Source organism: Mesorhizobium sp. M3A.F.Ca.ET.175.01.1.1 (genome assembly GCF_004791945.1).
Classification (GTDB): domain Bacteria; phylum Pseudomonadota; class Alphaproteobacteria; order Rhizobiales; family Rhizobiaceae; genus Mesorhizobium.
In genome coordinates this window covers 228,527-343,004 of record NZ_SRTP01000006.1, presented here as the reverse complement: position 1 = coordinate 343,004, position 114,478 = coordinate 228,527, and the positions used below count along the sequence as shown (strand labels likewise).

The window sequence follows — 114,478 nt, the reverse complement described above, 5'->3', positions numbered from 1 at the left end:
GCGGCAGGCGGCCACCACGGTGCGCATCTACAGGCGCGCCGAGATTCAGACCATGTCGTGCACCCCCTATTGCGAGAGCTCCTACAAGAGCGAGGCCGAAAAGGCTTCCGAAGCCGAGATGAGCGCGGGCCACTGACCGCGGACACTGAGCACCGGGCGCCGGTGACGTTAATGCGGGCTTACAAGAATTCCCAGGAGTTTAACGGTCCTCCAAACCCGACTTCAATTGGTTTTGGCTAAGTTGCGGCCGATATCGAAGGATCGGCGGGAACGGGACATGGGCGAGGATCCGACACCGGGGCACGGCAGGAACGGCACGACGCAGGCTAAGCGCCGCCCCGGTTTCTTCAGCGACAGACGCGGCAGCACGGCGATGGAATTCGCAATGCTGGCCATTCCCTTCGCGCTGCTCGTCTTTGCGATTCTCGAAAGCTGCATCTCATTTGCCGGGCAGGAGGTCATGGCCAACGCTACCGACGACGTGGCGCGCCAGCTGCGGACCGGCCAGATCAAGAAGGCGGACGTGACCGAAACATCGATCAAGCAGCTGATCTGCAGCAAGCTTGAGATCATGGTCGCCAAAAACTGCCCGGGATTGCTGGTCGATCTGCGCGAATATGCCAGCTTCGCCGACGCCGCCACGGCGGGATTCAAGATCGAAAACGGCGACATCGTCCTGACGCAGGGGGCGAGCTCGACAAGCTTCTCGGTTTCGCCAGGCCTGGCCGAATCGAAAAACATGCTGCGGGTTTTCTACAAATGGCCCGTGATGACCGACTTCATGGCCAGGTCGATGGCCAATCTGAAGGATGGCAACACCCTGCTTTTCGCGTCCGTGACGTGGCAGAACGAACCATTCGACGACTGATACTGCCGCGGAGTGGAGGCTAGAGCATGTACCGTGCGGGGGCATATCGGGGAATTTCGGCCATCACCGCGAAAGCGATGCGGTTCTGCCGCGATCGCCGGGGCGTCGCGGCCATCGAGTTCGCATTCATCGTGCCTGTCCTGCTGATCATGTATTTCGTCACGATGGAAGCCTCGCAGGCCATCGAGACCAGCAAGAAGGTGAGCCGCATCGGCAGCATGGTGGCGGATCTTGTCACCCAGCAGCAGAGCGTGGTGAAGGCCGACCTCGACGCGATCATGAAGATCGGCAGCTCGACCCTGCAGCCCTACAACCGCTCGTCGCCGTCGATCATCATCACCGGAATACAGATCACCGACGAAGCATCGCCGAAAGTGCAGGTGGCATGGTCGCGCAAGCTGGTGGGCAACACTTACAGCGCCGATGCTGCGAAGGACAGCATCACTACGGTTCCCACGACATTGAAGATCCGCAACACCTTCCTTGTCAGGGTGGAAAGCAATCTCGGCTACAAGCCGATCATCACCTGGTCCGCGGACGACGCGCAGGCGCTCGGATTGACCTCGGCCTTCAGCAACATATCGATGGGCGAGACCTATTATCTGAGGCCGCGCCGCAGCCCGACCGTCCCCTGCAGCGATTGCTGAGTTATTTCGGGCCGCCTGCAGCCGCAAACCCGACAAGCGTGCCGCCGGAATTGGCCGGCGGGCCATCGACCCCGGTCGGCTCCCAGCCGAAAGGGTCATCCGCCTCGCATCTTCCTTGCCGCGGATTTGCCGGCCATGACCACCGCTGGCCCTCGACATCACCCCGTGCTCAACCGCGTGCGCCGGTTCGTTCCAGTCTGGTTTCCGATTTGCCAACGCCGCCGCGGAACCCTATGTCTGGCTCCTCGGACTGGCAATGAAGACATCATGGCGCGCGCTTTCCTGTTCGTTCTCGATTCCTTCGGTATCGGCGGCGCGGCCGACGCCGAACGCTATGGCGATGCCGGGTCCAACACGCTCGGCCACATCGCCCAGGCCTGCGCGGAAGGCAGCGCCGATCGGGAAGCTTTGCGAAGGGGCCCGCTCGCGGTGCCCAACATGGTCTCGCTCGGGCTCGCGCAAGCGGCCCGTATCGCGACAGGACAATCGTTCGGTCTCGACAAGGCGCTGCTGGCCTCCTCATTCCACGGAGCCGCCCAGGAGGTGTCCAGCGGCAAGGACACGCCCTCGGGCCACTGGGAGATCGCAGGCCTGCCGGTGCGCTTCGACTGGGGCTATTTTCCGGACACCGTGCCCGCGTTTCCCGCCGACCTGACCGGCGCCATCGTCCGCGAGGGCAAGGTGCCCGGCATCCTCGGCAATTGCCATGCGCCTGGAACCGAGATCATCGAGCGCTTTGGCGAAGAGCATATCCGCACTGGCAAGCCCATCTGCTACACGTCCGTCGATTCCGTGCTGCAGATTGCCGCGCATGAAGAGCATTTCGGCCTCGAAAGGCTTTATCAGTTTTGTCTGACGGTGCGCCGGCTGGTCGATCGGCTGAAGATCGGACGCGTGATAGCGCGGCCCTTCGTCGGCGAAACGCCGGCCACCTTTCAGCGCACCCACAACCGGCGCGACTTTGCCGTGCCGCCGCCGGAGCCGACACTGCTCGACCGGCTGACGGAGCGCGGCAGCAAGGTTATCGCCATCGGCAAGATCGGGGACATCTTCGCCCATCGTGGCATATCGGAGGTTCGAAAGGCGGGCGGCAACATGGCGATGTTCGACAAGGCGCTCGGCGCCATGGACGATGCCGGCGAAGGTGACCTGGTCTTTGCAAACTTCGTTGATTTCGACACCGAGTTCGGCCATCGGCGCGACGTCGCCGGCTATGCCGGAGCGCTCGAAGCCTTCGACCGCCGGCTGCCGGAGGCACTCTCCCGTGTCCGGCCGGGCGACCTGCTCATGCTCACCGCCGACCATGGCAACGATCCGACGTGGCGCGGCACCGACCACACGCGCGAGCGCGTTCCCGTAATCGGCATCGCACCAGGGCTGAAGGGCGGCGACATCGGCTTGCGATCGACCTTCGCCGATATGGGCGAGACCGTCGCGGAGCACCTTGGCCTCGCGCCCGGTCGCAACGGCACTTCCTTCCTGGCAGCGATGGGCGGCCATGCCAGAACTGCCTGAAGTCGAAACGGTTCGGCGCGGTCTGCAACCGGTCCTGGAAGGCGCGCGCCTCGTCAAGGTCGAGGCGCGCCGCCCCGACCTTCGCTTCCCCCTCCCCGAGCGCTTCTCGGAGCGGCTGGCGGGCAAGACGATCACTGCGCTCGGCCGGCGGGCGAAGTATCTGACCATGCATGTGGACGATGGTCCGGTGCTGATCTGTCATCTCGGGATGTCCGGATCATTCCGCGTCGAGAATCCCGAGACCAGCGACATTCCCGGCGTGTTTCATCACGAGCGCTCGAAAAGCTCCGCCCACGACCATGTCGTGTTCGATGTGGTCTCGCCGAGCAGCGTCCGTTCGCGCATCACCTTCAATGACCCGCGCCGTTTCGGCTTCATGCTGTTCGCCGAGGGCGCGCCGGACGCGCATCCGATGCTGGCCGGGCTGGGCGTCGAGCCGACCGGCAACGCGCTCGACGGCAGCCTGCTTGCCTCACTGCTGAAAGGCCGCAGGGCGCCACTCAAAGCTGCGTTGCTGGACCAGAGGCTGATCGCCGGGCTCGGCAACATCTATGTGTCGGAAGCGCTGTGGCGCGCCGGCCTGTCGCCGCTGCGCGAGGCGGGCACCCTCGCCGGCTCCGGCAAGAAGGCCCGGGAACAAAGCGAGCGCCTGGCGCAGGCGATCAGGTCGGTCATCGCCGACGCGATCGCTGCCGGCGGATCGTCGCTGCGCGACTATGTTCAGGCCGACGGGTCGCTCGGCTATTTCCAGCACTCGTTCGCGGTTTACGACCGCGAAGGCGAGCCGTGCCCAAAGCCCGGCTGCGGCGGCCACATCGATCGCATCGTGCAAAGCGGTCGCTCGACATTCTATTGCCGGACCTGTCAGCGGTAGGCTAGACCGATCTGCCGAGGGACGAGGAGACGACGCCATGGCTTACGAAACCATCATCGCGGAAACGCGCGGCAAGGTCGGGCTGATCACGCTGAACAGGCCCAAGGCATTGAACGCCTTGAACTCGCAGGTGATGGCGGAAGTGATGGCGGCGGCGAGCGCTTTCGCAGCCGACGCCGGCGTCGGCGCCATGGTCATCACCGGTTCCGAAAAGGCCTTTGCGGCCGGGGCCGACATCAAGGAGATGCAGGCGGTCTCCTTCGTCGACGCCTATGCTCACGATCTGTTCGCCGGCTGGGAAGAGCTCACGCGCAACCGCAAGCCGATCATCGCGGCGGTAGCCGGCTACGCGCTCGGCGGCGGCTGCGAGTTGGCAATGATGTGCGACTTCATCATTGCCGCCGACAATGCCAGGTTCGGGCAGCCCGAAATCACGCTTGGGGTGATACCCGGAATGGGCGGCTCGCAGCGCCTGACCCGTTTCGTCGGCAAATCCAAGGCGATGGATATGTGCCTGACCGGCCGTATGATGGATGCGGCGGAAGCCGAGCGCTGCGGGCTGGTGTCGCGGATCGTGCCGGCCGGGAATCTCGTCGAGGAGGCCGTCAAGGCGGCCGCGACGATCGCCGATTTCTCACTGCCTTCGGTGATGATGGCGAAGGAGGCGGTCAACCGCGCCTACGAGACGACGCTCGCCGAGGGGCTGCGGTTCGAGCGCCGGCTGTTTCATTCGCTGTTCGCGCTCGACGACCAGAAGGAGGGCATGGCGGCCTTTGTCGAGAAGCGGAAGCCGGATTTCACCAACCGCTGATCCATGTCGCTTCCGAAGACATTCTGGGATAGGGCATTGATGAAGAAGGGGATCGCGGCGCGTCACTTGGCTCCGGTTCAGCGAGCCGTGCTTCAGGCCGCCAAAAAGACAGCGAAGCGGCGTTGACGCGCCGGAAAAGCTGAACTATAAGCCGCACCAACCGAGGCGGCCCTGTGGCTGCCCGTTTGTTTTTTGCGCCCTGCGGCGAACCGCTGGCGCTCACCAGATCAGAAGAGAGGCATCATGGCCAATACGTCCTCGGCCAAAAAGGCAACGCGCAAGATCGCCCGCCGCGCGGCGATCAACAAGAATCGCCGCTCGCGTGTCCGTACCTATGTGCGCCAGGTCGAAGAGGCTCTCGCCGCCGGCGACAAGGCCGCGGCGGTGGAAGCCCTCAAGGCCGCCGAGCCGGAATTGATGCGCGCCGCCACCAAGGGCGTGATCCACAAGAACACGGCGTCCCGCAAGGTGTCGCGGCTGGCTCACCGGGTCAAAGTGCTGTCGGCCTGACCCGTTTCCGCAGGATTGGCGTATCTTCGAACCCGGCCGAACAGGCCGGGTTTTTCGTTTGCCGGCAAGTACTTAAAAAGAACGTCCGAAAATGATGCCCGGCCAAGATTGTGACGTTGCGATTGCTTTGCCGGCATATACATGTTCGCTTATGCTGTCGCCCAGGCTTTGCAGCCAATAGCCACAGACGATCTGTCACAAAATTCTTTTATTTTTCAGGTAGTTGCCGAGAGTCATCCACAGCTTGTTCAACTCGCGAGTTGCCGCCGGGGGACAAGTTGGTGTCAAGCGAATTATTTCAGAAAATTTCCGAAGGTGTGGCCTTTTTCACATTCGCCGGAAAAGGGTTTGAATCACAATGGCTTTGTCAAAATGTGCCGCTGCGGCATGGTCTTCCAGCCCGCTTTCGCTAACCAGATTCGTTAAAAATCCGTTAGACGTGGCCTTGCCCTGTCCACAGCGATTTCGGTAATGTCCAGTCATCGAGGGGACGGGCTTTGGCCCCTGACCTAAGCCTGAAATCGGCCAGCGAAAAATGGCAGAGTTTCATGACGTGGAGCTATTCCGCGTACGGCTTGGTTTGTCTCTTCGGTGCGGGTAGGGGACTGGCGTAATAGTACATGGCAGGTTGACGTCGCGCCGGCGTTTTCGCCGGACGGTGTTGTATTGCCCTGGCGTGATCAGGCAGCCGGCTTGGAAGAGCCGGCACGGTCCCTTGCGCGGTGTTGCATGGCCATCGGCGGCGATGGCGGCGCAACAATCATAAGGTCGTCGGACCAAAGGGTGCAGGAGGCGCACCCCCGGCGTAACAAGGGTACGAGAAGACAAGGAACTTGATCATGCAGAGCGGCATCGAAAGGGAGATAGCGGGCGAACTCCCATTTCCAGCAACCCTTGTCGGAGGGGACGACATGGCGGCATCCAGCGACGCTGAGCAAAAGTTCGAGCGGGTCAAGGCTCAACTGAAGGCGCGTCTGGGGGCTGAAGTCTATTCGAGCTGGTTCGCACGTATGAAGGTTGCCGAGGCATCCCGCGGCATTGTGCGCATCTCCGTGCCCACAGCCTTCCTGCGGTCGTGGATCAACGGCCATTATCTCGACCTCATTGCCGAACTGTGGAAGCACGAGGATGCGGATATCCTCAAAATCGAGATCGTCGTGCGGACGGCGACGCGGCAGAGCCGCAACACCGTCGAGCCCGAGGTCGCGCCCGCGCGCAAGATGACCAAGCAGACGCAGACAGCGCTCGCGGCAGGCACAGCAAACCCCGGTCGGATGGAACGGGCGCCGGCTCCGCGCCAGGGCGTGCCCGCGGAAACCGAGTTTCGCCACAATGTTCTGGGGTCCCCGCTCGACCCGCGCTACACGTTCGGCTCCTTCATCGAAGGCCCTTCGAACCGCGTGGCCTTCGCCGCGGCCAAGGCGGTGGCGGAATCGCAATCAAGCGCGGTGCGTTTCAACCCGCTTTTCCTGCATGCGACCGTCGGACTCGGCAAGACGCACCTCTTGCAGGCGATCGCGGCGGAATCGCTGCGCCACAACCCGAAGTCTCGCGTCGTCTACCTGACGGCGGAATATTTCATGTGGCGCTTCGCCACCGCGATCCGCGACAACAATGCGCTGACGCTGAAAGAGCAGCTGCGCGACATCGATCTTCTGATCATCGACGACATGCAATTCCTGCAGGGCAAGTCGATCCAGCACGAGTTCTGCCATTTGATCAACATGCTGCTCGACAGCGCCAAGCAGGTCGTGGTCGCGGCAGACCGGCCGCCATCGGAACTGGAATCGCTGGAGCCACGGGTCCGCTCGCGCCTCAATGGCGGCGTGGCGCTCGAAATGTCGGCGCCGGATTTCGCCATGCGCCTGGGCATGCTCAAGCTGCGGCTTGCAACGGCAAAGAACGACGACGCCTCGCTCGAGATTTCGGACGAGATCCTCAATCATGTCGCTCGCACGGTGACGGGCAGCGGACGGGAACTCGAAGGCGCCTTCAACCAGCTCTTGTTCCGCCAGTCCTTCGAGCCGCAGATCAGCATCGACCGTATCGACGAGATCCTCGGCCATATCTACAGGTCGGGCGAGCCGAAGCGGGTGCGCATCGAGGACATCCAGCGCATCGTGGCGCGCCACTACAACGTCTCGAAGACGGAACTTCTGTCCAACCGGCGCACGCGCACCATCGTCAAACCGAGGCAGGTCGCGATGTATCTGTCGAAGGTGATGACGCCGCGTTCACTGCCCGAGATCGGACGGCGTTTCGGCGGCCGCGATCACACGACGGTCCTGCACGCGGTGCGCAAGATCGAGGATCTGTCCGGCGCCGACAATACGCTGGCGCAGGAGCTGGAACTGCTGCGCCGGCTGATCAACGACCAAGCCTGACTGCTCGCAAAAGGAGCAAAGCGCGCCGCTCCGAAACGGATCTGGGCGGCGCGCTTCAGTCTTTGTTGTTGTGCAGATCGCCGTGCCGGACTCGCTGCGCAGTTTCGGGCGAGATGTATTTGGTTTTGCGCAATTCTGGACGGAAAACCGCCACGCAGTTTTCCCAGGATTGCGCCGGCCGACGGGCGTCGCCGGCTTTATCCCCAGAAAGCCCGCGCAACCGGTCGGAACCGGTGTCGCGGGCTTGCGTTTGCGGGCTTTTTACTGTCAGCTTACAGAGATTCTGAGCTTTTCGGAGCTTTCGCGGGGACGCCGCTTCCTGGTGACCCGCTCATTCATTGAAGCGAGCCTGTTTCGTCATGCGTGTTATCCTGGAACGGTCAAATCTCCTGAAGTCCCTCAACCACGTTCATCGCGTGGTCGAGCGGCGCAACACCATTCCGATCCTGTCGAATGTGCTGCTCAGCGCCGACGGCGCCAGCCTCGAGATGAAAGCCACGGACCTCGACCTGGAGGTGACGGAAGCCACCCCGGCCAAGGTCGAGCGCGGCGGCGCGACCACGGTTCCGGCGCATCTGCTCTACGACATCGTGCGCAAGCTCTCGGACGGCGCCGAGGTGATGCTGAAGACCGACGAGGACGGCAATGCGATGACCGTGACCTCGGGCCGGTCCAGCTTCCGCCTGCAGTGCCTGCCGCAGTCCGATTTCCCGGAGCTCTCGGCCGGCTCCTTCTCGCACATCTTCCGCCTCGATTCGGTGGCGCTGAAGGGACTGATCGAAAAGACCCAGTTCGCCATCTCGACCGAGGAGACGCGTTATTACCTCAACGGCATCTTCCTGCACACGCATGAAGCCGGCGGCAAGCTGAAGCTGCGCTCGGTGGCCACCGACGGGCATCGCCTGGCGCGCGCGGAGATCGACGCGCCGGCGGGATCCGAGGGGATGCCCGGCATCATCATTCCGCGCAAGACGGTGAGCGAGCTGCAGAAGCTGGTCGACGATCCGGATGTCGCAGTCACGACGGAACTGTCGGACACCAAGATTCGCTTCACCATCGGCAGCGTCGTCCTGACCTCGAAACTGATCGACGGCACTTTCCCGGACTATCAGCGTGTCATCCCGACCGGCAACGACAAGAAGCTGATCATCGACCGGCAGAGCTTTGCCGCCGCCGTCGACCGCGTCTCGACCATCTCTTCCGAGCGCGGCCGGGCCGTGAAACTGTCGATCAATGACGGCCAGCTCACGCTCGCGGTGAACAATCCGGATTCGGGCAGCGCCACCGAGGAACTGGCGGCCGACTATTCATCGGATCCGATCGAGATCGGCTTCAACGCCAAATACCTGCTCGATGTCGCCGCCCAGCTCACCGGGTCGGAAGCGAAATTCATGCTGGCAGATGCCGGCTCGCCGACGCTCATCCATGACATGGCCGACGAGACCGCGCTGTACGTGCTGATGCCGATGCGGGTGTAGGCCGGAGAGCGGTTCATCGTTTCCCGGGAACGGAGACCGCCCCGCCCCTTTGTTTCGACGCAAATCCGGACGGAAAACCGTGTCACACTTTTCCTGGAATTGCGTCGGTCTCTTTGTTGATGCAATTCCGGGCGGAAAACCGTGTCACACTTTTCCTGGAATTGCTCTAGTGGGCCTGACATGTCGCCGTGATCGAGGAAGCCAAACAGCTTCGGCAGCAGAGCTACATAAGTAAGCTAACACTTACCAATTTCCGCAACTACGCGGCGCTTTCGCTCGACCTCGCGGCCGGCCCGGTGGTGCTGTCGGGCGACAATGGCGCCGGCAAGACCAATCTGCTGGAAGCCATCTCGCTGCTGACGCCCGGACGCGGGCTGCGCCGCGCGCCCTATGCGGACGTCGCGCGCGAGGGCGGTGACGGCAGCTTTGCCTTGCACGCCCGGATCGAGGGGCCGCAGGGCCAGGTCGAAATCGGCACCGGCATTGCCGGCAGCGATGCCGCCGGTGAAAGCGGCAGGCGGGTTCGCATCAACAGCGCCGCGGCGAAGTCGGCAGAGGACATGCTGGAGTGGCTGCGCGTCGTCTGGCTGACACCGGCGATGGATGGGCTGTTCCCAGGGCCTGCCGCCGACCGCCGACGCTTTCTCGATCGGCTGGTGCTGGCCATCGATCCCGGCCACGGCCAGCGGGCGCTGGACTATGAGAAGGCGATGCGAAGCCGTAATCGGCTGCTTACAGACGGTTCCCGCGACAGCGCCTGGTTCGACGCCATCGAGACGCAGATGGCGGAGACCGGCGTGGCGATCGCGGCGGCGCGCGCCGAACTGGTCCGGCTGCTTGCCGCCATGATCGACAGGCTGCCCGGCAGCGGCCCGTTTCCGCAGGCAGACATAAGCCTCGCCGGCGAGTTGGAGAGCGAAATCGCCATCGCGCCGGCTGTGGATGTCGAGGAGCGGTTCCGAATTGCACTTGCCAGCGGACGCGAGCGGGATCGCGCCGCCGGCCGTACGCTCGACGGCCCGCATCGTTCGGACCTCGTGGTCCGCCACCGACCGAAATCGATGCTGGCGGAGCTCTGCTCGACGGGCGAGCAGAAGGCGCTGCTGGTCGGCATCGTGCTGTCGCATGCAAGGCTGACCGGCGAGATGTCGGGCCTGACGCCGATCCTGCTGCTCGACGAGATCGCCGCCCATCTCGACAGTGGGCGGCGCGCCGCCTTGTTCTCCATCCTCGAGGACCTGAACTGCCAGGCCTTCATGACCGGTACCGATGCGGCGCTGTTTTCCAGCCTCGCCGGACGCGCGCAGTTCCTGACCGTCGATCACGGCAGCGTCGGGCCGACCGGCTGATTTTTTGAACAACCCAGCGGGGCGTCAGCGCCTACGCCGCGGGACAAAGCTGCGCATGCCCATACCCTGCGGGACAAGGCTGCGCCTTGCCCGTGTATTTTCCCGTCCCTATAAGGTCACGCCATGACAGCTGCGGCCCTCACCGACGAAGAACTGGAACGCTACGCTCGCCACATCGTGCTGCCCGAGATTGGTGGCGCGGGCCAGCAGAAGCTGAAACGTGCGCGCGTGCTGGTCATCGGCGCCGGCGGGCTGGGCGCGCCGGTGCTTGAATATCTTGCCGCTGCCGGCGTCGGCACTCTCGGCATCGTCGATGACGACACGGTCTCGCTGTCCAACCTGCAGCGGCAGGTGATCCATGGCAGCGACACGATCGGCATGGCCAAGACCGACAGCGCCGCGGCGATGATCATGCGCGTCAACCCCAATGTCGCGGTGGAATTGCATCGGCTCAGACTGACCGAGCAAAACGCCCCTGCCCTCGTCGCCCGCTATGATCTTGTCGTCGATGGTTCGGACAATTTCGAAACGCGCTATGCGCTGGCCGACGCATGCGCCCTGGAAGGCAAGCCCCTGGTCACCGCCGCAGTCGGCCGTTTCGACGGATCGGTGACTGTGCTGAAGCCTTACGAGACGGGTGCCGACGGCAAGCGCAATCCAAGCTATCGCGACCTGTTCCCTGAAGCGCCGCCCGAAGGTGTGGTGCCGTCCTGCGCCGTCGCCGGCATTATCGGAGCGCTGACAGGGGTTATCGGCACGCTGCAGGCGATGGAAGCGATCAAGCTGATTGCCGGCATCGGGGAACCGCTCGTCGGCCGGCTTCTGCTCTATGACGGGCTCACTGCCCGCTTCGAAACCATCCGCTACAAGTCGAGCTGAGCAGATGGACCAGCCGGCCGCAGCCGTCGTCACCGAGCTTCCGCCCGACTTCGACCGATGGGACGAGCTTCTGGCGCTGATCCTACGCGCCTTCGCCTATATGGAGGGCATCATCGACCCACCTTCCTCGGCGCATCTGCTGACGCCCGAAAACCTCAAGCACAAGGCACAACAGGAAACGGGATTCCTGGCGATCGAAAACGGCCGGATCGTCGGCTGCGTCTTCGCGCTGGAGCGGGCGGAGGACTTTTACGTCGGCAAACTTGCGGTCGAGCCGGAGCATCAGGGGCAAGGTCTGGGAGCCCGCCTGATGCAGGCCGTGGAGGATCTTGCCCATCGGCGCGGCAAGCACGGCATCGAGTTGCAGACCCGCATCGAACTGACTGCAAACCAGGCGAGCTTCGCACGGATGGGCTTTCGCGAGACCGGCCGGACAGCACATGCGGGCTATCACCGGCCAACCTCGATCACCATGCGCAAGGTGGTGTCTTGAGCCTGATGCTTAACCCCGAAGAACAGGCCATCGCCGCCGGCCATGACGGCGGGGCGATGGCGATGCGCATCGTTGCCGAGACCGCCCGCCTGCTCGGTGCGCCGAAGCTGATTCCGATCGCTTCGGCGCATATCGACGGCGCGCTCTATCATGGCGATTCCGGCACGCTGTTCGCGGAACGACTGGTCGAGGGCGGCGCCAAGGTGGCGGTGCGTTCGACGCTCAACGTCGGGGCACTCGATCTGATGGGCTGCTCGCGCATCCGCCTGGAAGAACCGCAGCGCGACATGGCGCGGCGCATGATGGAGGCTTACCGCAAGCTCGGCTGCGAGCAGAGCTGGACCTGCGCCCCCTACCAGGCGGGGCACCGGCCGGCGCTGGGCAGCGACGTCGCCTGGGGCGAGTCCAACGCCGTGGTGTTCTGCAATTCGGTGCTTGGCGCGCGCACCAACCGCTATGGCGATTTCCTGGATATCGCCTGCGCCATCGTCGGCCGCGCGCCAGATTATGGGTTACACCGCACCGAGAACCGGTGGGCGCAGCTGGTGTTCGACGTGTCGGCCATCTCGCCTTCCTTCCTCGCATCCGAGATCGCCTGGCCGGTGCTGGGCAGCCTTTACGGCCGCGAGGTCGGCGACGCGATCGGCGTCGTCACCGGTGTGGCCACCCATCCCGGTGAGGATGCGCTGAAGGCGTTCGGTGCGGCCGCGGCGTCATCCGGCGCAGTCGGCCTTTTCCACATCGCCGGCGTAACGCCGGAGGCACCCGACGCTGAAACGATTCTTGGCGGCAGTCAGCCGGAGACGGTGATCCACGTCACGTCCCGGATGACAGCGAGCGCCCAGGCAGGCTTGTCGACGGCCGCGAAGGCGCGAGCCATCGACGCTGTAGCGATCGGCAGTCCGCATCTGTCGCAGGCGGAGTTCGACATGCTCGAGCGGCTCATCGCCGGAAGGCGGCTCGCCGTGCCGATCTACGCCTGCACCGGCCGACATGTCCTTGCCTTGCTGGAACGGAACGGCCAGCGCAGGTCGCTCGAAGCAAGCGGCGTGATCATCGTCGCCGACACCTGCGTGGTGGTGACGCCGATCATGCCCGACCTTGCCGGCGGCGTGTTGATGACCAATTCGGGCAAGTTCGCGCACTATGCGCCCGGCAACACCGGCTATGCGGTCCTCTACGCTTCTCTCGCCGACTGTGTCGAAAGCGCGATCACCGGCAAGCCGGTATTCACGGAAATCGCCGCATGACGACGGCAGCCGAAATCCTGGTTGCGGGCAAGTCCGGCGAAGGCGAAGCGCTGGTGCTGACGGCGCCGATCAGTTTCTGGGGCGGCGTCGACCCGAAGACCGGCCGCATAGCCGATGTCCGCCATCCGCAACATGGCGAGACCATCTCCGGGCGTGTGCTCTTCCTGCCCGGGACTATCGGCTCGTCGTCGGCTTCGGCAGTCCTGCTGGAACTCGTCCATGGCGGTCATGCACCGGCGGCGCTGGTGCTCCACGAACCGGATGCCATCCTGCTTCTCGGCCTGATCGTCGCCCGCGAAATGGGTTTGGAAACACCAATGGCGGTACGGCTCCAGCGCAGCGCGTTCGAAGCCTATCGCGGAAGCACCGTCAAAGTCTCCGACGACGGCGCCGTTACCCTCGCCGCCTGACAACGTCCCTCAGGTCCTGAGCGGCAACACGCGGTCCGGCGGGCGGTGGCCATCGAAGAAAGCGCGGATGTTGATGATCACCTTCTCGCCCATATCGATGCGGCCTTCGAGCGTTGCCGAGCCCATATGCGGCAGCAGCACGACCTTGCCCTTCGCGGCGAGCTTCAGAAGCTTGCTGTTCAGCGCCGGCTCGTGCTCGTAGACGTCGAGCCCGGCGCCAGCGATCTTGCCGTCATGGATCAGCTTTATCAGCGATTCTTCGTCGATGATGTCGCCGCGCGCGGTGTTGACGATGTAGGCCGAGGGCTGCATCAGCGCCAGGCGCCGCGCCGACAGCAGGTGGAAGGTCGCCGGCGTCGACGGGCAGTTGACCGAGATGATGTCCATGCGGGCCAGCATCTGGTCGAGGCTCTCCCAATAGGTCGCCTCCAACTCGTCCTCGACGGCAGGCAGCACGCGGTGGCGATTGTGATAATGGATGGAAAGGCCAAACGCCTTGGCGCGCCTGGCAACCGCCGTGCCGATGCGGCCCATGCCGACGATGCCGAGCCGCTTGCCCCAGATACGCCGGCCGAGCATCCAGGTCGGCGACCAGCCGGCCCAATTCTTGTCGCCGGTAAGCACATTGGCGCCCTCGGTGAGCCGCCGCGGCACAGCCAGCATCAGCGCCATGGTCATGTCGGCGGTGTCCTCGGTCAGCACGTTCGGCGTGTTGGTGACGGTGATCCCTTTCTTGGCCGCCGCGTCCACGTCGATCTTGTCGACGCCGTTGCCGAAATTGGCGATCAGCTTCAGGTTCTCGCCGGCCTGGGCAATCAGCGCGGCGTCGATATGGTCGGTGATGGTCGGGACGAGCACATCGGCTTCCTTGACGGCCGCCACCAGCTCCGGCTGGGTCATCGGCCGGTCCTCGACATTGAGGCGCGCATCGAACAGCTCGCGCATGCGGGTTTCGACCGGGTCGGGCAGCTTGCGCGTGATGACGACGAGGGGCCGTTTTTTGCCTGCCATTGTATTCCCGAAGCTTCCTCGAACCGATCTCGTTGAGACCTCTTTAACCAAGACAGGCGAAACTTGAAGCCAATCACGGTCTCCGCCCACTCCTGTAACAAGCGGTGCCGCCGAAGACAAAGAAAAATGGGCGCTTACCCCGCCGGGCGGGCGCCGAAAGGAACGAAAGTGTCTGGTTTCGCGTCGCTTCGCCTGGCTTTCAGCGCAGCCGCCCTCGGCGGCTTGCTTTGCGTTTTGCAGGCATCGGCGCAAAGCGCGGCCGCGCCCGCACAGACCGTGACGCTGGGCCCCAGTGGCCTGCCGCTGCCGCGCTTCGTCAGCCTCAAATCCGGCCGCGTCAACTCGCGCGTCGGCCCCGGCGCCAATTACTCGGTGGACTGGATGTACATGAAGGCCGGGCTGCCGATGGAAGTCATCCAGGAATTCGATACCTGGCGGCGCGTGCGCGATGCCGACGGCTCGGAAGGCTGGATCAACCAGTCGCTGCTCTCCGGCCGCCGCACAGCGATCGTCGCGCCCTGGCAGCGAAGCAAGGGCGGCCGAATCAATCTGCTCGAGAGTGCCGACAAGGACGCCGGCGTGACCGCCATTCTCGAGCCGGGGGTGATGGGCTCGATCAAGAAATGCGACGGCCAGTGGTGCGAAATGACCTTCGATGGCCATACCGGCTGGATCGCCCAGTCGCAGGTCTGGGGCGCCTATCCGGGCGAAAAGGTCAAGAACTGAACCTTCTCATCTGGACCATGATCTTGTCCGAAAACCGGTTCCCACTTTAGCGGCCAATGCGGCCGAGATGCGTATCCTGAAAACCGGTGGGAAGCTTCAGGCCGTAGCCGAGGGCGCGGTCGATGGCGATGTGGGCGATCCAGATTAGCGCCACGGCGGTGGTGATCGGACCGGCGAGCAGGACGCCGGCGAGCCCCAGGACAAGCGGGGCAATCAGGATGTGCAGGGCGTTGTAGGTGACGGCGCCGACACGCGGCCCGGCGAGATAGCCCAGCATCGACAGATCCGGTGCCAGGATGAGCAGGGCGAACAGCCACCATGACACAGCGGTCATTTTGTAGAAGATGATGGCCACCACGGCCGCGACGACCCATTCAAACCGGACCGTCAGATCGAGGGGCCTCATGCCAGGCGGATCAGTCGCGGCGCTTGGGGCGCAGCCTCACCACGATATCGACATTGGCGATTTCCATGCCTTCCGGAGGCTCCGGCAGGTTGGAGACGCAGACCGGGCCACTGGCGATATCGAAGATCCTGTTCTCGCCCTCGACATAGAAATGGTGATGGTCGGAGGTGTTGGTGTCGAAATAGGTCTTCGACCCTTCGACAGCAAGGATGCGCAGCAGGCCGGCCTGGGTGAACTGATGCAGCGCATTGTAGACGGTTGCCAGCGAGACGGGCACGCCGGCGGCGATCGCCTCCTCGTGCAGTTCTTCGGCCGACAGATGGCGGTCGCCCTTGGCGAAAAGCAGGTCGGCCAACGCGATGCGCTGGCGTGTCGGCCTCAGGCCGGCTTCGCGAACCCGCTTGTCCACAGCGACATTTTCCTTCCGGCAGCCCAAATCCATCTATGCGTCGAAGCTTGTGGCCCAGCCCTCTAACAGGTCCAGAATGGCAAAAAGACGTCAAAGCCAAAACTGGACAGCACTCGACATATATTCTGTCGCCCAAATGCGATCAATAGCGCGCATTGACCCGGGCAGGCGCACGGGGTAAGCGCAAACGCCGGTTTCCGGCCGCAAACAGAGTGTGTTAGGAAACCAACGACAAGGGCGCCCTGCCGCCCGAACGAACACGGGGACGGAGATTTATGGCGGCTCAAAAGTCCAGCTATGACTATGAGGAACTGCTTGCCTGCGCCCGCGGCGAACTGTTCGGGCCGGGCAATGCGCAACTGCCCTACCCGCCGATGCTGATGTTCGACCGCATCACCGAGATTCGCGAGACCGGCGGCGCTTTCGACAAGGGCTTCATCCGCGCCGAATTCGACATCAAGCCGGACCTGTGGTTCTTCGCCTGCCATTTCATCGGCAATCCGATCATGCCGGGCTGCCTCGGCCTCGACGCCATGTGGCAGTTGACCGGCTTCTATCTCGGCTGGCTTGGTGAGCCGGGCAAGGGGATGGCACTTTCGACCGGCGAGGTGAAATTCAAGGGCATGGTGACGCCCTCGGTCAAGAAGGTCGAATACGGCATCGATTTCAAGCGCGTGATGCGCGGTCGCCTGGTGCTCGGAATCGCCGATGGCTGGCTCAAGGCGGATGGCGAACCCATATACGCGGCAACGGATCTGAAGGTCGGCCTGTCCAAGCAGTCGGCCGCCTGATCGCCTCGCCGCGGCGGCCGGCGCGTCCTGCGACGCGCAAAGGTCGCTGCGACAATGTATTTTGCGTGTGATCGAAGGCGGATACCGACCAGGTTTTTCGCCAAATACGCCGGAAGGAGTTGCGAATGAGACGGGTCGTAGTGACAGGCCTCGGCATTGTGTCGTCGATCGGCAACAACGCCAATGAGGTGCAGGCCTCGCTTTACGATGCCAAGTCGGGCATCAGCTTCTCCAACTCCTTCGCCGAGCATGGTTTTCGCTGCCAGGTCTGGGGCGCGCCGACGCTCGACCCATCGGCCATGATCGACCGCCGCGCCATGCGCTTCCTCAGCCAGGGTGCTGCCTGGAACCACGTCGCCATGGACCAGGCGATCGCCGACGCCGGGCTCGGCGAAAGCGACATCACCAACGAGCGCACCGGCATCGTCATGGGTTCGGGCGGGCCATCGACCAGGACCATCGTCGAAGCGGCCGAGACCACGCTCAAGAACGGCAGCCCGAAGCGCATCGGCCCGTTCGCGGTGCCGAAGGCGATGTCTTCGACCGCTTCGGCCACTTTGGCCACCTGGTTCAAGATCCACGGAGTCAACTACTCGATCTCGTCCGCCTGCTCGACTTCGGCGCATTGCATCGGCAACGCCTATGAGCTGATCCAGTGGGGCAAGCAGGACATGATGTTCGCCGGCGGCCACGAAGACCTCGACTGGACGATGTCGGATCTGTTCGACGCCATGGGCGCGATGTCGTCGAAATTCAACGACAGGGCATCGACCGCTTCGCGCGCCTATGACGTCAACCGCGACGGCTTCGTCATCGCCGGCGGCGCGGGCGTGCTGGTGCTGGAGGAACTGGAGCACGCCAGGGCGCGCGGCGCCAAGATCTATGCCGAGGTCGTCGGCTACGGGGCGACCTCCGACGGCTACGACATGGTGGCGCCGTCCGGTGAAGGCGCCGTCCGCTGCATGCGCCAAGCACTCTCCACGATCTCGACGCCGGTCGACTACATCAACACCCATGGCACCTCGACGCCGGTCGGCGATTCCAAGGAAATGGGCGCCATCCGCGAGGTGTTCGGCGACAAGATGCCCTTCATCACCTCGACCAAGTCGCTCACCGGCCATTCGCTGGGCGCGGCGGGCGTCCAGGAATCGATCTATTCGATCCTGATGATGCAGGGCGGCTTCATCGGCGAGAGCGCCCATATCGAGGAACTCGATCCGGAATTCGAGGGCATGCCGATCGTGCGCAAACGCATCGACAACGCCAAGATCGACACCGTTTTGTCCAATTCCTTCGGCTTCGGTGGCACCAACGCAACGCTGATTTTCCAGCGCTATTCCGCATAAGGCCAGCGTTTTTAAAAGGATTGCCGGGCATGGACGGGCTGATGAAGGGCAAGCGCGGGCTTGTCATGGGTGTTGCCAACGATCATTCGATCGCATGGGGGATCGCCAAGAAACTGTCCGAGCACGGGGCGGAGCTTGCCTTCACCTATCAGGGCGACGCGTTCGGGCGACGGGTGAAGCCGCTTGCCGAGAAGGTCGGCGCCTCGCTGGTCGTACCCTGCGACGTCGAGGACAGCGCCTCGGTCGCCGCGACCTTCGAAACGCTGGGCGATGCCTGGGGCGGGCTGGATTTCGTCGTCCACGCCATCGGCTTCTCCGACAAGAACGAGCTCAAGGGCCTCTACGCCGACACCAGCCGCGACAATTTCGTGCGCACCATGGTGATCTCCTGCTATTCCTTCACCGAGGTCGCGCGCAACGCCGCCGCGCTGATGACCAACGGCGGCTCCATGATCACGCTGACCTATGCAGGATCGGTACGCGTCATGCCAAACTACAACGTCATGGGCGTCGCCAAGGCCGGCTTGGAGGCAAGCGTGCGCTACCTCGCCAACGACTACGGTCCGCGCGGCATCCGGGTGAACGGCATCTCCGCGGGGCCGGTCAGGACGCTCGCCGGCTCCGGCGTCTCCGACGCGCGGCACATGTTCTCCTATCAACAGCGCAATTCGCCGCTGCGGCGCACCGTGACCATCGACGAAGTCGGTGGCTCCGCGCTCTACCTGCTTTCCGATCTGTCTTCGGGGGTCACCGGCGAGATCCACTATGTCGATTCCGGCTACCATATTGTTTCCATGCCGACGCTCGACGAACTGAAGCAGAACGACTGAACCAAGGAATCGTCCGCCGCGGCGAACAAGAGCTTCCGGTAAAATTGGAGGCATCGGCGGAAACTCATTTTAAGGGATATCCGCTAGAAGATCCCGCAACCAGGGATCCTGCATGTCTGCAGTCAGCAATCCGAAACGGACACCGCTGTTCCGGCTGATCACCATCGCCAGTTCCGCCATGGGCAGTTTTATGCTTGGGCTTTGGGGGCTGCGGTTCGGTTTTGGCGATGGCATGGCCGGCATGCAGGCGGGAACGATGGCGGGCATCATCGCCGCGCTCTGTGCGCTGGCCGCGGGCGGCGCCGCGCTCTCCTTCTTCGCCGGCGTCGATGAATCGGCCGAATACGTCTTCAAGGAAACGCATTTCGACAAGCTGACCGGTCTTTTGTCGCGCCCCGCCCTGGTCGGCAAGGTCGCCGCCGCCGCGGTCGAGACCATCGAGACCGCCGAACCGGTCTACCTGATCGATATCGACATCGACCGCTTCAAGCAGATCAATGATGCCATCGGCTACAGCCATGGCGACGGGCTGATCCGCGCCTTCACCAAGAGGCTGAAGGAGGCTATGCCGGAAAGCGCCGTGATCGGACGGCTCGGCGCCGGCGAATTCGCCGTGCTGCTGCCGGACCGCGAGATCAAGGGATCGCTGGAACGGTTCGTCGAAAAGCTCATCAACGAAATGATGGAGCCTTACCACCTCGACACCCATCTGCAGTCCGTCAGCATCTCGGTCGGCATCGTGGCGATGCCGAAGGACGGCGTCGACCCGGTGCTCATCCTGCGCCGCTCGAACCTGGCGCTGCAGAATGCACGCGCAAGCGGCGTCGGCAACTGGTCGGTCTTCGAGGCCGACATGGGGCGGGTTGCCGATCACCGGCAATGGATCGAATCCGAACTGAAACTCGCCTTCGACCGCGGCGACTTCGATCTCCATTACCAGCCGCAGCTCGACCTGCCGAGCGGCCGTATCGTCGGCTACGAAGCCCTGATCCGCTGGAAGCATCCGCAACGCGGCATGATCCCGCCGATGGAATTCATTCCGATCGCTGAAGAAACCGGCATGATCAATCCGATCGGCAAATGGGTGCTGCGCAAAGCCTGCAGCGATGCCCAGTATCTGCCCGAGGAGTGCTTCGTGGCCGTCAACATCTCACCTGTCCAGTTCATGACCAAGGACTTCGTCGGCATCGTGCGCGATACGATGGCGTCGACCGGCATGAAGCCGTCGCGGCTGGAGCTCGAAGTCACCGAAACGGCGATGATGCAGGATCGCGACCGTGCCGCAGTCATCCTGCAGCAGCTCGCCGACATGGGCATCTCGGTGGCCGTCGACGATTTCGGCACCGGCTATTCCAACCTGAGCTACCTGATCGATTTTTCGTTCGGCAAGCTCAAGATCGACCGCTCCTTCGTCAGCCGCATCGACACCGACTCCAACTCGGGAGCCGTAGTCTCGACCATCGTCGGGCTTTCGCGGGCGCTTGGCGTCGGCATCATCGCCGAAGGCGTCGAGACCGAAAACCAGGCGACGCTGCTGAGAGCCGCCGGCTGCGAGGTGGTGCAGGGCTACCTGTTCGGCCGGCCGGCGCCGCTCAAGGTCGAGTTCGGCAAGGCGCGCGTCGCCCATGGCACGACGCCGCCGCGCATCGTCAGCCTGCACTGAGCCGGTCACTTTCTTCCTGGAATTTGCTTTTGTGATCCAAGCATTTCCGGACGGAAAACCGCTGCGTACTTTTCCTGAAATTGCTTTTTAGCGCCGCGCCGAAAACACCTTGAACATGCCGTCGCGGGCAAGCTCGGCATGGCTGGAAAAGGCGGCAGCCAGCACCGGCTCGTAAGGCAGCTGGCGATTGGCGACCATGCATAGCCGGCCGCCCGGCTTCAGCGCCTTGGCCGCAGCCCGGATCATGCCGGCGCCGATGTCGGGCTCGGCCGCCCGACCGCTGTGGAAGGGCGGATTCATGACGATGGCGTCATAGCGACGCTCGACCACTTCCTTGAGCAGATCGGTCCAGATGAAGCGCGGTTCGACGGCATCTCGAATATCGAGCTTGGGCACGTTGAGCCTGGCCGCCTCCAAGGCTTCGAAGTCCGCTTCGTAGAGGTCGAGACCGGAGAGGCCGGACGAGCGGATCAGAATCTCCGACGCCAGATAGCCCCAGCCGGCACAGAAATCGGCGACATTGCCACCAAGATCCTTCGGCAGGTTCGCGGCCAGCAGTCTCGAGCCGGCATCGACGCGATCGAAAGAGAACATGCCCGGTGCGGTGTGGTAGCGCCCCTCGACAAGCAGGCCGGTGTTGGCGGCGCGCAGCGCTGCGGCGGCCTGCGCGCCGGCCTGGTGGAACCAGAAGGCGACGCCATGGTGCTTGGGCAGATGGCCTTCGAGCGGCACCAGCTTGGTGATCCGCTTGCGCAGGCTGTCGATACCGTCCTCCTTGCTGCCGGCGACCAGGATCAGGCCACCCGGCGCGACCCGATCGATGGCTTCGGCGATGCGCAGTTCGTTCTGGCCGCGATGGCGGCCCGCCAGAACAAGCGCCATGTCATAGCCGGAGCCCTGCGCCCGCGGCGTGATGGTGTAGCCGGAGGCCTGCAGCGCGCGGAAATGCGTCCGGAAGCCTTGCACCAGACTGAGCTTCACATCGAAGCCTTCGGGCAGGGGAAAACTGGGCTCGGCGCCCAGAAACAGAATCTCGGCGCCTGTGTTCGGCAGCGGGAGCGCCTCGGCCTCGAAGGGATGGAACAGCGTCTTCAGCGGCTCCGCGGCCATGGTTCTCCCCTGCGTGTCAAACGACAACGGGCGCGACCTTGCGGCGCGCCCGTCTCGATCTATCTGAAGCGTTTCGTCTGATGCATGTCGTCATCCCAAAACCGCTACGCACTTTTGGGCGACATGCCTAAGGCCGATCAGGCGGCGTCTTCCTCGCCTTCCGGCTTCTTCTCGCGCACGATTTCCTTGCCGGTCGCCTGGTCGACGACCTTCATCGACAGGCGGACCTTGCCGCGCTCGTCAAAGCCCATCAGCTTGACCCACACCTTGTCGCCTTCCTTGACGACGTCGGAGGTCTTGGCGACGCGCTCATTGGCGAGCTGCGAGATGTGGACGAGACCGTCACGCGGGCCGAAGAAGTTGACGAAGGCGCCGAAGTCGGCGGTCTTGACCACCGTGCCTTCGTAGATCTCGCCGACTTCCGGCTCGGCGACGATGGTGTGGATCCACTTCTTCGCCGCCTCGATCTCCTTGGCGTTGGCCGAGGCGATCTTGACCGTGCCGTCATCCTCGATGTTGATCTTGGCGCCGGTCTTCTCGACGATCTCGCGGATCACCTTGCCGCCGGAGCCGATGACGTCGCGGATCTTGTCGGTCGGGATGTGCATGACCTCGATGCGCGGCGCGAACTCGCCGAGCTCGGCGCGCGCGCCGGAGATCGCATGCGCCATCTCGCCCAGGATGTGCAGACGGCCGTCCTTGGCCTGGCCGAGCGCGATCTTCATGATCTCCTCGGTGATGCCGTCGATCTTGATGTCCATCTGCAGCGAGGTGACGCCATTGGCGGTGCCGGCGACCTTGAAATCCATGTCGCCGAGGTGGTCCTCGTCGCCGAGGATGTCGGAGAGCACCGCGAAGCGCTCGCCTTCCTTGATCAGGCCCATGGCGATGCCGGCCACCGGCTTCGCGATCGGTACGCCGGCATCCATCAGCGCCAGCGAGGTGCCGCAGACGGTGGCCATCGAGGACGAACCGTTGGACTCGGTGATCTCCGAGACGACACGCAGCGTGTAGGGGAACTGGTCGGCGGAAGGCAGCATCGGCCGGATCGCGCGCCAGGCGAGCTTGCCGTGGCCGATCTCGCGGCGGCCCGGCGAGCCCATGCGGCCGGTCTCACCGACCGAGTAGGGCGGGAAGTTGTAGTGAAGGAGGAACTTCTCCTTGTACATGCCGGTCAGCGAATCGACGAACTGCTCGTCCTCGCCGGTGCCGAGCGTGGCAACGACCAGGGCCTGCGTCTCGCCGCGGGTGAACAGTGCCGAACCGTGGGTGCGCGGCAGGACGCCGACTTCGGACACGATCTTGCGAACGGTCTTCAGGTCGCGGCCGTCGATGCGCGAGCCGGTATCGAGGATGTTCCAGCGCACGACCTTGGCCTGGAGCTCCTTGAACACCGTGCCGATCTGCTCGGAGGTGTACTTCGCCTCCTCGCCTTCGGCCGGAGCGAACGCAGCCTTGACCTTCGCCTTGACGGCGTCGACCGCGGCATAGCGCGACTGCTTGTCGGTGATCTTATAGGCTTCGCGAAGCTCGTCGCCGACGATCTTGAGCATCTCGCCCTCGAGCGCGGAATAGTCCGGCGCGGTGAAGTCGCGCGGATCCTTGGCTGCGACCTCGGCCAGCTTGATGATCGCATCGATCACCGGCTGGAAGCTCTTGTGGCCGAACATGACGGCGCCGAGCATCAGGTCTTCGGAGAGCTCCTTGGCTTCGGATTCGACCATCAGGACGGCATCGCTGGTGCCGGCAACGACGAGGTCGAGCTTCGATTCCTCCATCTCGTCGATATGCGGGTTGAGCACATATTCGCCGTTGATGTAGCCGACGCGGGCGCCGCCGATCGGGCCCATGAAGGGCACGCCGGACAGCGTCAGAGCAGCCGAGGTGGCAACGATCGAAAGGATGTCCGGGTCGTTCTCCAGGTCATGCTGAATGACGGTGACGACGATCTGGGTGTCGTTCTTGTAGCCTTCGGCGAAGAGCGGACGGATCGGGCGGTCGATCAGGCGGGAAACCAGCGTTTCCTTCTCGCTCGGACGGCCCTCGCGCTTGAAATAGCCGCCCGGGATCTTGCCGGCGGCATAGGTCTTTTCCTGGTAGTTGACAGTAAGCGGGAAGAAATCGAGGCCGGGCTTCGGCTCCTTCATGGAAACGACGGTGGCAAGCACGACGGTCTCGCCGTAGGTGGCGAGCACCGCGCCGTCAGCCTGGCGCGCGATCTTGCCGGTTTCCAGGATGAGCGGACGGCCGCCCCACTCGATTTCGACTTTGTGGTGATTGAACATATCTTGTCCTTCATATGCGGAAGGGCCGCGCCGTCTCACGGCTCGCGGTTCTCCCTTCCTGGCTTCCTTCGGGCAGCCACGGGCAAGACAACGGGAAGCTCGAAAAGATACGGCTGACAAAGCCGAGCGAGCATCCTGCAATCCTGCCCCATGACCGTCCACGGGCGGTTCCGAATGACCCTCTGCGCTTTCGGAACCGGGTCTGGCCGACCGGTCGGCCGGCCCTGCGCGTGACGCCGAAAATCCTGTCTTCGGAACGCGTCGCGCGCGATTTGCGAACTCCGGAGCGCATCGCGCTCCATTGCCAGCATGGAACACCGGACCAGCCGATGCGCCAATGCGCGACCGGCGGGCCCTCCGAGGAGAGCCCGCCGGTCAATTCGTCAGCGACGCAGACCGAGCTTCTCGATCAGCGACTGATAGCGCGCGTCGTCCTTGCGCTTGAGGTAATCAAGCAGGCTGCGGCGCTGGGAAACGAGAGCGAGAAGGCCACGGCGGGAATGGTTGTCCTTCTTGTGGTCCTTGAAGTGCTCGGTCAGGTTCTTGATGCGCTCGGAAAGAATGGCCACCTGGACTTCCGGAGAGCCGGTGTCGCCCTTGGCGGTTGCGAATTCAGTCATCAATTCTTTCTTGCGCTCGGCAGTAACCGACATCGTGTTTTTCCTTATCTGTTCGAGGAAACGGGACGCCCTCAGCCGGGATGTCGTCCAGCAGGGGCCGGTGCAAGCAACGCGTCAGGGCGCGAAGCTGCGGCGCATATAGTGCAATTCCCCGGAAAACACCAGCCCTATTCACAAGCCGGCTTTGTCGCAGATCCCTGCCGTCGAATAAGCGGTTTTGCCTTGCACTACAGCCACTTCTTCCATTTGAAGAAGGCAACCAGCGCGACGGCGACCAGTCCCATGAACAGCAGCGCCGCCGGATAGCCGTAATAGGCCTTCAGCTCCGGCATGTTCCATGGCGAGGTGTCGGGATCGAAGTTCATGCCCCAGACGCCGACCAGGAACGTCAGCGGCATGAAGATCACCGAGACGATCGTCAGATAGGAAATGACGTCGTTGGTGCGCGCCTGGGTCAGCGACAGGTGCATCTCGATCAGGCCGGTCAGCATGTCGCGCTGGTTCTCGACCAATTCGATGAGCCGCAGCGAATGGTCGAGCGTATCGTTGAGGAAGACCTTGGTCTCGGCCTTCACATAAGGCACGTCGTTGCGGATCAACGTGGCCAGCGCATCGCGCATCGGCCACAGCACGCCTTTGAGCACGTTGGCATCACGCCGCAACTCATGCAACTGCCGCATCTGATGCTTGTGCGTCGTGTTGAGCATCTGATCCTCGATGCCGTCGACCTGTTCGCTTGCCGCCTCGATGGGCGGAAAATAGCTGTCGACGATGGCGTCGATCAGCGCGTAGGCGAGATAGTCGGCGCCGCGCGCGCGCAGCCGGTTCGGCTCGGAGCTCGCGACGCGCTTGCGGACCGGATCGAACGGATCGCCTTCGCGTTCCTGGAAGGTGACGACGAAATTGGCGCCGAAGAACACCGCGATCTGCTCGTAGCGGTGGGCGGTGACGTCGTCGATCATGCGCATGGCGACGAAGGCGTGGTCCTCGAAGAAGTCGACCTTCGGACGCTGGCCGGTGCTGACGACATCCTCCAGCGCCAGCGGATGCAGGTTGAAGATCCGGCCGATCTCCTCGATCAGCGCAATGTTTGCCAGCCCCGTGCAGTCCAGCCAGACGATCGGCCACCGGTCGCAATGAGTGCTGAGATCGTCGAGGCTGGCGTTTTCGATGGTCTTGAATTTTTCGGGCGAGATCAGCGTCAGCCTGAGCTCGCTGCGCCGCGCGGCCGGATCGGCGATCAGAGTGCCAGGCGAGGCGCCGACCGGCGGCCGTCGCATCCTCAGCGACGCTCTTTTCCTTGCCGTGTCAGTCTTTGCCATATGCCCTCGACACCGTTCGCCCCAAGATCAGCCGCGCGGTCACACTAACCGATCGCCTTGCCGGCCGGAATCGGGATTGCGAGAGGATCATGCACGGATTCAAGGCCTTAGCCGAGACTTACCCGACAAAGACACGCTTCGGCTTGAACATGCCCTGCTCGATGGCGCCGATGGCGACGAGCTTGCCGCGCGCGGTGGCGCAGGCCTCGTCGGCCTCGACGGGCGCATCGCGGCCGCGGATGATGACGGGATTGCCGAGGCGGATCTTGGTCGCCGCATCGTCGCTGACGGCGACCTGCGGCAGGCAGTCGAGGGCCGCGGCCGTCTCGACCAGCAGCGCATCTATGGCGCCGAAGTCGGCAGGGGCCTCGTCCGCGCTTTCATCTCTCGCGCTTTCATCGGTTTGGCCGCCGAAGCGCGCCGCTTCCAGTTCGGCGACGGTGACGAAATCATCCGCCGTAAACGGCTCGACCTCGACGCGCCTTAGCTCGGCGATGTGGCCGAAACAGCCGAGGTCGCGGCCCATGTCGCGCGCCAGCGACCGCACATAGGTGCCCTTGCCGCATTCGACCTCGAAGACGCTGCGATCGCCGGTGTGCTCGATAAGCTCGAGACGTCCGATCTCGATCTCGCGGGCAGGAATGTCGACCGTCTCGCCTTCGCGGGCGAGATCATAGGCGCGTTCGCCGGCGATCTTGATGGCCGAGAATTGCGGCGGCGTCTGCATGATCACGCCGGTGTATTTGGGCAGCAGCACCCTCACCTCCGCCTCAGCCGGCCGATTGTCCGAGCTGTTCGTCACTGGTCCTTCGAGATCGTCGGTCGAGCGCTCTTCGCCCCAGGCGACGGTGAAGCGGTAGACCTTGGCCCCGTCCTGCACGTAAGGCACGGTCTTGGTGGCCTCGCCAAGCGCGATCGGCAGCATGCCGGAGGCGAGCGGGTCGAGCGTGCCGGCATGGCCGGCCTTCTCCGCCTGGAACAGCCATTTGATCTTCGAGACCGCCTCGGTCGAGCCCATGCCGACCGGCTTGTCCAGCACCACCCAGCCCGATACCGGCCGACCTTTCTTCTTGCCGCGACGCGCCACCTATTCCTCGTCCTTGTTGTTGTTCTTATTCCGGTCGTCGAGATCGCGCGCGACTTCGGGCGATTTCAACAATTCGTTGATCTTGGCGAAATTGTCGAACGAGGTGTCGAGCCGGAAGCGGAACTCCGGCATGTACTTCATCTGCCTGAGCGCGCCGGAGACGCGGCCGCGGATGAATTTCGCATGCCTGTTGAGCGCTCCAACCACCGCATCGGTGTCCACGACTCCAAGCGGCGAGACGAAAGCGGTGGCAATCTTCAGATCCGGCGACATGCGAACCTCGGAGACCGAGACGACGGCGTTCTCGATCACCGGATCGACGATCTCGCCCCGCTGCAGGGTTTCGGACAGCGCATGGCGCACCTGCTCGCCGACGCGCAGCATGCGCTGGGAGGGGCCAGCCGTGGATTGTCTTGACATGGAACTCTTCCTTCGCGGGTTCGAACCGCCTGAGCCGCTCACTTAGCGCTGTTGCTCTAGCTTGGCTACCCCCGCCAAAATACCTGCGCCTGATCAGTGCAATATGCGTGGAACGGACTGATCCATCTCGTCAACGAACTGGCTCGACTTCATGACGGATACGATCTTTTCGTACTCGGTCTCCATGGTGGTTGCTGACCCCAAGGCGCTGATCGGGATAAACCATCCACCTTCTTTGGTGGCAAATCCGATCCCGAATTCAGTCAGCGTAATTTTTTCGACCGACTTCCAACCGAGATTCACCGCCGAGTCTGCTACACATTTCGAGACGCCGGACGAACGTACCCGGATCAAGGTGGATTCGGGCTCAAAATTGGGGACCTTTTCCTTTTTTGCGAAGACAAGGCTGAGATTTCAAAGGACGCCGGTGGTGATGATCATCCCCACCACACCGAGCACACCCGCCAAAGCGCCTGAGCTGTCGACGAAATTCGTGGCAAGAACGAGAGATATGCCGACGAGAAGGTAGCAACCCAGTCTACCCAAGGCGCCAGAGCGATGCTCTTCATTTGCCTTGAATAGGCGGCCGAAAAATCGGCAGGAGAAAGAACAAAGCGATACTCGAGACTTTGTTCTTCCTCCATATGCCGATGCTACAGCGTTCTGGTTACCATCTCGATGCGGAAGCACTCGATGGTGTCACCGACGCGCATGTCCTCGTAGTTCTGGAAGGCCATGCCGCACTCCTGGCCGCCCGGCACTTCCGAAACCTCGTCCTTGAAGCGCTTGAGCGTCTTCAGCGTGCCTTCGTGAATGACGACGTTGTCGCGGATCAGGCGCACGCCTGCGCCACGCTCGACCTTGCCTTCGGTGACGCGGCAGCCGGCAATCTTGCCGACCTTCGAGATATCGAAGATCTCGAGGATCTCGGCATTGCCGATGAAGGTCTCGCGCCGCTCGGGCGAGAGCATGCCGGAAAGGGCCGCCTTCACGTCGTCGACGAGGTTGTAGATGATCGAGTAGTAGCGGATCTCGATGCCTGCGGCGGCGGCGGCGTTGCGCGCCTGCGCATTGGCGCGGACGTTGAAGCCGATGATCGCCGCGCCCGATGTCTCGGCCAGCGAGACGTCGCTTTCGGTGATGCCGCCGGCGCCCGAATGGACGATGCGCGCACGCACCTCGTCATTGCCGAGCTTTTCGAGCGCGGCGTTGATCGCCTCGATCGAGCCCTGCACGTCGCCCTTGATGACCAGCGGGAATTCCTTGAGCCCGCTCGTCTGCAACTGCGACATCATCTGCTCGAGCGAGCCGCGCTGGCCGGCATGCTTGGCCACCGCCTTCTCGCGCGCCAGCCGCTGACGGTACTCGGTGATCTCGCGCGCCCGCGCCTCGTTGTTGACGACGGCGAAGCGATCGCCGGCCTGCGGCGTGCCCTGGAGGCCCAGCACCTCGACCGGCATTGCCGGCGGTGCCTCCGGCACATGCTCGCCGCGATCGTTGACGAGAGCGCGCACGCGGCCCCACTCGTTGCCGGCGACGAGGATGTCGCCCGGCATCAGGGTGCCGGTCTGCACCAGCACCGTGGCAACCGGGCCGCGGCCCTTGTCGAGCTTGGCCTCGATGACCGCGCCTTCGGCGGTGCGGTCGGGGTTGGCCTTGAGGTCGAGGATTTCGGCCTGCAGCAGGATCGCCTCGAGCAGCTTGTCGATGTTGGTGCCCTTGGTCGCGGAGACCTCGACGTCCAGAACCTCGCCGCCCATCGATTCGACGAAGACTTCGTGGCGCAGAAGCTCGGCCCGCACCTTTTGCGGATCGGCGTCGCGCTTGTCGATCTTGTTGATCGCCACGATGATCGGCACGCCGGCCGCCTTGGCGTGACTGATCGATTCGATCGTCTGCGGCATGACGCTGTCGTCGGCCGCCACCACCAGCACGGCAATGTCGGTGACCTGGGCGCCACGGGCGCGCATCGCCGTGAAGGCGGCGTGGCCGGGCGTGTCGATGAAGGTGATCTTCTGGCCGTTCTTCTCGACCTGGTAGGCGCCGATGTGCTGGGTGATGCCGCCGGCCTCGCCGGAGACGACGTTGGCGTTGCGGATAGCGTCGAGCAGCGAGGTCTTGCCATGATCGACATGGCCCATGATCGTCACGACGGGCGGACGCGACACCAGATCTTCCGCACGGTCGGCGATGTTGAACAGGCCTTCCTCGATGTCGGACTCGGCGACGCGGCGGACGGTATGACCAAATTCGGAGGCGACCAGTTCGGCCGTGTCGGCGTCGATGACGTCGCCCGGCTTCAAAATCTGGCCCTGCTTCATGAAGAACTTGACCACGTCGACGGCGCGCTCGGACATGCGCTGCGCCAGTTCCTGAATGGTGATAGTTTCGGGCAGGATCACTTCACGCATGACTTTCTCGCGCGGCTCGTTGTGCATCGCGCGTTTGAACTTCTCCTGGCGGCGGCGCATCGACGACAGCGAACGGCCACGCGCGTCGTCGTCGGAAAGCGCCGAATTCAGCGTCAGCTTGCCGCGGCGGCGGTCTTCCTCACCCTTGGTGGGCTTGGCCGGCCGCGCCACTTCGGGCGTGGCAAGGCGGCGGGCAGGCGCACCAGCGCCACCCCCACCTGCACCGACACGCCTCGGCTTGACCTCCTCGTCGTCGTCGGCCGTGGCGGCGTCGGCTGCCAACGGCGCACGGCGGCGCGCCTCCTCCTCGGCACGGCGGCGGGATTCGGCTTCAGCCTGCAGGCGTGCCTCCTCCTCAGCCTGACGGCGCGCGGAGTCCTCGCGCTCGCGTTTGCGGCGTTCTTCTTCCTCGGCGCGGCGCTTGGCCTCTTCCTGAGCACGCTGCCGGTCCTCGATCTCGCGGGCCTTGGAGCCTTCGAGCGCCCTGCGGCGGGCTTCCATCTCGCCGCGCGACAATTCGTTCAGCACCATGCCGGAGCGTTCCGGGGCGGGCGGCGCTTTCGGCGCTTCCTGCACCACGGGCGCAGCCTGCGCTGAGGGCTTCGGCGTGAAGACGGACGGCGCCACCGGCTCCGGCTTATCGCCGGGCAGCGAGAACTTGCGCTTCTTGGTCTCGACCACGACCGACTTGGTGCGGCCGTGCGAGAAATTCTGGCGCACGGTGCCCTGCTCGATGCCAGGACGCTTCAGCGTCAAGGTCTTCTTCGGCGTAACGCTCAACGTCTTGTCGTCGCCCGATTTCGTATCGCTCATTCCATATCCTCTGCGGCATCATCTTCGTCAGCAACGGCCGCAAGCATTGCCAGATCGTCCGGGGTACCGCCCCGATACCGGTCGAGCGCGACCATGCGCTTCTCAACCGCCTTTCCCGCATCCTGCGCGAGGACGGCAGCATGTATCACATTTGTACCCCCCAATGCCAAGCTCAACTCGGCCTCGGAGAAAAGTTTGTAGGCAAGGATGGCGGGACCGCCGAGATGGACGGTTGCCCGCCGTGCCTGACTGATCTTGCGGACGCCGTCGTCCGAGGCCTCGATCGCATGCAGCACGAAGAGCGCCTCTCCGTCGCGCACCGCGGCTTCGACCTTGGCCGCGCCAAGAACGACCGAACCGGCCTTGCGAGCAAGGCCCAGCATGCCCAGAGCGGATCTGGAGAGCAGTCCGTCGACCATGCCGCCGAGATCGGCGGGAACGGTGACCTGCGCCCTGAAGGCGCGGGCAAACAGGTTCTTGGCCGCTGCCTTGTCAATATGTAGGCGATCAGCGGTGACCCAGCAACCACGGCCGGGCAGATTTCTCTTGATGTCCGGAACGACGGCCGAATCCGGGCCGACGACGAAGCGGATCAGTTCATCCGCTTCGGCCTGCCTGCGCGTAACGATGCAGGTGCGATCGTTCATCTCGTTCCCGGGCGTTGTGATGCGGGTTCACCTCACGCACCGACGGTTTCGCCAGCCGCTTCCTGAGCGGCCAGTTCTTCCTCGGAGATCCAGCCGGCCTTCCTACGGGCAGCCAGCACCATCTGCTCGGCATCGGCACGCGAAACGCCGTGATCGGCAAGCACCCCGGGATATACCTTGGTCTCGCCGTCCTTGCGCTCCTTCCAGCCGATCAGGTCGTCGGCCGCGTAGCCGGCGAAGTCCTCGATCGTCTTCACGCCATCCTCGCCAAGCGTCACCATCATGGCGGTGGTGATACCGGGAATCTCGCGCAGCTCGTCCTCGACGCCGAGAGCCTTGCGCTTCTGATCGTGCTCGGCCTCGATCTTCTCGAGATATTCGCGGGCGCGCGACTGGATTTCGGAAGCGGTGTCCTCGTCGAAGCCGTCGATAGAGGAGATTTCGCCCGAGTCGACATAGGCGACCTCCTCGACGCTGGTGAAGCCTTCGGAGGCAAGCACCTGGCCGACCATCTCGTCGACGTCGAGGGCTTCCATGAAGAGCGCCGAACGCTCGACGAATTCCTTCTGGCGACGCTCGCTCTCTTCCTGCTCGGTCAGAATGTCGATGTCCCACCCGGTGAGCTGCGAGGCAAGGCGCACGTTCTGGCCGCGACGTCCGATCGCCAGCGACAGCTGGTCGTCCGGAACCACCACCTCGATGCGCTCCGCGTCCTCGTCCAGCACCACCTTGGCGACTTCCGCCGGCTGCAGCGCATTGACGATGAAGGAAGCCGCCGAAGGCGACCACGGGATGATGTCAATCTTCTCGCCCTGGAGCTCGCCGACCACCGCCTGGACGCGGCTGCCGCGCATGCCGACGCAGGCGCCGACCGGGTCGATGGAAGAATCGCGCGAGATGACGGCGATCTTGGCACGGGAGCCCGGATCGCGGGCGACAGACTTGATCTCGATGATGCCGTCGTAGATTTCCGGCACTTCCATGGTGAAGAGCTTGGCCATGAACTGCGGATGGGTGCGCGACAGGAAGATCTGCGGGCCGCGCTGCTCGCGGCGCACGTCGTAGACATAGGCGCGGACGCGGTCGCCATATTTGTAGTTTTCGCGCGGGATCAGCTCGTCGCGACGGATGATCGCCTCGCCACGGCCGAGGTCGACGATGACGTTGCCGTATTCGACGCGCTTGACAGTGCCGTTGACGATCTCGCCGATGCGGTCCTTGTACTCATCATACTGGCGGTCGCGCTCGGCCTCGCGCACCTTCTGGACGATGACCTGCTTGGCCGACTGGGCGGCGATGCGGCCGAAATCCATCGGCGGCAGCTGTTCGGCGATGAAATCGCCGATCTGGGCATCGGGGTTGCGCTCGCGTGCCGTCGAAAGGGCGATCTGGGTCGCATAGTCCTCGACCTTCTCGACCACTTCCATCAGCCGCTGCAGCTTCATCTCGCCGGTGTTGGGATTGATATCGGCGCGGATGTTGGTCTCCTGGCCGTAACGCGAGCGCGCCGCCTTCTGGATCGCATCGGCCATAGCGGCGATGACGATCTGCTTGTCGATCGACTTTTCACGCGCGACCGCATCGGCGATCTGCAGCAGTTCGAGCCTGTTGGCGCTTACAACCATTGTCTTTCTCCCGACTTCGCTTCGGGCCAGCGGCCCGGAAACTCAATCAACTTTCCTGTTCGATTTCGTTTTCTTCACCGGCTGCGGCATCTTCGGCCTCGCCCCGGCGCTTTTTTGCTTCCTTGCGTGCCCTGTTGTCCTTCGACAGGGCGTCGCGGATCAGGTCGTCGGTCAGCACCAGGCGCGCCTCGGCAATCGCATCGTAGGGCACGCGCACCCTCGGCTCCTCGCCATAGGCTGCCTTGTCGCGCTCCAGCAGGATGCCTTCGGCGTCGGCCTCGGCGATCTTGCCCTTGAAGCGTTTGCGATCGCCGACAAGGACCGACGTCTCCAACTTGACCAGATGGCCGGTCCACGTGGCGAAATCCGACTTGCGCACCAGCGGCCGGTCGATGCCCGGCGACGACACTTCGAGATGATACGCCTTTTCGATCGGATCCTCGACATCCAGCGCCGGCGACACCGCGCGGCTGACCTCTTCGCAATCCTCGACGGTCATCGTGCCGTCCTCGCGCTCGGCCATGATCTGCAGCGTCAGCCCGTTCTGGCCGGTCAGTTGCACCCTGACGAGCCGGAAGCCGACGGCGCGCAGAACCGGCTGCACGATCAGCGCAATGCGCGCATCGATGCCGCTTTCGCGGATGATACGGTCGTCGGCCTCGCCTGCCGCTGCAGTCATCGGATCCCTGTCGCTTTGTCGCTCCGGCCGGCAGGTAATAAAAAAGAGCGGGACCGGGTGGACCCACTCTTCGTCATACCGACCAAGAATTTGCGGCTGATATAGACGATCCGCGCCTGGGTTTCAAGTCTGCTGGTAACCTCAGTCACACCGCAGCCGGACGAGCCTTGCTTGCTGAGCATAGGGGCTATGCGACATCGGACCTGGATTGCCGCCTGCCAGCACCCATCTACGTTGCGACGTTAAGAAGAAAGGGCGCGCGATGGCGCGCGAAAGGTATCAGTCATGGAACGCGGATTGTTTTTCGTCGTCGGGGACTTGCTCGCCAAGTTCGGCAGCGCCGCATCGGCATCGCAGGCCGTCGAGGCAGGACGCCAGCCACGCCGCCGCGACCTGAAGAAGCTCGGCATCGACCCGACCGCTTTCGAACGAATCCGCCGCTTCTGAGCCGGCGATAGCCAGCCCTACTTCCGGATGAAAGTAAGATAGGCGGGACGTCGGCCCTCGCGTAGGGCCTTTGCCTCATAGCGCGTGCCCGACCAGCCCTGGTAGGGTCGGTGCCAGTCGGAAGCCTCATTGGCCTGCCAAAGAAATGCGCCACTGGCGCGGCAGGCGAGCAGCGTCCAGTTCACATAGCTGTCGATATCCGACGCAAAGCGGAACCGGCCGCCCGCTTTGAGCACCCGGGCGAACCGGTCGAGATTGGCGGGGCTGACGAAGCGGCGCTTCCAGTGCTTCTTCTTCGGCCAGGGATCGGGATAAAGCAGGTCGATGCCGTCGAGCGAAGCTTGCGGCAGCCAGTCGAGCAGACGCGTGGCGTCGTCGTCATAGACCCTGAGATTGCCAAGCGGCCGCGCGGTGAGCGCCGTCATCATCTTGGCCATGCCGTTGACGAAAGGCTCGACGCCGATGAAGCCGGTTGCCGGCGCTTCCAGGGCGCGGTGCAGCAGGTGCTCGCCGCCGCCGAAACCGATTTCCAGCTGGAGCGCCGAAACGTCTACCTTGAACAGTGTTTTGAGATCGGCCGGCGCCGCGGCGGCCAGGTCAAGCCGGTAGGCGCGCAGGCCGCTTTCAAGCGCGATCGCCTGCTGCGGCCGAATGGTCTTGCCGTGCCGTCGACCGAAGAAAGCTTCGGTCGAGCGGCGCGGCCGGTCCTTGTCTTCCACGGATATCAGGCGGCGACGGCGTCCTTGAGCGCCTTGGCGAGATCGGTCTTCTCCCAGGAGAAAGATCCGTCGCGGCCGGCCTTGCGGCCGAAATGACCGTAGGACGAGGTCTTGGCGTAGATCGGCTTGTTGAGGTCGAGGTGACGGCGAATGCCGGATGGAGACAGGTCCATGACCTCGCGCAGGGCCTGCTCGAGCTTGGCCTCCTCGACCTTGCCGGTGCCATGCAGATCGACATACACCGACAGCGGCTGGGCAACGCCGATCGCGTAGGACAGCTGGATCGTGCAGCGGTCGGCTAGCTTGGCGGCGACCACGTTCTTGGCGAGGTAGCGCGCCGCATAGGCGGCCGAGCGGTCGACCTTGGTGGTGTCCTTGCCGGAGAAGGCTCCGCCGCCGTGGGGCGCGGCGCCGCCATAGGTGTCGACGATGATCTTGCGCCCGGTGAGCCCAGCGTCGCCATCGGGTCCGCCGATGACGAACTTGCCGGTCGGATTGATGTACCAGTTGCAGTCATCGGCGATCCTGAGGTCGCCCAGCGCCTCGCGGATATAGGGCTCGACGACCTTGCGAACCTTCTTGGAATCCCAGTTCGAGTCGAGATGCTGGGTGGAAAGCACGATCTGCGTCACTTCCGAAGCCTTGCCGTCGACATAGCGCACGGTGACCTGGCTCTTGGCGTCAGGACCGAGCTTGCCGGCTTCGCCGTTGTTTTCATGGCGCGCGGTGGCCAGCAATTCGAGGATCTTGTGGCTGTAGTAGATCGGCGCCGGCATCAGATCGGGCGTTTCGCGGCAGGCATAGCCGAACATGATGCCCTGATCGCCGGCGCCTTCCTCGCCCTGCCGGTCGGCGGCATTGTCGACACCCTGGCCGATGTCGGGCGATTGACCGTGCAGCAGCACCTCGATCTTGGCGGTCTTCCAGTGGAAGCCGGCCTGCTCGTAGCCGATCTCGCGGATCGCCTTGCGGGCGACCGACTTGAACTTGGCGGGGTTGACGACAGGGTGACCCGCAGCGTCCTTGAGGATGTTGCCGGCCTTGTCCTTCTTCAGCAGCGTCTCGGGAACTCTGACCTCGCCGGCAATGACGACGCGGTTGGTGGTGGCCAGCGTCTCGCAGGCGACGCGCACCTTCCACGGGTCCATGCCCGTCTTCTTGGCTTCGCGGTAGACCAGATCGACGATCTCGTCGGAGATGCGGTCACAGACTTTGTCGGGATGGCCCTCGGCAACGGATTCCGAGGTGAAGAGATAGTTCTGCCGCGTCACGGGTGTCCCCTCTTGAAAAGATCGGCAAGCCTGCCGATTTTGGCGCGCCACGTGTTAGCGGTGCCGGGCGGCGCTCGTCAAGCGGCGCGACGGATCTGGCATGAATGTCAGCACAGTTGCCTTGTGCCACCGGCGGTAGAATGCCGCCGGAGCCACAAAAGCCGATCAGTCGGAATCGTCGGCGGAAAGCGATTTCACCAGATCGATTATTCGACGGCGCACCTTGACGTCGGGTATCTTGACGAAGGCGCGGTTGAGCTGAAGCCCCTCCGGACTGCCGCAGAATTCGATGGCGAACGCCATCGATGCATCCTCGGCAAATCCTCGATTGCCCGCGGTCTCCTGGCCCGGGGCATCCTCGAAGAAGAAGGCGACGGGAACACTCAAAATCGAGGCGATCGCCTGCAAACGGCTGGCGCCGACCCGGTTCGTCCCCTTTTCGTACTTCTGGATCTGCTGAAACGTGATGCCGAGATTTTCACCCAGCTTTTCCTGGCTCATTCCAAGCATATTGCGGCGAAGCCGGATACGACTCCCGACATGGATGTCGATCGGATTCGGCTTCTTCTTGTTCTCTTCTGTCATTTTTTTCCTCGCCGAATTTTTCCGGCTTTTTCTATTTTGTTTGCCTAAACGAAGCCGGAGCCAACTGCCCCAACAGCCCCCTCCATCCGACTTCGAGAAAATTTTAGGCGTTACAGTATGAGTTTCTAATGTGCCGACTGTCAATTGACCCGTAGCCGCTGCCTTACGCTGAATGCGACGGCCGTCAGGGCAAAAAGCAACATGATCAGCAATCCGTTAATGCGCCTCTGGCGGGCGGACAAAAACGCCTGATTGGAAACCGGCACGTGCGCATCGATGGCGCCGCGCGCGTCGACCGCGAGCGCGTCGACAATGCGCCCGCGCGGATCGACAACGGCCGAGATGCCATTGTTGCCTGCACGCAATAAGGGCAACCCATTTTCCACCGCACGAACCTGCGCCTGCCTGAAGTGCTGATACGGTCCTGGAGTGTCGCCAAACCAGGCGTCGTTGGTGACGTTGACGATGAGGTCGGCCGACGCAGCATCATCCGACACGAGGTCGGGAAAAATGACCTCGTAGCAGATGAAGGGGACGGCACGCAGGCCATTCGGCAGCATGATGGCATGACGTTCGTTGCCGGCCGCGAAATTCATCGGCCCGGCAACCAGCTGGCCAACGCCGAAACGGCTGAAGAGGTCGGCGAAAGGCAGGTATTCGCCGAACGGCACCAGATGCACCTTGTCGACCGCGTCGGCGATCTCGCCCTTGTCGTTGATCGCCACCACCGAGTTGTAATAGCGGCTGCCGGCATTCCCCGAACCGCCCTCCTCGCGCACCACGCCGGCGATCAGCATCTGGCCATCGCCCAGCATGTCGCCGATGGCCTTCAGCGCATCCGGGCGCTCGGTGAACAGAAACGGCACCGAGGTCTCCGGCCACAGGATCAACTGCGGCCTGGCATGACCCTGCTCCGGCGCCTTTGCCGATATGCCCAGCAGGGTGGCGAAGATGCGGTCGCGCACCGAGGCGTCCCATTTCTCGCCGAGATCGACGGCGGGCTGAACGATGCGAACAACGACCGCACGGGTTTGCGGCTTGGGCGGAGCGGCAAGCCTGACATAGCCGAAGCCGACATGGCCGGCGACGAGGATCGCAAGAAGAGCCGCGCCAAGCTTGAGGTGGCGGCGCGCGGCGACAAGCGCCGGGAGGGAAAAGACGAAGACCGCGAGGGTGTTCATGCCGATCATGCCGGTCACCGACACGCTCTGCATCAGCAGCGGCACGGGCATCGCGGCGTAGCCGACGGCGTTCCACGGAAAGCCGGTGAAGAGGACGTCGCGCAGCCATTCGGCAAGGCCGAAGCCGAAGGCCAGCGCGGCGATGCGGCCGATGTCGCTAGTCCAGAAAAGCCGGGCGACGACCGTCGCGAAGCCATAAAAGAAGGCGAGCGCGAACGGGATGCCGACCACGGCAAAGGGCAGCGCCCAGGCAAAACTGTCGGCCTCGACCAGCAGCGCCTGGCCTATCCACCACAGGCCGGCGAGGAAATAGCCGAAGCCGAACCACCAGCCGGTGGCGAAGGCCGGCCGAAGCCGGCGCAGCCAGCCGTCGGAGGCTTCGCCGGTCGCGCCGTCCAGCAGCCAGACCAGGACCGGAAACGAGACGAAGCAGACGGCGAAGAAGTCGTAGGGGGCCTGGGCGAGGACCGCGAGCGCACCGGCAAGAAACGCCAGCAGGGCCCGCCGCCACCCCCACAGCAGAATTATCCGGCCGGCAAAGCGCTGCATATAGCTTCCCAAGTCGCGCGAATCAGGGAGCCAAAGATGTAACAGGCCGCGCCGCATGCTCCAAATGACGGTGCTTTGAAATCAGCAGATCCTAGAGACCGGACACGCCTCAGGCCTGCTCGGCGCGGGCGGCGCGGCGGCGGCGCTCGCCTTTCTGGCTCTGCACGATCCGCACGCGCTTGACGCGGCGCGGATCGGCGTCGAGGACATGGAACTCGAAGCCAGGTATGGCCTGCACGACTTCGCCCCTGGCGGGGACGCGGCCGAGCGTGTTGAAGATCATGCCGCCGATGGTGTCGACATATTCGCCATGCTCGCCGGCGGTAAAATCTTCGCCGATCATCTTGGCGACCTCGTCGATCTCGGCCTTGCCGTCGACGACGAAGACGCCCTCGCCGGCCTGGGTGACCATCGGCTCGTCGTCATCGTGCTCGTCCTCGATGTCGCCGACCACCATCTCGACGATGTCTTCCAGCGAGGCCAATCCGTCGGTGCCGCCATATTCGTCGATGACCAGCGCCATCTGGGTGCGCGTCGTCTGCATGCGGCCCATCAGGTCGGAGGCAAGCATCGAGGGCGGGACGAACAGCACCGGGCGGATCAGGTCGAGATCGCCGATGGTGCGCGCGAGGTCGACCTGGGCGAGATCGAGCGCGGCCGGCGCCGGAGCCTTCCTGCTGGCGCGGCCTTTCTTGACCCGGGCGACCTTGGTGATGTGGGCCAGCACGTCGCGGATGTGCACCATGCCGCGCGGATCGTCCAGCGTCTCGGAATAGACCGGCATGCGGGAGTGGCCGGATTGTTCGAACAGGCCAAGCAGATCGCCAAGCTTGGTGGTGATCTCGACCGCCTCGATATCGGCGCGCGGCACCATCACATCTTCGACGCGCACCTCGCGCAGGCGCAGGATGTTGTTGAGCATGGCGCGTTCGCCGGGCGAGAAGGACTCGGCATCGCTCGCCGTCTCGGCGAGCGCGCCGGCGATCTCCTCGCGCAGGTTGGTGCCGTTGCGGTGCCGGAACAGGCCGAGCACTCGATCGAAGAGTGACGGACCGGCATGCGAAGGCTCGACGGCCACGCTGCCGGTCAAAATACTCGGACTGGAGCCCTCTTCCGACTTTTCGGAAGGCTTGGTCGCACTGCCGGCGTCCGGACGGGCGGCAGTTTCTGGTTTATCGTTCATCGTCTTTCGGTCAATTGGCCTTTTTTTGTTACGCGTAGGGATCGGGAATGGCAAGCCTTGCAAGCGCCGCTCGCTCTATCGCCTCCATCTCCTCCGCCTCGGCGTCGGTCTCGTGATCATGGCCCAGAAGATGCAGCAGGCCATGGATGACGAGATGGGTGATATGGTTCTCGAGCGGCTTTGCTTCCAGTGCGGCCTCACGGGCCACGGTCTCGGAGGCGAGCACGATGTCGCCCAGCATCGGCGGCAGCTTGCCGCCTTTCGGGAACGGAAAAGCAGGGAAAGACAAGACGTTGGTCGGCTTGTCCTTGCGGCGCCATGCGGCGTTGAGGGTCCGGATATGAGCATCGTCGGAAAAAACGATGCTGAGCTCCGAGCTGCCGTCCGCGCCGGTCTCGGCAAAGGCGCTCTCGACGGCGCGATCGACCAGGCGCGTCAGCTCGCCTTCGGCGGGCCAGTCGCCGGCCTCGACAAAAATATCTATGTCGACGGGCATTGCGCCGGCGTTTCTCGTCTCTTCAGCCATGCGGCCTTTTGATCAGCTTTCCGCGCCCAGCCCCCTGGCGAGCTTGCCGTCGCGGTCATAGGCCTTGACGATCTCGGCGACCAGCGGATGCCGCACCACGTCGCCCTCGCTGAAGCGGACCGTGACGATGCCGGGGACGCCGTCGAGGATGCGCAGCGCCTCGACAAGGCCGGACTTGGTGTTGGGCGGCAGGTCGATCTGCGTCGGATCGCCGGTGACGATCATGCGCGAATTCTCGCCGAGACGGGTCAGGAACATCTTCATCTGCATCGGCGTGGTGTTCTGCGCCTCGTCGAGGATCACCGCCGCGTGGGCCAGCGTGCGGCCGCGCATGAACGCTAAAGGCGCGATCTCGATCACCTCGGCGGCGATCGCCCGTTCCACCTTGTCGGCCGGCATCATGTCGTAAAGCGCGTCGTAGAGGGGCCTCAGATAGGGATCGACCTTCTCCTTCATGTCGCCGGGCAGGAAGCCCAGCCGCTCGCCCGCTTCGACCGCCGGGCGCGACAGCACGATGCGCTCGACCATGCCGCGCTCGAGCAGCATCGCCGCGTGCGCCACTGCCAGATAGGTCTTGCCGGTGCCGGCGGGACCGATGCCGAAGACCATTTCGGAGCGCTCCAGGGCCCGCATATAGGCGTCCTGGTTGAGCGAGCGGGCGTAGATCGTCTTCTTGCGCGTCGCGATCTGGGCGGCCGAGACTTTGCCCTTGCGCTCCATCGTCGGCAGGGTCAGCTGATCGTCGGCGGCGATCGCCATGCGCACGGCGCCATCGACGTCGGACTGGCCGATGTCGACGCCCTTCTGCAGAATGCCGTAGAGCGTATCCAGCGTCCGGCGCGCCTGCTCGGCGGCGGAGGCCGTGCCCTTGATGTTGAGCTGGTTGCCGCGCGAGCGGATGTCGACGCCGAGCTTCTGCTCGATCCTGGCCAGATTCTCGTCAAACTGGCCGTAAAGGGCGCTGGCAAGCCTGTTGTTGTCGAAGGTGAGAACGATGTGCGCCATGTCGGAAGCCCCGGATGCCTGGTTCGGGGTCACGTTCTTCAGTTCAGCAGCGCTCAACCGTCTCTCCTCATCTGCCGAGGCTTGCGGCTATGCACGTCGTTGCCCCAAAACCGCGAGCACTTTAGTGCGACATGCATCAGGCCAACTCGGCGAACAGGCTATTGTAGCCCGTCCTTGTGATTCGTACGTTGATAATGTCACCGATTTCGCCGGCCTTTTCATCAACAATAACCGGCTGGAGCCAGGGCGAACGACCGACCTTCTGGCCGGCCTGGCGGCCCGGTTTCTCGATCAGCGTACCGATGGTCTTGCCGACTAGGCCGTGGGCGAAATCCTGCTGCTGCTTCAACAGCAGAGTCTGCAGACGCTGCAGCCGCTCGTCCTTCACCGCCTCCGGCACATGGCCGTCCATTTCGGCCCCAGGCGTGCCTGGGCGCGACGAATATTTGAACGAGAAGCCCGAGGCGTAGTTCACGTCGCGCACCAGTTGCAGCGTCGCCTCGAAATCCTGCTCCGTCTCGCCGGGAAAGCCGACGATGAAATCGCCCGACATGGCGATGTCGGCGCGGGCAGCGCGGATGCGCTCGATGAGCGCCAGGTAGTGGCGGGACGTGTGCCTGCGGTTCATCGCCTTCAGGATCCGGTCAGAACCAGACTGTACCGGCAAATGCAGATAGGGCATCAAGGCCGGCAGGTCACGGTGCGCGGCGATCAATTCGTCGTCCATGTCGCGCGGATGGCTGGTCGTGTAGCGCAGCCGTGCCAAGCCGGGGATCTCGGCCAGCCGAAAGAGCAGTCGGCCGAGACCCCATTCCTGGCCATTTTCGCCTTCGCCGTGCCAGGCGTTGACGTTTTGGCCGAGCAGCGTGACCTCGCGCACACCGGCCTCGGCCAGCCGCTCGGCTTCCGCGACGATCTGCGCCACCGGCCGCGAGACTTCCGAGCCGCGGGTATAGGGCACGACGCAGAAGGTGCAGAACTTGTCGCAGCCTTCCTGAACGGTGAGGAAGGCGGTGACGCCGCGCTTTGCCACCGCCGCACGCTTCGGCTGCGGCAGGTGCTCGAACTTGTCCTCGACGGCATAGTCGGTCTCGACGATCTTCTGGCCGCTGCGCACCCTGGCCAGCACGTCCGGCAGCCGGTGGTAAGTCTGCGGGCCGATCACGAGATCGACAGCGGGAGCCCGACGGATGATCTCGGCGCCCTCGGCCTGTGCCACGCAGCCGGCGACGCCGATCAAAAGCTCGCGGCCCGTCTCGGCGCGCTCGGCTTTCATGTCACGGATCCGGCCGAGCTCGGAATAGACCTTTTCCGCCGCCTTCTCGCGGATATGGCAGGTGTTGAGCAGCACCAGATCGGCGTCGTCGACCACATCGGTGGCGACATAGCCGTCGGCGGCCAGCGCATCGGTCATGCGCTGGGAATCGTAGACATTCATCTGGCAGCCATAGGTCTTGACGAAGACCTTCTTTGCCGTGGCGGCGGTCTTTGCCGTGGCGGTGGGCCTGACTGAGGCGTCCTGGCCGGTGCCGATGTCGTCGCGTTCTATCGTATTGAAGTCCATTTCGCGGCTTCTAACGCCTTTCGGCGACAAAAAACAGACGTCATCTGCTCGGGCTCGGATCGGCAAGCGCCCCCTGAACCATTTCCCGCACCCTGCCTTCCATCCGTCTTGCCGTTTCCTTGCGGTTCGAGCCTTTGGAGAACGGCACCGGCTCGCCGAAATGCACCTCGGCGTCGAGCGCGCCCTCGGCAAGCAGCACCTTCAGGTGCGGCATCAGATCCTGGTCGCCGATCCAGGCGGCAATCGGCCTGTGACGGCGGCCCATCGGCACGCCATGCAGCCGGGTATAGGCGATCGCAACCGGCTGGATGAACACCTGTTCCGCCGCCCCTTCCGAAATCGCCATCGAGGCCGCGCCGAACAGAGTGCTCTTGAACGGCAGCACCAGATTGCCGTCGCCGGTCGAACCCTCGGCAAACAGCACCATGGCATCACCCTTGGCCATGCGGCTGGCGATCTCGCTCGCCTGGTCGCCGGAGGTGCGCTTGCGCTCTCGCTCGATGAAGACGGTGCGCTGCAGCTTGGACAGCATGCCGATCAGCGGCCAGCCTTCCATGTCGGCCCGGGCGATGAACTTCACGTCGACAAAGGAGCCGAGCACCATGATGTCGGTCCATGAGACGTGGTTGGCCACGATCAGCAAGGGGCGCTGGGCGGCCAGCGCGCCCTTGACGTGGACGCGTATGCCGAGCGCCCTCAGGATCATGCGGTGCCAGATTTTCAGAATGACGGTCTCGGGCCACAGTCCGGTCTTCATCGACAGGATCTGCAGCGGCACCAGCACGAGCGAGCCCAGGGCGACATAGCCCAGCGCAAGAAAGATCCTCAGCTTCTTTGTCATTCCGCGCGAGGTCCCCCTAGCAAAAACTGGCTAGCGAAGATCGCGGCGCATGACAAGCGCGCCGGTCGGGCCGTGCTCGGTCGAGCGGTAATAATTCGGGCGCTGGCCGACCTGACGGAAGCCGAGCCGGCGATAAAGGCCGATGGCCGGCGCATTGGTCTCGTCGACCTCGAGGAAAAGCGCCTCGGCGCGCTGCGCGTGCAGTTCGCGCAGCACCGCGTCCATCAACTGCCAGCCGAGGCCCTGGCGGCGATGCGCGCGGGCGACGGCAACCGTCAGGATCTCGCCCTCGCCGGCCGCAAGCCGCGCCAGCACGAAGCCGGCCGGCGGTTTGGCTCCCTGTCCGGTCTCGCGCGCGGCATAGCCGAACACGGTGTCCTGTTCGAGCAGAGCGGCGAATTCAGCCTCTGTCCAAGGCCGGACGAAATCCTCCTGATGCAGAACGGAGACAACCTCGCTGTCGGCAATCGTCAACGGTTCCAGCGCATACTCCCTGCGGCGCGGCTGAAAGAAGGGTATGCGCATCAGGATTCTTTTCCCTCTCGAGACCCGAGCGCGCCAGCATCATGCTTTCTCGGCAGTATGAAGCCAGCTTGCGGCTTGGCGTCGGCGCCGCGCAAATAGAGCGGCTTTGGCTTCTCGCCCGGGCCCCTGGCGGCAGCCAACCGGGCATAGGTCGCGATGTCGGCGGTGGCCGCATCCGGACCGAAATCGAAGGTAGTTCGAGCGGCCGCAGCAATCTGCTGCGCGGCGGTGCCGGCGAGGACCGCCTTTGCGTCGAGGGCCATGGTGGTCGCCTCGGCCAACGACGTCACGGTAGGACCGTAAGTCGGGACTAACGCACTATCGAACAGAGCCGCATGGATTTCCTCGCGGCCGGCATCAAGTGCTGCAAGCACAATGCGGCCGGGAAAGGTGTGTGCCGCCTCCGCAGCCAGCGCTTCCAGTGTGGTGACGCCGATCGCGGGGATCTTCAGCGCCAGCCCCAGGCCGCGGGCCGTCGAGACACCTACTCGCAGGCCGGTGAACGAACCCGGACCGATGGAGACGGCGACGGCACCGAGACCGGCATAGTCCGTTCCGGCTGCCTTCAATACGGCATCGATGACCGCCATCAGATGCTCGGCATGCCCCTTGCCGAGGTCGAGCACCTCGCGGCCAAGCTCAGCGACGGCCGTGGCGTCATAGACGCAGGCGGCACAGAGATTGGCGGCGCAGTCGATGGCAAGCAGCTTCATGGCGGCCGGTTAAAGCTTCGGTTCAAACACAATCCCCTGTGCCCGCCACGGCTCGCCGCCGCAAGGGGCAGCGCGCACAAATATTGATTCGCTTCAAAACGAGGCCATCTGAAGTTGATCGGCGCTCAGGCGGTCGGCTCAATGCGCAGCATGTGGTTGTCCCAGACATAGTCTGGCTCGGAGCGCGTTTCACCATTGCCTTCGACGATGTCGCCGGCGCCCGTGCTGGCGATGAAGCCGGCACCGTCGGGAGCCAGTCCGCAGACCTCGACAAGCGATTTGGTCGCCAGGATGCGGCCGCTGGCAGCATCGATGACGGCAAGCGAATTTCCCTCCGGCGACGTGAGGGCGACAGTGCCGGCGCACGGATTGGCAGCGACCGAGCCGATATAGTTGCGCAAGCCGGAGAGAACGTCCTGCGGCATCTCCAGCAGTTCCAACCCCTTGCCGCGCGAGGCGCGCCCGACAAGCGCCGGACGGTCTGACGCCGGCCCGCGATACTGGCAACCGAACCAGACCGTTCCAGCCTGATCGCAATCCATGTGGCGGATCGAGAGCTGGTGCAGCGCCGCCGGCAGTTCGTGCTTTTCGATGAGATCGCCGGAGATGCGGTCGACCAGCGTGTAGGACGGCTTCATGGTCGCGATATTGAGCTCGGCGCGGCCGAAGTCCGGATGGGTTTCGATGCCGCCATTGGCAATGGCGAGCGTCCTGCCGTCGCCGAGCAGCAGGAGCTCATGTGGTCCCATGCCGTAGGTCGGGAACTCGCCGATGCGGCTGAATTTCACTCGCGCGTCGTAGATGCCGACGACACCGGCGGCGTTGTCGAAGTCGTTCTCGGTGGCATAGAGCAGCGCGCCGTCGGGCGAGAACACGCCATGGCCGAAGAAATGCCGGCCGGCGATGCTGGCGATGGTCAAGGGCGGCTCGCGGCCGGCATGGTCGAAGACAACCGCGAAGGTGCCGGGCTGGCGAGCGAAGACGACGGAACGCTTCGACACCGGGTCGAAGGTGACGTCATGGCCACGGTCGGGCAGATCGACCGTGTGCAGGACCTTGCCGGCCTCGGAGAGAACGGCGGCGCCGAAGCCGCCGTCGCGCTTGACGAAGGCGGTGGCAAAGACCGCGTCCGCCGCAAGCGTGTCCGCCCAGGCGCGCGGCGCCATGGCCGCGGCGAAGCTCGCCCCCGCGGCGCGCAGGAAGTCGCGGCGATCGATCAGTCGGGTTCTCATGAGATGGCCCTCAAGGGCATAGGGTCGCTCCACGACACGGCAAGTACCGGTCGCGCGAACTGATGATCGCAAACGTTGGAGGCTACGGGTCTGCGCCGCGTCGCTTCGCTCCTTGCTTCGCCCGTGGATGACGACGGGAAGAAAGTTTCAGCCAATTTCGGGAACATGCGACCCCGCAAAGCAAGCTCGCCCGAACTTCCAAAGCGTCCGAGTCGGTCCTGCGAAATCCACACCGCTCCCGACATCATTGTTCAGTCCCCATCCAGCGACGAAAAGCCGGCGGTCAGGCCGAACTCGGCGGTCATCCTGGTGCCGATCAGGGTCGAGAGGCTGGAGGTGATCAGCGCGAAGTGTTGGAGCTTGTCACGCTGCGCAGGGTCGCCCAGCGCCTTGTCGATCGGACCGGTGACGGATTTCACTGTCGCCACGCCGTTGACGAGTTGGATGTGAATGGATTCGCCCATCCACCGGGCATCGGCCGGCAGCGCATCGCCGAGCTTTGAAGCCCGGAAGAGTCGATCGATGCCGGTCAGATTTCCGGCCAGCGAATTCGCGGTGTTCTGCGAACGCCAGTAGATCGCCTGCTTCGGCTTGTCGGCCTCCGGCTTCGCGCCGAGGAACCCCTTGAGCCGCACGTCGCGGATCATTTCCAGCTCGTTGATGAAGACGCCCACGAGTTCCGTCACGGCTTCGGTGCCGTCGCGATAGACGGGGTTTTGCGGCCCAGGATTGGCCCACAGCGCGGCGAAGCCATCGGGCTTGTTCCAGGCATCGGCGACATCGCCGGCCATAGTCTTGATGTTGTCGGCGACAGCAGCGCCATAGGCGCAGCGATAGGGATCGTCCGCGCCGGCAAGAGCATCGGCGCCATCGCCGAAGAGCACGAATTCCAGCGCGCCGAGCCCCTGCATGGCCACGCTCTTGCCCGCTAGTTGCAGCGGATCGGCTGCTGCCGGATCCTTGGCGGCGAGGGCTGCCTGGACCTGCTTCAGGCCGATGCCTTTGCGGTCCGGCCAGTAGAGCATGCGCTCCAGTCGATTGTTCTGCTTGATCGGCCCGAAGGCGATGATTTCGGCCACCGACCAGGCTTCGACGGTGGCCGAGAAATCGGCGCGCGCCGCCTCGAGACTTTGCTGCGACGGTGCCTCGCAAAGCGTGCGCATTGCCTTGGCCAGGCTGGCTGCATGATCGTCCAGGCTGGCGTAGGCCGGGCGGACAAAACCGTCGATCGCACGCCCTATCACATCGGAGGCCTTCACCGCCGCCGATGCCGGCATTGCGGCGGCCAGAAAGAACGGAAGAGCAAGGGCGGCTGCCAGGCGGTTCAACATCAGAGCGACTCCAGAAATTTGATCAGCGCATCGCGGTCGGCGGCGCTGGCGGCCGCAAAGCGGTCGCGAGCCTTGCGGCCCTCGCCCCCATGCCACAGGATTGCCTCGGCGAGGCTGCGCGCGCGCCCGTCGTGCAAATAGAACGTGTTGCCGTTGACCGTTCCGGTGAGGCCGATGCCCCAGAGCGGCGGCGTGCGCCATTCGTTGCCGGTCGCTTCCCCCACACGTTGCCCGTCGGCCAGGCCCGGACCCATGTCGTGCAGCAGAAAGTCGGAATAGGGCCAGATCAGTTGGAATGCCTGCGCCTTGTTGGGCGTGCCGCGCAAGGTGACGAATTTCGGCGTGTGGCAGGAAATGCAGCCCATGCCATAAAACTGCTGCTTGCCGGCAAGCACCTGCGGCGCGTCGATGTCGCGGCGGGCCGGCACGGCAAGGTTCTGTGAATAGAAGGTGACGAGGTCCATGACCGGCGGCGGCGCTTCCGCCGTGCCAAGGCGCTGCTGGACGCCGTTCGGCATGGCAAGGCAGACCTTTTCGGCCGCGGTGCAGTCGCCCCAATGTTTGGGCGATTCCGGCGTCGAGATGCCGATGTCTCCGGCAAAGGCGTCGGCTGCCTGCTGGCGGATCGATGCGCTCTGCGCCTTCCAGCCGAAGCGGCCGAGCGTCAATTCACCGCTCAGTTCGTCGCGCACGATGTTCGGCCTGCCGGAGATTCCGTCGCCGTCGCGGTCGTCCGGATCGGCATGGGCGAGGATATCGACGGGGGCGATCTGCTCGATGAGACCGAGGCCGATCATCGGCGGCGTCAGGCGCGGCGACAAGCTCGTGGCCGGATCGAGCGGCCCATAGCCGAGGCCGTCGATGGAATAGCTCGGCTTGCGCAAGGAAACCATGCTGCCGTCGCCGAGCGCCACCTTCTCTTCCTGATAGTCGATACGCATCCGGCCTTCGCCCTTCAGGCCGGGAACTGCCAGTTCCTGCAACTGCGAACCGTAGACCGGATCGGGAAAGTTCAGCGCCTTGCGATCGGCAAGCGCCACCTTCTCCTCGGCACTGCCTGCATCGCGGGCGAGCCGCAGGAAGATCGAGGTCGAGCCGGCGCCGCCTTCCGGCGGACGACCGCGGCCATCCTTCAGATGGCAATTCTGGCAGGCGCGTTCATTGAACAGCGGACCAAGCCCGTCCGAAGCCTGGGTCGACGAAGGCGACGACACCCAGTTCTTGCGGAAAAGGGCGTTTCCGAGCTTGAAGTTGCCTTCTTCCTCGAAGGTGATGTTGGCGGCCGGTTGCGAGAACGCGTCGCGGCTGGGATCCTTGCGCGAAGTGCCGGCGCCGCCCTGCATCAGTTCGAACGGCTCGGGCTTGGAAAAGTCCGTGGTCGGCCGCGTGACGGCGAGGACCCTCGCCTCATCCTTGGGCGTCAAATCGGTGCGGCTGGCGGCAAGGCCGGCGCTACCAGTCTCGCCGGCCATGGCCGAGGCAGATAGCGCCAGCAGAAGCGATGCCCCGCGACAAATCTGGTATCGCGGGGTCTTCTGGAGCGGCAGGCTTCGGCTCTCCACCTGTCGCGCGCGGCGCAAGACGTCTACGGGGCGCCGCATTCCCGCATGTCCTTACTCCGCCTCGTTGGCCGAATCGGCGTTGAGCTGGCCGTATTTTTCCTCGCCGATCGAGGCGAGCAGGTCGAGCTGCGTCTCCAGGAAATCGATATGGCCTTCCTCGTCGGCCAGCAGTTCCTCGAAAAGTTTCATCGACACGTAGTCGCCCGCCTCCTGGCAGATATCGCGCGAGCGCTTGTAGGCCGTGCGCGCGTCATATTCGCCGGCAAGATCGGATTCGAGCACTTCCTTCACATTCTGCCCGATGCGCAACGGCGCGACGGACTGAAGGTTCGGATGCCCTTCGAGGAAAATGATGCGGGCCACCAGCCGGTCGGCGTGGTGCATCTCCTCTATCGATTCCGCCCGTTCCTTCTTCGCCAGCTTGGTGTATCCCCAGTCCTCGAGCAGGCGGTAGTGGACCCAGTATTGGTTGACGGCACCAAGCTCCAGAAACAGAGCTTCGTTAAGCCGCTCGATGACCTGCGGTTCGCCTTTCATGGGTTCTGCTCCCGAATTGGCCGCGCAAGCCTCTGACGCGGTCCAGATGTGAAACGATGTCCACGCCGCCCACCTCCGAACGGGCATGGTAGTTTTCGGTGACCCGAATGATCGTTTCCACCACATTTGGGAAGCAGCCGCAACAGCGGCCGCGCTTGTGCATGGCGTGATAGACCTTCGCCGGCACGATAAGCTGCCAGGGATCTTCATCAAGCAGTGCGATGATCGTCTGCTCGATCTCCTTTTCAGTGATGATGTTGCAATGACAGATCAGCATTCACTTGCCCTGGCTGACGGCGCCGCCCGGCACCGTTGGCTGGTTCTCAATCAATCATGATTTTGTCCAAAAACCGACTTCCACCTTCTGGGAATAGGCGCAGGCTTATTTGAACACCTTGTCCGGAGCATCGAGGCTGTCCGAGCCCTCGAAGGCGATCGCGTTGAGCTTCAGGGAACCGACGGCGCGCTCGATGGACTTGGTCTGGTCGACCAGCGCGTCGATTGCCGCCTGCACGGTGGCGTTGCCTTCAACGTTGCCCTCGGCGATCTGCTGGTCATAGGCCTCGCCGGCCACGGCGCGGGCCTTGATCGCTTCCATTCTGGCGACGGTCACCTCCAGCTTGCCGGACAGTTCCTGGTCGATCGCCGGGTCTGCTGCCTTCACCATGTCGGACACGGAAGGCCCCGAGACGACGGTGCCATCGAGCCGGGTGTAGCTCGCATGATAGGCGGCGCGAATGCCGGTCGCGTCGTAGAGGTGCGAGTTGTAGGTGTTGTCGGAAAAGCAATCGTGCTCCTCTTCCGGATCATGCAGCAGAAGGCCAAGCTTCATGCGCTCGCCGGCGAGTTCGCCGTAGGAGAGCGAGCCCATGCCGGTGAAGATCGCCGAGATGGCGGCGCTCGGCTCGCCGTCGATGAGGTTCTTGCGCGCGGCGCCGTCTTCCTTCCAGTCGTCGACCATCTCCTGCAGGTCGGACACCAGCAGGTCGCTCGCCGACTTCAGATATTCGGCGCGGCGGTCGCAATTGCCGCCGGTGCAGTTCTTGAGATCGTAGTCCGTGTAGGGCCGCTCGCCGGCGCCGGGGCCGGTGCCGTGCAGGTCCTGGCCCCAGAGCAGGAATTCGATGGCATGGTAGCCGGTTGCGACATTGGCCTCGACGCCGCCGGCTTCCTGCAGCGTACCGGACAGGAACTCGGGCGAAAGCTTGGAGGCGTCGACTTTCTTGCCGTTGATCTCGATCTCCTTATTGGCGATCACATTGGCGGTATAGAGCGAATTGGTGTCGGACTCGGTGCCGTAGCTCTTGGCGACATAGTCGATCAAGCCTTCATCCAGGGGCCAGGAATTCACCTTGCCTTCCCAGTCGTCGACGATCTTGTTGCCGAAGCGGTAGACCTCGGTCTGCTGATACGGGACGCGCGCCGCCTTCCAGGCCTCGCGGGCCGCGTTCAGCGTCTCCGTCGAAGGCTTGGCCAGCAAAGCGTCGACCGCCTTGTCGAGCGCCTGCGCCGTGGTCAGCGAGTCCTGGTATTTGGCGAGCGCGATGTCGGCATAGGTCTTGATGACGGCCTTGGCGTCGGTCTCAGCCTTGGCCGGCAGCACGAACACCGCCGCCGTCAGCGCGGCCGTGGCGCAGATCGCAGCCAAGCGGCCGCCATTACGGGCTGTCATTATCGTTCTCCAGTTCCTTGGGAATTCGGTAAAAGGCGCGCGCGCCAAGCCGTGCCGAAACGTGGGCATGCCGCCGGGCAAAAGATAAGCCGCGCCAACGCGCGGTTCGCGGAAGAAAGACACCAATGCCTCCAATCGAAAGGGTTCAAGGCCCAGACATCAAAGGGATGCGCCCGCGGCGCAGGGCCTCCATAAACCGACGAAGACGCCGGAAGTCAACTGGCGCGCCACAGAAAAATCAATTGAAACAACTGTTTAGAATTATTCTAAACTAGAACTGTCAACTTTATCTGCCGCATTATGCCCTGCCGATGCGGAATCCTTGCGGTTGACAGGCAGCCATTCTGGGTGCGACCCGGACCAAGGCACTTGCGGCGGCGGCAGACAATCGCCACCTGCCGGAAAATCCTAGATTTGAAGGCAAAGGATTGCGATGACGAACGGGGTTGTGATTGTCGGTGCCGGTCATGCCGGGGTGCAGGCGGCCGCGAGCCTTCGCGAGGAAGGCTATGACGGGCCGGTCATCCTGATCGGCGACGAAAACGAACTGCCCTATCACAAGCCGCCGCTGTCCAAGACCTTCATCAAGGATGCCGAAGCAAAACCGCAGCCTCTGCGCGGCGAAGCCTTCTATTCCGGCAGCAGCATCGACTATCGGCCGGGCTTGCGGATCGACAGGATCGATGTCGGCGCGCGCAGGCTGGACGTGGCGGGCGGCGGGATGCTCCCCTTCGATCGGCTGGTGCTTGCGACCGGCTCCCGCCCGCGTCTGCTCAAGCTCGAGGGCGCGGAACTCGCCGGGGTGGTTTCGCTGCGCTCGTTGGGCGACGCGCGCCTGATCCGCGAACTCAGTGCGCACAGCGAGGATGTCGTCATCCTCGGCGGCGGCTTCATCGGTTTGGAAATCGCGGCGACGCTCAGGGCCGCCGGTCGCAAGGTCACTGTCGTCGAGGCCCTCGACCGGCTGCTAGGCCGGGCGGTGGCGCCGGTGATCGCGGCGCATGTGCGCCAGCGCCTTGAGGCGATGGGCGTGCGCGTGCTGACCGGCACGACCGTTGCCCGTCTGGAAGGCGAAGGCGGACGCGTCTCGGCCGCGATCACATCGAGCGGCGAGCGCCTGGCGGCGCAACTGGTCATCATCGGCATCGGCGTGGTGCCCAATGTCGAGCTGGCGGAAGCCGCCGGCATCGCGATCGGCAACGGTATCCGCGTCGACCATCATATGCAGAGCTCGATCCCGGAAATCCTCGCCATCGGCGACGCCGCCTCCTACCGGCACTGGTTCACCGGCGGTGACGTGCGGCTGGAATCGGTGCAGAACGCCACCGACCAGGCGCGGCTTGCCGCGCGCACCATCCTCGGACACGCCGAGCCCTATTCCGCCGTGCCGTGGTTCTGGTCGGATATCGGCGACATGAAGCTGCAGATGGTCGGACTGACGCAAGGCGGCGACAGCCACGTGGTGCTGGGCGAGCCAGCCGAGAACAAGTTCTCGATCTATCATTATGCGGGCAACCGGCTGCTCGGCATCGAATCCGTCAACCGTCCGGCGGATCACATGCTCGGCCGCAAGATGCTCGGCGCCGGTTTTTCGCCGACGCCGCAGACAGTCGCGGGCGGGCCGGACGCGCTGAAGGCAGCGCTTGCCGCTTTCAGTCAGAACGAACCGGCACGGGCGGCGGGTTAAGCCGGCTTGCTGCAGAGCATGGTCTTTTCCGAAAGTCGGTTCTCAGCTTTCGGGATTATGCCGCGCGCGCCTCGCGGATCGAGCTCTCCAGAATATCCAGCGCCTCGTTCATGACGCCGTCCTGGATGGTTATCGGCGACAGGAAGCGGATGACGTTGCCGTAGACGCCGCAGGTGAGCAGGATGAGGCCCTTGTCGAGGGCCTTCAGCCTCACCGCATTGGCGAATTCCGCCGACGGCAGGCCTTTCTTGACGTCGTTGAACTCGACCGCGTTCATGAAGCCCGGTCCGCGGATGTCGACGATCTCCGGCACGTCATCGCGGATGGAAACCAACCTCTGCTTCAGCCGGCTGCCCAGCGCGTTGGCACGGTCGCAGAGCTTTTCCTCCTCGATGACGTCGAGCACCGCATGGGCGGCGGCGACGCCGATCGGGCTGCCGCCATAGGTGCCGCCGAGCCCGCCCGGGCCCGGCGCATCCATGATCTCGGCGCGGCCGGTCACAGCCGCCAGCGGGAAGCCGCCGGCCAGGCTCTTGGCCATGGTGGTGAGATCGGGCGCGACGTCGTGATGCTCCATGGCGAACATCTTGCCGGTGCGGGCAAAGCCGGTCTGCACCTCGTCGGCAACGAGCAGGATGCCGTGCTGGTCGCAGATCTTGCGCAACGCCGCCATGAAGTCGCGCGGCGCTTCGTAGAAGCCGCCCTCTCCCTGCACCGGCTCGACGATGATGGCGGCGACCCTGCCCGGATCGACATCGGCCTTGAACAGCTTGTCGAGCGCGGCGAGCGAATCCGCGACCGAGACGCCATGCAGCGCCACCGGGAACGGCGCATGGAAGACATCGGCCGGCATGGCGCCGAAGCCGACCTTGTAGGGCACGACCTTGCCGGTCAGCGCCATGCCCATGAAGGTGCGGCCGTGGAAACCGCCGGAGAAGGCAATAACCGCCTGGCGGCCGGTGGCGTTGCGGGCAATCTTGATCGCGTTCTCGACCGCTTCGGCGCCGGTGGTGACGAAGATGGTCTTCTTGTCGAACTTGCCCGGCAGAATGCCGTTCAGACGTTCGGCCAATCGCACATAGCTCTCGTAGGGCACGACCTGGTGGCAGGTGTGGGTGAAGCGGTCGAGCTGAGCCTTGACGGCCTCGATCACCTTCGGATGCCGGTGACCGGTGTTGACCACGGCGATGCCGGAGGAGAAGTCGATGTAGCGACGGCCTTCGACATCCCAGATTTCCGAATTCTCGGCCCGGTCGGCATAGATCTGCGTCGTCATGCCGACGCCGCGCGAGATCGACTGGTTCTTGCGTTCGGAAATGGCCGAATTCTTCATATCGTCCCTCATCGGGGGTGCAAAGCCCGTTCGTGTTGATGCCGCTGAACCTGTTCTGAGCTTATTTCACGTTTTGCTCAAGTCAGCACCAGAGCCCAGTCGATTGGGCCTGCGAACCTCCTGCCGCCGCGGAAAAGGCCGCTCAGGCCGTCCGGACAAAGCCCTCGGAAGCCCTGAGCAGGTTGCGCGTGTAGTCTTGGCTGACGCGATGGCCGATCAGCTGGCTCGCGGTCAGCGTCTCGACCGCCTCGCCGTTCTGCATCACCATCAGCCGCTCGCACATATGGGTGATGATGGCGAGGTCGTGGCTGACCATCAGGAAGGTGAGCTTGCGCCGCCGCCGCACTTCTTCGAGCAGGTTGAGCACCTCCGCCTGCACCGAGGCGTCGAGCGCCGAGGTCGGCTCGTCGAGCAGCAGGATCGATGGCTCCAGGATCAGAGCCCGGGCGATGGCGACGCGCTGGCGCTGACCGCCGGAGAGCTGGTGCGCGTAGCGGAAGCGGAAGCCCTTGCCGAGACCGACCTCGTCGAGCGCGCGCTCGATGCGCTTCTCGCCGTCGGCAACGCCATGAATGGCTAAAGGCTCCTGCAGCAGCCGGTCGACGGTCTGGCGCGGATGCAGGGAGCCGTACGGATCCTGGAAGACCATCTGCACGTCACGATAAAATGCCTTGTCGCGGCTTTTGCCGAGCGTCTTGCCGTTGACGGTGATGGTCCCGGACGAGACGGGCGCCAGGCCGGTAATGGCCTTGAGAAGCGTCGACTTGCCTGAACCGCTCTCGCCGACCAATCCGTAGGATTCACCTTCCCTCACTTCGAGGCTGACGCCCTTCAGCGCACGAAAGCGATCGAAGATCACCTCCGCTGCCTCGATAACAATAGCGGCCGTCACGCCGCCCACTCCGGCTTGCGGTCGAGGACCGGCAGCGGATGGCGTTCGAAGCCGATCCTCGGCATGCAGTTGAGCAGGCCGCGCGTATAGGGATGCTGCGCATCGCGCAGCTCGGACGCCTTAAGCTGCTCGACCACCTTGCCGGCATACATGACGACGACGCGATCGCAGAAGGAGGAGACCAGGCGCAAATCGTGCGAGATGAAGATCAATCCCATGCCGCGCTCGGCGACCAGCCGGTCGAGAATGTTCAGGACATCGAGCTGAACGGTTACGTCGAGCGCCGAGGTCGGCTCGTCGGCGATCATCAGTTCCGGCCCGGCGATCAGCATCATGGCGATCATGGCGCGCTGGCCCATGCCGCCCGAGACCTCATGCGGGTGCAGGTCGAAGACGCGGGCCGGGTCGCGGATCTGCACCGCCCGCAACATCGCCAACGCGCGCTCGCGCGCCTCGGCCCTGGACACCTTCTCATGCGTGCGCAGCGTCTCGACGATCTGACGGCCGATGGTCATCACCGGATCGAGCGAATATTTCGGATCCTGCAGGATCATGGCGATGCGATTGCCCCGCAGCGCCCGTCGCTGGCTGACCGATGCCGAAAGCAGATCGATGCCGTCGAAGCTGAGCCTCTTGGCCGACACCTCAGCCTGGGGCGGGGTCAGCCCCATGATGGCGCGGCCGGTCTGCGACTTGCCGGAGCCGCTCTCGCCGACGATGCCCAGACGTTCGCGGCCTAGCGAGAAGGTGACGCCGCGGACCGCCTGCACGACGCCGGTGCGGGTCGGAAAGGTGACGCGCAGGTCGTCGACTTCGAGAAGCGTGTTCTTGTCACCGCTCATTGGTCGCCGCTCCGGGGATCGAGCGCGTCGCGCAGGCCGTCGCCGAGCAGGTTGAAGCCCAGGCTGACCACGAGGATCGCGGCTCCCGGCGCGGCGGCCACCCACCACTGGTCAAGGATGAAGCGACGGCCCGACGCGATCATCGCGCCCCATTCGGGCAGCGGCGGCTGCGCCCCGAGGCCGAGGAAGCCGAGGCCGGCGGCGGTCAGAATGATACCGGCCATGTCGAGCGTCACCCGGATGATCAACGATGAGATGCACAGCGGCATGATGTGGCGCAGCACGATGCGGAAGGGCGAGGCGCCCATCAGCTGCACCGCCTTGATGTAGTCGGAGTTGCGCACCGTCAGCGTCTCGGCGCGCGCGATGCGCGCGTAGGGCGGCCAGGAGGTGATGGCGATCGCCAGCACCGCGTTCTCGATGCCCGGACCGAGGGCCGCGACGAAGGCAAGCGCCAGCACCAGCTTCGGAAAGGCGAGGAAGATGTCGGTGATGCGCATCAGAATCGCATCGATCCAGCCGCTGGCATAGCCGGCCACGGTGCCTACGAGCAGGCCGATGGGCGCGGCGATGACTGCGACGAGGATCACGACATAGAGCGTCCAGCGCGAACCATAGATGATGCGCGAATAGATATCGCGGCCAAGATCGTCGGTGCCGAACCAGTGCACGGCGCCGGGCGGAAGCAGGCGGGCATTCTTGAGATCGCCGACGGTCGGCGAATAGGGCGCCAGCACATCGGCAAAGGCAGCAACCACCAAGAGCCCGATGATGATCAACAGGCCGACTAAAGCCAGCCGGTTGGCTGAGAAGCGCCGCCACGCCACATAGGCGCGGCCGAGCCTTGCCTGAACGCGCGAAGCCGGCCGTTCGCTGAGCAGCCATTCGCGGCGGGAGAGGGGGGCGGCGTCGGAGGCGGTCATGACGATGCCTCTTGAGGCTGTCGACCCCCACTCCGGTCTGCTTCGCAGACCACCTCTTCCCCGTTCGACGGAGCGGTCGACGGGGAAGAGGAAAGGCGCCAAGCGGGCGACCAGCTTTTCCTCTCCCCCGGGCAGGGGGAGAGGTGGCCCGAAGGGCCGGAGTGGGGGTGGTTGGCCGCAGCCAAGCCCGAAAGTGCGATACCCCTGCTCATCCGGCCTTGGTCCTTGGATCGAGCAGTCGGTAGAGCAGATCGGACAGAAGGTTGATGGCGATAAAGACCGAACCGATGATGATGGTGCCGCCGAGCACCGCGTTCATGTCGGCGTTCTGCAGCGAATTGGTGATATAGAGGCCGATCCCGGGCCAGGAGAACACGGTCTCGGTCAGCACCGAGCCTTCGAGCAGGCTCGCATAGGACAGCGCTATTACCGTCACCATCGGCACCGCGGCATTGCGCAGGGCATGAGCCCAGATGACGCGCGTTTCGGACAGGCCCTTGGCGCGCGCGGCGACGATGTATTCCTGCGCCAGCTCGTTCAGCATGAAGGAGCGCGTCATGCGGCTGATATAGGCAAGCGCGAAATAGCCGAGCAGCGAGGCCGGCAGGATGATGTGGCGGAAAGCGTCGTAGAAGACGTCCCACTGGCCCTGCATCGCCGCATCGAGGAGATAGAAGCCGGTGACTGGCGTAAAGCTGTACTCGTAGACGACGTCGAGCCGCGCCGGAAACGCGACCCATTGCAGCTTGGCGTAGAACAGGACGAGGCCAAGAAGCCCAAGCCAGAAGATCGGCACGGAATAACCGATCAGGCCGATGATGCGCACGATCTGATCGACCAAGCTGCCGCGCCGGACCGCTGCCAGCACGCCGAGCGGCACGCCGATGACGGCGCCGATGATGGTGCCCAGCGTGGCGAGCTCGATCGTCGCCGGAAAGACGCGGCGGATGTCCGACATCACCGGATTGGTGGTCAGGACCGAGGTACCGAAATCGCCGTTGAGGGCGCTTTTGACGTAGATATAGAACTGCTCGATCAGCGGCAGGTCGAGACCCATCTCGCGACGCGTACGCTCGACAACGGCCGTCGGGGCCCTATCGCCGAGCACGGCCAGCACCGGATCGATCGGGATGACGCGGCCAATGAAGAACGTGACCGCGAGAAGACCTAGATAGGTCGTTACCGCGATCACCAGGAAACTCCCGAGCGACGATAGAATGGCGACGCCGCGGGCGCTGCCGCGCCCGGCCGTCGCCTGGGTTTCAGCCACGCTCACGTGGCGCGCCCGCTGACACTATTCCTTCGAAACCGCGCCGACGAAGTTGGTGTCGAAGCTCGGGCCGAGCGCAAAGCCTTTGAGGCTTTTGCGCAGTCCAGCCACTTCCAGCTGCTGATGGATGATGACGAAGGGGCTGGTGTCGAGGATCTTCTGCTGCAGGTCCTTGTACATGTCTGCACGCTTGCCCGAGTCCTTCTCCAGCAGCGCTGCTTCGGTCTCCTTGGTCAGGTCCGGAATATCCCAGGCATTGCGCCAGGCGAGCGTCTTGATCTTGGCGCCGTCGGAATTGTCCGGGTTCGAGGCGAAGGTCTGCGCGTTCGAGTTCGGATCGAAATAGTCCTGGCCCCACTGGCCGATATAGATGTCATGGTTGCGGGCGCGGTACTTGGTCAGCGTCTGCTTGCCGTCGCCCGGGATGATCTCCAGTTTGATGCCGGCCTGTCCCAACGTCTGCTGGATCGATTCCGCCATGCCTGTCTCGGGCTGTTTGCTGCGCACGTCCATGGTCACGCTGAAGCCGTCCGGCAGGCCGGCCTTGGCGAGCAGTTCCTTGGCCTTGGCGACATCCAGCTTGAAGGGATTGTCGTCGACGGCGCCGAGGTCGCCCTTGGGCAGGAACGACTGGTGGATCTCGCCGATGCCCTTGAGGATGGTCGAGCTCAGGGCATCATAGTCGACCAGATACTTGAATGCCTGTCGAACCTCGGGCTTAGCGAGATTCGGGTTCTTCTGGTTGAGGCTGATATAATAGACCGTGCCCTTGGGCGCGCTCGTCGTCGTCAGATCGGCGTTCTTGGCGACGGCGTCGAGGTCGTTCGGCTCGAGGTTGCGGGCGACATCGATATCGCCGGCCTCCAGCGCCAGACGCTGCGCCGAGCTTTCCTTCATGTAGCGGTAGATGACGCGGGCGAGCTTGGCCTTCTCGCCATTGTAATTGTCGTTGCGTTCCAGCACGACGGCCTCATTGGCGCGCCACTCACGCAGCTTGAACTGGCCGGAGCCGGCATAGCCGGTCTTCAGCCAGGCATTGCCGAAGTCATTGTCCCATTTGTAGTCGGCGCTCGGTGTGACGGCAGCGACATGTTCCTTGACCAGCTTGCTGTCGACGACTGAGGCGACGGTGGCCGACAGGCAGTTGAGCACGAAGCTCGGCGCATAGGCCTTGTCGACGACGAACTGGAAGGTGGTGTCGTCGACCGCCTTGGCCTTTTCGGTGACGTTGTCGCCGCTGATGCCGAACTGGTTGATGATGAATGCCGGGCTCTTGTCCAGCTTGATGGCGCGCTCGAAGGAATAGGCGACATCCGCTGCTGTGATCGGGTTGCCGGAGGCGAACTTCATGCCGGGTTTGAGCTTGAAGGTATAGGTCAGGCCGTCGTCGGAAACGGTCCAGCTCTCCGCAAGGTCGCCCTTGACCTTGGAGGTATCGCTGAGGTCGAGCCGGACCAGCAGATCATAGGTGTTGCCGGTGACCTCTGCGGTCGATAGCTCGAACGCCTCGCCCGGATCCATGGTGATGATGTCGTCGAACGCGAAACCTTCGACCAGCGTGTCGGCGGGCGTGACGGCGAAAGCAGGCGCCGTGAGCAGCGCAGCCATCGCCGCGCCAGCAAGCAAGCCACGGAAAGCAAACTTTTCCAGCATCATGGTGATCGTTCCCTGTTTTGTTGAGCTGAGTTCCCGGCTCAGAATTGCATTATTCTTCTCGAAGCCGACAGCGGCTTGGACCACGTAGCGTCGTGTTTTTTGTCCAGTTGGTCAACACCCTATTCGGCGGTGCTCGAACCAGCAGCGCCTATCTGCAAGACAGCTTATTGGACCAGGACGGACAGCTAAGCGTCCAACTCTACGCCGGCTATTTAAAGCCGCCGAACGGAAAGAATTTGCTCACCCTAGGCGACGCCGGGATGTCGCCGTTACTGCAGTTGCGCAACCAGCGCTGCGTCGGGAAAGCAGGTGGCGGCCCTGCCGTTCTTCGCCTGCCATGCGCCGATCGAGCGGCGCGTCTTGAAGCCGGGCAGGCCGTCGGCACTGCCGACATCGTAGCCTTTGGCCTCCAGCGCCCGTTGCAAGGCGGCGATGTCGGAACGATGCAGATCGCCGACCGCGCCCCAGGCGCCGGCGAAAGTGGCGTCGCCCTTGGCGATGCGATCGGCGGCATGGCCGATGAACAGCGCGTAGAGGTCGCTGGTGTTGTATTCCTTCAGCACGTAGAAATTCGGCGTGACGATGAAGGCTGGACCGTTGCGGCCGGCGGGCATGAGCAGGAAGCCCTCGGCCTTCAGCTCGCTCGCCGGGAACGCCCTGCCGCCGACGCGCGCAATGCCCATCGCCGCCCAGTCGGCAATCTTCTTGCCCTGATCGGGGCCTTCGAGCGAGCAGGAGACTTTCGCCGGCACCGTGACCTCGAAGCCCCAGCCACGGCCCCGGACCCAGCCATAATGGACGAGGTAGTTGGCAATCGAGGCGAGAATGTCCGGCGTCGAGTTCCAGATGTCGGGGCGGCCATCGCCGTCGAAGTCGACGGCGTGCTTGAGGAACGAAGTCGGCATGAATTGCGGCTGGCCAAGCGCACCGGCCCAGGACGACTTCATGGCGTTGACCGGAGCGAGCCCGCGCTCGACGATCTCGAGCGCAGCCAGCACCTCGGTGCGGAAGAAATCCTTCTTGGTCGACATGAACGCTTTTGTGCCCAGCACCTCGAAGGCGTCGTAGGGCATCTTGGCGGCGCCAAAACCGCTCTCCCGGCCCCAGATCGCCAGCACGACCTCACCCGGCACGCCATAGCGCTTCTCGATCAGCCCCAGCACTCGCGCATTCGCGCCCTCGCGCGTCCGACCACCGGCGGTGACGGCGCGAACGGTCCTTTCGGCGAAATAGTTGCCGGGCGGGCCGAACTCGGCCTGGTGCTGCTTCTGCGGCGTCGTCGGCTGCTCGCCGGGCATGACGAGGTCCGGCAGTTTCAGGTTCGGTTTCACCCCTAGAAAGGCAGCGTCGAAGGTCTTCTTGGAGATGCCTTTGGTTTTGGCCTCGGGCCAAAGGTCTGTCTGCAGCCAGGAGCGGAACTGGTCGTCGATGGGGGCGGCGAGGGAGGGGGTGGGGAGGAAGACACTGAGTAGTGCGAGCAGAAGAAGCACAACGCTGAACCTGGAAAAGCCGCGTTCTGTCGCGCCCCCCTCTGTCCTGCCGGACATCTCCCCCACTTGGGGGGAGATTGACGGTCGCGTCGGCTTTCGCCAATCGCCAGCGCTGCAGGAAGAGCGCCGAGGGCGAAACTGCCAATCTCCCCCCTCGTGGGGGAGATGTCCGGCAGGACAGAGGGGGGCGCGAAGGAATGCTGTCATTGCCAGACTACCCCCCAATCCCTCAAAACACCGTCCTCGAACGCAGCGCCGCGGCGAGCGTGCCTTCGTCGAGATAGTCGAGCTCGCCGCCGACCGGAACGCCATGCGCGAGCCTGGTCACCTTGACCGCGAAGCCCGACAGTTGGTCGGTCAGGTAATGCGCCGTGGTCTGACCCTCGACGGTGGCGTTGACGGCGAGGATGACTTCCTTCACCTCGCCGCCGGCGATGCGGTCGACCAGGGAGCGGATGTTGAGCTGGTCGGGGCCGATGCCGTCGAGCGGCGACAGCGTGCCGCCGAGCACGTGATAGCGCACGTTCATGGCCGCCGCGCGCTCCAGCGCCCAGAGGTCGGAGACATCCTCCACGACGATCAACGTGCCGGCATCGCGGCGCGGATCGGTGCAGATCATGCAGGGGTCGGACGTATCGACATTGCCGCAGGTCGAGCAGATGCGCACCTTGTCGACCGCCTCGCCCATGGCGGCCGCGAGCGGCGCGAGCAGTTGCTCTTTCTTCTTGATGAGATGGAGGGCCGCGCGCCGTGCCGAGCGCGGACCGAGCCCCGGCACCTTGGCCAGAAGCTGGATCAGGCGTTCGATCTCCGGACCGGCGATTCGTTTCGACATCGCTCTGGTCTAGAGCAATTCCAGAAAAAGTGCGAAGCGGTTTTCCGCCCGCAATCGCGTCAAAACGAAAAGCCCGACGCCTTGCTGCCGAGGCGGGTCGTCGAAGACGGGACCGTTCAGTAGGTTTGGAGCGGCCGGCTCTGGCTGACGATCAGCGCGCCGATCGCGTCGGTGTTCTCAGGCGTCGACTGGAAGCCCATCGCCGCTTCCTGCGGAGCGCTCGGCACCGAAGTGATATAGCGGCCCTTCAACGAGCCGCCGAAGCGGGACGCGTCCGGCTCCTCCATCGGCTCCTGCATGGCCACCACCGTCTGCTTCGCCGTGACGCGGCCGGACTTCTGCGCCGGCGCGATAGACGCGGTCACATAGGTCTCGGCCGGCGCGGCAGCCGAATTCATGCCGGCCTGCTTGGCCGGATCCGGATGCACGATCGTCTTGACCACCGGCTCGGCGGAAGCAACCAGCACCGGCGCGGCAGGCGCGGTTTTCTGCGGTGCGGCCGCGGCCAGGGCGACCGTCGGTTCGTCCGGCAACGGCCGCCAGTTGCGGCCGCGCTTCTCATAGAAGGCATTGCCGCCGGCGACCATCGTGTAGTGCATGTTGTTATATGGGAAACGCAGGCCGGCGGTATGGAAGAACATCGTGTTCTTGAGCTTGGCCTTGCGCTCGCCCTTGAGCACCGCCTCGGCCGCCTCCTCGACGTCGGGCAGCGCCCTCGAGTTCATCGGCCGCGTCAGCACGCCGGGGGCGAACTGGCCCTTCTCGCCGACCACCTCGCAGATCGTGCTGCCATGCTGGCCCGAACGCAGCCTGTTCATCACCACCGTTCCGACGGCGATCATGCCGTCGCGGCTCGACCGGTTGGACTCGAAGAACATCGCCCTTTGCAGGCACTCTTTGTCCTTCATCGTGTAGGAACGCGAGCTCAGAAAGCTCGGCGTGACGGCGTCGGCCAGGCTCGCCACCGACATGCCATGTGAGGTGGTCTGGCTGCAGCCGGCCAGAAACAAGGGGGAAGTGACGATGCCGATAAGCAGCGGCGTCTTCCATCGCGTCGCGATCAACAAAAAAGCCTCATTTCCAGATGCCAGCCCGCCCCGAGATGTGGCAAGAATGAGACTCTTTCAGGCAAAAAGATGGCTAGATCGTTAGCAATATCTGGACTTGGGTAAAACTTTATGAATGTCCGGAAATGAGCCCGTGAGCAACGCCGGCAAATAGTTAATACTGCCGGCGGGGCTCGATTTCCGTTCACAATCAATTAACTGACGGCAGACGTCTCAGAACGGCAATTTCATTCCGGGCGGTATAGGCAGACCGGCGGTCAACGCCTTGGTCTTCTCCTGCATGACCTGCTCGACCTTATTTTTGGCATCATTGTGCGCGGCGAGCAGAAGGTCTTCCAGGATCTCGGCCTCATCGGCCTTAAGCAGTGACGGATCGATCTTCAGCGCCTTCATTTCGAACTTGCCGGTCAGCGTCACGCTGACCAGGCCGCCGCCCGCCTGGCCGGTTGCCTCGAGAGTCGCGATCTCGTCCTGCATGGCCTGGAACTTGGCCTGCATTTCCTTCGCTTTGCCCATCAGGCCGAGAAGATCCTTCATCCCTATGATCCTTTTGCTTCAGCTGTCTTCGTCGTCGGAAGCCGGCTCAACGGGCAGATCTGCATCGGCCGTCTCGGCTTCCGGTGTATCGGGAATGCGCACATCGATGATCTTCGCGCCGGGGAAGCGGGCGAGGATCGCGGCGACAGTCGGGTCGCTCCTGGCATCCGAGAAGGCGTTCTCGCGCTTCGTCGTCTCCATTTCGGCCAGGGTCTGGCCGCCCTCGTCCTTCGAAAGCGAGACCAGCCAGTTGCGACCGGTCCAGGCGCGCAGCTTGGACGTCAGATCGTTGAGCAGCATCTTCGGCGCGTCGTCGGTCAGGCTGACGTCGATGCGGCCGGGCTCGATGCGGACCAGCCGCACGCAGCGCTTCAAGAGCACTTTGAAGGCGATGTCGCGATTGGCGTCGGCGAGGGCTGCGATATCGGCCAGCGACTTCACCGGAACGGCGGGCGTCTCGACGACCGGCTCGGGTGCCGGAACGAAGGCCGCCGGCACGGGCTGTGCCTCGACCAGCCGCATCGTCTGCGCACCACCGTTGGAGGCCGGCATCCGCGCCTGTGCCACCGCGCTTGCGCCGCCGCCATTGCCGGGGCCTGGCACGGCTGCGCTGGCCGGCGCCCCGTTGGCGCGCGGCGCCCCACTGGCAACGGGTGCGGCATCCTCCAGCGATTTCAATGCCTCGTCGAGCGTCGGCAGGTCGGCGGCATGCGCCAGGCGGATCAGCACCATCTCGCCGGCACTGACAGGACGGTTCGAGGACTGCACCTCGGGAATGCCCTTGAGCAGCATCTGCCAGGTGCGCGACAGGACGCGCACCGACAGCGCGCTGGCGAATTCGGCGCCGCGCCGGCGCTCGTCCTCGGAAAGCGAAGCATCGTCGGCCGCGGACGGGACGAAACGCAGCCGGGTGACGAGATGGTTGAATTCGGCAAGATCGGTGAGCACGGCGGCCGGATCGGCGCCCGTATCATATTGCGCCCGGAATTCGGCCAATGCCGCCGCGACATCGCCCTTCATGACATGCTCGAACAGGTCGATGATGCGGGCGCGGTCGGCGAGCCCCAGCATGGCGCGCACGGCCTCTGCGCTCACCGCGCCGCTGCCATGGGCGATCGCCTGGTCGAGGATGGAGAGCGAATCGCGCGCCGAGCCCTCGGCGGCGCGGGCGATCATCGCCAGCGCCTCGTCGTCGACCGAGATGCCTTCCTTGGCGGCGATCGCCGCAAGATGGGCGACCAGCGCGCCGGCATCGATGCGTCGAAGATCGAAGCGCTGGCAGCGCGACAGCACGGTGATCGGCACCTTGCGGATCTCGGTGGTGGCGAAGATGAATTTGACGTGCGGCGGCGGCTCTTCCAGCGTCTTCAACAGGCCGTTGAAGGCTTGGGTGGAGAGCATGTGCACTTCGTCGATGATATAGACCTTGTAGCGGGCCGACACCGGCGCGTAGCGCACGCGGTCGATGATGTCCCTGATGTCGTCGATGCCGGTATGCGAGGCGGCGTCCATTTCGATCACGTCGACATGGCGGCCCTCCATGATCGCCTGGCAATGCTCGCCAGGGATTGAGAGGTCGACAGAGGGCTGGTCGACGGTCGCGGTCTTGTAGTTGAGCGCCCGCGCCAGGATGCGCGCCGTCGTCGTCTTGCCGACCCCGCGTACGCCGGTCAGCATCCAGGCCTGGGCGATGCGGCCTGTGGCGAAGGCATTGGTCAGCGTGCGGACCATCGGCTCCTGGCCGATCAGCTCGGAAAAATTGGAGGGACGATATTTGCGGGCCAGCACGCGATAGGCGCCGGCCTTGCCTGTCTCCAGACTTTCAGCCCCCACATTTCCGGCTTCGCTCATTCGCCGTCAAAAGCTCCAAGGACCGCGACGGAAGGCGGCCGATTCCTGCGCACAGTCTCGCCCGCACGGCTTGGCGCCGTCAATGTCGCGGGAGCAAGGCGAAGAGGCGGGAGGCTGGAACAATGACCCGTTCCGGGCTCGTTAGGGCTGCTTCCTTCCGGACCTGACCCGGTTGGCGAGTGGATCGTCCACCACCAACCTCCCGCGCTCCATATCGGCAATTCGGCGGCGAAATGCAAGGGTAGAGGTGAATGACGCGCCGGCCCCATAGGCGGGAAAGCCTTCAAATCCGCAGCAGCGGCCAATGAATCACTTGCAGCCACCTTGCCGCCGCTCTAGCGTTCAGGGTTTGAAGCATTCACAAAAAACGAAGGAAACGCCTATGCTGCCGGGCCTCAAGGCCGGATTTGCGCTGGATGCCCGGCTCGAAGCGGACAGCGAGCAGCTGATGTGGCTCGGCCTGTGCGAACTCAGGCTGATGAACGACCGGCGCTGGCCGTGGCTCATTCTGGTGCCGCAACGCCCAGGCGTAGAAGAGATTCACGAGATGACTCCGCTCGACCAGACCATGCTCATCTTCGAAACCAACATGGTGGCGCAGGCGCTGAAGAAGACGACCGGCTGCACCAAGATCAACACAGGGGCGCTCGGCAACATCGTGCGCCAGCTGCATGTCCACGTCATCGCCCGGTCCGAGGGCGATCCCGGCTGGCCCGGACCCGTTTGGGGGCACGGCATACGCGAGCCCTACAAAAGTTCCGAGATCCGTCGCTTTGCCGAAACCATCAAGGCAGCGCTATAGACTGACGCCTCACACCGTTCCGAACAATTTTTCGAGTCCCCATGAGCTTTCGCCTGTTTGACGCGCCATTGCGCGAGCCGAGCCAGTTCGTCGGCTTTGCCGGCAATCAGATCGACCGGCAATCGGAAAACCGCGCCGACGACGCCGTGGAAAAGGCGCTCGCCGACCGATCGACGCGGCTCCTGCTGATGCATGGCGGCCGGCTTTATCTCAAGCTGGAGGACGGCAGATTCGATCCCTGGTTTGGGGCGGCGGAAAGTCAGCCCTACGAGGCCTCGCTCGAGCGCGGCGTGCTGCTCGGCATTTCCGACAGCGGCCCGGTGCTGGCCGTGCCCGCCGGCATCGAGCCGGAGAGTCTGCCCGAGACGGTCAAAGCGATCGACTACCGCTCCGTCTATATGCAGGGACTGATCGACGAGGGCGCGGCCGGAGCGCTGGCGCAAGGGGCGGCGCTGCTTGCCTGGCATGCCAGCCACGCCTTCTGCAGCAAATGCGGCAATCCTTCGGAAATGCGGGCGGGCGGCTACAGGCGACACTGCCCGACCTGCGGCACCGACCATTTTCCGCGCACGGATCCGGTGGCGATCATGCTGACGGTGACGCGCGAGAAATGCCTGCTGGGGCGCGGACGCCATTTCGCGCCGGGCATGTATTCGGCGCTTGCCGGCTTCATCGAACCGGGAGAGACCATCGAGGCGGCGGTGCGCCGCGAGACGCTGGAAGAAGCCGGGATTCGGCTCGGCCGCGTCGTCTACCATGCCAGCCAGCCCTGGCCGTTCCCCTATTCGCTGATGATCGGCTGTTTCGGCGAACCGCTCAACGAGGATATCCAGGCCGATCTCAACGAGTTGGAGGACTGCCGCTGGTTTGCGCGCGAGGAGGTCCGCTCCATGCTGGAGCGAACGCATCCCGACAATCTGATCACGCCGCCGAAAGGGGCGATCGCGCATCACCTCATCCGCGCCTGGGTCGACAGCGCGCAATGAAAGCCGGAGAGGGGCAATGATCCGTCACACCGTCGTGTTCACGCTGAAGCATGCGCCGCATTCTCTGGAGGAGAAGCGCTTCCTCCATGACGCCAAGAAGATCCTCGCCGGGATCAAGGGCGTCACTCATTTCGAGCAGTTGCGGCAGGTCAGCCCCAAGAACGACTATCGCTTCGGCTTCTCGATGGAGTTCGCCGACCAGGCCGCCTACACCCGATACAACGAGCACCCCGACCATGTCGCCTTCGTCCGCGACCGCTGGATGCCGGAGGTCGAGGCGTTCATGGAGATCGATTACGTGCCGCTCGGGTTTTAGCTCGTCGGCCTAATCCGCGATCTTCCACTGCTCGCGCGACGCGCTTGCCGGATAGACGCCGAGGATCCGCATCTCGCGCGAGAAGAAGCGCAGTTCGTCGAGCGCCAGCTTGACCAGCGGATCGTCGGGATGGCCCTCGATATCGGCATAGAACAGCGTCGCGGTGAAGGCGCCGAGTTGGTAGCTCTCGAGCTTGGTCATGTTGATGCCGTTGGTGGCGAAGCCGCCCATGGCCTTGTAAAGCGCGGCCGGCACGTTGCGGACGCGGAAGATGAATGTGGTCATCATCTTGGCATCGGCCGACGGGCGTTCGGCCCATTGCTTGTTCTTGGTCAGCACGACGAAGCGGGTGACGTTGCTGTCGGTGTCCTCGACATTCTTCTCGAGTATGTCCAGGCCATAGAGTTCCGCGGCGAGCGCCGGCGCGAGCGAGGCCATGGTCCGGTCCTTGAGCTCGGAAATCATCTTCGCCGAACCGGCGGTGTCGCCGGCGACCACCGGCTTCCAGCCATTCTTGCGGATGTATTTGCGGCACTGGCCAAGCGCATGAATATGGCTGTGCACGGTCTTGATCTCTTCGCGCCTGACGCCGGGCAGCACCATCAGCTGGAAGTGGATCGGCAGAAAATACTCGCCGACGATATGCAGCCTGGATTCCGGAAGCAGATGGTGGATGTCGGCGACGCGCCCGGCGATGGTGTTCTCAATCGGGATCATGGCGAGTTCGGCCTTGCCGGTCTCGACCGCATTGAAGGCATCCTCGAAGGTCGGACAGGGCAACGGCTGCATCGACGGGAACATGTTGCGGCAGGCGGTGTCGGAGTTGGCGCCTGGTTCGCCCTGGAAGGAAATTCTGTTGATCTTTTCGGGCATGCGCCAAAGTCTCTCTTGCGGAGGTCTCAGTTTGAAAGAATTCGCCTTGCGCGCTCGAGATCGGCGGGCGTATCGACGCCGAGCGGCAGCGATCGGACGATTTCGGCGTCGATGCGCATGCCGGCTTCCAGCGCCCGCAACTGCTCCAGCCGCTCCCGGCGCTCCAGCGGCGACGGCGTCAGCGCCACGAAGCGTTCGAGTGCAGCGCGCCGATAGGCGTAGAGGCCGATGTGGTGGTAGAGGGGCCCCTCGCCCCAGGGTGCTGTGGCACGCGTGAAATAGAGCGCCTTGAGCCGGGTCTCCGACAGCGGCGAGCCGACGATCTTGACGACGTTCGGGTTGGTCTTCTCCTCGTCGCGGACGATCTCGACGCCGAGCGTGGCGATGTCGACAGCGGCGTCGGCGAAAGGCCGCAGCGATGCGCCGATGATTTCGGGATCGATGGTCGGGAGGTCGCCCTGCACATTAACGATGGTCTCGACCTTGTCATGCGGATCGAGCGCGGTGAGCGCCTCGAAAATGCGGTCGGACCCCGATTCATGATCCGACCGTGTCATGACCGCTTCGAAGCCATGCGAGCGAACGGCGTCCGCAACCGCGTCGCTGTCGGTCGCCACGACGACGCGGCCAAGCCCGGCTTCGGTTCCGCGGCGCGCGACATGCACGATCATCGGCACGCCGGCAATGTCTGCCAGCGGCTTGCCCGGCAGGCGCGTCGAGGCCATGCGGGCGGGGATCAGGATCAATGTCGACATGGGACTTTCGAGGCGGCCGGGAAAGCGGATGGAAAGTGGCAAAAGGTCTCACTGGAAGCGCCCTTATAGGTGTTGCAACGCCGAAGCAAAAGACCTAGTTTCCGCGCGATTTAACCGGCCTTCGAGGCCGTTCGCGATACCGACGGACGGAGTGGACGGGATGGTCCGCCGGAAAAGGGAGCAAGGGGCGTATGGATTCCAACGAAGTCAACAAGCTGCTCGGCGGATTCCTCGGTACCGTCTTCATCGTGTTTTCGGTGGGCATCGTCTCGGATGCGCTGTTCGCCTCGCCGGCGCCCGAGAAGCCCGGCTTCGCCATCGAGGCGGCCGAGCCGACCGAAGGCGGCGCCGCTGGACCTGCCGCCGAAGCCAAGCCGATCGCAGACCTGCTCGCCACCGCCAATGTCGAGGCGGGCGCGGCCGTCTTCAAGAAGTGCCAGGCCTGCCACTCCGGCGAAAAGGGCGGCCCCAACAAGGTCGGCCCTGATCTGTGGGACATCGTCGACCGCCCTGTCGCCGAGCATGAAGGCTTTGCCTATTCGGCCGGCATGAAGGATTTTTCGAAGGGCGGCGCCGAGAAGTGGACCTACGATAATCTCAACCACTTCATCAACGCGCCGAAGAAGTTCGTGAAGGGCACGGCCATGGGCTTCGCCGGCCTGCCCAAGGATGAAGACCGCGCCAACGTGATCGCCTATCTGCGCACGCTGTCGGACAGTCCGAAGCCGCTGCCGCAGCCGGGTGCTTCGGCCGAAGCCAAGCCCGCCGAAGGCGCGAAGCCGGCGGAAGCCGCCAAGCCGGCAGAAGGAGCCGCGCCGGCAAAGCCGGCGGCGCCCGCTCAATAAACAATTTGTCATTGAAGGCAACCTCAGAAAAGCCGGGTTCGTTCCGGCTTTTCTGTTAGGAAAACCGCATACGTGGCGACAAAAGCCGTCGCTTGCGGTTTTCACCGGCGTCAAATGATCTAGATTGCCGGTGGGCGAAGCAATTCCAGGAAAAGTGGGATCCGGTTTCCGTTCGGAATTGCGTCAAACGCTCGAAGGCTCGTGACGAGGAGAACGCATGACGGTGGGCCGCTCCCCGACATTTTTCGCATCGCTGGCGGTTGCCTTTATCGTCAGCCTGCAGGCCAGCTTCGCCGACGAATGGCGCACCACCTCCTCGCTAATCGGTCCCTCCAAGTACGGCGACAACTTCCAGCGCTACGACTACGTCAATCCGAACGCGCCGAAGGGCGGCACGTACAACACCGTTGTCGTCGGCACTTTCGACAGCTTCAATCCCTACATCGTGCAGGGGTCGCCGGCGGCCGGCTTCGCAGAGTTCGGCGGCGGGCTTCTCTACGACACGCTGATGGATCAGGCGACGGACGAAGGCAGCGTCAGCCATCCGCTGGTCGCCGAGGCCTATAAGTATCCCTCGGATTATTCGTCCGCGACCTACCGGCTCAACCCTCGAGCCAAATGGCATGACGGCCAGCCGATCACCGTCGACGACGTGATCTGGTCGTTCCAGGTGCTGAAGGCCAACAGCCCGATGTACAGCCGCTATTTCGAGAACGTGACCGAAGCGGTCGCCGTCTCGGATCGCGAGGTCGAGTTCCATTTCAACCAGAAGGGCAATCGCGAATTGCCCAAGATCCTTGGCGATCTGGTTGTGTTGCCGAAGCACTGGTGGGAAGGCACCGACGCCAGCGGCAAGAAGCGCGACATCACAAAGTCGACGCTCGAGCCGCCGCTCGGTTCGGCAGCCTACAAGATCGCCAGCTTCAAGCCAGGTTCGGAGATCGTCTGGCAGCGCGTGCCCGACTACTGGGGCGCCAAGCTGCCGGTGAAGATCGGGCGCGAAAACTTCGATACCCAGCGCTTCACCTACATCCTGGATGACAACGCCGCCTGGCAAGCTTTCACCAAAGGCGGACTTCAAGATATCAAGTCGGAGAACAGCTCAAGGCGTTGGGCGACATTTTACAATTTCCCCGCAACCAAGGCCGGCGACGTCATCAAGAAAGAGTTCAAGACCACCTCGCCGGAGCCGATGCAGGCATTCATGCTCAATCAGCGGCGGCCGCTGTTCCAGGATCGGCTGGTGCGAGCGGCGCTGACTTATCCGTTCGACTTCGAGACGATGAACCGCACGCTGTTCTTCAACTCGAACACGCGCACGCAGAGCTATTTCCAAGGCACCGAGCTGGCGTCGAGCGGGCTGCCGCAAGGCAAGGAACTGGAAATTCTGGAAAAGTACCGCGACAAGCTGCCTCCCGAACTGTTCACGCAGGAATTCAAGCTGCCGGTCTATGACTCGCCGCAGTCGGAACGGAAATATCTGAAGCAGGCGGTCGATCTTTTCGCCCAGGCGGGCTGGGTGATCAAGGGCGGCAAGATGGTGAACGCCAAGACCGGTCAGCCGTTCAAATTCGAGGTCCTCGGCGCGGCCGACACGGATCAGGTCATCTCCAGCCCCTGGATCGCCAATCTGCGCAAGATCGGCGTCGATGCGACGCTGCGCATCATCGATCCAACCCAGTACATCAACCGCCGCAACAATTTCGACTATGACGTCATCATCGGCCAGCTCGGTCAGTCGGAATCGCCCGGCAACGAGCAGCGCGATTTCTGGAGCTCGAAGGCTGCGGAGACGCCGGGATCGCGCAATTATTCCGGCATCAAGAATCCAGTCGTCGATGCGCTGGTCGACCGCATCATCTTCGCCACCGACCGCGAGGACCTCGTCGCCGCCACCCATGCGCTCGATCGGGTGCTGTTGTGGAACTACTACGTCGTGCCGCAATATTACCGCGCGGTGGTGTGGCTCGCCTACTGGAACAAGTTCGGCATGCCGCAGAAGCAGCCGAGCTACCGCGGCGTCGATATCGATTCCTGGTGGATCGATCCCGACAAAGAAAACGCGCTGGCAGCCAAGTACAAGGGACTCAACTGATGGGGCGGCAGCCGGTGCTTCCTCGTCGCGACTTCCTGGCGCTCGGCGCGGCGGCGACCGCCGCAGCGCTGCTGCCGGGCCTGGCTTTCGCCGAGACGCCGACCGGAGTCAAACTGCATGGCCTGTCGGCCTTCGGCGACTTGAAGTACAAGCCTGACTTCACGCATTTCGACTATGTCAATGTCGACGCACCGCAGGGCGGCACGTTCAATTTCCTGCCGCCGAACTGGGGCGCAAATCAAAGCCCGCTCACCTTCAACACGCTGAATTCCTTCGTTCCCAAAGGCGATTCACCGCAACGGATGGAAATGTGCTTCGACCAGTTGATGGTGAGGGCGTTCGATGAGCCCGACGCCGTCTACGGGCTGGTCGCCGAGAGCGTCACGATTTCAGACGACCGCAACAGCTTCACCTTTTCGTTGCGCCCGCAGGCACGCTTCCACGACGGCACGCCGCTCTCGGCCGAGGACGCCGCCTTCACCTTCAAGCTGCTGAAGGACAAGGGTCATCCGGACTACGCGCTGCCGTTGACGCATCTGGTAGACGCCGTCGCCGTCGATGCTCATACGCTGCAGCTCAAATTCTCCGGCAAGCACACGGCACGCACGATCCTCAACGTCGTCCTGTTTCCGATCCTGTCGAAGGCCTTCTACACGGCCAACCCATTCGATTCCTCGCAGATGAACCCACCCTTGGGTTCAAGCGCCTACAAGGTTGGGCGCTGGTCGGCAGGGAGATGGATCGAATATGAGCGGGTGCCCGACTATTGGGGCAACGACCTTCCGGTCAATCGAGGTCAGAACAATTTCGGGCGGATCCGCGTCGAGTTCTACCAGGACCGCAACGTTGCCTTCGAAGCGTTCAAGAAGGGGGAAATCCTCTACCGCGAGGAATTCACCTCCCGTGTCTGGGCCAAGCAGTACGACTTTCCGGCCGCCGTCGCCGGCAAGGTGGTCAAGCACGAATTCCCTGCGGATACGGTGCCTGCCATGCAGGCCACCGCCGTCAACCAGCGGCGCGAGCAGTTTCGCGACCCGCGTGTGCGCCAGGCCATCGCGCTCTGCTTCGACTTCGAATGGACGCGACGCAATTTCTTCTATGGCTCCTACCAGCGCTCGCAGTCCTGCTTCGAGAAATCGGATTTTCGCGCCGAAGGCACGCCGTCACCGCAGGAACTGGCGCTGCTGGAACCGTTGCGAAATCAGATCCCGCCCGAGACTTTTGGCGAAGCGGTGACCCAGGCAGTATCGAACGGTTCCGGGCGCGATCGCAAGCTGCTGAGCCAGGCGGTCAAGCTCCTCGCCGATGCCGGCTGGAAGCGGTCGGGCGACTTTGTCAAGAATGACAAGGGCGGACAGCTGTCGGCCGAGATCCTGGTCGACGACGAAACCTTCGAGCAGGTTTATGCGCCTTGGGTGGAGAACATGAAGGCTGTCGGCATCAATGCCTCCATCCGGCTCGTCGACGCGGCGCAATATCAATTGCGGCAGAATTCGTTCGACTTCGATCTCATCTCCGCTGCTTTCTCGTTCACCGCGACACCGACCCGCGACGATCTCGAAATCTTCTTCCACTCGCGCACCGCGGCCATATCGGGCTCACGCAACCTGCCGGGAACGGCAAGCCCGGCGATCGACGCACTGATCGATGCCGTCGGCGCAGCCAAGGACCGCGAAACCTTGACGATCGCGATGCGCGCGCTCGACCGGGTCTTGCGCGCGCGGCGCGATTGGATTCCAAGTTGGTTCGCGGCGAATCATCGAAGCGCCTATTGGGACATGTTCGGCTTTCCCGAGCACAAACCCGATTTCGGCTTCCCGGTCGAAGCGCTGTGGTGGGTCGACAAGGGCAAGGCGGCGAAAATTGGCAAAGCCTGATACTCACATTCATAAAGGCCCGGCAGGCTGATGGGCGCCTATATACTGCGCCGCATCCTGCTGATGATCCCGACGCTGTTCGGCATCATGGCGATCTCCTTCGCCGTCATCCAATTCGCTCCTGGCGGCCCGGTCGAGCAGGTGATCGCCAGGCTCACCAACCAGGGCGGGACCGATCGCCTCGGTGGCGGCGGCGGGGACGCCGGCGCCAACGCTCCCAATTTCGACGTCGCCGGCGACGTCAGTTCGAAATATCGCGGCGCGCAGGGGCTGGATCCGGAATTCATCAAGAAGCTGGAGAAGCAGTTCGGCTTCGACAAGCCACCGCTCGAGCGCTTCGGCATGATGCTGTGGAATTATTCCCGCTTCGATTTCGGCGACAGTTATTTCCGCGACATCTCGGTGCTCGACCTGATCCTGGAAAAGATGCCGGTCTCGATCTCGATCGGGCTGTGGATCACGCTGCTCTCCTACCTGATCTCGATTCCGCTCGGCATCCGCAAGGCGGTTCAGGACGGCTCCACCTTCGACGTCTGGACAAGCGGCGTCGTCATCGTCGGCTACGCCATCCCCGGTTTCCTGTTCGGCATTCTTTTGATGGTGCTGTTTGCCGGCGGCTCGTTCTGGGACTGGTTCCCGCTGCGCGGCATCGTCTCCGATAATTGGGACCAACTGTCCTGGCCTGACAAGATCATCGACTATTTCTGGCACATGACGTTGCCGTTGACGGCGCTGGTCCTGTCGGCCTTCGCCACCACGACGCTGCTGACCAAGAACTCCTTCCTGGAGGAGATCCGCAAGCAATATGTAGTGACCGCGCGCGCCAAGGGCCTGTCGGAGAGCAAAGTGCTTTACGGGCATGTCTTCCGCAATGCCATGCTGATCGTCATCGCTGGCTTTCCCGGAGCCTTCATCTCGGCCTTCTTCACCGGGTCGCTCTTGATCGAGAACATCTTCTCGCTCGATGGCCTCGGCCTGCTCGGCTTCAAGTCGGTGATCGACCGCGACTATCCGGTGGTCTTCGCCAATCTCTACATCTTCTCGCTACTCGGCCTGTTCGTCGGCCTGCTGTCGGACCTGATCTATACCTGGGTCGATCCGCGCATCGATTTCGAGCGGAGAGACATCTGATGGCGCAGGCAGCCGCCGAGACCACTGCGCGCCGGCCCGCCCGGCCATGGCTGTCGCCGCTCAACCAGCGGCGGCTGCAGAACTTCAAGGCGAACCGGCGCGGCTTCTGGTCGCTTTGGATATTCCTCGTCCTGTTCGTGCTGTCGCTCGGTTCCGAACTCATCGCCAACGACAAGCCGATCATCGCCTCCTACAAGGGCGAGATCCTGTTTCCGGTGCTGGTCGCCTATCCGGAAGAGAAGTTCGGCGGCTTCTATGCGGTGACCGACTATCGCGATCCGGTCATCCAGGACGAGATCAATGCCAATGGCTGGATGATCTGGCCGCCGGTTCGCTACTCCTACCAGACGGTCAACAACGCCATTCCGGAAGCGGCACCCGCCAAACCCTCCTGGCTCTACGACAGGAAGGCGCGCTGCAGCCAGTATCCGCAAGGCGAGGCCGACCCCAACTGCATCGTCGGCAACTGGAACTGGCTCGGCACCGACGACCAGGCACGCGACGTGCTGGCCCGGCTCATCTACGGCTTCAGGATCTCGGTGCTGTTCGGGTTGATCCTGACGATCGGCTCCTCGCTGATCGGCGTCGCGGCGGGCGCGGTGCAAGGCTATTTCGGCGGCTGGACGGACCTTCTGTTCCAGCGCTTCATCGAAATCTGGTCGGCGATCCCGGTGCTCTATCTCCTGCTCATCGTCGCCGCCATCCTGCCGCCCGGCTTCTTCATCCTGCTCGGGCTGATGCTGTTGTTCTCCTGGGTGGCGCTGGTCGGCGTGGTGCGGGCCGAGTTCCTGCGCGCGCGCAACTTCGAATATGTCAACGCGGCACGGGCGCTTGGCGTGCCCAACCTCACCATCATGTTCCGTCACCTTCTGCCCAACGCCATGGTGGCGACGCTGACCTTCCTGCCCTTCCTGCTCTCAGGCTCGATCTCGACGCTCACCTCGCTCGACTATCTCGGCTTCGGCCTGCCGCCGGGCTCCGCCTCGCTCGGCGAACTGCTCAAGCAGGCGCAGCGCAACCTCAACGCGCCGTGGCTAGGCATCTCGGGCTTCATCGTGATTTCGCTGATGCTGTCGCTGCTGGTCTTCATCGGCGAAGCGACGCGCGACGCCTTCGATCCGCGCAAGACGTTCAAATGAGCGAGCCGCTGCTTTCCGTCCGTGACCTCAGCGTTGCCTTCGCACAGGGCGGCATGCAGTCGGTTGCCGTCGATCATACCTCCTTCGACATCGCCAAAGGCGAGACGCTGGCACTCGTCGGGGAATCCGGCTCCGGCAAGTCGGTGTCGGCACTGTCGGTGCTGAAGCTCCTGCCCTATCCCACGGCCAGCCATCCCTCGGGCAGGGTCCTGTTCCATGGCGCCGATCTGCTGAGCGCCAACGAGAAGGCGTTGCGCGGCGTTCGCGGCAACAAGATCACCATGATCTTCCAGGAGCCGATGACCTCGCTCAATCCGCTGCACACGATCGAGCAGCAGATCGTCGAGGTGCTGAAGCTGCACCAGGGGCTTGGCGACCGGCAGGCGCGGGCGCGGGTGCTGGAATTGCTGACCGAGGTCGGCATCCGCGATCCGCAGAAGCGGCTCGACGCCTATCCGCACCAGCTCTCGGGCGGCCAGCGCCAGCGCGTCATGATCGCCATGGCTCTGGCCAACGAGCCGGAGCTGCTGATCGCCGACGAGCCGACGACGGCGCTCGACGTCACCGTGCAGGCACAGATCCTCGAGCTGCTCGCAGGCCTGAAAAGCCGCAAGGGCATGTCGATGCTGTTCATCACCCATGACCTCGGCATCGTCAGGAAGGTCGCCGACCGCGTCTGCGTGATGACCAAGGGCAAGATCGTCGAGACGGGCCCGACCAAGGACATCTTCGCCAACCCGCAGCATGCCTACACCAAGCACCTGCTGGCCGCCGAGCCGAAGGGCAAGCCGCCGGCGGCGAATGCCAACGCCAAGGCGGTGATCACGGGCACGGACATCAAGGTCTGGTTCCCGATCAAACGCGGCTTCTTCCGCCGCACCGTCGACCATGTGAAGGCGGTGGACGGCATCGACGTGACGGTTCGCGCCGGGCAGACGCTCGGCGTGGTCGGCGAATCCGGCTCCGGCAAGACGACGCTCGGGCTGGCGCTGGCCAGGATGATCTCCTCGACCGGCACGATCAATTTCAACGGCCGCGACATCAACGAGCTTTCGTTCAGCGCCATGCGGCCGCTGAGAAGCGAGATGCAGATCGTCTTCCAGGATCCGTTCGGGTCGCTCAGTCCACGCATGTCCATTTCCGAGATCATCGAGGAAGGGCTGAAGATCCATGCATCGAAGCTGACCCCCGACGAGCGCGACGACAAGGTGGTCGAGGTGCTCAAGGAAGTCGGGCTCGATCCCGAAACGCGCCACCGCTATCCGCATGAATTTTCGGGCGGCCAGCGCCAGCGCGTCGCCATCGCCCGCGCCATGGTGCTCAATCCGCGGTTCGTCATGCTCGACGAGCCGACCTCGGCGCTTGACATGAGCGTGCAGGCGCAGGTGGTGGATCTGCTGCGCAACCTGCAGGCAAAGCATGATCTCGCCTACCTGTTCATCAGCCACGACCTGAAAGTGATCCGCGCCCTTGCGAACGACGTGATCGTCATGCGCAACGGCCAGATCGTCGAAGCCGGACCAGCCGAACAGATTTTCGGCAGCCCCCAGACCGACTATACAAGGGCTCTGATCTCTGCTGCATTCCGCATCGAGACGGCCCCGTCCGGCGTGGTGAGCGAGTAGCATATTTGCTTTGCGCAATTCCGGACGGAAAACCGCTACGCACTTTTCCTGGAATGGCTTCAGGGCCGACACAACAGAGAAGAAATCCGAGAATGGAAAAAGGCAAAGTCCTGCTTGCCCTTACTGGCTTTCACCCGCAACGCTGGCACGAATTGCTGTCGACCGAACGCGAGGTGGTGCTGGAGCCCGCGGGCCCGAGCGATCCCTCGATCGACTATGCGGTGGTGTGGAAGCACAAGCCCAACCTGCTCTCCGGGCTGCCCAACCTGCGCGCCATCTTCTCGGTCGGCGCCGGCGTCGACCACATCTTCGCCGATCCCGGCTTGCCGGATGTGCCGATCGTCCGCGTGGTCGCCGACAATCTGACGCAACATATGACCGAATTTGTCGCCTGGCGGGTCCTCGACCATCACCGCCAGGGGATGCTCTATCGGGCGCAACAGTCAAAAAAGATCTGGCACGAACCGACGCAGCGCGCGGCCAACGATATTTCCGTTGGCATCATGGGGCTTGGCAATCTCGGCCGCTCGGCAGCGTCGGCGCTCTTGTCGCTTGGCTTTGCGGTCAATGGCTGGTCACGCAGCGATCGGCCGATGAAGGGGGTTTCGACCTATTCCGGCGAAGCGGGACTGATCCCGTTCCTCAACGCCACGGACATACTGGTGGTGCTGTTGCCGCTCACGCCGCAAACGCAGGGAATCATCAATTACGGCGTGCTGAAGGAGTTGCGCAAGCGCAATGGCCTCGGCGGCGCGGTGCTGATCAATGCCGGCCGTGGCCGGCTGCAGAGGGACGCCGACATCCAGCGCGCGCTTGATGACGGCACGCTGAAGGAAGCGAGCCTAGACGTTTTCGAGGTCGAACCGCTGCCGAAGACCAGCCCGCTGTGGGGCCATCCGAAAGTGTTCGTCACGCCGCATGCGGCGGCGACCTCCGACCCTACGCATCTGGTGCCGATCATGCTTAGACAGATGGCCGCCTTCGAGCGAGGCGAGAAGCTCGACAATCTCGTCGACCGCGAAGCGGGTTACTGAGGCTGCGAAGCAGGCTTCGAACCGGGAAGCGCGAGCTTGTCGTTCTTCTTCGGCTTGCCGCAATCGCGCCTTTCGATCGAACGGCTCATGGCATCGATCTCGCCGCTTGCCTTGTCGGTATCCCGCTGCGCCTTGGAGCGCATGTCCGGCGTGAAGGGACCAAAGCCCATCGCCGGATTGGAGAAGGTCGGCTTTGCCGTGACCGGCAGATTGTATTGTTGCGCCAGCGCGTTGCGGTTGGCCAGCAACTGATCGCAGGGCACGCTGTCATATTGCAGCGAGGACTGGACATTCTCGTCCTGGCGTTCCGACATCGAGCTGCCGCCGACGCAGCCCGCCACCGCCAGGCAAGATGCCAATACCAGCATGTTCCAGCGCATGGGTCCCTCCTGCGATCTCCGCGCCGTCCAACCCGACACGCGATTCGGGCTTTTTCGCAGCAAGATCACCGTTCAAATCTTCGACTTCTCCGCCACGACGGCCAAGCCCTCGACAGGCTCGCGGCGGTCGTGCCGGATGACCGTGCTGTCCAACGACCGGATCGAAAAGCCGCTCTCGGTCAGGACCCTGCGAACATAACCTTCGGAATGCGCGTAGCGCCGCGATGGCGTCAGGGCAAAATCTGTGCCGTCGGCAAGCGTCTCGACCGAGAACGCAAACACGCCGCCGTCGACCAGCGCCTCGGCAATGGCCGCGACGATGCGTTCCAGCGCGCCGACATAGATGAAGACGTCGGTCGCGACGACGAGGTCGGCTTTCGCGCCGGATTGGGAGAAATGCTGCAGATCAGCCTTGGAAAGCAGATCGTAGACGCCCTTGGCGCGCGCCTTCCTCAACATCCCGACCGAGATGTCGTAGCCCTCGAGCCGATCGACCATGGGCCGCAGTTTTTCGCCCATCAGCCCGGTGCCGCAGCCAAGGTCCAGCGCGAGCCGAAAGCGGCCGGGCCTTGCCGCACGAATGGCCAGGGAGAGAAACTGCGGTATACGGTAGCCGAGTTTTTCGACCAGCGACTCCTCGAAGCCATCGGCAAAATGATCGAAGAGCGTTTCAACGAAGGCGCTGGGCGGGGCTGTCGAGGCCGGCGCATGGCCGATCAACTGCAGCTTGAGCGCGGCGCCCAACCGGTCTGTCGCGTCCAGCTTCAGCGCCATGCTCCAGGCCTGGACGGCCTGATCGGAAAGGCCGGCCGCCTCCTGCATCTCGCCGAGGCGGAACCAGCCGGCCGCCCATTGCGGCGCAAGCTCCAGCGCGCCCAGCAAAAGCTCCGCCGCCTGCGCGGGCTCGCCGCAGGCGAGCAGCATCTCGGCGAAGTCGGCGCGGCGGTCGGCGCTCAAATCGCCGGACGAGGCCTGAAGCGGTTTCATGGTCGAAGGATCTCACCCGGCGATGGCACCGGCGGACGGTTCCAGAGCATGATCCGAAAAGTGGGAACAGCTTTTCGGAGAGAGATCATGCTCCAACAAAGAGTTGGATCGTGACGGCGTTTCAACGAAACGCGTCACGATCTAGGACGAGTCAGCAGTCTCTTGCAACAGGCTTCCCGCCACGCATTTAGCCACTATCTTGAAGACGATGCGCGCCAGCGACCTGCTCAAGCCACGGCCGGAAGGGCTCTACTGTCCGCCCGGCGATTTCTTCATCGACCCGGTGCGGCCGGTGGGCCGCGCGCTGATCACGCACGGCCATTCCGACCATGCCCGCTCCGGCCACCGCTCGGTGCTTGCCACGCAAGAGACGCTCGACATCATGGCACTGCGCTATGGCGAGGATTTTGCCGGCAAGAAGCAGGCCGCCGTGCTCGGCGAGACGATCGATCTCAACGGCGTTTCCGTAACCTTCCATCCAGCCGGGCATGTGCTCGGCTCGGCGCAGATCGCCGTCGAACACCGTGGCATACGCATCGTCGCCTCCGGCGACTACAAGCGCCAGAAGGACGGAACCTGCCTGCCGTTCGAGCCGATCCCTTGCGACGTCTTCATCACCGAGGCGACCTTTGGCCTGCCGGTGTTCCGGCATCCGCCGGACAGCGAGGAGATCGCCCGGCTGCTCAAATCGGCGGCGCAGTTTCCCGAGCGTTCGCATCTCATCGGCGCCTACGCGCTCGGCAAGGCGCAGCGCGTGATGCGGCTGCTGCGCGACGCCGGCTATGACAGGCCGATCTATATCCACGGCGCGCTGGCCAAGCTCAGCGAATACTACCAGCGCCAGGGAATCGATCTCGGCACGCTGGAGCCGGCGACGGTCGAAAGCGGCGGCAAGGCCGATTTCGAAGGTGCGATCGTCGTCGGTCCGCCGGCCGCCTTCGCCGACCGCTGGGCACGGCGCTTCCCCGACCCGATCGCCTGCTTCGCGTCGGGCTGGATGCGAATCCGCCAGCGCGCCAAGCAGGGCGGCGTCGAGCTGCCGCTGATCATTTCGGACCATGCCGACTGGGACGAGCTGATCGCCACGATCAAGCAGACGGGAGCCGGGGAGATCTGGGTGACGCATGGCCGCGAGGAAGCCCTGGTGCGCTGGTGCGAGCTCGAAGGCATCGCGGCCCGGCCGCTGCATCTCGTGGGCTATGAGGACGAGGGCGATTGATGCAATACCGATCACCAATCTCCGCCGCTGCACTCTACGGCGCCCCCCTCTGGCCTGCCGGCCATCTCCCCCTCAAGGGGGGAGATCGGCAGCTTCAGCGCCGGCGCATCTCCTGCGACGCCGAAGACTGGCGAAAGCCGGCGCGACATCTGATCTCCCCCCTTGAGGGGGAGATGGCCGGCAGGCCAGAGGGGGGCGCCGCGCGCTGGCTTTCGCTATTGGCCAGGCTCACCCAGCCATGAACCGCTTCGCCGAGCTCCTCGACCGGCTGGTGCTGACGCCGTCGCGCAACGGCAAGCTGACGCTGCTGGCCGATTATTTCCGCAGCGTGGAGGACCCCGATCGCGGGCTGGCGCTGGCCGCGATCACCGGCGATCTGTCGATCGCGGCGGTGAAGCCCGCGATGCTGCGCACGCTGGTGGTCGAGCGCATGGATCCGGTGCTGTTCGGCTATTCCTACGATTATGTCGGCGACCTTGCCGAGACGGTGTCGCTGGTCTGGCCGCAGCCCGCCGGCCATATCGCGAACCATGCCCCGACGCTGGCCGAGGTGGTCGGGAGATTGCAGGCGGCGAGCCGCTCCGATGGGCCAAGGGTGCTGGCGCGGCTGCTCGACAGCGCCAGCATTTCGGCGCGTTTCGCCATCATCAAGCTCGTCACCGGCGGCCTGCGCATCGGCGTGTCGGCGCGGCTCGCCAAGCAGGCGCTGGCCGATCTCGGCCATGTCGATGTCGCCGAGATCGAGGAACTCTGGCACGGGCTGGCGCCGCCCTATGTCGAGCTGTTCGCCTGGCTCGAAGGCCGGGCGGAAAAGCCGAAGAGCGCAGCGCTGGCGCTGTTCCGTCCGGTGATGCTCTCCAACGCCGTCGACGACGGCGACCTCGACAAACTCGATCCCGGCGACTACGCGGCGGAATGGAAGTGGGACGGCATCCGAGTGCAAGCGGTGTGCGAAAGCGGCATCCGCCGGCTCTATTCGCGCACCGGCGACGACGTCTCCGGCGCCTTCCCGGACCTGGCCGCGGCGATGGATTTCGAGGCGGCGCTGGATGGCGAGCTCTTGGTCGGCGACCCGCGCGAAGCCACCGGCACCTTCTCCGACCTGCAGCAGCGGCTGAACCGCAAGAGCGTGTCGCCAAAGATCCAGCAGCAATATCCAGCCTTCATGCGCTGCTACGACCCGCTGCAGATCGACGGCGAGGATTTGCGCGGCCTGCCCTTCGCCGAGCGCCGCACACGGCTCGAGGCCTTCGTCAAGACGCTCGATCCCAGCCGCTTCGACCTCTCGCCGCTGGTCGAATTTCGGGACTGGGGAGCGCTGGAGCGGCTGCGCCAGACGCCGCCGCATCCGATCATCGAAGGGGTGATGCTGAAGCGCTGGGATTCCGCCTATCTCGCCGGACGGCCGAAGGGACCCTGGTTCAAATGGAAGCGCGATCCGCACACGGTCGACGCGGTGCTGATGTATGCGCAGCGCGGCCACGGCAAGCGCTCGAGCTTCTATTCCGACTACACATTCGGCGTCTGGGCCGGACCGGAAGGATCGGAAGAGCTGGTGCCGGTCGGCAAGGCCTATTTCGGCTTCACCGACGAGGAGCTGAGGCAGATCGACAAATATGTCCGCGACAACACGATCGAGCGGTTCGGACCGGTGCGCTCGGTGCGCGCCGACCGCAGGAACGGCCTGGTGCTGGAGGTGGCCTTCGAAGGCCTGAACCGATCGACGCGCCACAAGTCGGGCGTCGCGATGCGCTTCCCGCGCATCTCGCGGCTGCGTTGGGACAAGCCGGCGGCCGAGGCCGACCGGATCGAGACGCTGCAGGCGCTGCTCGACAGCTGATTAGATAAAATCCGAGCTCGGGCAATTCCAGGAAAAGTGTGTAGCGGTTTTCCGTCCGGAATTGCGCACAATCAAAAACTTAGAGCGGGTCAGCGATTCTGTGAAAGCTGAACTGCTCTAGTTGCCCCATCCCACCCGCGCCTGCTTCGGACTGGCGTGGCAACGACCGACAACTCACTGCGCGATCGAAACGCGGACTTCGTAGATGTCGACGGATTTGCCTTGCTTGTCGAAGTCGGAGTTGATGGCGATGGTGCCTGCGGCGCCCGGATGCTTGTCCGGGAACTGCACGTCGAACAGATATTCGTTGCGCTCGTGGCCGACAGCATAGCGCTTGCGGCCGCAATCGCCGAGTTCGCCGAAATTGCAGTCGACCGAAATCTGGGTCTCCTTGCCCTCTTCCGAGCGGGCGATGATGTCGAACATGGCATGCTTGCCGGCGAGCTTTTCCAGCACGCCCTGGCCGACGTCGAAGGCGATGGCCGAGCCGGAGGCCCCGGAGCGGATGCGCAGGAACTGACCGGTATCGTCCTTCATCACCTCGGCAGCGGCGTCGGACGGGGTGCTGACATGCGTCGGATCGCTGGGCGAAAACACATTGATCCAGTTCTTGGCCTGGTCCGCCTCGCCCGGCTTCTGCGGCGAGCCGGCTTCGCCGGGCTGCGAGGAGTCTTCTTCCTCGATGGTCGGAGGCGCTTCCGGCGGGCCGGTGTCGAGCTGCGCGGCCGTCTTGAAGACGCCGGTCTGGATCGCGAAATAGAGGCCGATGCCGGCGGCGGCCAGCAGCGTCGCGACAACGAAGATCGCCGTCAGCGGCAGGCGCCGGCCCCTGATCCGGCGTTCGTCACGATCCGGCGCCACCTCGGCGCCACCGCTGCCGACCGGAGCCCCGGGAGAATCATCGAGCGACGGCGCATCCGGCAGTGCCGTTTCATCCGGCATGATGTCGGGCACGACGGGCAGCACGCGCGAGCGCGGCACGTCCGACGTGTCAGGCTGAACCGGCCCGTCGACCTGGATCGCCGGCGGCGGTGCCGCTTCAGCCGGCGCCTGCCCCGGCGCGTCCACCGGCGGCGCCGAATCCTGCGGCGACTGATCGACAGCAGGCGTCGCCGCTCCATCTGCGACCGCCAGCGTTATGCTATCCGGCGGCAGCGTTACGTCCGGAACCGCCGGCAGGAATTCGGATTCGATCTCGGTGATCTTGGCCTGCACCGCCTTGCGGCGGCTGATCGCGGCCTCGACCGTCAGGTTAGGATTGGCCTGCAGCACGCGATCCAGCGCCGCAAAGGCCGAGCGGTAGACCCTCTCGCGGAACGCCCGGTCCTCGGCATTGCCTTTTTCGAAGGCGTTGCGGATCGCTTTCTCGATGGCGTCCAAGCGAGATCCCTCTGCACGTGCGCTGCCATCCGATGATCGTTGGCCGCAGGCGACCAACCAAGCAACGGACGAGCGGCTGCCTTTGCCAGCGCGTCCAAAGCCCCATTTCGGCGGTTTTTGCTGGGGAATCAACACCTTTTTATGGATCGGGGCCGGCTGGGATTTGCCGCCGATCACGCGATCAACCACACCAGCCGATGGGCGGGCGAGAAGACGCGAACCGCATGGCGCAGCCGCGTTCGAGGCGAATTGGCCCGAATTCGCCGCTGAGCATCTTGAATTGGCGGCCGGTTGAGTCTATCACGCAGCGCATCTTGGAAGCCCAGCGCTTCCCCGGGCCGCTTTAGCTCAGTTGGTAGAGCACATCATTCGTAATGATGGGGTCGCGTGTTCGAGTCACGCAAGCGGCACCAGTTTTCACTTCCGGCCAACACAGGATAACGCCCCTCCCGCCCGATCTGAAGTTCGGTCGTCTGGGCAAGCAACTGGCGTTGCGGTCCCTACCTGGCCAGCCGCTCGGCATGCCACTTCAGATGGTCGCCCATGAAGGTCGACATGAAGTTGTAGGAATGGTCGTAGCCGTCCTGCATGCGCAACGTCAGCTCGATGCCTGCCTTGCCGCAAGCCTCTTCCAGCAACCATGGACGCAGACCGTCCTGGAGGAACCCGTCGGCGGTGCCCTGGTCGACCAGGAATTCGGCGAAGCGGTAGCCGTCCTCGATGAGCAGCGTGGTATCGTAGGCGCGCCAGTTCTTCTCGTCCCGTCCGAGATATTTCTCGAATGCCGGGCGCGACCAGCCTGCGGTGCTGGGCTGCACGATCGGCGCAAAGGCCGAGCAGCTCTTGAACCGTTCCGGATTCTTCAGCGCGATCGTCAGCGCGCCATGCCCACCCATCGAATGGCCAAAGATCGACTGGCGCGACATGTCGACCGGAAAATTGGCGGCCAAGAGCGCCGGCAATTCCTCGATGAGGTAGGAGTACATGCGGTAGTTCTTGGCATAGGGCTCCTGCTTGGCGTCGAGGTAGAAGCCGGCGCCACTGCCGAATTGCCAATTGTCCTTTTCGTCCGCAATGTCAGGTCCGCGCGGGCTGGTGTCGGGGCAAACGACGACGAGGCCCAGTTCGGCCGCCTGGCGCCGGTACTCGCCCTTGTCCATGACATTGGCGTGCGTGCAGGTCAGGCCCGACAGGTACCAGAGGACGGGCAATGGCCCTTCCTTGGCCTGCGGCGGCACAAAAACGGCAAAGGTCATGTCGCAGGCGCAGACCTCGGAGGCGTGGGAATAGACGCCCTGGATGCCGCCATGCGCTTTGGATGTGGAGATGACCTTCATCGGTTCTGCCTTTCGTCGCGGATTTTCGAACCGGCTTAGCTGCCCGACCGGGCACCCGCAACCTCGGAGCTTGCAAAATCGAAGCCGCCCTGAGGCAAGAAGCGGTTTTGCCGCTTCCAGCATCCTGCAGCAACCGGCGAAAAGCATCGGCCATTGTTGGGCGCGGCGTTTGGTGGGAGAATCCCGGCATCAGCATGGGAGGTCAAAATGCCCTACAGTTTCAAGACCGGTGACGTCGTCAGGCTGAAATCCGGGGGCCCGCAAATGACGATCAGCGACGGCGCCGCCTCGGGCACTTATCTTTGCCACTGGTTCAACCGCGAGGGCGACGTCTGGACACCGCAGCATGCCGGCTTCAAGCCGGACCAACTGGTGGTCGTGGACACGCCGAAATAGCTTCGCGGTCAGTCGTGGATCACTCTGGTCGGGCGTGGTGCCGTCGCTCGGGAAGAATGTCGGGTTTGACCGCTCGATGCGTGCGCGAAGAAACGCCCGCGCCGTTTCCGGAGCGGGCGTCCAAGGCGATCCTTTGAAGGATCACCAGTTTCAATGACCCGGGTGCCAGCGGTGATGGTACCAGAAGCCGGGGTGCCAATGGCGCCTCGGCCGGATCAACATGCGGTGGTTCGGCACGCAATTGCCCCAGCGGTTCATGTGCCAGCCGGGACCGCATCGCCAGCCGACGCTTTCGATCGGCAGCGGAGCGGCGCTTGGCTTTGCCATGGGCATTGCCTGCGAGCCGACGCTGGACAGCATCAAGGTGCCTGCGGCGACGGCAAGGGGCAGAATATATCTGGTGAGCATGAGTAGGATTCTCCGTGGTCACCCCCGCGACCAGATAGCACGTGGCCGGCTGAATGCGGGGTGAACGGCGCGATCACATATCCGTCAGTGGATCGTGACGTCCTCAACCCCGCGATCGTTTCAGCGAGCCATCGAGCCTATCGCCTCTCTCGCCATCCGGCGTCGCGTCGCAGGCGGCGGGCCGTTCTGTGACGCGCTCATATTGGGAGAGCACGCGATCGCGCCTGACCTTGGCCTCAGGCCGCCTTCTTCGCCAGTCTCGCTTTGATCGAGGCGATGTCGGCGCGCGGCGTGGCGGCAAACAGCGTCTTGGTGTAGCCGTGCTGCGGGTTGGAGAAGACCTCCTCGCGCGGGCCGTATTCGACCGCTTCGCCGAAATACATGACCATCACGTCGTCGGCGATGTAGCGCACCACCGAAAGATCGTGGCTGATGAAGACATAGGTCAGTTGGAATTCGTCCTGCAGGTCGGCGAGCAGGTTGAGCACCTGCGCCTGCACCGAGAGGTCGAGCGCCGAGACCGGCTCGTCCAGCACCAAGAGGCTCGGGTTCAGCATCAGCGCGCGGGCAATGGCGATGCGCTGGCGCTGGCCGCCCGAGAACATATGCGGATAGCGGTTGTAGTGCTCGGGTCCGAGGCCGACCTTCTTCAGCATCTTCATGGCGAGGTCGCGCCGTTCCTCGGCCGGCTTGTCGGTATTGATGAGCAGAGGCTCGCCGAGCACGTCGCCGATCTTCTGGCGCGGGTTGAGCGAACCATACGGGTTCTGGAACACGATCTGCACCTTGCGGCGCATCTCCTTGCTCAGGCCGTCCCTTGCGATGTCGACCTTGTTGCCGTCGATGTAGAGCTCGCCGGACGTCGCCGGATCGATCAGCGTGATGATGCGAGCGAGGGTGGACTTGCCGCAGCCGCTTTCGCCGACGATGGCCAGCGTCTTGCCTTTCTCGACGCTGAAGGTGACTCCCTTCACAGCGTGCACGGTGCGCGCGGGGCGGAACAGCCCGCCTCCGACATGGTAGTCGCGCACGATGTTCTTGCCTTCGACGACCTTGGTCATGCGCTGGCTCCAGTCATGCCCTGGCTTCCGAGGGCGCCGGCTCGAACAGCATGTCGGAGACGGTCGGCAGCCGGTCGCCGACGGCGTTCTCAGGCAGCGCCGAAAGCAGCGCGCGCGTGTAGTTGCTCTTCGGCGATTCAAAGAGCGACAGCACGTCGGCCTCCTCCATCTTGCGGCCCTTGTACTGGACGATGACACGGTCGGCGGTTTCGGCGACAACGCCCATATTGTGGGTGATCATGATCAGGCCCATGCCGTACTTGGCCTGCAGCGAGACCAGCAGATCGAGGATCTGCTTCTGGATGGTGACGTCGAGCGCCGTCGTCGGCTCGTCGGCGATCAGCAGCTTCGGATTGCAGGCGATCGCCATCGCGATCATCACGCGCTGGCACTGGCCGCCCGACATCTGGTGCGGGAAGGAGTTGAGCCGCTCGGCCGGCTCGGGAATGCCGACCTGCTTCAGGAGCTCGATGGCCCGCGCCCGGCGTTGCGCGCGATCCATGCCGAGATGGAAGCGCAGCACCTCCTCTATCTGGAAGCCGACGGTGAAGCAGGGATTGAGGCTGGCGATCGGCTCCTGGAAGATCATCGCGATATCCTTGCCGATGATCTTGCGGCGGTCGGCCGGACTGATCTTGAGGAGATCGCGGCCGTTGAAGCTCATGCGGTCGGCGGTGACGGTGGCCGTCCACGGAAGCAGGCCCATCACGGCCAGCATCGACACCGATTTGCCGGAGCCGGATTCGCCGACGATGGCAAGCACCTCGCGCTCGTCGACATGGAGCGACACGCCGTCGACGGCGCGGAACGGACCGGACGCGGTCTGGAACTCGACGACGAGATTCTGGATGTCGAGCAGCGCCATCACGACCTCCTGAGCTTCGGATCGAGCGCATCGCGCAGACCGTCGCCGATCAGGTTGATGGCAAGCACGGTGATGAGGATCGCCAGGCCCGGGAAGGTCACCACCCACCAGGCGCGCAGGATGAACTCGCGCGCGGAGGCGAGCATCGTGCCCCATTCCGGCGTCGGCGGCTGCGCGCCGAGGCCGAGGAAGCCGAGAGCGGCGGCTTCGAGGATGGCGTTGGAGAAGGACAGCGTGCCCTGAACGATCAATGGCGCCAGGCAGTTGGGCAGGATCGTCGCCAGCATCAGGCGCAGATGGCCGGCGCCGGCCACCTTAGCCGCCACGACGTATTCGCGACTCTTCTCGGCCATGACGGCAGCGCGCACCAGGCGGGCGAAATGCGGCTGCAGCACCAGCGCGATCGCCAGCATCGCATTGAACAGGCCCGGACCAAGGATGGTGACCAGCACCAGCGCCAGAAGCAGCGACGGGAAGGCGAGGATGAGATCCATGACGCGCATGATCGCGACATCGACCCAGCCGCGGAAATAGCCGGCGAGCAGGCCGAGCGTGATGCCGCCGACCAGGGCCAGCGTGACGACGACGGCGCCGATCAGCAGCGAGAAGCGGGCGCCATAGAGCAGGCGCGAGAGGATGTCGCGGCCGACCGGGTCGGTGCCGAGGATATATTGCGAGCTGCCGCCGGTCTGCCATGCCGGAGGCCTGAGGAACGCCGTCTTGTCCTGGACGTCAGGCGCATAGGGCGCAAGCAGCGGCGCAAACAGCGCCGCCAGCACCAGCAGGATGAACACCAGCAGGCCGATCACGGCGCCGCGGTTGACGGAGAAGTAATGCCAGAAGGTCCTGAGGCCGGTGAGGCGATCCGGACTGCCGGCGGCCATTGGGGCGATTTCGGTCGACTGGCTCATCACGCTGCCCGTATGCGCGGATTGATGACGGCGTAGAGCACGTCGACGATGAGGTTCACGGCCATGACGATGAGCGCGATCAGAAGCAGACCCGACTGTACGACGACATAGTCGCGCTTGAAGATGGAATCGACCATCCACTTGCCGATGCCCGGCCAGGCGAAGATGGTTTCGGTGAGGATGGCTCCGGCCAGCAGCGTGCCGACCTGCAGGCCGATGGTGGTGACCACCGGGATCAGCGCGTTGCGCAAAGCGTGCACGCCGACGACGCGGGCCGCCGATAGCCCCTTGGCGCGCGCGGTGCGGACATAGTCCTCGCCCAGCACCTCGAGCATGGCCGAGCGCGTCTGGCGCGCGATGACCGCCAGCGGAATGGTGCCGAGCACGATCGCCGGCAGCACGAGATGACTGAGCGCCGAGCGCAAGGCGTCCCATTTGCCGTAGATGATGCTGTCGATGGTCATGAAGCCGGTAATCGGCTTGAGGAAGAACTGCAGACCCATGCGGCCGGACACCGGCGTCCAGCCGAGATAACCGGAAAAGAAGATGATGAGCAGCAGGCCCCACCAGAAGATCGGCATGGAATAGCCGACCAGCGCAGTGCCCATCAGCGACTGATCGAACCATGAGCCGCGCTTGACGGCGGCGAAGATGCCGGCGGGGATGCCGAGCACCATGGCGAAGATCATGGCGAAGAAGGACAGTTCCAGCGTTGCCGGGAAGAGTGTCTTGAACTCCTCGATGACCGGACGCTTGGACGAGATCGAGACACCGAAATCGCCGGTGGCGACTTCCCCGACATAGCGCGCATATTGCTCCCAGATCGGCAGGTTGTAGCCGAACTGTTCCTTGAGCTGCTCGTAACGGGCGGGACTGACGCCATGCTCACCGGCCATGGCGAGGATCGGATCGCCGGGCAGCAGCCGGACGAAGGCGAAGGCGCAGATGGTGATGCCGACCAGCGTCGGGATCAGGAGCGCGATCTTATTGAGGAGATATCGGATCATCTTGAAAAAGGGGACGGCGCCATTCCGCGCCGCCCGCCCTAGAGGTTCTATTCGGCCTTGTCGACGCCGTCGAAGCGATGGATGCCGAGCGGGTCCATCATGAAGCCGCTGACGTTCTTGCGCACGACCGCATAGACCTGGCTGTGCGCCAGCAGGAAGGCCGGAGCCTGCTTCTGGAAGATGACCTGCGCCTGCTCGTAGAGCTTGGTGCGCTCGGCTTGATCGCTGGTCTTCTTGGCCTTCTGGATCAGATCTTCGAAGTCCTTGTCGCACCAGCTGGAGTAGTTCGAGACGCCGATGGCGGAGCAGGCAAACAGGGTGGCGAAGAAGTTGTCCGGATCGCCATTGTCACCGGTCCAGCCGATCTGGAAGGCGCCGGGGCGCTCCTTCTTCTTGCCTTCCTCGCGGTACTTCGTCCACTCGTAGTTGACGATCTCGGCCTTGACGCCGACCTTGGCCCAGTCGGCCTGGATCAGTTCGGCGGCGCGCTGGAAGTTCGGGTTGTACGGACGAACGCGGTCGGATGCCCAGAGCTGGATTTCCTTCAGCCCGGCATCGGCCAGCACCTTCTTGGCAGCATCCGGATCGTAGGAATCGAACTTCACGTCCTTGTTCCACGACCACATGGTCGGCGGGATCAGGTTCTGGGCCGGCGTCGCGCCGGCGTCCTGGAACAGCGACTTGATCAGCGCTTCCCGGTCGATGGCCTGGTTGAGCGCATGACGCACCTCGGGCTTGTCGAGCGGCGGGATGGTCGTGTTGTAGCTCATATAGCCGATGTTCAGACCGGCCTGGTCCATCAGGGTCACGTCCTGGTTGGCCTTGATCGTGGCGATATCGGCCGGGTTCGGATAGGGCGCCACATCGCATTCGCCGGCCAGCACCTTCTGGATGCGGGCGGTGGCGTCAGGCGTGATGGCGAAGACGAGGTCGTCGATCTTCTCCTTGCCCTTGAAGTAGTCGGGGTTCGCCGCATAGCGGATGACCGAATCCAGCTGATAGTCGACGAATTGGAACGGGCCGGTGCCGATCGGCTTGGTCGAGAAGTCGGCCATCTTGCCGTCCTTCTGGAGCTGGTCCGCATATTCCTTCGATACGATCGAGGCGAAGTCCATGCCGAGATTGGCCAGCATCGGCGCATTCGGCTCGGTCAGCGTCAGCTTGACGGTCAGGTCGTCGACCTTCTCCCACTTGGCGACGTATTTCGGCATGTCCATGCCGGTGTAGTAGTCCCAGGTCAGGTTCGGCAGATACTTGTCGCCATTCCAGGGATTTTCCTTGTTGAACTGGCGATCGAAGGAGAAGACCACGTCATCGGCATTGAGGTCGCGCGTCGGCTTGAAATAGTCGGTGGTCTGGAACTTCACGCCCTTGCGCAGATGGAAGGTGTAGACCAGGCCGTCGTCCGAGATTTCCCATTTTTCGGCCAGGCCGGGCTCGATCTCGGTGCCGCCATGCTTGAACTCGACCAGGCGCGAATAGACGGTACGCGACGAGGCATCGAAATCGTTGCCGCCGGTCGTGGTACCCGGATCGAAGTTGGCCGGCGACGCTTCCGAGCAATAGACAAGCGTCTTTGCATTGGCCATCCCGCCAAGGACGCTTGCAGCCAGCAACGCGGCTGCAAAAGCCATTGTCTTTTTCATTGAGCACTCCCTGATGTTCTTCCAAGCCCCTCTATCAGGCTCGCGAAGCGCGCATATAAGCACCGTTTTCAGGGCTTTGGAACACCCCGCTTGCGTACCCCATGGGAAGCAGGAAAAGAATCCGAAATTTGCTCAAATCGCAGAAAAAACGAGCAGATTTTTCTGCTCACGACATTGTTAACGACTGCATTTTTTTATTGATCGCCCGCCCCTCGAAAATCGGCCGCCTCGCCTTCCATCAGCGCCGCGTTGCAGCCCAAGCCTCTCCCGCAAGAGAGCAGGAGAACGGATTTTCGACGGCAGATCTTTCCCGCTGCTGCCGCTGGGGCAAGACTTGCACGGCCGCAGCCAGAGGCAATACATAGACAGAACGCCGGATTTCTTGGGAGCCTTGTCGGCTGCAGCGGAGGACGCTTTCGAAAACGGAGGCAAGCGCGGCAGACGAGGCAGGCAAGACTAGGAACGCCAGGGAGGGAAGAGTTGGCAAAGGCAGCAAAGAGGACGGTTTCAAAGGCAAAAGCCGCCGCAAAGCCGGCCGTGGGGACCGGCGCGTCCAACGCGTCTTTAGCCAAGACCGCCGCCGCGCCGAAGCCGAAGGCTGCCGCCAAGCCGGCAGCAAAGTCAAAGGCTGCCGCCAAGCCGGCAGCAAAGTCGAAGGCCGCCGCCAAGCCGGCAGCAAAGTCGAAGGCCGCCGCCAAACCCGCCGCCGCAAAGCCGGCCAAGACTGGCCCGAAAGCGGCGGCCAAGCCTGCGGCAGCCAGACCCGCGGCCAAGATCACGCCGGCGGCCGCGGCTTCCGCCCCAGCCAAGCGTCTGCCGAAGGCGATCACGGAGCTTACCGCCGGACTGCCGCAGAAACCGTGGCTGAAGAACTATCCCAAGAACATGCCGGCCGAGATCGGACCGCTGTCCCACAACTCCATCGGAGACTTCCTCGTCGCCGCCTGCAGGCAGTTTGCCGGCCAGCCGGCTTTCGTGTGCATGGGCAAGTCAGTCTCCTATGCGGAACTCGAGCGGCTTTCGGCCGCCTTCGGCGCCTATCTGCAGTCGAAGGGACTGGAGAAGGGCGCGCGCGTGGCGCTGATGATGCCCAACGTGCTGCAATATCCGGTGGCGATGATGGCGGTCCTGCGGGCCGGCTTCACAGTGGTGAACGTCAACCCGCTCTACACGCCGCGTGAACTGGAGCATCAGCTCAAGGATTCGGGCGCGCAGGCGATCGTCATTCTCGAAAACTTCGCCAACACCTTGCAGGCCGTCATCGCCCGCACGCCGGTCAAGCATGTCGTGGTCGCGACGATGGGCGACATGCTCGGCGCCCTCAAGGGCACAATCGTCAACCTCGTCGTGCGCCGGGTGAAGAAGATGGTTCCCGCCTGGTCGCTGCCCGGCCATGTCGGCTTCAACGCCGCGCTGAAGCAGGGCGCGGCGCTAAGCTTCGAGCAGGCCACCGTTTCGGGCGACGACATCGCCTTCCTGCAGTATACGGGCGGAACGACCGGGATCTCGAAGGGCGCAACGCTGCTGCATCGCAATGTTTTGTCCAATGTGGCGCAGAATTCGCTCTGGGTAGAGGATGCCTACACCGTCAAGCCGAAGCCGGCGCACCTCAACTTCGTCTGCGCGCTGCCGCTCTATCACATCTTCGCGCTGACGGTGAATGCGCTGATGGGCATGCAGCAAGGCGCCCAGAACGTGCTCATCCCCAACCCGCGCGACATACCGGGCTTCGTCAAGGAACTGCAGAAATACCCGATCCACATCTTCCCCGGGCTCAACACGCTGTTCAACGCGCTGCTCAACAATGAGGATTTCCGCAAGCTCGACTTCAAGCCGCTGATCCTGACGCTGGGCGGCGGCATGGCGGTGCAGAAGGGCGTGGCCGAGCGCTGGAAGGCGCTCACCGGCCGGCCTGTGAGTGAAGGCTACGGGCTTTCCGAAACCTCGCCGGTGGCGACCGCCAACAAGTTCAGCTCCAGCGAGTTTACCGGCACGATCGGCCTGCCGCTGCCATCGACCGAGATCGCCATCCGCGACGACGACGGCAACAACGTGCCGCTCGGCGAGGTGGGCGAGATCTGCATCCGCGGCCCGCAAGTGATGGCAGGCTACTGGAACCGGCCTGACGAAACCGCCAAGGTGATGACCAAGGACGGCTTCTTCAAGTCGGGCGACATGGGCTTCATGGACGACCAGGGTTACACCAAGATCGTCGATCGCAAGAAGGACATGATCCTGGTCTCCGGCTTCAACGTCTATCCCAACGAACTGGAAGAGGTGGTGGCCCAGCACCCCGGCGTGCTCGAAGTGGCGGCGATCGGCGTGCCGGACGAGCACTCCGGCGAGGTGCCAAAGCTGTTCGTGGTCAGGAAGGATCCGGCGCTGACCCTCGAGACGCTGACCGCCTATTGCCGCCAGAACCTGACCGGCTACAAGCGGCCGAAATACATCGAATTCCGCACCGAATTGCCGAAGACGCCGGTCGGCAAGATCCTGCGGCGCGCGTTGCGGGAGTAGATTTGAGCCGCGAAACTGCCGGCGCAACCGAAGAGCGGGCCACACGGCTCGACCCGGCCGAATTCATCAAGGCGAACATGGGCTTATCGCCGGTGCCGTCGCTGCCGGAGATCCGCCTCTACACGGCGCATCCCGGCAGCGGGCTGAGGCGGCTGCTCGAGCCGGACGATGATGCCGAGGGCTACGCGGCCGAGCCGCAGCCGCCTTACTGGGCCTATGCCTGGGCCGGCGGCGCGGTGCTGGCGCGCTTCGTTCCCGACCGGCCATCGATCGTCGCCGGCCGCCGCGTGCTCGATCTCGGGGCCGGCTCCGGCCTGGTCGGAATTGCCGCGGCAAAGGCCGGGGCGCGCGCGGTGATAGCGGCGGAGATCGATCGCAACGGTGTTGTCGCGCTCGGCCTCAACGCGCAAGCCAACGGCGTTGCCATCTCGATTGTCGGCGAGGACATTACCGCCGGTTCGCCGCCGGCGATCGACCTGGTGCTCGCGGGCGATATCTTCTACGCGAAGCAGGTCGGGCAGCGGATGATGCCATTCCTCGACCGCTGCCTCGCCGCCGGCATTGACGTGCTGGTCGGCGATCCCGGCCGCGCCTGGCTTCCCCGATCCCGGCTTCGCCTGCTGGCGGAATATCAGGTGGCAGATGTCGGAGGAAACGGCGGTAGGGAGGCGAGGCCAAGCGGGGTGTTTGCGTTGAGCAGCTAACCCGCCGCCACGCTCACCCGCGCCGACAAGAAATCCGGCAGGTCGGCAACCGAATCCAGAACGACATCGGCGATCGACGCCAACGAGTCGCGCGTGCCGGTTCCGGAGAGAACGCCGACCGCCAGTCCGCAGCCGCCGGCGCGGGCCATTTCGAGGTCGTGGCGATTGTCTCCCACCATGGCGATCTCCGGCGGCCTCAGCCCGGTCAGATCGCAGAACGCGAGGACGGTGTCCGGCGCCGGCTTGGGATTGGCGACCGAATCATAGCCGTAGGCGGCTTCGAAGAGCTGCGCCACACCGAGCGTCACCAGGGTCTTCTCGGCGCCGCTGGTCGAATCGTTGGTGGCGACGCCCAACCGAAAGGACTGCCTGTGCAGCAGCCGCAGCGATTCCACGACCCCCGGCAGCGCGACAGCCATGGACGAACCCTGCACCGAAGTGATCTCGTTGAAACGGCGAACCGCAAGCAGTTGATCCTCGTCCGAGAGGCGGGGGAACCAGAGTTCGACGACATCCATGTTGGAGCCGGAAGCAAAGATCGAATCGGGCTTGAAGCGCTTGCTGACGAAGTCGAAGCCGGCGGCGGCGAGCAGCCTGTCGGCCTTCCAGCGATCGCCCTCGGCAGCGTCCATGGCCATGAAGTCGGCTATGCCGAGCCAGGTTGCGTTGAAGTCGACAAGCGTGCCGTCCTTGTCGAACAGAATTCCCTTGATATCCGCCAATCTTTTTACTCCGCGCCGCGCAATTGGTGGATATGAGCCACCAGTCCGGCAGTCGAGGCGTCGCGGTTTGCGGCAGTCTCCTTGCCTTCAACGACAGGCAACAGGCCCGTCGCCAATTCCTTGCCCAATTCGACGCCCCACTGGTCGAACGAGTTGATGTTGAACAGCGTCCCCTCGACGAAGACGCGATGCTCGTAAAGCGCGATCACCCGCCCGAGCGTACGCGGATCGAGCTTCCTGTAGAGAATGGTCAGCGACGGCCTGTTGCCGGAGAAGACGCGGTGTGGTGCGATCTTGTCGACATCGGCGGGCTTCATGCCTTTGCCCAGCATCTGCGCGCGCGCCTCTTCCAGCGTGCGCCCCTTCATGAAAGCTTCCGCCTGCGCCAGGCAGTTGGCGAGCAGTAGGTCATGATGCTGCTTCAGCTCAGGCTCGTGGCTGACGGCGGCGGCGAGGAACTCGACCGGGATGAAGTCGGTGCCCTGATGCAGCAACTGGAAGAAGGCGTGCTGGCCGTTGGTGCCGGGATCGCCCCATACCAGCGGCCCCGTCGGCGTGGCCACCGCGCCGCCATCGAGCGTCACGCTCTTGCCGTTCGATTCCATGTCCAGTTGCTGCAGGTAGGCCGGCAGCCTGGACAGGCGTTGGTCGTAGGGTATGACGGCGCGGGCCGGATATCTGCAGACCACCCGGTGCCACCAGCCGATCAGTCCGAGCAAAACGGGCAGGTTCTCTTGCAGCGGTGCTGAGCGGAAATGCTCGTCCATCTCATGCGCGCCGTCGAGGAAGGCGCGGAAGTTGCGCGGGCCGATGGCGATCATCACCGGAAGGCCGATGGCGCTCCACACCGAATAGCGGCCGCCGACCCAGTCCCAGAAGCCGAAGACGCGATCGGAAGCGATGCCGAATTTCGCCACAAGATCGACCGCGGTCGAGACGGCGGCGAAATGCTTGCCGATCGCCTCCTTGCCCAGCGCCTTCTCCACCCATTTGCGGGCGGTCTCGGCGTTGGTCATCGTCTCGACAGTGGTGAAGGTCTTGGAGGCGACGATGAACAGTGTCGTTTCCGGGGAAAGCTCCTTCAGCGTGTCGTGAATATGGGCGCCGTCGACATTGGAGACGTAATGCGCGCTGGGCCCGTCATGGTAGGGCGCCAGCGCCAGCGTGACCATGGCTGGACCGAGATCGGAGCCGCCGATGCCGATGTTGACGATGTCGGTGATCTTCTTGCCGGTAGCGCCCGCCGCCTTGCCCGAACGGATGGCATCGGCGAAGGCACCCATGGCGTCGAGCACGGCTAGGACGTCGGCCTGGACGTCCTGACCGTCGAGCACGATCCCCTTGCCGGTCAGGTTGCGCAGCGCCGTGTGCAGCACGGCACGGTTCTCGGTGATGTTGATCTTCCTGCCTTCGAACATGGCGCTGCGGCGGCCTTCGAGATCGGCGGCGCCGGCCAGTTTTTCCAACATCGCCATCGTTTCGGCGTCGACCGCGCATTTCGACCAGTCGAGCAGGAGGTCTCCGTCGGTGGCGGAAAACCGCTCAAAGCGCATTGGATCAGCCGCGAAAACCTCGCGCATCGTGCCCTTGGCCGCCGCGCGCTGTTCGCGCAAGGCGGCGACTTGCTTGTCGAAGGAAGATTGATCCACTGTCGGGCTCCTGGCGGTTTTTGCGGCCATCTTAACAGGCTGGATGTTTCCGGCGCATGTCGTCGCGTTCGCGGTTGCGGCAAATTTATCCGACTGAATTCCCTTCGATTCAAGCGCGGCAATGACGCAGCGCGTCACGCTTTGTTTACGCAGTGCAGCATCGCTTGAGGCAATGGATCGCTTCCGCCACCAATGGATCATAAATCCCAGTGACCAATGGATCACTGGCATAAATCCCAGCGATCAGAAAAATTGATTGGCGCAACCCCTTGTGCCACCCATACACTCGACTGGTCCAGCCAAGTGAAAACAGCTGGCCATCCGAGGAACATCTCCCATGCCACAGCGCAATGACACGGCCATATGGTCCGGCCTGTTCCGGATTTCGGCCGAATCCGGACAAACCCTCCAGGCGCAGATCCGCCAGGCGATTGTCGCAGCCATCCTCGACCGCCAGATCGCCGCGTCGATGCCGCTGCCATCCTGCCGGATTCTGGCCGAAAAACTCGGCGTTGCCCGCGGCACGGTGGTGCTGGCCTTCCAGCAGCTGGTCGACCAGGGCTTCCTGGTGGCGCGCGAGCGGCGCGGCCATTTCGTCAATCCGGACGTGCTGGCGACGCCCGCCAAGCCGCACCAGAAGGCGCCGGACCAGCAGAACGAGATCGACTGGAAGGCGCGCCGGCAGATCGCAGCCAGCGACATGCCGCCGCCGGCCAAGCACGACAACTGGATCAAATCCTCCTATCCCTTCGTCTACGGCCAGTTCGACCCGGCGCTGTTCCCGACCGCCGAATGGCGCGAGTGCAACCGCATGGCGCTCGCGGTGCTGGAGATCCGCAATTGGGCGTCCGACATGGTGGACCGCGACGACCCGCTGCTGATCGAGCAGATCCAGGCCAGGCTTCTGCCGCGGCGCGGCATCTTCGCCAACCCGGACGAGATCATCGTCACCCTGGGGGCGCAGAACGCGCTCTACATGCTCGCATCGCTGCTGATGACCAAGGGCTCGAAGGTGGCGATGGAAGATCCGGGCTATCCCGACGCCCGCTCGATCTTCCGCCTGGCCGGCGCCGATATCCAGCCGGTTCCGGTCGACCAGTCCGGCATCGTGACCTCTTCGATCCCGCAGGATTCCGGCTTCGTCTTCGTCACGCCCAGCCACCATTGCCCGACCATGGTACCGATGTCGGCGGAACGGCGACAGGATCTCCTGGCGCGGGCCAACCGCAACAACCAGATCATCATCGAGGACGGCTATGACAGCCAGTTGCTCGACGAGGCGCCGCAGCAGGCGCTGAAGAGCCTCGACCGCTCGGGCCGGGTGATCTATGTCGGCTCGATGTCGAAGACGCTGGCGCCGGGCCTCAGGCTTGGCTACATCGTCGCCTCGGCAGGGCTGATCGCCGAACTTCGCGCGTTGCGCCGCTTCATGCTCAGGCATCCGCCGGCTAACAACCAACGCGCCGTCGCACTGTTCCTGTCGCTCGGCCATCACGAGGCGCTGGTGCGCAGGCTCTCCACCGCTTTCGACGAGCGGCGCAAGCGTCTGGTCCATGCGATTTCCGCTTTTCTGCCAGAGTGGCGCTCGACCGACTCGGCCGGCGGTACATCGCTCTGGCTGGAGGGTCCGCGCGGCACCGATTCACGCGGCCTGGCTGAAGCGGCCGCCTCGCGCAGCGTCATCATCGAACCCGGCGACCGCTTCTTCGACCGCAGCGAAAAACCCACGCGTTTCATGCGCTTGGGCATCTCCTCTATCTCCCTGCAGCACATTGAGCCCGGCATCCGGGAACTCGCCACGGCAGCCGGCCGCAGACCCGCCGCGGCCTGATCATAGGGACCAACTTCTTGAAAGGGAGGCGGCGCAAGCCGGCTCCCTTTGCTTTTGCACTCGCTTGTGCTTTAGCACCTTGGCATATCCGACGGCACAGGCTGGCTCATAGGCTGTACCAATGCCGGCGGCATAGTCGAGCAACAAAGGGGATGAGGCAGGCCGATGGTGGACCAACCGCCGCGCATCCTGCCCCGAAAAAGCTAAGGTGGAGTGCCTTCCATGTCAGTGGCTCTCGAGAAGCAGGAAGCGGCGGCGGACCAGCGTTCGCGGCGCTCCGGCGGGCGCGAAGCGCGCCGCGCGATGCGGGCGGCGCCCCTCGCCGACGACATCCGTCCGGTACGGGCCGGCCTCGAGGGCGGCAGCTACGGGCCATTGAGCCTGAACGATCGCGAGCGCATCCACGAGGCGGTGCTGACGCTTCTGGAGACGGTCGGCTTCGCCAACGCCATCCCGTCCTGCATCGAGGCGCTGACCAGGGCCGGTGCGACCTATGGCGATGACGGCCGCATCCGCCTGCCGCGAGCGCTGGTCCTCGACACGATAAAAACGGCGGCGCGGCACTTCACGCTGCACGGCCAGGACCCGAAGCATGACATGGTGATCCAGGGCAAACGTGTGCACTACGGCACGGCGGGGGCCGCCGTGCATCTGGTCGACGTCGAGAAGCGCGAATATCGCGAATCGCAGCTGCAGGACATCTATGACGCGGCCCGCCTCGTCGACGGACTCGACAACATCCATTTCTTCCAGCGCACCATGGTGCCGCGCGACATCCCGGATCCGCTCGAGATGGACTTCAACACGCTCTACGCCTGCGTGATGGGGACATCCAAGCATGTCGGCACCTCGTTCACCGTGCGCGAGAACGTCAAGCCGGCCCTGGAGATGCTCTATGCGATCGCCGGCGGCGAGGAGAATTTCCGCGCACGACCCTTCGTCTCCAACTCGAACTGCTTCGTGGTGCCGCCGATGAAGTTCGCCGAGGATGCCTGCGGCGTACTCGAAGCCTGCGTCGAGGGCGGCATTCCGATCCTGCTTCTGTCGGCCGGCCAGGCGGGTGCCACGGCGCCGGCGGCGATTGCGGGCGCTGTTGTCCAGGCGGTGGCGGAAGTGCTGATGGGCCTGGTCTATGTCAACGCGATCAAGCCTGGGCATCCGGCGATCTTCGGCACCTGGCCGTTCGTCTCGGACCTCAGAACCGGCGCCATGTCGGGCGGCTCGGCCGAGCAGTCGGTGCTGACCGCCGCCTGCGCGCAGATGGCGCAATATTACGACCTGCCGGGCGGTTCGGCCGCCGGCATGACCGACTCGAAACTGCCCGACATCCAGGCCGGCTACGAGAAGGGCATCACCAATGTGATGGCGGGTCTGTCCGGCCTCAACCTCGTCTATGAATCGGCCGGCATGCACGCCTCGCTGCTCGGCTTCTGCCTGGAAAGCCTGATTATCGACAACGACATGCTCGGCCACTGCCTGCGCTGTGTGCGCGGCGTCGAGGTGACGGACGATGCCTTGTCGATCGAGACGATTGCCGATGTCTGCCTGAAGGGGCCGGGGCACTACCTCGGCAACGAGCAGACGCTGAAGCTGATGCAGACCGAATATTTCTACCCTGCGGTCGGCGACCGCTTCTCGCCAAAGGAATGGAACGAGAAGGGCCGGCCCGACATATTGCAGCGGGCGATCGCCGAGAAGAAACGGGTGCTGGCCGAGCGTTTTCCGCGCCACATCTCAAGGCTGGTCGACGACAAGCTGCGCGCCCGCTTCGGCGAAATGATCAAGCTGTCGCGCATCAAGATGGGCGGCTGATCTTCAGGTGAGGCCGGCCTGCAAACGGCATCTTCCTGCGCTTCCGGTGCTCACGTACTTTAAGTACGCTCCGCTCCGGCCTTCGCCGGCCGAAGCCGTCACAAGTGTTTCCGCTCTATGAAGGCTACGGCCGGCGTAGGCCGGTTCTCGGAAAATGCCGTTTTCGACTCGGCCTGACCTGAACCTCAACGCATCCTACTCCGCGGTCAGTCCGTAGCGCTCGACGACCTCGGCATTGATCAGCTTTGCGTGCAGCGTCATCAGCACGATCTGCGCGTCGAGACTGTCGCCGGCTTCGAGCGCGGCCTCCATGCGGCGCTCGGCTTCCAGCGTCGCCTCGCTGCCATTGGCCTGCTCGAAGGTTTCCGGTCCGGCGACGCAATAGCTGCAGAGTTGCGCGACCGACGTGTAGGCGTGCGGCGGCGGGTCCTGCGGCCAATGATCCTTCATCAGATTGACGATGGTGAGCTTGACGCCCTCCGGCACCAGGGCCGGATGCAGGTCGGCCGCGCGCAGGGCGTCGTCGAGCTGACGCAGGTCGCCCGAGCGGCCGAACACGCCGAGGAAGCCGAGAGATGAGCGCCGCCTGGTCATGATGGTCTTGCCCCGGAGCCGGTCGAGATGACGCTTATCTGGATATCCGGCGCGGCCGAAGCAAGGCGAGATGAAGGGCGACCCGCCTGCCGGCAGGCCGCCCCGTTTGACCCTACTGAATACAGGTCAGTGGTTGTCGCGCGGCACGCCCCTGGTATGCGCGACGTCCTGGTACTTCACTGCCGGCTTCAGCACCATGCCGGCCGAGAACTGGTCGACCATGCCGCGCTGGATCTCCTGCCACGGCGTCTGGTGCTCGGGATAGTGATAGCCGCCATTGCCCTGCAAGGCTGCGCGCCGCTTGGCGATCTCCTCGTCGCTGACCAGGATGTTGGCCGTGCCCTTCTTGAGGTCGATGCGGACGCGATCGCCGGTCTTGAGCAGCGCAAGGCCGCCGCCGATCGCCGCTTCCGGCGAGGCGTTGAGGATCGACGGCGAGCCGGAGGTGCCGGACTGGCGGCCGTCGCCGATGCAGGCGAGCGCATGGATGCCCTTCTTGATGAGGTGGGCCGGCGGCTGCATGTTGACCACCTCGGCTCCGCCCGGATAGCCGACCGGACCGGCGCCGCGCATGAACAGGATCGTATTCTCGTCTATGCCTTGCGCCGGATCGTCGATACGGGCGTGATAGTCCTCCGGCCCGTCGAACACCATGGCGTTGCCCTCGAAGGCCTCCGGATCCTTCGGATTGGACAGATAGCGCTCGCGGAATTCCGGCGAGATGCCGCTGGTCTTCATGATCGCGGAATCGAACAGGTTGCCCTTCAGGTTGATGAAACCGGCATTGGCCTTCAGCGGCTTGTCGATGCTGCGGATGACATCGTGATTCTCGTTGACCGCGCCGCGGCAATTGTCGCCGATCGACCTGCCGTTGGCAGTGAGGGCATCGGGGTGGGGGAGCACGCCGCCCCTCATCAGTTCGGCGACAACCGCGGGCACACCGCCGGCATGGTGATAGTCCTCGCCGAGATACTCGCCCGTCGGCTGCAGGTTGACGATCAGCGGCACGTTGAGGCCGACCTTCTGCCAGTCGTCATTGTCGAGCGGCACACCGAGATGACGGGCGATCGCGTTGAGATGGATCGGCGCGTTGGTTGAGCCGCCGATCGCCGAGTTGACGACGATGGCATTCTCGAAGGCCTGGCGGGTCATGATGTCGGAAGGCTTCAGGTCCTCATGCACCATGTCGACGATACGCCTGCCTGTCTCGTAGGCGATCTGGCCGCGCTCGCGATAAGGCGCGGGGATGGCGGCCGAACCCGGCAGTTGCATGCCGAGCGCCTCGGCCAGCGAGTTCATGGTGGTGGCGGTGCCCATGGTGTTGCAATAGCCGGTCGAGGGCGCCGAGGAGGCGACGATGTCCATGAACTCGTCATAGTCGATCTCGCCGGCCGAAAGCCGCTGGCGCGATTCCCAGACGATGGTGCCCGAGCCGGTACGCTTGCCCTTGTGCCAGCCGTTGAGCATCGGCCCGACCGAAAGTGCGATGGCCGGAATATTGACGGTGGCCGCTGCCATGAGCAGCGCAGGCGTGGTCTTGTCGCAGCCGATGGTCAGCACGACGCCGTCGAGGGGATAGCCGTAAAGCACCTCGACCAGACCGAGATAGGCGAGGTTGCGGTCGAGCGACGCAGTCGGCCGCTTGCCGGTTTCCTGGATCGGATGACACGGGAACTCGAAGGGAATTCCGCCCATCGACACAATGCCCTCGCGCACGCGCTTGGCAAGCTCGAGATGGTGGCGGTTGCAGGGCGAGAGATCCGACCCCGTCTGGGCGATGCCGATCAGCGGCTTGCCGGACATCAGTTCGGCACGCGTCAGTCCGTAGTTGAGGTAACGCTCGAGATAGAGCGCCGTCATGCCCGGATTGTCGGGATTGTCGAACCACTCCTGCGAGCGAAATTTCTTCTTCTTGGTTGGGGCGCCGGCCATCATGGTCTCCGTATTTGTATGACAAATCGATATGACAACGCGTGCATGCAAGCAAGAGGCAGCCGCGCCACGAACCCGCACTTTGGTGCGATAGACATATAGCGGGGCCCGCGCTAGGACCAATCGGAGCCAGCAATCCGGGAGGTTTTGATGGCTTTGGTGATCGAAGGCGAGGAGCGCATCGCCGCACCCCTGCAAAAAGTGCGGGAAGGGCTCAACGACCCTGCCATCCTGAAGGAGGCCATTCCCGGCTGCCAAGGTCTCGAAAAGAAATCCAACACTGAGATGGCTGCTACCGTGGTGCCGAAGATCGGGTCGATCAAAAGGCGACGTTCAACGGCCGGTCACGCTGAAGAATCTCAAACCGCCGCATTCCTATACGATCCAGGGCGAAGGCAAGGGCGGTATCGCCGGCTTCGCCAAGGGCGGCGCCGATGTGACGCTGGCTGCCGACGGTGCGGACACGACGATCCTGAAATATGCGGCGATGGCCGATGTCGGCGGCAAGATCGCCCAGCTCGGCAGCCGGCTGATCCGAGTCGACGTCGAAGAAGCTTGCCGGTCAGTTCTTCTCGACGTTCGGCCAGAAGGTTGGCGCGTCGCGCTGAAAACGGATCCAGGCGGCGCGCTTGTCTTATGACTTTGCTTGCCGAATGGGCGAGAAAGAACCGCTGCACAGTTTTGCGCACATGCAGTAATGCTCCCCGAAAGCAGGGTCACTCGAACACGATCGACGGCACGGCGGCTTCCGCCGCGCCGCGCTCCTCCTGAACCCTGTTCCAGACCTTCGAAGCGATGTCGCGATAGATCCTGGCCTCGGCACCCTCCGGCTTGGAAGCAACAACCGGGGCGCCGGCGTCGGAGCTTTCGCGGATACCCATCTCGAGCGGCACCTCGCCAAGGAAAGTGACGCCGAGCCGTTCGGCCTCGCGGCGCGCTCCGCCATGGCCGAAAATGTCGTAGCGCTTGCCGGTGTCGGGGGCGAGGAAATAACTCATGTTCTCGACGATGCCGAGCAGCGGCACATCGACCTTCTTGAACATGTTGAGGCCCTTGCGGGCGTCGATCAGGGCGAGATCCTGCGGCGTCGAGACGATTACGGCTCCGGCAAGCGGCACCTGCTGCGCCATGGTGAGCTGGGCGTCGCCGGTGCCGGGCGGCATGTCGACCACCAGCACGTCGAGCTGGCCCCATTCGACTTCGCGTAGCATCTGCGTAAGCGCCGACATCACCATCGGGCCGCGCCAGATCATCGGCGTCTCCTCATCGACGAGGAAACCCATCGACATCACCTTGAGGCCGTAATTCTGCATCGGCTTCAGGATCTTGCCGTCGACGGTCTGCGGCCGGCCGCGGATGTTGAGCAGCCGCGGCATCGACGGGCCATAGATGTCGGCATCGAGCACGCCGACCTTCAGCCCGTTGGCGGCAAGGCCGAGCGCCAGGTTGACGGCAGTCGTGGATTTGCCGACGCCGCCCTTGCCGGAGGCAACCGCGATGATCGCATCGATGCCGGGCACGCCGCGCTTGCCGTGGCTCTGCGAAGCCGGCGCCTGCGGCACGGCACGCTGCGGCGCCGCCGGTGCAGCGGGCCGTGGCGGCGCTGCCTGCGACGACTGGCGGGGCGGGACCGGCGCCTCCATGCCGCCGCCCTTCTTCTCCGCGGTCAACGCGACGACGGCGTTTGCGACACCCGGAATCGCCTTGACCGCACGCTCGGCGGCTGCGCGCAACGGCTCCAGTTCCTGGGCGCGGGCAGCGGGCACGGTGATCGAGAAAAACACCTTGGAGTCGGCGATGAAAATCTCGGAAACCATTCCGAGATCGACGATGTTGCCGGTGAAGTCCGGCCCGTTCACCGTCTTCAGACGCTCGATGACGGATTCCTTGGTGACGGCCATGATCTTTCCTCAGCTTTATGCGTTCCAGATAGTGCAGTTTCCCGGCAGAACCAAGCCGTGGCGCAGCGGCGCACCCGGCGTGCCAAGGGAGAGATCGGCAGGTGCCCGAAGTGCGGAAGGCTCCGGCGAGGCAGGAGTTCCATGGCCAATCGGATCATGCGCCCTATGTCGATCCGTGAGCGACGTGGGCGCGACAATCCGCAGGAGGAGACAGCCATGCTCGAAAACAGCAATGCTACAGCCAACCTGGCGGTGAAGGACCTGGAAAGGGCCAAGGCCTTCTATGAGGGAACGCTGGGGCTCAAGAAGGTGGACGAGATGGGGGAAGAACTGGCCGTCTACAAAAGCGGCGACACCAACATCAACGTTTATCATTCGGAATTCGCCGGAACCAACAAGGCGACGGCTGTGACCTGGACAGTCGGGAGCCAGATCGACGCAATCGTCCAGAAGCTGAAATCGAAGGGCGTCGCATTCGAGCACTATGAGATGCCCGGCCTGACTCTCGCGGGCGACATTCATGTCGGCCACGGCATGAAGGTGGCCTGGTTCAGGGATCCCGACGGCAACATTCTGTGCCTTGCGGGCGAGTAGGTTCGGCGGGCGGTCCGCGTCAGCCCGCCAGGCGCGTGGCCAAATAGGTGAGAGCCGAAATGGCGGCGGTGGCCGGCAGGGTGATCACCCACGCCACCACGATATTGCCGGCTATGCCCCAGCGCACGGCCGAGACGCGGCGGGCGGCGCCAACGCCGATGATGGCGCCGGTGATGGTGTGCGTGGTCGACACCGGCACGCCAAGCCAGGTTGCGGCAAACAGCGTGATGGCGCCGCCCGTCTCGGCGCAGAAGCCCTGCATGGGATTGAGCCGCGTGATCTTGGAACCCATGGTGTGGACGATGCGCCAGCCGCCGAACAGCGTGCCCAGCGCCAGGGCTGACTGACAGGTGATGACCACCCAGAGCGGCACGTAGAAGCTCTGGCCGAGCATGCCCTGCGAATAGAGCAGCACGGCGATGATGCCCATGGTCTTCTGCGCGTCGTTGCCGCCATGGCCGAGCGAATAGAGCGAGGCGGAAAAGAACTGCAGGACACGGAAGGAGTTGTCGACGGCGAACGGCGTCTGGCGCACGAACAGCCAGGAAACGACGAGCACAAGGATGAGCGCCAGGACGAACCCCGTCGCCGGCGAGAGCACGATGGCGGCGATCGTCTTGCCGAGCCCCGACCAGACGATGGCGCCGATGCCGGCCTTGGCGACGCCGGCGCCGACCAGTCCGCCGATCAGCGCATGCGAGCTGCTCGAGGGAATGCCCGCGATCCAGGTGACGATGTTCCAGACGATGGCGCCGACCAATGCGGCGAAGATCACCGCCGGCGTGACGATGCTGGCGTCGACAATCCCCTTGCCCACGGTCTCGGCGACGTGCAGGCCGAAGAACAGGAAGGCGATGAAATTGAAGAAGGCCGCCCAGAACACCGCGTAATGCGGCCTGAGCACCCGGGTGGAAACGATGGTTGCTATCGAGTTGGCAGCGTCGTGCAGGCCGTTGAGGAAATCGAAGAACAGCGCGACAGCGACGAGGCCGACCAGCAGGGGAAAGGCGATCGTAGCGTCCATCGCCTATACGTTCTCGATGACAATGCCGCTGATCTCGTTGGCGACGTCCTCAAAACGATCGACCACCTTTTCGAGCTCGCCGTAGATCTCTGAGCCGATCAGATAGGCCATGGCATCGCTCTTGCCGTGTTTCCTGAAGAGATCCTTCAGCCCCTGTTCGTGCAGATCGTCGGCCCTGCCCTCGACGCGCATGACCTCTTCGGCGATGGCGTTCAGCCGCGCCGTGTTCGCCCCGACCTTGCCGAGCAACGGAATGGCCTCGGCCACCAGCCGCGCGGCCTGGACGATGACACTGCCCATTTCCTGCATCAGCGGATCGAATTCTCGCTTCTCGAACAGCTTCACCGTCTTGACTGTCTTGTGCATCATGTCGATGGCGTCATCCATCGATTGGATCAGATCCTTGATGTCGCCGCGATCGAAGGGCGTGATGAAGGATCGCCTGACGGCAAGCAGCACCTCGGCGGTGATGGCGTCCGCCTCGTTCTCGAGATCGATGATCTTCTGGCACCAGCGGTCGATGTCCTTGCCCTGGAGAAGCTGCTCGAGCGCCTCGGCGCCGCCGACCACGGTGCGAGAGTGTCGCTCGAACAGATCGAAGAAGCGGTCCTCGCGCGGCAGCAGTCTGCGAAACCAGCCCAGCATGTCCTTCTCCCGTCGCGGCAGATTCTATTCCCTGACATAACGCCGCAATGCGCCTTGGGAAACAGTGAGCCGGCTGAAAGATGTGGATGCGGCCGATTGCAGATGCGGCTTGCGGTGCAAGAGGATTTCCCCGACCTTGCGCGGAAGGATCGGATCAAAAGTCCACAACGGTCTCCGCAGCATGATCGACAAGCTGGAATTCTTCATCGCGCTCGCCAAGGAAGAGCATTTCGGCCGGGCGGCGGAAGTGTGCGGCGTTACCCAGCCGACGCTGTCGGCCGGCATCAAGCAGTTGGAGGAACAGCTTGGCGTCATGCTGGTGCTGCGCGGCTCGCGCTTCCAGGGCCTGACCCCGGAAGGCAAGCAGGTGCTGGTGTGGGCGCGGCGCATCGTCGGCGACTCGAGGACCATGCGCGAGGAGATGCGCGCGGCGCGCCATGGCCTTTCGGGTCGCATCCGCATAGCGGCGGTTCCCACGGCGCTCGCCATGGTGGCGCGGCTGACGACGCCGTTTCGCGAAAAGCACCCGGGCGTCACTTTCTCGATCCTGTCGCGCACCTCGATCGAGGTGCTGTCGCTGCTCGGCAATTTCGATGTCGATGCCGGCATCACCTATCTCGACAACGAACCGCTCGGGCGCGTCACCAGCGTGCCGCTCTATGACGAACGCTACCAACTGATCACGGCGATCGGGAACCCCTATTCCGACCGCGACAAAGTGACGTGGTCCGAAATCAGCCAGCTGCCGCTCTGCCTGTTGACGCCGGACATGCAAAACCGCCGCATCATCGATCAGCATCTGGCAGAAGCCGGAGTCCAGGTCCGGCCGACGCTGGAATCCAACTCCATGATCGTGCTGTTCTCACATATCCGGACCGGCAAATGGTCCTCGATCATGCCGCTTAACCTCGCGGAAACATTCGGTTTTTCCGAGCCGATCCGGGCCATACCGATCGTCGATCCGGATGCCAGCCACACGGTCGGGCTGGTGGCGGCCCCTCGCGAGCCGCATACACCTTTGGTGCAGGCGCTGCTGGACGAGGCGATGGCGCTGGCAGACGATATCCGCGCCCACCGCATGCGTTAGACAATGCAGGCTGAGCGAGCTCGATAGAAATTTTCTATCAAGCAACGAAACAGCTTTATTGATCTCGGAGGTTTCCTCTGATTTCGTAAGGGCTTAGCGAAGAACCAGGGAGGGCGCTGCATGCCGATGCAGCCTGCAAGTACCGAGATCGCGTCGCGCACAGCGGCGATCATCGAGGAATTGAAGGACCTCGAAGGTCCGCTGCTGCCGATTCTCCACGGCATTCAGGAAGAGTTCGGCCATGTGCCGCAGGCGGCCCTGCCGGTCATCGCTGACGGGCTGAACCTCTCCAGGGCCGAGGTGCATGGCGTCGTTACCTTCTACCACGATTTCCGCGCCCAGCCCGCCGGCCGCCATGTGCTGAAGCTCTGCCAGGCCGAAGCCTGCCAGTCGATGGGGTCGGATGCCGTCGCCGCCAAGGTCAAGCAACTGCTCGGCATCGGTTTTCACGAGACCACCCGCGACGGATCGGTTACACTGGAGCCGGTCTACTGCCTTGGGCTTTGCGCCTGCTCGCCATCGGCAATGCTGGACGGCGAAGTGATCGGCCGGCTCGATGACGAGAAGATCGAAGAGATCGTCGCGGAGGTGCGTTCATGATCCCGCGCATCTATATCCCCGCCGATTCGGGCGCGCTGGCGCTCGGCGCCGAAAAGGTCGCCATAGCGATCGAGAAAGAGCTCAAGGAGCGCGGCGTCGAGGCCAAGATCGTGCGCAACGGGTCGCGCGGCGCCTATTTCCTGGAGCCGATGGTCGAGGTAGCGACCGCGGAAGGCCGCGTCGCCTACGGGCCGGTCAAGCCGTCCGACGTGAAAAGCCTGTTCGACAGCGGCTTCCTCAAGGGCGCTCCCCACAAGCGCTGGCTCGGCGCACCGGACAAGATCCCCTTCCTCGCCAAGCAGACGCGGCTGACCTTTGCGCGCTGCGGCGTCATCGACCCGTTGTCGCTCGACAATTACAAGGCGCATGGCGGCCTTAGAGGCCTGCAGAATGCAGTCGTCATGGCGCCGGCCGAGATCGTCAGCCAAGTCACCGAATCCGGCCTGCGCGGCCGCGGCGGCGCAGGGTTTCCGACCGGCATAAAGTGGAAAACGGTGCTGGATACGGCATCGGAGCGCAAATATATCGTCTGCAACGCCGACGAGGGCGACAGCGCCACATTCGCGGACCGCATGATCATGGAAGGCGATCCGTTCGTGCTGATCGAAGGCATGGCGATCGCCGGCATCGCCACCGGCGCGACCAAGGGCTTCGTCTATATCCGCTCGGAGTATCCGCATGCGGTGGCGACGATGAACAAGGCTGTTGCGATCGCCCGCAAGGCGGGCGTCCTCGGCGTCAACGTGCTGGGTTCGCATCACGCCTTCGACATGGAAATCCGCGTCGGCGCCGGCGCCTATGTCTGCGGCGAGGAAACCTCGCTGTTGAACAGCCTCGAAGGCAAGCGCGGCGTGGTGCGCGCCAAGCCGCCGCTGCCGGCCATTCAAGGCCTGTTCGGCAAGCCGACGGTGATCAACAACGTCATCTCGCTGGCCTCGGTGCCGATCATCATGGACAAGGGCGCCGCCTTCTACAAGGATTTCGGCATGGGCCGCTCGCGCGGCACAATCCCGATTCAGATCGCCGGCAACGTCAAGCATGGCGGCCTGTTCGAGACGGCCTTCGGTCTGACGCTGGGCGAGATCGTCGACGAGATCGGCGGCGGCACGGCCTCCGGGCGCCCGGTGAAGGCGGTGCAGGTCGGCGGGCCGCTCGGCGCCTATTTCCCGCGCGCGCTGTTCGACACGCCGTTCGACTACGAAGAATTCGCCAAGCGTGATGGACTGATCGGCCATGCCGGCCTCACCGTCTTCGACGACAGCGCCGACATGATGAAGCAGGCGCGCTTTGCCATGGAATTCTGCGCCATCGAAAGCTGCGGCAAGTGCACGCCCTGCCGCATCGGCTCGACGCGCGGCGTGGAGGTTCTCGACAAGGTCGCCGCCGGCATCGAGGCGGAGAAGAACCTCGCTTTGGTCACCGACCTCTGCAACACGATGAAGTTCGGATCGCTCTGCGCGCTGGGCGGCTTTACGCCCTATCCGGTGATGAGCTCGATCACGCATTTCCCCGAGGATTTCAAGCCGGCGCCGGCGCGCGCGGCTGCTGAATAGGAGCTGGCAGATGAACATCAAAGCCGACTTCCCGACACTGATCGAAGAGATCGACTACGGCACTCCGCAATCGCGGTCCGAAAAGCAGATCACGCTGACCGTCGATGGCCAGAGCATCACCGTGCCGGAAGGCACTTCGATCATGCGCGCGGCGATGGAGGGCGGGGTGGAGATCCCGAAGCTCTGCGCCACCGACATGCTGGACTCCTTCGGTTCGTGCCGCGTCTGCCTCGTCGAGATCGAAGGCCGCGGCGGCACGCCGGCCTCCTGCACGACGCCGGTCGGCGAAGGCATGGTGGTGCGTACCCAGTCCGACCGCCTCGACGCCATTCGCCGCGGCGTCATGGAACTCTACGTCTCCGACCATCCGACCGGCTGGAACGAGAAGGCCGGAACCGGCGCCAGCGAGTTCGACGTGTTGGCGAAGTCCGTCGGTCTCGCCGAGAACCGCTACGGCGTCGAAGGCCGCAATCACGTCAAGGAAGAGAATGGGGTCGCGCCGGGCCATGGCTCTTTAGCCGTCGACTACATCGCCCGCGACGAATCCAACCCGTATTTCACCTACGACCCGGCGCAGTGCATCGTCTGCTCGCGCTGCGTGCGCGCCTGCGAAGAGGTGCAGGGCACCTTCGCGCTGACCATCGAGGGCCGCGGCTTCGAATCACGCATGGTCGCCGGCATGCACGAGGATTTCATCGCCTCCGAATGCGTCTCCTGCGGCGCCTGCGTGCAGGCCTGCCCGACTGATGCGCTGCGCGAGAAGACGGTACTCGAAAAGGGCATGCCGGAGCGCTCGGCCGTGACCACCTGCGCCTATTGCGGCGTCGGCTGCTCGTTCAAGGCCGAAGTGAAGGGTGACGAGGTCATCCGCATGATGCCCTATAAGGACGGCAAGGCGAACCACGGCCACTCCTGCGTGAAGGGCCGTTTCGCCTATGGTTATGCCACGCACAAGGACCGCATCCTGTCGCCGATGATCCGCGAGAAGGTCAGCGACCCGTGGCGTGAAGTGAGCTGGGAAGAGGCGATCGCCCACACGGCGAAGGAGTTCCGGCGCATTCAGTATCAGTACGGACGCACCGCGATCGGCGGCATCACCTCCTCGCGCTGCACGAACGAGGAGACCTACCTCGTCCAGAAGCTGGTGCGGCAGGGCTTCCGCAACAACAATGTCGACACCTGCGCGCGCGTCTGCCATTCGCCGACCGGCTACGGTCTGGGCCAGACCTACGGCACCTCCGCCGGCACGCAGGATTTCGATTCGGTCGAATTCACCGACGTCGCCGTGATCATCGGCGCCAATCCCGCTTCCGCCCATCCGGTGTTCGCATCGCGGCTGAAGAAGCGGCTGCGCGAAGGCGCCAAGCTGATCGTGCTCGACCCGCGCCGTACCGAGATGGTCAAGTCGGCGCATATCGAAGCGGACTATCACCTGCCGCTGAAGCCCGGCACCAACGTTGCGGTGCTGACGGCGCTGGCGCATGTCATCGTCACCGAAGGGCTGTTCAACGAGGCGTTCATCCGCGAGCGCTGCGACTGGGCCGAGTTCCAGGACTGGGCCTCCTTCGTCGCCCTGCCGGAAAACAGTCCGGAAACCGTCGGCAAGCTGTCCGGCGTCGATCCGGAACTGATCCGCGGCGCGGCGCGTCTCTACGCCAAGGGGGGCAATGGAGCGATCTATTACGGCCTCGGCGTGACCGAACACAGCCAGGGCTCGACCACGGTGATGGCGATCGCCAACCTGGCCATGGCCACCGGCAATATCGGCCGGCCGGGCGTCGGCGTGAACCCGCTGCGCGGCCAGAACAACGTGCAGGGCTCCTGCGACATGGGCTCCTTCCCGCATGAGTTGCCGGGCTATCGCCACATCTCGGGCGAGGCGGTTCGCGACATCTATGAGAGCCTGTGGGGTGTGAAGCTCGACGACGAGCCGGGCCTGCGCATCCCCAACATGCTGGACGCCGCCGTCGACGGCTCGTTCAAGGGCATCTACATCCAGGGCGAGGACATCCTGCAGTCCGATCCGGACACCAAGCACGTGGCCGGCGGCCTCGCCGCGATGGAGTGCGTCGTCGTGCACGACCTGTTCCTCAACGAAACCGCCAATTACGCGCATGTCTTCCTGCCGGGCTCGACCTTCCTGGAGAAGGACGGCACCTTCACCAATGCCGAGCGCCGCATCAACATGGTGCGCAAAGTGCTGGAGCCGAAGGCGCGCTACGCCGACTGGGAAGCGACGCAGGAGCTTGCCCGCGCCATTGGGCTCGACTGGAACTATCAGCATCCGTCCGAGATCATGGACGAGATCGCCAAGACGACGCCGAGCTTCGCCAACGTCTCGTTCGAGCTGCTCGACCGCGTCGGCTCGGTCCAGTGGCCCTGCAACGACAAGGCGCCGCTCGGCACGCCGATCATGCATATCGACGGCTTCGTGCGCGGCAAGGGCAAGTTCATCCGCACCGAATATGTGGCGACGGACGAGAGAACCGGACCGCGCTACCCGCTGCTGCTCACCACCGGCCGCATTCTGTCGCAGTACAATGTCGGCGCGCAGACCAGGCGCACCGAGAACGTCATGTGGCATGCCGAGGACCGGCTGGAGATCCATCCGCATGACGCCGAGAACCGCGGCATCCGCGAGGGTGACTGGGTGCGGCTGGTAAGCCGCTCCGGCGAGACCACGCTGAGGGCGCAGATCACCGACCGCGTGTCGCCCGGCGTCGTCTATACGACGTTCCACCACCCGGACACCCAGGCCAACGTGATCACCACCGACTTCTCGGACTGGGCGACCAACTGTCCGGAATACAAGGTCACCGCCGTCCAGGTATCGCCGTCCAACGGCCCGACCGACTGGCAAAAGGACTATAACGAGCAGGCGCGGCAGAGCCGCCGCATCGCCC

General features: G+C 63.9%; 106 protein-coding genes, 1 tRNA gene, 1 other RNA gene and 1 pseudogene (2 of these 109 cut by a window edge). 48 read left to right on the top strand and 61 right to left on the bottom strand.

All coding sequences use genetic code 11. The features are described 5' to 3' along the window. The 14 genes from EN818_RS17385 to EN818_RS17320 all read left to right on the top strand — a co-directional run. Positions 1–136: the 3' portion of a pilus assembly protein N-terminal domain-containing protein gene (locus EN818_RS17385; protein WP_095806525.1), read on the top strand. Its footprint begins 287 nt before the window's first position; only the last 136 of its 423 coding nucleotides appear in the window; its start codon lies off the left edge, out of view; its stop codon occupies positions 134–136. A 141-nt stretch (positions 137–277) separates the two neighbouring features. Next, positions 278–868 carry a TadE/TadG family type IV pilus assembly protein gene (locus tag EN818_RS17380; RefSeq protein WP_095806526.1) on the top strand — a complete coding sequence of 197 codons (591 nt, stop codon included), beginning with the start codon at positions 278–280 and terminating at the stop codon, positions 866–868. 26 nt (positions 869–894) lie between these two features. Beyond that, a complete protein-coding gene (locus tag EN818_RS17375) occupies positions 895–1,515 on the top strand; it encodes a TadE/TadG family type IV pilus assembly protein (RefSeq protein ID WP_095806527.1) in 621 nt (206 codons plus the stop codon). Positions 1,516–1,782: 267 nt separating this feature from the next. Then, entirely contained in the window at positions 1,783–3,030 is a 1,248-nt protein-coding gene (locus tag EN818_RS17370; RefSeq protein ID WP_095806528.1) for a phosphopentomutase, read from the top strand. Continuing rightward, positions 3,014–3,904 (top strand): bifunctional DNA-formamidopyrimidine glycosylase/DNA-(apurinic or apyrimidinic site) lyase, encoded by an 891-nt coding sequence (gene mutM / locus EN818_RS17365; RefSeq protein ID WP_095806529.1) that lies wholly within the window; start codon positions 3,014–3,016, stop codon positions 3,902–3,904. The genes EN818_RS17370 and mutM overlap by 17 nt, the downstream gene beginning before the upstream one ends. Positions 3,905–3,941: 37 nt before the next feature. Beyond that, positions 3,942–4,715: an enoyl-CoA hydratase gene (locus EN818_RS17360; protein ID WP_095806530.1), complete on the top strand. Its 774-nt coding sequence runs from the start codon at positions 3,942–3,944 to the stop codon at positions 4,713–4,715. Positions 4,716–4,958: 243 nt separating this feature from the next. Next, entirely contained in the window at positions 4,959–5,225 is a 267-nt protein-coding gene (gene rpsT, locus EN818_RS17355) for a 30S ribosomal protein S20 (RefSeq protein WP_095806531.1), read from the top strand. 911 nt (positions 5,226–6,136) lie between these two features. Then, positions 6,137–7,609 carry a chromosomal replication initiator protein DnaA gene (dnaA, locus tag EN818_RS17350; RefSeq protein ID WP_245420368.1) on the top strand — a complete coding sequence of 491 codons (1,473 nt, stop codon included), beginning with the start codon at positions 6,137–6,139 and terminating at the stop codon, positions 7,607–7,609. Between the two features lie 359 nt (positions 7,610–7,968). Then, positions 7,969–9,087 carry a DNA polymerase III subunit beta gene (gene dnaN / locus EN818_RS17345; protein WP_095806533.1) on the top strand — a complete coding sequence of 373 codons (1,119 nt, stop codon included), beginning with the start codon at positions 7,969–7,971 and terminating at the stop codon, positions 9,085–9,087. A gap of 191 nt (positions 9,088–9,278) precedes the next feature. After that, positions 9,279–10,436, top strand: coding sequence for a DNA replication/repair protein RecF (recF, locus tag EN818_RS17340; protein ID WP_095806777.1), 1,158 nt, complete (start codon positions 9,279–9,281; stop codon positions 10,434–10,436). 123 nt (positions 10,437–10,559) lie between these two features. Next, positions 10,560–11,315, top strand: a complete 756-nt coding sequence (locus EN818_RS17335; RefSeq protein WP_095806534.1) for a molybdopterin-synthase adenylyltransferase MoeB — start codon at positions 10,560–10,562, stop codon at positions 11,313–11,315. A gap of 4 nt (positions 11,316–11,319) precedes the next feature. Beyond that, entirely contained in the window at positions 11,320–11,808 is a 489-nt protein-coding gene (locus tag EN818_RS17330) for a GNAT family N-acetyltransferase (RefSeq protein WP_095806535.1), read from the top strand. 5 nt (positions 11,809–11,813) lie between these two features. Then, a complete protein-coding gene (locus EN818_RS17325; protein WP_095806536.1) occupies positions 11,814–13,058 on the top strand; it encodes an aconitase X catalytic domain-containing protein in 1,245 nt (414 codons plus the stop codon). Next, the gene (locus EN818_RS17320; RefSeq protein WP_095806537.1) at positions 13,055–13,468 is read left to right on the top strand and encodes a DUF126 domain-containing protein; all 414 of its coding nucleotides are present in this window, start codon (positions 13,055–13,057) and stop codon (positions 13,466–13,468) included. The genes EN818_RS17325 and EN818_RS17320 overlap by 4 nt, the downstream gene beginning before the upstream one ends. Positions 13,469–13,477: 9 nt before the next feature. On the opposite strand, the gene EN818_RS17315 is transcribed toward EN818_RS17320, so the two are convergent. Beyond that, on the bottom strand, positions 13,478–14,479 hold the full coding sequence (locus EN818_RS17315) for a D-glycerate dehydrogenase (protein WP_095806538.1): 1,002 nt from the start codon (positions 14,477–14,479) through the stop codon (positions 13,478–13,480). A gap of 168 nt (positions 14,480–14,647) precedes the next feature. Here EN818_RS17315 and EN818_RS17310 point away from each other — a divergent pair, with 168 nt between their 5' ends. Next, positions 14,648–15,205 carry an SH3 domain-containing protein gene (locus EN818_RS17310; protein WP_095806778.1) on the top strand — a complete coding sequence of 186 codons (558 nt, stop codon included), beginning with the start codon at positions 14,648–14,650 and terminating at the stop codon, positions 15,203–15,205. Between the two features lie 46 nt (positions 15,206–15,251). Here the strand turns inward: EN818_RS17310 and EN818_RS17305 are convergent, their stop codons facing one another. Both EN818_RS17305 and irrA read right to left on the bottom strand, forming a co-directional pair. Continuing rightward, positions 15,252–15,611 carry a DUF4260 domain-containing protein gene (locus EN818_RS17305; protein ID WP_095806539.1) on the bottom strand — a complete coding sequence of 120 codons (360 nt, stop codon included), beginning with the start codon at positions 15,609–15,611 and terminating at the stop codon, positions 15,252–15,254. Positions 15,612–15,621: 10 nt separating this feature from the next. Continuing rightward, positions 15,622–16,053, bottom strand: coding sequence for an iron response transcriptional regulator IrrA (irrA, locus tag EN818_RS17300; RefSeq protein WP_095806540.1), 432 nt, complete (start codon positions 16,051–16,053; stop codon positions 15,622–15,624). 242 nt (positions 16,054–16,295) lie between these two features. Here irrA and fabA point away from each other — a divergent pair, with 242 nt between their 5' ends. The 4 genes from fabA (at position 16,296) to EN818_RS17280 (ending at position 20,650) form a co-directional block, all read left to right on the top strand. Further along, complete coding sequence (fabA, locus tag EN818_RS17295) at positions 16,296–16,811, top strand: 3-hydroxyacyl-[acyl-carrier-protein] dehydratase FabA (protein ID WP_095806541.1); 516 nt, start codon at positions 16,296–16,298, stop codon at positions 16,809–16,811. A 125-nt stretch (positions 16,812–16,936) separates the two neighbouring features. Further along, on the top strand, positions 16,937–18,157 hold the full coding sequence (gene fabB / locus EN818_RS17290) for a beta-ketoacyl-ACP synthase I (RefSeq protein WP_095806542.1): 1,221 nt from the start codon (positions 16,937–16,939) through the stop codon (positions 18,155–18,157). 29 nt (positions 18,158–18,186) lie between these two features. After that, a complete protein-coding gene (gene fabI, locus EN818_RS17285; RefSeq protein ID WP_095806543.1) occupies positions 18,187–18,987 on the top strand; it encodes an enoyl-ACP reductase FabI in 801 nt (266 codons plus the stop codon). Between the two features lie 112 nt (positions 18,988–19,099). After that, positions 19,100–20,650 (top strand): bifunctional diguanylate cyclase/phosphodiesterase, encoded by a 1,551-nt coding sequence (locus tag EN818_RS17280; protein WP_095806544.1) that lies wholly within the window; start codon positions 19,100–19,102, stop codon positions 20,648–20,650. Between the two features lie 87 nt (positions 20,651–20,737). On the opposite strand, the gene EN818_RS17275 is transcribed toward EN818_RS17280, so the two are convergent. The 6 genes from EN818_RS17275 to rbfA all read right to left on the bottom strand — a co-directional run bounded on the left by EN818_RS17275 (position 20,738) and on the right by rbfA (position 27,494). Next, positions 20,738–21,760: a class I SAM-dependent methyltransferase gene (locus EN818_RS17275; RefSeq protein WP_095806545.1), complete on the bottom strand. Its 1,023-nt coding sequence runs from the start codon at positions 21,758–21,760 to the stop codon at positions 20,738–20,740. Positions 21,761–21,897: 137 nt separating this feature from the next. Further along, positions 21,898–24,045 carry a polyribonucleotide nucleotidyltransferase gene (pnp, locus tag EN818_RS17270; RefSeq protein ID WP_095806546.1) on the bottom strand — a complete coding sequence of 716 codons (2,148 nt, stop codon included), beginning with the start codon at positions 24,043–24,045 and terminating at the stop codon, positions 21,898–21,900. Positions 24,046–24,428: 383 nt separating this feature from the next. Then, positions 24,429–24,740, bottom strand: a complete 312-nt coding sequence (gene rpsO, locus EN818_RS17265) for a 30S ribosomal protein S15 (protein WP_280952446.1) — start codon at positions 24,738–24,740, stop codon at positions 24,429–24,431. A gap of 152 nt (positions 24,741–24,892) precedes the next feature. Continuing rightward, positions 24,893–25,987, bottom strand: a complete 1,095-nt coding sequence (gene corA / locus EN818_RS17260) for a magnesium/cobalt transporter CorA (protein ID WP_095806549.1) — start codon at positions 25,985–25,987, stop codon at positions 24,893–24,895. 118 nt (positions 25,988–26,105) lie between these two features. Beyond that, the gene (truB, locus tag EN818_RS17255) at positions 26,106–27,074 is read right to left on the bottom strand and encodes a tRNA pseudouridine(55) synthase TruB (protein WP_095806550.1); all 969 of its coding nucleotides are present in this window, start codon (positions 27,072–27,074) and stop codon (positions 26,106–26,108) included. Continuing rightward, complete coding sequence (gene rbfA, locus EN818_RS17250) at positions 27,075–27,494, bottom strand: 30S ribosome-binding factor RbfA (RefSeq protein WP_095806551.1); 420 nt, start codon at positions 27,492–27,494, stop codon at positions 27,075–27,077. Positions 27,495–27,645: 151 nt separating this feature from the next. On the opposite strand from rbfA, the gene EN818_RS17245 reads away from it, so the two are divergent. Continuing rightward, complete coding sequence (locus EN818_RS17245) at positions 27,646–28,023, top strand: hypothetical protein (RefSeq protein WP_129553502.1); 378 nt, start codon at positions 27,646–27,648, stop codon at positions 28,021–28,023. A 124-nt stretch (positions 28,024–28,147) separates the two neighbouring features. Here EN818_RS17245 and infB read toward each other — a convergent pair whose 3' ends face one another. Genes infB through rimP form a run of 4 tightly spaced genes read right to left on the bottom strand, consistent with a single transcriptional unit; the run spans position 28,148 to position 33,669 of the window. After that, positions 28,148–30,718 carry a translation initiation factor IF-2 gene (infB, locus tag EN818_RS17240; RefSeq protein WP_135904821.1) on the bottom strand — a complete coding sequence of 857 codons (2,571 nt, stop codon included), beginning with the start codon at positions 30,716–30,718 and terminating at the stop codon, positions 28,148–28,150. After that, positions 30,715–31,365 carry an RNA-binding protein gene (locus EN818_RS17235; protein ID WP_095806554.1) on the bottom strand — a complete coding sequence of 217 codons (651 nt, stop codon included), beginning with the start codon at positions 31,363–31,365 and terminating at the stop codon, positions 30,715–30,717. Before EN818_RS17235 ends, infB begins: the two co-directional genes overlap by 4 nt. 32 nt (positions 31,366–31,397) lie before the next feature. Continuing rightward, positions 31,398–32,990, bottom strand: a complete 1,593-nt coding sequence (nusA, locus tag EN818_RS17230; RefSeq protein ID WP_095806555.1) for a transcription termination factor NusA — start codon at positions 32,988–32,990, stop codon at positions 31,398–31,400. 46 nt (positions 32,991–33,036) lie between these two features. After that, a complete protein-coding gene (gene rimP, locus EN818_RS17225; RefSeq protein WP_095806556.1) occupies positions 33,037–33,669 on the bottom strand; it encodes a ribosome maturation factor RimP in 633 nt (210 codons plus the stop codon). A gap of 285 nt (positions 33,670–33,954) precedes the next feature. Here rimP and EN818_RS32720 point away from each other — a divergent pair, with 285 nt between their 5' ends. Beyond that, positions 33,955–34,116, top strand: a complete 162-nt coding sequence (locus EN818_RS32720) for a hypothetical protein (RefSeq protein WP_095806557.1) — start codon at positions 33,955–33,957, stop codon at positions 34,114–34,116. 17 nt (positions 34,117–34,133) lie between these two features. On the opposite strand, the gene EN818_RS17220 is transcribed toward EN818_RS32720, so the two are convergent. From EN818_RS17220 to EN818_RS17140, 17 genes are all read right to left on the bottom strand, one after another. Continuing rightward, positions 34,134–34,835: a tRNA (guanosine(46)-N(7))-methyltransferase TrmB gene (locus tag EN818_RS17220; protein ID WP_095806558.1), complete on the bottom strand. Its 702-nt coding sequence runs from the start codon at positions 34,833–34,835 to the stop codon at positions 34,134–34,136. 5 nt (positions 34,836–34,840) lie between these two features. Further along, a complete protein-coding gene (gene metK, locus EN818_RS17215) occupies positions 34,841–36,106 on the bottom strand; it encodes a methionine adenosyltransferase (RefSeq protein WP_095806559.1) in 1,266 nt (421 codons plus the stop codon). Positions 36,107–36,271: 165 nt separating this feature from the next. Then, on the bottom strand, positions 36,272–36,691 hold the full coding sequence (locus EN818_RS17210; protein ID WP_095806560.1) for a helix-turn-helix transcriptional regulator: 420 nt from the start codon (positions 36,689–36,691) through the stop codon (positions 36,272–36,274). 140 nt (positions 36,692–36,831) lie between these two features. Then, positions 36,832–38,421 (bottom strand): apolipoprotein N-acyltransferase, encoded by a 1,590-nt coding sequence (gene lnt, locus EN818_RS17205; protein WP_095806779.1) that lies wholly within the window; start codon positions 38,419–38,421, stop codon positions 36,832–36,834. A gap of 109 nt (positions 38,422–38,530) precedes the next feature. Further along, positions 38,531–39,604 carry a hemolysin family protein gene (locus EN818_RS17200; RefSeq protein ID WP_095806561.1) on the bottom strand — a complete coding sequence of 358 codons (1,074 nt, stop codon included), beginning with the start codon at positions 39,602–39,604 and terminating at the stop codon, positions 38,531–38,533. Between the two features lie 28 nt (positions 39,605–39,632). Beyond that, positions 39,633–40,130, bottom strand: coding sequence for an rRNA maturation RNase YbeY (gene ybeY / locus EN818_RS17195; protein ID WP_095806562.1), 498 nt, complete (start codon positions 40,128–40,130; stop codon positions 39,633–39,635). A 12-nt stretch (positions 40,131–40,142) separates the two neighbouring features. Next, entirely contained in the window at positions 40,143–41,192 is a 1,050-nt protein-coding gene (locus tag EN818_RS17190; protein ID WP_095806563.1) for a PhoH family protein, read from the bottom strand. A 79-nt stretch (positions 41,193–41,271) separates the two neighbouring features. Beyond that, positions 41,272–42,699 carry a tRNA (N6-isopentenyl adenosine(37)-C2)-methylthiotransferase MiaB gene (miaB, locus tag EN818_RS17185; RefSeq protein ID WP_095806564.1) on the bottom strand — a complete coding sequence of 476 codons (1,428 nt, stop codon included), beginning with the start codon at positions 42,697–42,699 and terminating at the stop codon, positions 41,272–41,274. A gap of 40 nt (positions 42,700–42,739) precedes the next feature. Beyond that, positions 42,740–43,540: a lysophospholipid acyltransferase family protein gene (locus EN818_RS17180; RefSeq protein ID WP_095806565.1), complete on the bottom strand. Its 801-nt coding sequence runs from the start codon at positions 43,538–43,540 to the stop codon at positions 42,740–42,742. A 30-nt stretch (positions 43,541–43,570) separates the two neighbouring features. Further along, positions 43,571–44,065: a ribosomal protein S18-alanine N-acetyltransferase gene (gene rimI / locus EN818_RS17175; protein ID WP_095806566.1), complete on the bottom strand. Its 495-nt coding sequence runs from the start codon at positions 44,063–44,065 to the stop codon at positions 43,571–43,573. Then, complete coding sequence (tsaB, locus tag EN818_RS17170; protein ID WP_095806567.1) at positions 44,065–44,778, bottom strand: tRNA (adenosine(37)-N6)-threonylcarbamoyltransferase complex dimerization subunit type 1 TsaB; 714 nt, start codon at positions 44,776–44,778, stop codon at positions 44,065–44,067. Before tsaB ends, rimI begins: the two co-directional genes overlap by 1 nt. A 125-nt stretch (positions 44,779–44,903) precedes the next feature. Next, positions 44,904–46,010, bottom strand: a complete 1,107-nt coding sequence (locus tag EN818_RS17165) for a DUF1513 domain-containing protein (RefSeq protein WP_095806568.1) — start codon at positions 46,008–46,010, stop codon at positions 44,904–44,906. Positions 46,011–46,261: 251 nt separating this feature from the next. Then, complete coding sequence (locus EN818_RS17160; protein WP_095806569.1) at positions 46,262–47,341, bottom strand: imelysin family protein; 1,080 nt, start codon at positions 47,339–47,341, stop codon at positions 46,262–46,264. Beyond that, a complete protein-coding gene (locus EN818_RS17155; protein ID WP_095806570.1) occupies positions 47,341–48,942 on the bottom strand; it encodes a di-heme oxidoredictase family protein in 1,602 nt (533 codons plus the stop codon). The genes EN818_RS17160 and EN818_RS17155 overlap by 1 nt, the downstream gene beginning before the upstream one ends. A gap of 12 nt (positions 48,943–48,954) precedes the next feature. Next, positions 48,955–49,440 (bottom strand): bacterioferritin, encoded by a 486-nt coding sequence (gene bfr, locus EN818_RS17150; protein ID WP_095806571.1) that lies wholly within the window; start codon positions 49,438–49,440, stop codon positions 48,955–48,957. Beyond that, positions 49,406–49,717, bottom strand: a complete 312-nt coding sequence (locus tag EN818_RS17145) for a (2Fe-2S)-binding protein (protein ID WP_095806572.1) — start codon at positions 49,715–49,717, stop codon at positions 49,406–49,408. Before EN818_RS17145 ends, bfr begins: the two co-directional genes overlap by 35 nt. Positions 49,718–49,822: 105 nt before the next feature. Next, a complete protein-coding gene (locus EN818_RS17140; RefSeq protein ID WP_095806573.1) occupies positions 49,823–51,112 on the bottom strand; it encodes an imelysin family protein in 1,290 nt (429 codons plus the stop codon). Positions 51,113–51,545: 433 nt separating this feature from the next. On the opposite strand from EN818_RS17140, the gene EN818_RS17135 reads away from it, so the two are divergent. Next, positions 51,546–52,799, top strand: a complete 1,254-nt coding sequence (locus tag EN818_RS17135) for an FAD-dependent oxidoreductase (RefSeq protein WP_095806574.1) — start codon at positions 51,546–51,548, stop codon at positions 52,797–52,799. 55 nt (positions 52,800–52,854) lie between these two features. Here the strand turns inward: EN818_RS17135 and EN818_RS17130 are convergent, their stop codons facing one another. The 12 genes from EN818_RS17130 to ffs form a co-directional block, all read right to left on the bottom strand. Beyond that, complete coding sequence (locus EN818_RS17130; protein WP_095806575.1) at positions 52,855–54,132, bottom strand: 4-aminobutyrate--2-oxoglutarate transaminase; 1,278 nt, start codon at positions 54,130–54,132, stop codon at positions 52,855–52,857. Positions 54,133–54,274: 142 nt separating this feature from the next. Further along, on the bottom strand, positions 54,275–55,024 hold the full coding sequence (locus EN818_RS17125) for an ABC transporter ATP-binding protein (protein WP_095806780.1): 750 nt from the start codon (positions 55,022–55,024) through the stop codon (positions 54,275–54,277). Then, positions 55,021–55,866 (bottom strand): ABC transporter ATP-binding protein, encoded by an 846-nt coding sequence (locus EN818_RS17120; protein ID WP_135904819.1) that lies wholly within the window; start codon positions 55,864–55,866, stop codon positions 55,021–55,023. Before EN818_RS17120 ends, EN818_RS17125 begins: the two co-directional genes overlap by 4 nt. Further along, positions 55,863–56,789, bottom strand: a complete 927-nt coding sequence (gene nikC, locus EN818_RS17115; RefSeq protein WP_095806577.1) for a nickel transporter permease — start codon at positions 56,787–56,789, stop codon at positions 55,863–55,865. The genes EN818_RS17120 and nikC overlap by 4 nt, the downstream gene beginning before the upstream one ends. A gap of 208 nt (positions 56,790–56,997) precedes the next feature. Further along, positions 56,998–58,059, bottom strand: coding sequence for an ABC transporter permease (locus EN818_RS17110; RefSeq protein ID WP_165350075.1), 1,062 nt, complete (start codon positions 58,057–58,059; stop codon positions 56,998–57,000). A 24-nt stretch (positions 58,060–58,083) separates the two neighbouring features. Beyond that, the gene (locus EN818_RS17105; protein WP_176478387.1) at positions 58,084–59,712 is read right to left on the bottom strand and encodes an ABC transporter substrate-binding protein; all 1,629 of its coding nucleotides are present in this window, start codon (positions 59,710–59,712) and stop codon (positions 58,084–58,086) included. Between the two features lie 272 nt (positions 59,713–59,984). After that, positions 59,985–61,262, bottom strand: coding sequence for a lytic murein transglycosylase (locus tag EN818_RS17100; protein WP_095806580.1), 1,278 nt, complete (start codon positions 61,260–61,262; stop codon positions 59,985–59,987). 172 nt (positions 61,263–61,434) lie between these two features. Next, positions 61,435–62,040 carry a recombination mediator RecR gene (recR, locus tag EN818_RS17095; protein ID WP_095806581.1) on the bottom strand — a complete coding sequence of 202 codons (606 nt, stop codon included), beginning with the start codon at positions 62,038–62,040 and terminating at the stop codon, positions 61,435–61,437. A gap of 116 nt (positions 62,041–62,156) precedes the next feature. Next, positions 62,157–63,104: a cell wall hydrolase gene (locus tag EN818_RS17090; protein WP_095806582.1), complete on the bottom strand. Its 948-nt coding sequence runs from the start codon at positions 63,102–63,104 to the stop codon at positions 62,157–62,159. Between the two features lie 216 nt (positions 63,105–63,320). Beyond that, entirely contained in the window at positions 63,321–63,644 is a 324-nt protein-coding gene (locus EN818_RS17085) for a YbaB/EbfC family nucleoid-associated protein (protein ID WP_095806583.1), read from the bottom strand. Positions 63,645–63,662: 18 nt separating this feature from the next. Next, entirely contained in the window at positions 63,663–65,495 is a 1,833-nt protein-coding gene (locus EN818_RS17080) for a DNA polymerase III subunit gamma/tau (RefSeq protein ID WP_095806584.1), read from the bottom strand. 106 nt (positions 65,496–65,601) lie between these two features. Then, an RNA gene (gene ffs / locus EN818_RS17075) (signal recognition particle sRNA small type) lies at positions 65,602–65,698 on the bottom strand. A gap of 179 nt (positions 65,699–65,877) precedes the next feature. Here ffs and EN818_RS17070 point away from each other — a divergent pair. The 3 genes from EN818_RS17070 to EN818_RS17060 are packed head-to-tail and all read left to right on the top strand — an operon-like array spanning position 65,878 to position 67,599. Continuing rightward, positions 65,878–66,297, top strand: a complete 420-nt coding sequence (locus tag EN818_RS17070; protein WP_095806585.1) for an HIT family protein — start codon at positions 65,878–65,880, stop codon at positions 66,295–66,297. 41 nt (positions 66,298–66,338) lie between these two features. Further along, positions 66,339–67,283, top strand: a complete 945-nt coding sequence (nudC, locus tag EN818_RS17065) for an NAD(+) diphosphatase (protein ID WP_095806586.1) — start codon at positions 66,339–66,341, stop codon at positions 67,281–67,283. A gap of 16 nt (positions 67,284–67,299) precedes the next feature. Next, complete coding sequence (locus EN818_RS17060; protein WP_095806587.1) at positions 67,300–67,599, top strand: Dabb family protein; 300 nt, start codon at positions 67,300–67,302, stop codon at positions 67,597–67,599. Positions 67,600–67,608: 9 nt separating this feature from the next. On the opposite strand, the gene EN818_RS17055 is transcribed toward EN818_RS17060, so the two are convergent. Together EN818_RS17055 and EN818_RS17050 are read right to left on the bottom strand one after the other, a co-directional pair. After that, positions 67,609–68,472 carry a prephenate dehydratase gene (locus tag EN818_RS17055; RefSeq protein ID WP_095806588.1) on the bottom strand — a complete coding sequence of 288 codons (864 nt, stop codon included), beginning with the start codon at positions 68,470–68,472 and terminating at the stop codon, positions 67,609–67,611. Between the two features lie 26 nt (positions 68,473–68,498). Further along, the gene (locus tag EN818_RS17050) at positions 68,499–69,227 is read right to left on the bottom strand and encodes a 3-deoxy-manno-octulosonate cytidylyltransferase (RefSeq protein ID WP_095806589.1); all 729 of its coding nucleotides are present in this window, start codon (positions 69,225–69,227) and stop codon (positions 68,499–68,501) included. A 191-nt stretch (positions 69,228–69,418) separates the two neighbouring features. On the opposite strand from EN818_RS17050, the gene EN818_RS17045 reads away from it, so the two are divergent. From EN818_RS17045 to EN818_RS17015, 7 genes are all read left to right on the top strand, one after another. Beyond that, entirely contained in the window at positions 69,419–70,072 is a 654-nt protein-coding gene (locus EN818_RS17045; RefSeq protein ID WP_095806590.1) for a cytochrome c family protein, read from the top strand. A gap of 217 nt (positions 70,073–70,289) precedes the next feature. Continuing rightward, a complete protein-coding gene (locus EN818_RS17040) occupies positions 70,290–72,167 on the top strand; it encodes an extracellular solute-binding protein (RefSeq protein WP_095806591.1) in 1,878 nt (625 codons plus the stop codon). Next, positions 72,167–74,044, top strand: coding sequence for an extracellular solute-binding protein (locus EN818_RS17035; RefSeq protein WP_095806592.1), 1,878 nt, complete (start codon positions 72,167–72,169; stop codon positions 74,042–74,044). Before EN818_RS17040 ends, EN818_RS17035 begins: the two co-directional genes overlap by 1 nt. 30 nt (positions 74,045–74,074) lie before the next feature. After that, positions 74,075–75,175, top strand: a complete 1,101-nt coding sequence (locus EN818_RS17030) for a microcin C ABC transporter permease YejB (protein ID WP_095806593.1) — start codon at positions 74,075–74,077, stop codon at positions 75,173–75,175. Continuing rightward, complete coding sequence (locus EN818_RS17025) at positions 75,175–76,314, top strand: ABC transporter permease (RefSeq protein ID WP_095806594.1); 1,140 nt, start codon at positions 75,175–75,177, stop codon at positions 76,312–76,314. Before EN818_RS17030 ends, EN818_RS17025 begins: the two co-directional genes overlap by 1 nt. After that, positions 76,311–77,939 (top strand): ABC transporter ATP-binding protein, encoded by a 1,629-nt coding sequence (locus EN818_RS17020; protein ID WP_135904816.1) that lies wholly within the window; start codon positions 76,311–76,313, stop codon positions 77,937–77,939. Before EN818_RS17025 ends, EN818_RS17020 begins: the two co-directional genes overlap by 4 nt. Before the next feature lie 92 nt (positions 77,940–78,031). Further along, a complete protein-coding gene (locus tag EN818_RS17015) occupies positions 78,032–78,973 on the top strand; it encodes a glyoxylate/hydroxypyruvate reductase A (RefSeq protein WP_095806596.1) in 942 nt (313 codons plus the stop codon). On the opposite strand, the gene EN818_RS17010 is transcribed toward EN818_RS17015, so the two are convergent. After that, the gene (locus EN818_RS17010; protein ID WP_095806597.1) at positions 78,967–79,353 is read right to left on the bottom strand and encodes a hypothetical protein; all 387 of its coding nucleotides are present in this window, start codon (positions 79,351–79,353) and stop codon (positions 78,967–78,969) included. The two genes, EN818_RS17015 and EN818_RS17010, sit on opposite strands and share 7 nt — an antisense overlap. A gap of 72 nt (positions 79,354–79,425) precedes the next feature. Further along, positions 79,426–80,340, bottom strand: a complete 915-nt coding sequence (locus tag EN818_RS17005) for a methyltransferase domain-containing protein (RefSeq protein ID WP_095806598.1) — start codon at positions 80,338–80,340, stop codon at positions 79,426–79,428. A gap of 208 nt (positions 80,341–80,548) precedes the next feature. Here EN818_RS17005 and EN818_RS17000 point away from each other — a divergent pair, with 208 nt between their 5' ends. Both EN818_RS17000 and EN818_RS16990 read left to right on the top strand, forming a co-directional pair. Beyond that, complete coding sequence (locus tag EN818_RS17000; protein ID WP_095806599.1) at positions 80,549–81,559, top strand: ligase-associated DNA damage response exonuclease; 1,011 nt, start codon at positions 80,549–80,551, stop codon at positions 81,557–81,559. A gap of 238 nt (positions 81,560–81,797) precedes the next feature. Then, complete coding sequence (locus EN818_RS16990; RefSeq protein ID WP_135904814.1) at positions 81,798–83,399, top strand: cisplatin damage response ATP-dependent DNA ligase; 1,602 nt, start codon at positions 81,798–81,800, stop codon at positions 83,397–83,399. 174 nt (positions 83,400–83,573) lie between these two features. Here the strand turns inward: EN818_RS16990 and EN818_RS16985 are convergent, their stop codons facing one another. After that, a complete protein-coding gene (locus EN818_RS16985) occupies positions 83,574–84,779 on the bottom strand; it encodes a hypothetical protein (RefSeq protein ID WP_095806601.1) in 1,206 nt (401 codons plus the stop codon). Between the two features lie 337 nt (positions 84,780–85,116). Between EN818_RS16985 and EN818_RS16980 the strand changes: the two genes are divergently transcribed. Next, a tRNA-Thr gene (locus EN818_RS16980) sits at positions 85,117–85,192 on the top strand. 87 nt (positions 85,193–85,279) lie between these two features. Here the strand turns inward: EN818_RS16980 and fghA are convergent. Continuing rightward, a complete protein-coding gene (gene fghA, locus EN818_RS16975) occupies positions 85,280–86,116 on the bottom strand; it encodes an S-formylglutathione hydrolase (protein ID WP_095806602.1) in 837 nt (278 codons plus the stop codon). A gap of 207 nt (positions 86,117–86,323) precedes the next feature. Here fghA and EN818_RS16970 point away from each other — a divergent pair, with 207 nt between their 5' ends. Then, a complete protein-coding gene (locus tag EN818_RS16970) occupies positions 86,324–86,512 on the top strand; it encodes a DUF2158 domain-containing protein (RefSeq protein WP_095806603.1) in 189 nt (62 codons plus the stop codon). Between the two features lie 150 nt (positions 86,513–86,662). On the opposite strand, the gene EN818_RS16965 is transcribed toward EN818_RS16970, so the two are convergent. The 6 genes from EN818_RS16965 to EN818_RS16940 form a co-directional block, all read right to left on the bottom strand. Then, a complete protein-coding gene (locus tag EN818_RS16965) occupies positions 86,663–86,920 on the bottom strand; it encodes a hypothetical protein (protein ID WP_095806604.1) in 258 nt (85 codons plus the stop codon). Between the two features lie 236 nt (positions 86,921–87,156). Then, positions 87,157–87,981 carry a dipeptide ABC transporter ATP-binding protein gene (locus EN818_RS16960; protein WP_095806605.1) on the bottom strand — a complete coding sequence of 275 codons (825 nt, stop codon included), beginning with the start codon at positions 87,979–87,981 and terminating at the stop codon, positions 87,157–87,159. 13 nt (positions 87,982–87,994) lie between these two features. Beyond that, positions 87,995–88,846, bottom strand: coding sequence for an ABC transporter ATP-binding protein (locus EN818_RS16955; RefSeq protein WP_095806606.1), 852 nt, complete (start codon positions 88,844–88,846; stop codon positions 87,995–87,997). Then, positions 88,846–89,730, bottom strand: a complete 885-nt coding sequence (locus EN818_RS16950; protein WP_245420377.1) for an ABC transporter permease subunit — start codon at positions 89,728–89,730, stop codon at positions 88,846–88,848. Before EN818_RS16950 ends, EN818_RS16955 begins: the two co-directional genes overlap by 1 nt. A 26-nt stretch (positions 89,731–89,756) precedes the next feature. After that, positions 89,757–90,764 carry an ABC transporter permease subunit gene (locus EN818_RS16945; RefSeq protein WP_095806608.1) on the bottom strand — a complete coding sequence of 336 codons (1,008 nt, stop codon included), beginning with the start codon at positions 90,762–90,764 and terminating at the stop codon, positions 89,757–89,759. 47 nt (positions 90,765–90,811) lie between these two features. Further along, positions 90,812–92,410: an ABC transporter substrate-binding protein gene (locus EN818_RS16940; RefSeq protein ID WP_095806609.1), complete on the bottom strand. Its 1,599-nt coding sequence runs from the start codon at positions 92,408–92,410 to the stop codon at positions 90,812–90,814. Between the two features lie 128 nt (positions 92,411–92,538). Between EN818_RS16940 and EN818_RS33235 the strand changes: the two genes are divergently transcribed. The 3 genes from EN818_RS33235 to EN818_RS16930 all read left to right on the top strand — a co-directional run bounded on the left by EN818_RS33235 (position 92,539) and on the right by EN818_RS16930 (position 95,631). After that, positions 92,539–92,775, top strand: coding sequence for a hypothetical protein (locus tag EN818_RS33235; protein WP_135904812.1), 237 nt, complete (start codon positions 92,539–92,541; stop codon positions 92,773–92,775). 115 nt (positions 92,776–92,890) lie between these two features. Then, positions 92,891–94,927 (top strand): long-chain fatty acid--CoA ligase, encoded by a 2,037-nt coding sequence (locus tag EN818_RS16935; RefSeq protein ID WP_095806610.1) that lies wholly within the window; start codon positions 92,891–92,893, stop codon positions 94,925–94,927. Positions 94,928–95,004: 77 nt separating this feature from the next. Further along, positions 95,005–95,631 carry a 50S ribosomal protein L11 methyltransferase gene (locus EN818_RS16930; protein ID WP_095806781.1) on the top strand — a complete coding sequence of 209 codons (627 nt, stop codon included), beginning with the start codon at positions 95,005–95,007 and terminating at the stop codon, positions 95,629–95,631. On the opposite strand, the gene EN818_RS16925 is transcribed toward EN818_RS16930, so the two are convergent. Together EN818_RS16925 and pgi are read right to left on the bottom strand one after the other, a co-directional pair. After that, positions 95,628–96,353, bottom strand: coding sequence for an HAD family hydrolase (locus tag EN818_RS16925; RefSeq protein ID WP_095806611.1), 726 nt, complete (start codon positions 96,351–96,353; stop codon positions 95,628–95,630). The genes EN818_RS16930 and EN818_RS16925 overlap by 4 nt on opposite strands. 5 nt (positions 96,354–96,358) lie before the next feature. Then, positions 96,359–98,032: a glucose-6-phosphate isomerase gene (pgi, locus tag EN818_RS16920; RefSeq protein ID WP_189523798.1), complete on the bottom strand. Its 1,674-nt coding sequence runs from the start codon at positions 98,030–98,032 to the stop codon at positions 96,359–96,361. 307 nt (positions 98,033–98,339) lie between these two features. Here pgi and EN818_RS16915 point away from each other — a divergent pair, with 307 nt between their 5' ends. Both EN818_RS16915 and EN818_RS16910 read left to right on the top strand, forming a co-directional pair. Further along, positions 98,340–99,833: a PLP-dependent aminotransferase family protein gene (locus EN818_RS16915; RefSeq protein ID WP_095806612.1), complete on the top strand. Its 1,494-nt coding sequence runs from the start codon at positions 98,340–98,342 to the stop codon at positions 99,831–99,833. Between the two features lie 222 nt (positions 99,834–100,055). Next, positions 100,056–101,645 carry a trimethylamine methyltransferase family protein gene (locus EN818_RS16910; protein WP_095806613.1) on the top strand — a complete coding sequence of 530 codons (1,590 nt, stop codon included), beginning with the start codon at positions 100,056–100,058 and terminating at the stop codon, positions 101,643–101,645. A 195-nt stretch (positions 101,646–101,840) separates the two neighbouring features. Here EN818_RS16910 and EN818_RS16905 read toward each other — a convergent pair whose 3' ends face one another. Beyond that, positions 101,841–102,239: a hypothetical protein gene (locus EN818_RS16905; protein ID WP_095806614.1), complete on the bottom strand. Its 399-nt coding sequence runs from the start codon at positions 102,237–102,239 to the stop codon at positions 101,841–101,843. Between the two features lie 126 nt (positions 102,240–102,365). Further along, positions 102,366–104,171, bottom strand: a complete 1,806-nt coding sequence (locus EN818_RS16900) for an IlvD/Edd family dehydratase (protein WP_095806783.1) — start codon at positions 104,169–104,171, stop codon at positions 102,366–102,368. Between the two features lie 150 nt (positions 104,172–104,321). Here EN818_RS16900 and EN818_RS33640 point away from each other — a divergent pair. Further along, positions 104,322–104,462: pseudogene (locus EN818_RS33640) on the top strand (SRPBCC domain-containing protein); the annotation flags it as partial. Beyond that, positions 104,452–104,811 (top strand): SRPBCC domain-containing protein, encoded by a 360-nt coding sequence (locus EN818_RS33635; RefSeq protein WP_348631412.1) that lies wholly within the window; start codon positions 104,452–104,454, stop codon positions 104,809–104,811. The pseudogene EN818_RS33640 and the gene EN818_RS33635, both read left to right, overlap by 11 nt. Before the next feature lie 76 nt (positions 104,812–104,887). On the opposite strand, the gene EN818_RS16890 is transcribed toward EN818_RS33635, so the two are convergent. Next, positions 104,888–106,072: an Mrp/NBP35 family ATP-binding protein gene (locus EN818_RS16890; RefSeq protein ID WP_095806615.1), complete on the bottom strand. Its 1,185-nt coding sequence runs from the start codon at positions 106,070–106,072 to the stop codon at positions 104,888–104,890. 216 nt (positions 106,073–106,288) lie between these two features. Between EN818_RS16890 and EN818_RS16885 the strand changes: the two genes are divergently transcribed. Further along, positions 106,289–106,666 (top strand): VOC family protein, encoded by a 378-nt coding sequence (locus EN818_RS16885; RefSeq protein ID WP_095806784.1) that lies wholly within the window; start codon positions 106,289–106,291, stop codon positions 106,664–106,666. Positions 106,667–106,685: 19 nt separating this feature from the next. Here the strand turns inward: EN818_RS16885 and EN818_RS16880 are convergent, their stop codons facing one another. Both EN818_RS16880 and EN818_RS16875 read right to left on the bottom strand, forming a co-directional pair. Continuing rightward, the gene (locus EN818_RS16880) at positions 106,686–107,690 is read right to left on the bottom strand and encodes an inorganic phosphate transporter (RefSeq protein WP_095806616.1); all 1,005 of its coding nucleotides are present in this window, start codon (positions 107,688–107,690) and stop codon (positions 106,686–106,688) included. Between the two features lie 3 nt (positions 107,691–107,693). Then, complete coding sequence (locus tag EN818_RS16875) at positions 107,694–108,335, bottom strand: DUF47 domain-containing protein (protein WP_095806617.1); 642 nt, start codon at positions 108,333–108,335, stop codon at positions 107,694–107,696. Positions 108,336–108,516: 181 nt separating this feature from the next. Between EN818_RS16875 and EN818_RS16870 the strand changes: the two genes are divergently transcribed. The 4 genes from EN818_RS16870 to fdhF all read left to right on the top strand — a co-directional run. Further along, positions 108,517–109,422, top strand: coding sequence for a LysR family transcriptional regulator (locus EN818_RS16870; protein WP_129553510.1), 906 nt, complete (start codon positions 108,517–108,519; stop codon positions 109,420–109,422). Positions 109,423–109,542: 120 nt separating this feature from the next. Further along, positions 109,543–110,022 (top strand): formate dehydrogenase subunit gamma, encoded by a 480-nt coding sequence (locus EN818_RS16865; RefSeq protein ID WP_095806618.1) that lies wholly within the window; start codon positions 109,543–109,545, stop codon positions 110,020–110,022. Next, entirely contained in the window at positions 110,019–111,575 is a 1,557-nt protein-coding gene (locus EN818_RS16860; protein ID WP_095806619.1) for an NADH-quinone oxidoreductase subunit NuoF, read from the top strand. The genes EN818_RS16865 and EN818_RS16860 overlap by 4 nt, the downstream gene beginning before the upstream one ends. Before the next feature lie 10 nt (positions 111,576–111,585). After that, positions 111,586–114,478 carry the 5' portion of a formate dehydrogenase subunit alpha gene (gene fdhF / locus EN818_RS16855; protein ID WP_095806620.1) on the top strand. The gene runs 20 nt beyond the window's last position, so the window shows 2,893 of its 2,913 coding nt (coding positions 1–2,893); it begins with the start codon at positions 111,586–111,588; its stop codon lies beyond the right edge, outside the window.

Coding starts and splice junctions, on each gene's coding strand:
- EN818_RS17035 (WP_095806592.1), top strand. CDS start 72,167: ATGGGGCGGCAGCCGGTGCTTCCTCGTCGCGACTTCCTGGCGCTCGGC.
- EN818_RS17025 (WP_095806594.1), top strand. CDS start 75,175: ATGGCGCAGGCAGCCGCCGAGACCACTGCGCGCCGGCCCGCCCGGCCA.
- EN818_RS17155 (WP_095806570.1), bottom strand. CDS start 48,942: ATGCGGCGCCCCGTAGACGTCTTGCGCCGCGCGCGACAGGTGGAGAGC.
- EN818_RS17160 (WP_095806569.1), bottom strand. CDS start 47,341: ATGTTGAACCGCCTGGCAGCCGCCCTTGCTCTTCCGTTCTTTCTGGCC.
- lnt (WP_095806779.1), bottom strand. CDS start 38,421: ATGCAGCGCTTTGCCGGCCGGATAATTCTGCTGTGGGGGTGGCGGCGG.
- EN818_RS17335 (WP_095806534.1), top strand. CDS start 10,560: ATGACAGCTGCGGCCCTCACCGACGAAGAACTGGAACGCTACGCTCGC.
- EN818_RS17360 (WP_095806530.1), top strand. CDS start 3,942: ATGGCTTACGAAACCATCATCGCGGAAACGCGCGGCAAGGTCGGGCTG.
- tsaB (WP_095806567.1), bottom strand. CDS start 44,778: ATGAAGCTGCTTGCCATCGACTGCGCCGCCAATCTCTGTGCCGCCTGC.
- EN818_RS17100 (WP_095806580.1), bottom strand. CDS start 61,262: ATGTCCGGCAGGACAGAGGGGGGCGCGACAGAACGCGGCTTTTCCAGG.
- EN818_RS16950 (WP_245420377.1), bottom strand. CDS start 89,730: ATGGCCGCCGGCAGTCCGGATCGCCTCACCGGCCTCAGGACCTTCTGG.
- ybeY (WP_095806562.1), bottom strand. CDS start 40,130: ATGGCTGAAGAGACGAGAAACGCCGGCGCAATGCCCGTCGACATAGAT.
- EN818_RS16860 (WP_095806619.1), top strand. CDS start 110,019: ATGATCCCGCGCATCTATATCCCCGCCGATTCGGGCGCGCTGGCGCTC.
- EN818_RS16970 (WP_095806603.1), top strand. CDS start 86,324: ATGCCCTACAGTTTCAAGACCGGTGACGTCGTCAGGCTGAAATCCGGG.
- EN818_RS17370 (WP_095806528.1), top strand. CDS start 1,783: ATGGCGCGCGCTTTCCTGTTCGTTCTCGATTCCTTCGGTATCGGCGGC.
- rbfA (WP_095806551.1), bottom strand. CDS start 27,494: ATGTCAAGACAATCCACGGCTGGCCCCTCCCAGCGCATGCTGCGCGTC.
- EN818_RS16865 (WP_095806618.1), top strand. CDS start 109,543: ATGCCGATGCAGCCTGCAAGTACCGAGATCGCGTCGCGCACAGCGGCG.
- recR (WP_095806581.1), bottom strand. CDS start 62,040: ATGTCGAAACGAATCGCCGGTCCGGAGATCGAACGCCTGATCCAGCTT.
- EN818_RS17140 (WP_095806573.1), bottom strand. CDS start 51,112: ATGACAGCCCGTAATGGCGGCCGCTTGGCTGCGATCTGCGCCACGGCC.
- EN818_RS16930 (WP_095806781.1), top strand. CDS start 95,005: ATGGGCTTATCGCCGGTGCCGTCGCTGCCGGAGATCCGCCTCTACACG.
- EN818_RS17085 (WP_095806583.1), bottom strand. CDS start 63,644: ATGAAGGATCTTCTCGGCCTGATGGGCAAAGCGAAGGAAATGCAGGCC.
- rimP (WP_095806556.1), bottom strand. CDS start 33,669: ATGACTGCAGCGGCAGGCGAGGCCGACGACCGTATCATCCGCGAAAGC.
- EN818_RS16875 (WP_095806617.1), bottom strand. CDS start 108,335: ATGCTGGGCTGGTTTCGCAGACTGCTGCCGCGCGAGGACCGCTTCTTC.
- EN818_RS17000 (WP_095806599.1), top strand. CDS start 80,549: ATGCGCGCCAGCGACCTGCTCAAGCCACGGCCGGAAGGGCTCTACTGT.
- EN818_RS17145 (WP_095806572.1), bottom strand. CDS start 49,717: ATGCTGATCTGTCATTGCAACATCATCACTGAAAAGGAGATCGAGCAG.
- EN818_RS16965 (WP_095806604.1), bottom strand. CDS start 86,920: ATGCTCACCAGATATATTCTGCCCCTTGCCGTCGCCGCAGGCACCTTG.
- EN818_RS17325 (WP_095806536.1), top strand. CDS start 11,814: ATGCTTAACCCCGAAGAACAGGCCATCGCCGCCGGCCATGACGGCGGG.
- EN818_RS17330 (WP_095806535.1), top strand. CDS start 11,320: ATGGACCAGCCGGCCGCAGCCGTCGTCACCGAGCTTCCGCCCGACTTC.
- EN818_RS16905 (WP_095806614.1), bottom strand. CDS start 102,239: ATGACCAGGCGGCGCTCATCTCTCGGCTTCCTCGGCGTGTTCGGCCGC.
- EN818_RS17130 (WP_095806575.1), bottom strand. CDS start 54,132: ATGAAGAATTCGGCCATTTCCGAACGCAAGAACCAGTCGATCTCGCGC.
- EN818_RS17165 (WP_095806568.1), bottom strand. CDS start 46,010: ATGAGAACCCGACTGATCGATCGCCGCGACTTCCTGCGCGCCGCGGGG.
- nikC (WP_095806577.1), bottom strand. CDS start 56,789: ATGACCGCCTCCGACGCCGCCCCCCTCTCCCGCCGCGAATGGCTGCTC.
- EN818_RS17380 (WP_095806526.1), top strand. CDS start 278: ATGGGCGAGGATCCGACACCGGGGCACGGCAGGAACGGCACGACGCAG.
- rpsT (WP_095806531.1), top strand. CDS start 4,959: ATGGCCAATACGTCCTCGGCCAAAAAGGCAACGCGCAAGATCGCCCGC.
- EN818_RS17320 (WP_095806537.1), top strand. CDS start 13,055: ATGACGACGGCAGCCGAAATCCTGGTTGCGGGCAAGTCCGGCGAAGGC.
- fghA (WP_095806602.1), bottom strand. CDS start 86,116: ATGAAGGTCATCTCCACATCCAAAGCGCATGGCGGCATCCAGGGCGTC.
- bfr (WP_095806571.1), bottom strand. CDS start 49,440: ATGAAAGGCGAACCGCAGGTCATCGAGCGGCTTAACGAAGCTCTGTTT.
- fabI (WP_095806543.1), top strand. CDS start 18,187: ATGGACGGGCTGATGAAGGGCAAGCGCGGGCTTGTCATGGGTGTTGCC.
- EN818_RS16960 (WP_095806605.1), bottom strand. CDS start 87,981: ATGACCAAGGTCGTCGAAGGCAAGAACATCGTGCGCGACTACCATGTC.
- EN818_RS17280 (WP_095806544.1), top strand. CDS start 19,100: ATGTCTGCAGTCAGCAATCCGAAACGGACACCGCTGTTCCGGCTGATC.
- EN818_RS16870 (WP_129553510.1), top strand. CDS start 108,517: ATGATCGACAAGCTGGAATTCTTCATCGCGCTCGCCAAGGAAGAGCAT.
- EN818_RS17305 (WP_095806539.1), bottom strand. CDS start 15,611: ATGAGGCCCCTCGATCTGACGGTCCGGTTTGAATGGGTCGTCGCGGCC.
- dnaA (WP_245420368.1), top strand. CDS start 6,137: ATGGCGGCATCCAGCGACGCTGAGCAAAAGTTCGAGCGGGTCAAGGCT.
- corA (WP_095806549.1), bottom strand. CDS start 25,987: ATGGCAAAGACTGACACGGCAAGGAAAAGAGCGTCGCTGAGGATGCGA.
- EN818_RS16990 (WP_135904814.1), top strand. CDS start 81,798: ATGAACCGCTTCGCCGAGCTCCTCGACCGGCTGGTGCTGACGCCGTCG.
- EN818_RS17060 (WP_095806587.1), top strand. CDS start 67,300: ATGATCCGTCACACCGTCGTGTTCACGCTGAAGCATGCGCCGCATTCT.
- EN818_RS17105 (WP_176478387.1), bottom strand. CDS start 59,712: ATGCTGGAAAAGTTTGCTTTCCGTGGCTTGCTTGCTGGCGCGGCGATG.
- EN818_RS17135 (WP_095806574.1), top strand. CDS start 51,546: ATGACGAACGGGGTTGTGATTGTCGGTGCCGGTCATGCCGGGGTGCAG.
- mutM (WP_095806529.1), top strand. CDS start 3,014: ATGCCAGAACTGCCTGAAGTCGAAACGGTTCGGCGCGGTCTGCAACCG.
- EN818_RS16940 (WP_095806609.1), bottom strand. CDS start 92,410: ATGAAAAAGACAATGGCTTTTGCAGCCGCGTTGCTGGCTGCAAGCGTC.
- EN818_RS17045 (WP_095806590.1), top strand. CDS start 69,419: ATGGATTCCAACGAAGTCAACAAGCTGCTCGGCGGATTCCTCGGTACC.
- EN818_RS17030 (WP_095806593.1), top strand. CDS start 74,075: ATGGGCGCCTATATACTGCGCCGCATCCTGCTGATGATCCCGACGCTG.
- miaB (WP_095806564.1), bottom strand. CDS start 42,699: ATGGACTTCAATACGATAGAACGCGACGACATCGGCACCGGCCAGGAC.
- EN818_RS17375 (WP_095806527.1), top strand. CDS start 895: ATGTACCGTGCGGGGGCATATCGGGGAATTTCGGCCATCACCGCGAAA.
- pgi (WP_189523798.1), bottom strand. CDS start 98,032: ATGGCCGCAAAAACCGCCAGGAGCCCGACAGTGGATCAATCTTCCTTC.
- EN818_RS17050 (WP_095806589.1), bottom strand. CDS start 69,227: ATGTCGACATTGATCCTGATCCCCGCCCGCATGGCCTCGACGCGCCTG.
- EN818_RS16955 (WP_095806606.1), bottom strand. CDS start 88,846: ATGGCGCTGCTCGACATCCAGAATCTCGTCGTCGAGTTCCAGACCGCG.
- EN818_RS17070 (WP_095806585.1), top strand. CDS start 65,878: ATGCTGCCGGGCCTCAAGGCCGGATTTGCGCTGGATGCCCGGCTCGAA.
- EN818_RS17005 (WP_095806598.1), bottom strand. CDS start 80,340: ATGAAACCGCTTCAGGCCTCGTCCGGCGATTTGAGCGCCGACCGCCGC.
- EN818_RS16885 (WP_095806784.1), top strand. CDS start 106,289: ATGCTCGAAAACAGCAATGCTACAGCCAACCTGGCGGTGAAGGACCTG.
- EN818_RS16880 (WP_095806616.1), bottom strand. CDS start 107,690: ATGGACGCTACGATCGCCTTTCCCCTGCTGGTCGGCCTCGTCGCTGTC.
- EN818_RS16915 (WP_095806612.1), top strand. CDS start 98,340: ATGCCACAGCGCAATGACACGGCCATATGGTCCGGCCTGTTCCGGATT.
- EN818_RS17010 (WP_095806597.1), bottom strand. CDS start 79,353: ATGCGCTGGAACATGCTGGTATTGGCATCTTGCCTGGCGGTGGCGGGC.
- EN818_RS32720 (WP_095806557.1), top strand. CDS start 33,955: ATGGAACGCGGATTGTTTTTCGTCGTCGGGGACTTGCTCGCCAAGTTC.
- infB (WP_135904821.1), bottom strand. CDS start 30,718: ATGAGCGATACGAAATCGGGCGACGACAAGACGTTGAGCGTTACGCCG.
- EN818_RS16900 (WP_095806783.1), bottom strand. CDS start 104,171: ATGGCCGGCGCCCCAACCAAGAAGAAGAAATTTCGCTCGCAGGAGTGG.
- EN818_RS17015 (WP_095806596.1), top strand. CDS start 78,032: ATGGAAAAAGGCAAAGTCCTGCTTGCCCTTACTGGCTTTCACCCGCAA.
- EN818_RS17040 (WP_095806591.1), top strand. CDS start 70,290: ATGACGGTGGGCCGCTCCCCGACATTTTTCGCATCGCTGGCGGTTGCC.
- EN818_RS17055 (WP_095806588.1), bottom strand. CDS start 68,472: ATGCCCGAAAAGATCAACAGAATTTCCTTCCAGGGCGAACCAGGCGCC.
- EN818_RS17245 (WP_129553502.1), top strand. CDS start 27,646: ATGACGGATACGATCTTTTCGTACTCGGTCTCCATGGTGGTTGCTGAC.
- EN818_RS17200 (WP_095806561.1), bottom strand. CDS start 39,604: ATGAACGATAAACCAGAAACTGCCGCCCGTCCGGACGCCGGCAGTGCG.
- fabB (WP_095806542.1), top strand. CDS start 16,937: ATGAGACGGGTCGTAGTGACAGGCCTCGGCATTGTGTCGTCGATCGGC.
- nudC (WP_095806586.1), top strand. CDS start 66,339: ATGAGCTTTCGCCTGTTTGACGCGCCATTGCGCGAGCCGAGCCAGTTC.
- dnaN (WP_095806533.1), top strand. CDS start 7,969: ATGCGTGTTATCCTGGAACGGTCAAATCTCCTGAAGTCCCTCAACCAC.
- EN818_RS17210 (WP_095806560.1), bottom strand. CDS start 36,691: ATGACAGAAGAGAACAAGAAGAAGCCGAATCCGATCGACATCCATGTC.
- rimI (WP_095806566.1), bottom strand. CDS start 44,065: ATGCGCATACCCTTCTTTCAGCCGCGCCGCAGGGAGTATGCGCTGGAA.
- EN818_RS17120 (WP_135904819.1), bottom strand. CDS start 55,866: ATGAGCGGTGACAAGAACACGCTTCTCGAAGTCGACGACCTGCGCGTC.
- nusA (WP_095806555.1), bottom strand. CDS start 32,990: ATGGTTGTAAGCGCCAACAGGCTCGAACTGCTGCAGATCGCCGATGCG.
- EN818_RS17275 (WP_095806545.1), bottom strand. CDS start 21,760: ATGGCCGCGGAGCCGCTGAAGACGCTGTTCCATCCCTTCGAGGCCGAG.
- EN818_RS16910 (WP_095806613.1), top strand. CDS start 100,056: ATGTCAGTGGCTCTCGAGAAGCAGGAAGCGGCGGCGGACCAGCGTTCG.
- EN818_RS16945 (WP_095806608.1), bottom strand. CDS start 90,764: ATGATCCGATATCTCCTCAATAAGATCGCGCTCCTGATCCCGACGCTG.
- EN818_RS17180 (WP_095806565.1), bottom strand. CDS start 43,540: ATGACAAAGAAGCTGAGGATCTTTCTTGCGCTGGGCTATGTCGCCCTG.
- EN818_RS16890 (WP_095806615.1), bottom strand. CDS start 106,072: ATGGCCGTCACCAAGGAATCCGTCATCGAGCGTCTGAAGACGGTGAAC.
- EN818_RS17020 (WP_135904816.1), top strand. CDS start 76,311: ATGAGCGAGCCGCTGCTTTCCGTCCGTGACCTCAGCGTTGCCTTCGCA.
- EN818_RS17235 (WP_095806554.1), bottom strand. CDS start 31,365: ATGAACGATCGCACCTGCATCGTTACGCGCAGGCAGGCCGAAGCGGAT.
- EN818_RS17315 (WP_095806538.1), bottom strand. CDS start 14,479: ATGGCAGGCAAAAAACGGCCCCTCGTCGTCATCACGCGCAAGCTGCCC.
- fabA (WP_095806541.1), top strand. CDS start 16,296: ATGGCGGCTCAAAAGTCCAGCTATGACTATGAGGAACTGCTTGCCTGC.
- irrA (WP_095806540.1), bottom strand. CDS start 16,053: ATGGATTTGGGCTGCCGGAAGGAAAATGTCGCTGTGGACAAGCGGGTT.
- pnp (WP_095806546.1), bottom strand. CDS start 24,045: ATGTTCAATCACCACAAAGTCGAAATCGAGTGGGGCGGCCGTCCGCTC.
- EN818_RS17080 (WP_095806584.1), bottom strand. CDS start 65,495: ATGAGCGAAGCCGGAAATGTGGGGGCTGAAAGTCTGGAGACAGGCAAG.